Here is a 114,619-nt window from a genome sequence, read left to right as displayed (position 1 = left end):
CGGGCGTGCGCGCGTCGGCTTCCGCTTCGGCCCGCGCCGGATCCAGTTCGCCCGCGCAGACCGCCGCGGCCAGCGACGCGCTCACCAGTCCTGAGGTCCGGACGCGGCGGCGCAGATACAGCTCGACCGTCGCGACGTCGCGGACCAAGCCGGACGCGACGGCTTCTTCCACACCGCCGGAGTGCACGTGGCCGCCGATCGGCAACCGTGAGTCGGCGAGCGCGAGCACCGTCGTGAGACCGGACGCGGCCGGACCGATCGCAGCGGATTCGCGCATCCGTCGATCCTATGTCCCGGCGTGTCGGATGGATGTCCCGGTCGTTTCGCGGAGGTTCCGGTCCGCGCCGGACATGTCCCGCACGAGCCGCGGCAGGTCCTGGCGGGTGAGGTAGGCGGCGATGCTCAGCTCACCCCCGGCGCGCCGGACCAGGAAATCGCTGTAGAGGTCGAGGGTGGGCGCGTCGCCGAGGGTCATCGTCCAGTGTGCCGAGCTGAGCCAGCAGTGCCCGCCGAGTGCGATGGTGGACTGGGTGGCCAGCGTCGCGCGCGGTGCGGCGAGTCCGTGCGTCCGGGCGCGAGCGGCGGCGATGAATTCCTCCCTGGTGACGCACCGGCTCGTCGTGGGCGTGACCACCCACGAACGGTGTTCGACTCGTGGGAGGCGCGCCGGTGCGCGACTCGAGCATTTCTACTCGAGCACCTGGCGGCGATCATGTGTTCGAATGTTGCGGGCGCACAAACTTCTTCACCTGGGCTACGCCGGGTGCATCTACCGAGGGGGAACGAGGTGTCGACGCCGGAAACGCGAGCATCTGCCGCACAGTGGGTCGCGCGCGCGATCGCGATCGTGGTGCTGGTTCCGATCCGTCTGCTGTGGGAGGGCGTTCTGCTTCTGTGCCGCGCCTCGGCGGCGGCGCTCGGGTACATCGCGCGACATCTGCTGGTCCCGGCAGCCGAGCTGATCCGGCACTGGGTGCTGCGGCCCGCGTGGATCGTCGTGAAGGATTTCCTGTGGGGCTGGGTGGTGCAGCATCTGCTGTGGGGCTCGGTGCTCACGCCGCTGCTTTCGCTCCTGCTGGAACACCTGTTGCGACCACTGCGGCGTGCGGTGGAGGTCTTCCTGTGGCGCAAAGTGATTCGTCCCGCTGGGGCCTGGTTGCTGCGCTGGGTCGTGTATCCGATCGCATATGCCATCGCCTGGGTCTGCCACCAGACCGTCAAGTGGCTGATCGTCTGGCCCCTGTCGCGATTGTGGCGTTGGGTGCTGCACCCGCTCTGGAAAGCGGTGCGCGTGACCGCGCGCTACGGGTGGCGTGTGGCCACGCTCATCGTGGGTGTGCTCGTGGTGCTGCCGTGCCGCGCGCTGTACCGCTACGTGCTGCGCCCGGTGTTCGCCGCCTTCGCCATCGTCTGGCTCGCTGTGGTGGTGCGCCCGGTCCGCTGGGTGCACGGCACGATCGTCCGGCCGATGAACCGCTGGGCGGCCGAGATCGTGACTTCCGTCTTCGGCCACTGATCCCGGCCGCCCGACTCAGCGCGAACGTGGAGCGGCGAAGCGGGCGATCAGCGCCATCGCCGTGAGCACCGTCGCGCCGACGGCCACCGCGACGTGCATGCCGTCGACGAAGGATCCGCGCGCCGCCTCGATCAGCGCCGCGTTCCCGCCGGCCTGCTGGATGGTCTCGCCGAGCGTCGCCGCGTAGTCGCCCCCGGACCGGAAGATGAGCGCCGCGAGCGAACCGAGCAGCGCGAGACCCAGCGCATTGCCGAGTTCGAAGCTGGTTTCCGAGATACCTACCGCCGACCCGGCCCGCTCCGGCGGCACCGAGGACACCGAGACCTCCGACACCAGCGTGAAGGCCAGACCGTAGCCGATTCCGGCGATCGTGGAACCGGCGAGGTACCAGCCGAGTCCGTCGTGCGCGCCGACACCGAGCAGCATCAGGTTGCCCGCCGCGGAGGCGAGCAAGGCGAACACGAAGGTCGCGCTGGCGCCGAAGCGATGCCCGACCCGGGCGCCGCCCACCGAGCAGACGAAGACCGCGATCGCCATGGGGATGCCGAGCAGCGCCGCCGCCAGCGGCGTGCGCCCGGTCACCGATTGCAGATAGACGCTGGTCAGATAGCTGAGGCCGGCCAGCGACATCATGCCGGTCAGGCTGGCGCCGATCGCCACCGAGAACTGGGGCATGGCGAACAGCCGCAGATCGAGCAGGGGCTCACGCAGCTGTCGCTGCCTGCGCACGAAAACGGTTAGGATCACCGCGCCGACCAGCGCGACGACGATCGCTTGCGCATCGATGCCCTTGGTGGCGGCGTGCTTGATCCCGTACACCACCGGCAGGATGCCGCCGATCGACAGGACGACGCTCGGCAGATCCAGCGGTCCCCGCACTCCCGCCCGGTGCTCCGGCAGCACGAACGGGCCGAACGCGAGCAGGACCAGCAGCACCGGGATGTTGATGAGGAACACCGAGCCCCACCAGAACTGGTGTAGCAGCATGCCACCGATGATCGGTCCGACAGCCGAGCCGCCCGCGAAGAACGCCGTCCAGACGCCGATCGCGGCCGCTCGCTCCCGCGCGTCCGGGAACAGGCTCGAGATAAGCGCCAGGCTGGACGGCAGCAACGTCGCGCCGCCGATGCCCATCAGCGCCCGCGCGGCGATCAGCACGCCCGCGCTGGGCGCGAACGCCGCGATCACCGACGCGATGCCGAAGACCACGGCGCCGGTCAGCAAGATGTTGCGCCGCCCGATCCGGTCGCCGAGATTGCCCATGGTGATCAGCAGGCCCGCGATCAGGAAGCCGTAGATGTCCAGAATCCACAGTTGCTGGTCCGCGGACGGATCCAGATCGAGAGTCAGTGTCGGCAGCGCGAGGAACAGCACCGAGATGTCCATCGAAACCAGCAGCACCGGCAGCAGCAGGACCGCCAAGCCGAGCCAGGCCCGCCGCGAGCCCGTCGTGGCCGGCTCGGTCCGGACCGGCTGCACGTCTGTCATCACCGAACATCCTCTCCATGACGCGTACGTCGTACGCATGATTCCGGGTACAGTGTACGCATGCTGCACCGCGCCGCCATCATCGACACCGCGATCGAGCTCGCCGACACCGAAGGCTTGGACGCGCTGTCCATGCGGCGCATCGCCGACCGGCTCGGCGTGGGAGCCATGTCGCTGTATCGCCACGTCGCGAACAAAGACGAACTGCTCGCGCTGATGACCGACGAAGTGGCCCGGCGCAACCCGTACCCCTCCCCCGAGGGACAGGGGTGGACCTGGCGCGACCGGGTCCGCATCGCCGCCGAGGTCGACTGGGCCCTGTACCGGCAACATCCGTGGGTGCTGCTCACCTTCGCCACTCCGCGCTACAGCTTCGGGCCGCAGAGCTTGGCCTGCCTGGCCTGGTTGGTCGACGGGTTCCTGGAACTCGGCGTGTCCACCCGCGAGGCGACCGGCATGTCCTTCACCGTCTGGAACTACATCTCCGGCGCGACGCTGCCCGAGATCAGCGCCGAGCTGATGGCCCGCAAAGGCATGGATCCCGCGGGCGACAACGGACTGCGGACGCTGCTGCACGGCACGGCACAGGGACCGGTCCCCTCCGCGTTGGCCGATCTCGCAGGCAGCGGTGTACGCGATCTGACCCAGGAGGAGCTGCTCTACGACGGGCTCGACGCGCTCTGCGACGGCTTCCAGGCCAGGGCGGCCCGGCGCGACCGGTTGACCTCAACCTGACTTGATGCTGGAGGCTGACCGGCGACGCCAACGAACAGGAGCCACCGTGCACGCCATCCGCCTCCACGCTTTCGGCCCGGCCGAGAACCTGCGCTACGAAATCGTTCCCGATCCGGTGCCTGGCCCCGGCGAAGTCCGCATCGCGGTGGCGGCGGCCGGTGTGCACCTGGTCGATACCGCCCTGCGCAAGGGCGAGCCCGGGCCGTTTCCCCTGCCGCAGTTGCCGACCATCCCCGGGCGCGAAGTCGCGGGCACCGTGGACCGCGTGGGCGCCGATGTGGATGCGGGCCTGCTGGGCGCGCAGGTGGTGGCCCATCTCGGCCCGGTGCCCGGCGGTTACGCCGAATTCGCCGTGACGGACGCGGCCCGGCTGCACGAGATTCCGGCGAACCTCGATGCGGCGGAGGCGGTGGCGATGATCGGCACCGGGCGAACGACCATGGGCATCCTGCAGTTCACCGAGTTGAAGCCCGGCAGTGTCGTCCTGGTGACGGCCGCGGCGGGCGGCATCGGCACGCTGCTGGTGCAATTCGCGAAGAATGCCGGAGCCACGGTGATCGGGTTGGCCGGTGGCCCCGCGAAGGTCGATCAGGTGCGACACAATGGCGCCGACCTGGCGGTCGACTATCTGTTGCCGGATTGGCCGGACCGGGTCCGCGCTCGAATCGGCGACCGCGGGGCGCACGTGCTGTTCGACTCGGTGGGCGGCGCGGTCGCCCGCGCCGGAATCGATCTGCTCGCACCGGGCGGCCAACATCTGGTCTATGGCTGGTCCGGCACATCGAACGACGAAGGGCCGGTCCGGCTCTCCGCCGCAGAACTGACCGAACGGGGTATCACCTCCGAGACGGTGATCGGTCCGCCGATGCTGGCGCGCGCGGGCGGCGATCTGCGCGTCCTGGAGAACCTCGCCATGGCCGAGGCGATCGCCGGACGGCTGCGACCCGGGATCCAGCGCTTCGCGCTCGCCGACGCGGCCGCCGCGCACCGCGCGCTGGAAACGCGCGGGACGACCGGCAAAGTGGTGCTGGAGCCCTGATCAATCCACGTCGTCGCCGTTCACCACGGCATAGGCGAAGCCGTCCCAGCCCTTCGCGCCGACGGTCTGCACCACGGTCGCGTCCAGGCTCGGTTCGGCGGTGAGCAATTCGACGAGTTCGCGACTGGCCTGCGCGTTCGGGTCCTCGGACCGCTCGTCGGCGATCGTGCCGCCGCGCACGACGTTGTCGACGATGATCACCGAGCCCGGCCGGGTCAGCCGCAGCGCCCACAGCACGTAATTCGCGTTGTTCACCTTGTCGGCATCGATGAAGACCAAGTCGAACGGTTCCGGATCCTCCTGCGCGAGCACGGGCAGGCTGTCCAGCGCGGCGCCGACCCGGATCTCCACTCGGTCGCCGACTCCCGCACGGTCCAGATTCGCCCGCGCCACCTCGGCGTGCCGGGCGGCGAACTCGAGCGTGACCACCCGCCCCTTGGGGCCGACCGCGCGGGCCAGCCAGATCGTGCTGTATCCGCCGAGCGTGCCGATCTCCAGCACGCGTCGCGCGCCGACCGTCCTGGCCAGCAGGTGGAGAAACTTCCCCTGCGGCGGTGACACGTCGATCGCGGGCAGGCCGGCCGCCTTGTTCGCCTCCAGGGCCGCGTCGGAATCGGGATCCGCCACCAGCGTCTCCACCAGGTAGCTGTCCACATCGGCCCATCCAGATGTCGTCATACCTCGCAGTCTGCCACCCGATTCCACCCGCGGGCGCGCCTCCGGCGAGTAGCGTTCGGCACGGAGAGACGTACATGTTTCGTGAGCGCGCCGACGAATGGACGGACAGAAACGACATGACGAATCTTGCGCGGGCCACAGCGGTCACCGCCTGTCTGATCGCCCTGGGCGCCACCTCCCCCGCCGCGGCCGATCCCATCGGCGGGGCCGAATACGTCGCCGTGGGCGATTCCGGGGCGGCCACCACGGGCGTGCGGAACTTCGACATCTCGGCCCCGTTCCGATGCCTTCGCTCGACCGCGAACACACCGCAACTGGTCGCCCGGGACCTGGGCCTGCGGATCGACGACCGCACCTGCAACTCCGCCCTCATCGCGGACCTCACCGCCCCGCAGCAGCCGGGCATTCCGCCCCAGTTCGATCCGCTCGGCCCCGCCACCAGGTTGGTCACCGTGCACATCGGCGCCAACGACGCGTTGATGGCCGAACACATCGTCGCCTGCCACGTCTACGGCCTCTCCGGGGCCGGTACCTGCGCCGGTCCGGACTGGGACGTCGACATCGATGCGATCGCGGCGCCTTACGCGGCCGCATTGCAACAGATCTCGGCCCGGGCGCCGCACGCGCTGATCGTCGTCGACGGCTGGCCGCGCTACGTGCGCGACGGCGGCTGCCCGGCGCTGGTCGGTCTCCGCCCGCCCGACGCCGCGCCCATCCAAGCCGCCTTCGATCATCTCAATTCCGTGGTGTCCCGCGTCGCCACCGCGCACGGCGCGATCTACGTGGACACCAGCGCCGCATCGGAGGGCCGCGACGCGTGCGCGCCCGTCGGCGTCCGCTGGATGGAGCCCGTCCTCGCCACCGAGACGCTGCTGCCCTACCACCTCAACCCGCAGGGCATGCGCGGCATCGCCGATGTCGTCGTCCCGGCGATCCGCGCCGCCGGGCTGCCCGGCTGAGTGATTCGGCCGCGCCGACGCGACCGCCCCGAACTCGGGCGGAGTCCGGGGCGGCGCCGGCGTGATGTTATTTCGTGAAGTTCTCCGGCGGCTGCCAAGGACGGCCGTGCGGGTCGTCCGGGCGCTGGGCCGGAGGTTGCTGCGGCGGCTGCTGCTGAGCCGGGAAAGCCTCCTGCGGAGGGATGACCGGCTGGTGCGGCGAAGGTTCGAACGCCGGCGGGGGCGGTGTCGGGGTCAGCCCCTCGACCGGGGTCCGCGCCGTGGCCTCGGCGGCGCGCACGGCGCGCTCGATGGTCGGGTCGGGAGCGGTGTCGAACCAGTCCGCGACATCGGAGTCGTCCTCGGGCTTTGCTTCCGCGCCGTCGGAGGCGGGCGGCTCGTACCGGAACACACCGTCCTCGCCCTGCGTGCCGAAGCTCTTCGCGAACCCCTCCAGCGCCTTGCCGAAATCGCTTGGCACCAGCCACACCTTGTTGGCGTCACCGCGCGCGACCATGGGCAGCGTCTGCATGTACTGGTAGGCAAGCAATTCCGGCGTCGGCTTGCCGGATTTGATGGCGGCGAAGACCTTTTCGATGGCCTTGGCCTGGCCTTGCGCCTGCAGGTAGGAGGCGGCGCGCTCACCTTGTGCCCGCAGGATACGGCTCTGCCGTTCGCCTTCGGCCGACAGGATCGCCGACTGCTTGGCGCCCTCGGCGGACAGGATCTGCGCCTGCTTCGAGCCCTCGGCCGTCTTGATCTGCGATTCGCGCTGCCCCTCCGCGGTGAGGATCATGGCGCGCTTCTCGCGATCGGCCTTCATCTGCTTCTCCATCGACTCCTGGATCGACGGCGGCGGATCGATGCTCTTCAGTTCGACCCGCGCGACGCGCAGTCCCCAGCGCCCGGTCGCCTCGTCCAGCACGCCGCGCAACTGGCCGTTGATCGAGTCGCGTGAGGTGAGAGTCTGTTCGAGCGTCATGCCGCCGACGACGTTGCGCAGTGTGGTGACGGTCAACTGCTCGACAGCGGCGATGTAGTTGCTGATCTCGTACACCGCCGCCTGCGGGCTGGTCACCTGGAAATAGACCACCGTGTCGATGTGCAGGGTGAGGTTGTCCTCGGTGATCACCGGCTGCGGCGGGAACGACACCACCCGCTCCCGCAGATCCACCTTGGCGCGGACGCGGTCGGCGAACGGCACGAGGAACGTGAGTTGGCCGGAAACCGTCCGCGAATACCGCCCCAGCCGCTCGATCACCGCGGCCTCGGCCTGCGGCACCAGCGCGATCGACTTGAAGACCACCACCACGACCAGCAAGATGAGGACGGCGGCAACGATCAGTACAGCCATCAAGGCCCCTTCCAGACGACGGCGGTCGCGCCGTCGATCTTCATGACATAAACGGTCGTACCCGGTTCATAGACTTCGGTCGTGTCCATCGGCCGCGCGGTCCACACCTCGCCGTTCAGTTTCACCTGGCCGGAGTGCGCCGCCACCTGCTCGAGCACCAGAGCGGTCTTGCCCGGCAGGGCGTCCACGTTCGTCGGCGTGGGCGGAGGAGTTCCGTAGCGACGCCGGATGATCGGGCGCACACCGAGCAGCAGCACCGCCGAGATCACCGCGAAGACGACGGCGTCGGCCACGACGGAGGTATCCGCCGCCGCGCTGACACCCGCGGTGCCCAGCGCGGCGACACCGAGCATCAGCAAGGTGAGGTCGCCGGTGAGCATCTCCGCCGCCGCGAGCAGAATGCCCGCGACCAGCCAAAAAATTGCGGCCACACGACCACTGTAGTGCGCGGATCATGATCTCGGGCGCATCATCGACGAGTACTCCCGATGAATTCCACGCGTGGACGCGCGGTGCCCCTGGTCCGCCGAAAGCCATAGCGGCGGTGCTAGCTTCAGGCAGGTGAGCGGGCGTGACAGGTATGGCGACATCTTCTCCGGGCATCCTCGATCGAAGAAAAGGGCGGTGCCGACGGTCACCGCGGAACGCGACCTGGTGGTCGAGGATGCCGCCACCGGATTCTGCGGCGCGGTGGTCGGATTCGATCGCAGCTACGACGGCGAGTTCGTGAAGCTGGAGGACGCTCGCGGCACGGTGCGCCTGTTCGCGCTGCGCGAGGCGGCGTTCCTCATCGACGGCGAGCCGGTGACGCTGGTGCGGCCGCGGGCCGCCGCGCCGCAGACGCCGAACCGCTCGGCCTCCGGCTCCACCAGGGTGGAGGGCCTGCGCGCCCGGGTCGCCCGTGGCAGCCGGATCTGGGTGGAGGGCGTGCACGACGCCGCGCTGGTCGAGCGGGTGTGGGGCCACGATCTGCGCGTCGAGGGCGTCGTCGTCGAGCAGTTGGAAGGCTTGGACAATCTGGCCGCTCGGCTGGCGGACTTCCGGCCGGGCCCGGGCAGGCGGGTCGGCGTGCTGGTCGACCACCTGGTGACCGGATCGAAGGAGACCCAGCTGACCACCGGGCTCGGGCCACATGTCCTGGTGACCGGACACCCGTTCGTCGACGTCTGGCAAGCCGTGCGCCCGGCCACCCTCGGCATCGCCGAGTGGCCGCGGGTGCCGCGCGACGAGGATTGGAAGACCGGCGTCTGCCGACGCCTGCGCTGGGGCTCCCCGCAGGACGGCTGGCGGAAGGTGTACGAGGCGGTGTCCTCCTTCCGCGACCTGGAGACGCCACTCATCGGCGCGGTCGAGCGACTCATAGATTTCGTCACCGAGCCGGACTAGCGACGGCGGAGGATGAGCGTCCCACTCCGATGCCGGACGGTATCCGCACGGACTCGCTCGTCGCGGGCAGCGCCGCGCCCGCGGTTTCCGTGCTGCTCACCAATGCCCTTGCGTATGGATGCCCACCGGTAGCGCCCACCCTTTATGCTCGATAATTATGTGCTCTCCAAGTGCGACGCTGACGGTGTGGGCGAGCTCCTGGCTGGCCGGCTGCAGTGCGCCCGACGACGTTTTGGCCGCCTTGCACGCGTGGGCGCCGAAGCACACCATCGCGGCTGGTGATCCGCTCACCGGCGGCCGCACCGACCTACCCTGGTCCGCCCACGGCAACCTGCCGGGGAGCGGAGTCATGGCACTGCTCAAGGTGATTCGCGAGACGATGGCGCAACCCGGCGCGCAACTGCGGTTGGTGCTCCCGGTCCCAGGAGACATCCGCGGCGTCCCCGCGGGCACGGCGTTCGCCGCCGACGCGATCGAGGCGGGCGAGGGCATGCTGATCGGCGTACCCGGCACCGAGGGCACCGGCCTCATCCCGCGCTGGGCCGAGGACGACACGCTGCAGTGGACCGTCTACAGTGCGCCCATCCCCTCGGCGCCCGGCCCCGACATGTCCCTCGGCGAAGCCGAATACGCGATGCGCGAAGCGGTTCGCGATGCCGCCGACGCGCTGATGAAGCTGCACACCACATCGCTGGGGGCGCCCGACTCCGATCCCCGCGAGCTCATCGAAGCCGAACTGGCCGACTATTCGCGGCACGACTATCCCGAGTCGATTTCATTGCGCGCCAGGCGCATTCTCGACACCGCCGATCATGTCGCGGCCATCCTCACGGTGGCGCAGCGGGAGCCCGCTTCCGCGCCCACCTCCGCCAGCGCGATCGGTGCGCAGGAATCGCTGCTGCGGCCGCTGTGGGACGCGATCCGCGCCGCGCGCCTGGTCGCCGTGCACGCCTCCGCGCGCGGAAGCCGCTGACATCATGCCTGGGGCGGTGTGAGATGCGTTTTTCCCATCGTTGCCGCATGGCCGCCGCCACCATCGCGACTGTTCTGTTCGGTCTCACCCTGCACGCCCCGGCCTCGGCGATCGTGGGCGACGCCGACGCGACGACAGCGGAGTTTCCGTGGCTGGCTGCCATCGGCACGCCGTTGTTCCTCACCCGCGCCTCCGGGCAGTTCTGCGGTGGCGCGCTCGTCGCACCGGACCAGGTGATCACGACGGCGCACTGCGTGGCCCTGGCACAGTCGCTGACACAAACGCTCACCGTCACCTTCGGCCGTGACGACCTTCGCGGAAGCGACGGAAAAACCGTGCATGTCAAGGACATTCGCATGCATCCGGGTTTCCTGGCAACCGTTCTGGACATGACGACCGCGTATCGCAACGACGTGGCGATCCTCACCCTGGACGAGCCGCAGCCCGGTCCGACGATCACCGTCGCCCCGCCCACTTCGGGCAACGCGACCATCCTGGGCTGGGGCGCGACCTCCGAAACCGACGAGACCAACACCCGGTTGCGCGCGGCGAACGTCCCACTGGCCACCGATGGTGAGTGCGCCACCGCCTATGGTCCGGCCTTCGATCCGTACACCATGCTCTGCGCGGGCACTCCCACCGCGGACACCGCCCAGTACGACAGCGGCGGGCCGATTCTCGTCGACGGGCGACTTGCCGGTCTCACATCCTGGGGCGTAGGCGCGGCCCGCCCCGGCTTCCCCACTGTCTACACCCGCCTGACCAGCCCGGGCTTCTGAGTCGCGGGCGCGGCGAATTTCACTGCTGCGGCGGGTACGGCGGCTGCTGCGGCGGGTACTGGTGCTGCGGCGGATATTGCTGATACTACTGTTGCCCCTGCGGCGGATAGGGCTGTTGGTACTGCGGCGCCGGATATTGAGGTTGGCCCTGCAAATTCTGCTGCGGAAGATACTGCTGGGGGTACTGCTGGGGCTGGTTCGATTGATTCGACTTGTTCCGCTTGCTCAGCCAGATCACGAGCCCGATGACCACGGCGACGACCCCGATGCACAGCAGCAGACCGCCGATCGAGAAACCACCGCCGCCACCGCTGCGACCACGGCGCCTGGCCTCGGTGACGTCGAGCGCCACGGCCCATACGTTCGTGTCGGACCAGGCGTGCGGATCGAGCACGGCGGCGTTGGTCAGCATGTCGGCATAGGTCATCTAGAGGTACCCCCCAGAAAGTCGGATTCGGCGATCGGTCGCAGGCGATGCTATCCGCGACCGCCCCTCCTCAATTCCCAGCAGTGGGACGGCGTGTGACCGCACAGCAGCCGACGGCGCACGGCGCGCCATCGCGCGTGCAGCCGTAGCCGGGCACCGCGCCGAGCCGCCGGGGTTCGGCTCCGCGCAACTGCTCGGACACCAGTTCGACGACCAGCTTCGCGAAGCGCGGATCGCTTCCCGGCGTCGCGGCCCGCGCGAAGCCCATACCGAGTTCGGCGGCTTTCTGCGCGGCCTCGTTGTCCAGATCCCAGATGACTTCGAGATGGTCGGAGACGAAGCCCACCGGACAGACGACCACGGCCTCGACCCCCTTGGCCGCGAGATCGTCCAGATGGTCGACGATGTCCGGTTCCAGCCACGGCACCTGCGGCGGACCCGAACGCGACTGCCAGACGAGGTCGTAATCGGTGAAACCGGTTGCCGCGGCGCACAATCGGGCCGCGTCGGCGACCTGACGACTGTACAGCCGACCGCCGTCGGCAGGCGGACCCGCAGCGGCATCGGCCGACACCGGAATGGAATGCGCGGTGAAAACCAGCCTTGCCGCGGCGCGCTGCCCGGCCGGGAGCCGATCGCGCGCCGCGCGAATGGCATCGGCGAACGTCTCGATCAACAGCGGGTGATCGAAGTACTGACGCAGCTTCAGCAGTTCCGGCGCGCCCGCGCCGAAAGCCGCACGCGCCCGGGCGATGTCCTCGTGGTACTGCAGGCATCCGGAGTAGCCGCCCCACGCCGAAGTCGGGAAGACCAGCGCGGAGCCGACACCGTCGGCGGCCATCCGCCCGACGGTGTCCTCCACCATGGGATGCCAGTTCCGGTTACCGAAGTACACCGGCAGCTCGATACCCGCGGCGGCCAGTTCGGCCTCGACCGCCGTGATGATGTCGCGATTGAGCGCGTTGATCGGCGAGACACCGCCGAAGTGCAGATAGTGCTCGGCGACCGCTTCCAAGCGCTCACGCGGCACTCCCCTGCCCCGGGTGACGTTCTCCAGGAACGGCATCACGTCTTCGGGACGCTCCGGACCGCCGAAGGACAGCAGCAGCAGCGCGTCGGCGGTTCGAACCACGGTGTCTCCCATCCGATCGGCTCAGTTGATCGCCATGTTCTCCGGGAACCAGGTGTTGTGGCTGGCTCCGCCGTCGACGTAGATGATCGAACCGGTGGTGCCAGGCAGCCAGTCCGACAGCAGCGCCACGATCGACTTCGCCACCACCGTGGGGTCGTCGACGTCCCAGCCGATCGGCGAGGCGCCGTCCCAGTAGACGTTGAGCTGATTGAGCTTGGCGGCGTCGTCGGTCGCGGTGCCCGCGATCGCCTTGGCGGCCAGCGTCTTGATCGGCCCCGCGGCGATGAGGTTGGACCGGATCTTCTTGGCCGCGCCCACCTCGCGGGCGACATACCGGTTCACCGACTCCAGCGCGGCCTTCGCCACGCCCATCCAGTTGTAGAACGGCATCGCGGTGCGCGGATCGAAGTCCATGCCGACGATCGAGCCGCCCTCGTTCATCACCGGCAACACCGCGCGCGACAGCGACGCGTAGCTCCACGCCGAGATCTCGAACGCCTTGGCGGCATCCGGGCCCGGGCCGTCCAGGAACGGCCGAGCCTCCGGTCCCATGAGGGTGCGTGGCGCGAACGCGATCGAGTGCAGCACCCCGTCGATCCCCTGCGGAGCCAGTTCCCGCAGCTTGTCGGCCAGGCCTGCGAGATCCTCTTCGCTGGTCACGTCGAGCCCGATGGCCGGCGGGACCTCCTGGGGCAGGCGTTTGGCGATCCGGTCGATCAGCCGCAGCCGCTCCGGGATGCCGGTTATGAGCACCTTCGCGCCCTGCTCCTGCGCGACAGCCGCCGCGTGGAACGCGATCGACGAGTCGGTGATGATGCCCGTGACCAGGATGGTCTTGCCTTCGAGCAGTCCGCCCATGAGTTCTCGGTTCTCCTGAAATTCGAATGTGGGGTTGGCTGCGGGCGGCCTGGACCGGCCGCGCTACGCGTTCGGTGTGGTCAGTGGCCCATGCCCATGCCGCCGTCGACCGGGATGACGGCGCCGGAGACGTAGGCGGAGTCCTCGGAAGCCAGGAAGCTGACCACGGCCGCGATGTCCTCCGGCTGGCCCAGCCGCTGCAAGGGGATGAACTTCTTGGCCATGTCGCGCACGTCCTCGGGCAGGTCGGCGGTCATGTCGGTCTCGATGAAACCCGGGGCGACGACATTCGCGGTGATCGAGCGCGAGCCGAGCTCGCGGGTGATCGAGCGGGCCAGACCGATCACACCGGCCTTGGAGGAGGCGTAGTTGATCTGACCGGCTTGGCCGCTCATGCCGACCACCGAGCCGAGGAAGATCATCCGGCCCCAGCGCGCGCGCAGCATGGCGCGGTTCGCGCGCTTGGCGCACCGGAACGCACCGGTCAGATTGGCGTCGAGCACCCGGGTGAACTGCTCCTCGTTCATCCGCATGAGCAGCGTGTCGTCGGTGATGCCCGCGTTGGCCACCAGCACCTCGACCGGACCCTGGTGCGCCTCCACCTCGGCGAAGGCGCCGTCCACCGATTCGCTGTCGGTCACATCGCATTTCACACCGAACAGGCCGTCCGGCACCCCCGAGCCACGATGCGTGACGGCCACCTTGTGACCGTCGGCAAGCAGACGCTGCGCGACCGCGAGTCCGATGCCGCGGTTTCCGCCGGTCACCAGGACCGACCGGGATGTGATGTTCGACATGGGGTTCAACCTACCTGGTCGAATCGGCAGGCAACGACCGGGCCGCCACGTTCGTCCGACCGCCATCCGAGCCCGGCCGCGTTCGTGAAACGCCACAATGACAGCGCGAAACGAAGCCCGATCACGCGGACCGGCCGGTGGTGTGCAGGACACCACCGGCCGGTCGGCATTCGATCGATGCGCCGCCTTTCACTCACCTTCGGCGAGCGACGCGAGAGGCACTGCTCAGCAGCTGGGGCACCAAGTCACGGACAGCGCGTCGAACCCCAGATCCTCCACCTGCTTACCCGGCCCCACGTAACGGTACGGTTGTCCGCCGCCACAGTTGGAACCGGAGCTGAACAGCAACTCGACGTTCGTGTTGTTGATCACCGATCTGGTGCTCGGATCTCCCGCCGGTCCGCAGTAGTTCCGGAAGTTCTTGGTGTTGAGCGTGACCACCTTCGCCGTACCGGAAAAACCGACACCGGAGTACTGACACAGACTGCCGGTTGGACAGCCTGCCGCTGAAGCTTCCGGAAGCGGAGCCACGACAAAAGCCAGCGCGGCGAACGCGATTGCGGTGACGATTGCAGAAATTCGCATGATTCCTCCCCAAATGGAGGGCGGCACTCCCTTACCGCCCGTCCTGGGCACGGTAACACACTTTCCCGGCCATGGCCCGTGTAATCGCCTGCGCGCCTTGCTGTTCGTAGCGCTAAGGCAAACGCTGGCGATACACCAGACCGATGACCACTCCCGCCGCGACGACCACCAGTCCGAGCAGCAGCCACGGACGACTGGCGTCGCCTCTGGTCAGCTCGTACCCGATCTGTTGCTCCAAGGTGTCGTACACCTTGGTCAACTCCTGCAAGGACGACGCGGTGTAGAACTCCCCGCTGGACAGTCGCGCTATCTCGCGCATGGCGTCGTCGTCCACCTCGACGCGTACCTGGTCCTTACTGCCGTCCTCCCGGGGGATCTCGACGACGCCCCAGCGAGTGCCGAAGGAAATGGTCGAGATGGGGACGTTCTTGCTCTTGGCGAGCCGGGCGGCGACATACTCGTGCCGGGGGTTGTCGACGTCCTTGAAATCCGGAACGGTCTGCTTACCGTCCGACATCAGCACGATCCTGGCAGGCGGTGGCTCCTGGGCGCCACCGAGCACCGTGGCGAGCGTCTCGATCGCCTGCAGCGCGGTGAGAATGCCTTCACCGGTAGCGGTGCGCTCGGCCAGCCGCACATTGTCGATCGCGGCTTTGACCGATTCGTGGTTCGTCGTGGGCGAGACCATCACCGAGGCGGTGCCCGCGAAGGTGACGAAGCCGATGTTCACGCCCTCGGGCAGTCCGTCGACGAACTCCTTGCCCGCCTTCTTGGCGACCTGGATGCGGCTCGGGGCGACGTCGGTCGCCTCCATCGACAGCGACACGTCCATCACCAGCATGACGGTCGCGCGGTTGCGCGGCACCTTCTTGACCGCGGTCGGTCCGGCCGCGGCGACGGTGAGGAACACCAGGCCGACCAGCAGCAGCGCGACGGCCACATGCCGGAACGCGCTCGGCCGCGACGGAGCGACCTTCTCCAGCAGCGCCATGTTGGTGAACTTCAACATGTGCTTGCGCCGGTTGCGCTGCACCAGGACGTAGCCGAGCGCGATCAGCGCGATGACGACGAGGAATCCCAGCCAGATCTGTGCGGTGAAATGCGAAATACTCACTGGCGTGGCACCCGCCCGGTCGGGGCGCCGAAGCTGTGGCGCCGGGTGGACACGAACCGGACCACGTCGGCGATCCAGTCCCGATCGGTTCGCAAGGTGAGCACCGGAGCGCCACAGCTGCGCAGGGCCTGTTCGACCTGCTGCCGGTGGCGCTGCGCGGCAGCCGCGAAATCGGCGCGCAGCGCGGAGGTCACGCTGAACTCGCGGGTGCGCCCGGTCTCCGGGTCGTGCAGTACGACGTCGCCCATGTCGGGCAGGGAGAGGTCGCGCGGGTCGAGCACCTCGACCGCGAGCAGATCGTGCCTGGCCGAGATCGCGCGCAGCGAGCGCTGCCAATCGATGTCACCCAGGAAATCGCTGATGATCACCGCGAGTCCACGTTTGCGCTGCGGACGGCGCAGCGATTCGATGCCGGCGCGCAGGTCGCCGCGCACGCCGTCGCGCGCGTGCGGTGTGGTCGCGATGCCGCGCAGCAGCGACTGGGCGTGGACGCGCCCGCCGCGCGCCGGGATGCGGGTCAACCGTTCGCCGGTGGCGACGACCGCACCGATCCGGTTGCCGCCGCCACTGGTCAGATGGGTGATGGCGGCCGCGGCGGCGATGGCGAGATCACGCTTCTGGCAGGCGGCGGTGCCGAAGTCGAGGCTGGCCGACAGATCGACCACCATCCAGGTCTCCAGCTCCCGGTCGGCGATCATCTGCCGCACGTGCGGATGAGTGGTGCGGGCGGTGACCGACCAATCCATCTGGCGCACGTCGTCGCCCGGTTGGTAGGCGCGCGCCTCACCCGGCTCGGAGCCGGGACCTGGGATGAGACCGAGGTGATCGCCGTGCAGCACGCCGTCGAGCCTGCGGCGCACGGTGAGTTCGAGAGTCTTGAGCGCGACCGTGAGCCTGGGGTCGGTCAACTCCCCCGCGTGGAAGGACGGCGGTGCGTGGGACGGCGACGTCGGCACTGGCGCGACCCGATCCGATGCCGAGGTCACTTCGGCGGAACGGTGCCCGCGGGCTGCGACTGCTGCCCGTTGGGCGGCTGGGGCACGGCCTGCTGCGGCGACGGCGGCTGGGGAACCTGCTGCGGGGCGCCCTGCGGCGGCGCGGCGGGCACGCCGGGCGCGACGGCCTGCGGGGCGACCTGTGGCAGGCCGACGGTCTGCAGAACGCGCTTGATGACGTCCTCCGGGCTGATCTCGTCGGCGAGCGCGTCGTAGGACAGCACCAGGCGATGGCGCAACACGTCCGGGATCACTTCGACGACGTCCTGCGGCACCACGTAATCGCGGCCCCGGATGAGCGCGACGGCGCGGGCCGCGGCGATGATGCCGAGGCTGGCGCGCGGCGACGCGCCGTAGGAGATCCAGCTGGCCACGTCCTGCATGCCGAACTCGGCCGGTTTGCGGGTCGCCGCGATCACCCGGACCACGTAGTCGACCAAGGCGTGGTGCACGAAGGTGTTGGCCGCGACCTTCTGCAGACGGATCAAGTCCTCCGGCTCCAGGATCCGGCTCGCCTCCGGCGGGGTGACGCCCATCCGGTAGATGATCTCGCGCTCCTCCTCCACGGAGGGGTAGTCGACGACGACCTTGAACAAGAAGCGGTCGCGCTGCGCTTCGGGCAGCGGGTACACGCCCTCGCTCTCGATCGGGTTCTGCGTCGCCATGACCAGGAACGGGTCGGGCATCGGGTAGGTCTTGCCGCCGATCGACACGTGCCGCTCGGCCATCACCTCGAGCAGCGCCGACTGCACCTTGGCGGGCGCGCGGTTGATCTCGTCGGCGAGCACGAAGTTGGCGACGACCGGGCCGAGTTCGGTGTCGAACTCTTCGCGGCCCTGCCGGTAGATGCGAGTACCGATGAGGTCGGTGGGCACCAGGTCGGGCGTGAACTGCACGCGGGCGAACGAGCCGCCGACCACCCTGGCGAAGGTCTCCACGGCGAGGGTCTTCGCGATGCCGGGGACACCTTCGAGCAGAACGTGACCACGTGCGAGCACGCCCACGAGCAGTCGTTCGACCAGGCGATCCTGGCCCACGATCACCCGCTTGACCTCGTAGATCGCCTTCTCCAGGGTCTGGACGTCACGCTCGAGGGTGCTGGGCGTCGAGACCGGCGCATCCTTCGCCGAGTTCGCTCCGCTCACACCGTCCGTCGAAGTCACCAACATCCCCGCTTTCGCCTTGGTCCTGTGCGTGCTGCCACAACTATTCCAGGTAATCACCGCCTGTGCCGCAACCGGACCCGACAGAATGGGAATTTCCGCGGTCCTCCGGCCGGGCGGGGCACCCGGAATGTCCGATATCAGGAGACGACGCGCACCGCGAACGGCATGATGCCGCCCTCGCGGACCGGGGACACCTTCACCACGTCGCCGGATTCCGGCGCCTCCACCATCTTCCCGTCGCCGAGATACAGCGCCACGTGCTGGCTGCCGTTCGGCCCCCAGAACAGCATGTCGCCGCGCTCGCGATCGCCGACCGGCACCCGGGTGCCCGCGTTGTATTGGTAGCCGCTGTAGTGCGGCAGCGAGACCCCGACGCCCGCGAACGCGTAGACCATCAACCCCGAGCAGTCGAAGCCGACCTTCTCGAAGTCCCCGTAACTGTCGGCGACGCCGCCGTCCCGGATGCCGCGGGTCGGCCCGTCCTCGTCGCCGCCACCCCAGGCGTAGGTGACGCCGAGCTGTGACATGGCGCGATCGACCACGATCTCGATCGCCGCGGAGCCTTCGACCGGTGGCGACTTCGGTCGTGGCGCGCTCCGTCGCGGTGGCGGCGCGTCCTCCAGCTGAGTGTGCGGGCGTTTTCCGGTGCCGAGTTCGGCGGCGCGATCGCGAGCGGCCTGGTCGGCGGCCGCGCGCGCGGCGGCCGCCGCCGCGGCGGCACGCACCGCCGCTTCCTCCACCTTGCGCATGGCGTCCCAGGCCAGGTACGCGTCACGCTGGTCCTGCAGGCCGGCCACGTTCTGCCGCGCTTGATCCAGCCTGCCCTGCGCATCCTGGCGCCGCCGCAGCAGGTCGTCGCGCTGGGCGGTCTGCCGGTCGAGTTCGGCCTTCGCCGCCGCGACCGCGTTCTCGGCGTCGGCCCTGCGCGCGGCGGCGACGGCGGCGGCCGTGTCGGCGTCCGATTTCGCCCGCCGCGCGGTGGAGTTCTTGTTGCCTTGATCGATCTGCGCGCGCCGCAGACCGTCCAGCACCTGCTGACGATTTTTGGAGACCAGCTCGAGGAGCTGGGCCCGGTCCAGTGCGACCGCGGGGGTGGCCGCGGCGAGGTAGGTGACCATCGAGCCGGAGCCCGGATTGGTATAGGCCTGGGTGGCGAACTGATCGAAGTTGCGTCGCGCCTGGCCCACCTTGGCCGCGGCATCGGCGAGGTCGAGCTGGGTGTCCACCACCACGACGGCGGCCGCGTCGGCGGCGTCGCGCGCGGTCTGCAGGTCCACCAGCGCTCGGTTGACGTCCTCCCGGCGCTGCGCGACGGCGTCGTCGAGTTGCCCCAGTTGCTGATCGACCACGGCGACCTGGTTGATCAGGGTGCCGACCTCGGCGACACCGGCGTCCACCTGCGCGCCCGCCTGGGCGATCTCGCCGTCGCTGGGATTTGGCGGAGGCGGTGGCACAGCAGCGACAGGTCCAGTCGTGACCACTACAACGACCGCAATCAGCAACCCCACAGCGACCGATAGTCGGCGCCAGTTGGTGAGCCCGCCGTTGTTGCGCATCACACCTCCAAGGACCGGATTCCTGCAATCCTCGAGGGCATCAGGCGAACCAGGATGCACTGTGGTCGACAGATGGCCTCTGGGAACACTTATTCCCCATCAGGGACCATTCGAACCGTACGACACTTACGTCACCGACAAAACGGCATCGACCTAGTTGCCGCCCACATCTTCTTCATTGCTAGAAATTTGCTGTACTGCGCGCCACGCTTTCTTCGAACGCAACAGACCAACCGTTCGGAAAATTAGCTACCTGGATGCTGACGACCCGATTTCGCCCCAGATCGGACACAGCTCGGCTTCGCATCGAGCGAAGGCGGTGTCAGCGACGCACGCCTGCGACACGTAGAGGTCCCGCGCTCGGGGCCGAGTGGCGATGGACAACCACGCCGTTACCGGCGCGGTGATACCACGAGAATGTCGAATCGGCCGCAGCCGGCTTCGCAGAAAGGCGCCGCGACCTCAGATGGCGCGCGCGTCGGACGACTCGCCGTCCGGTGTCCGCCGGGCGCTCGCCACACGCTCCGGTCCGTCGGCCGCCGCCCGCCGGACCTTGACCCAGTACAGTCCGGCGATGACCGCCACCGTTCCACCCAGCAGCGCGCAGGTGATGGCAGTCCAGGACATCGACTCCGGCGTCTCCAAGCGGGCGGTGAAGATGCTCGCGGCTTCTCCGCTCTTACCCTGCGTGCCCTTGGCGGCGTCCTCGGCCCACTCCAGCCGCACACGGCTGATCGTGTCGCTGTAGGTGCCCACCCAGTCGTCGCTGAGAACGACCACGGTGCCGTGCTGCGTCTTACCCACCTCGGTGGCCAAGTCCCGTAGGCTCGAGTCGTGTCCTGGATTGCCGGGGACGACCACGATGCTCAGCGGGATTCCTTGCGATCGCGCCTCCGCGGCGATGGCGGCCAGTTCCTTCTTGTCCTTACCGGTCAGTGTCGCGACGTGATCGTCGGCCAGATCGGCGTTGAGCGAGCGCACGGTGTCGGCGGTGACATTCGGCGGCAATTCGGCGGCCATAGGGGTGAAAACCGAGTTGTGCGGGGCGGTCATCTTCCATCCGGTCTGTCGAGCCGCATCGGCAACCGAAGCGACGGGCATCCAACACTGCAGGGCGAGCAAGATCCCCCTTGCTGGCTCGAAAGCACAGTACGCGACGGAGTGTCGCATCTCGCGCGCGCGGCACGCCGAACCGCCCCCTGGTGTTTCACAGGACAAGCGTACTGTTAAGGTCGTAGGCGCGAGGAACCAGCGCCGGAGCGGCGCCGGAGCACCTCCGAAGACTCGGCCGCCGGCACAGCCCCGCCGGTGGCCACCCGCACAGACGAGTGGAGCTGACGTGACGACAAGTATCGATACTTTCGGCGCCAAGGGCACCCTCGAGGTGGGAAGCAACTCCTACGAGATCTTCCGCCTCTCCGCCGTGCCCGGCACCGAGAAACTCCCGTACGCACTGAAGGTCCTCGCGGAGAATCTCCTCCGCACCGAGGACGGCGCCAACATCACCGCCGATCACATCCGCGCCATCGCGAGCTGGGATCCCACGGCGCAGCCGAACACCGAGATCCAGTTCACGCCCGCCCGCGTCATCATGCAGGACTTCACCGGCGTGCCGTGCATCGTGGACCTGGCCACCATGCGCGAGGCCGTGGCCACCCTGGGCGGCGACCCGGACAAGGTGAACCCCCTCGCCCCCGCCGAGATGGTCATCGACCACTCCGTCATCATCGACGTCTTCGGCCGCGCCGACGCCTTCGAGCGCAACGTCGACATCGAATACCAGCGCAACGGCGAGCGCTACCAGTTCCTGCGCTGGGGCCAGACCGCGTTCGACGACTTCAAGGTCGTCCCGCCGAGCACCGGCATCGTGCACCAGGTCAACATCGAGCACCTGGCCCGCGTCGTCATGGTCCGCAACGGCCAGGCCTACCCCGACACCTGTGTCGGCACCGACTCGCACACCACCATGGTCAACGGCCTCGGCGTCCTCGGTTGGGGCGTCGGCGGCATCGAGGCCGAGGCGGCCATGCTCGGCCAGCCCGTCTCGATGCTGATCCCGCGCGTCGTCGGCTTCAAGCTGACCGGTGAGATCCAGCCGGGCGTGACCGCCACCGACGTCGTGCTCACCGTCACCGACATGCTGCGCAAGCACGGCGTGGTCGGCAAGTTCGTCGAGTTCTACGGCAAGGGCGTGGCCGAGGTGCCGCTGGCCAACCGCGCCACCCTGGGCAACATGAGCCCCGAATTCGGTTCCACCGCAGCGATTTTCCCGATCGACGACGTGACCGTCGACTACCTGCGCCTGACCGGCCGCTCCGACGAGCAGGTCGCGCTGGTCGAGGCGTACGCCAAGGAGCAGGGCCTCTGGCACGACGCCGACTCCGAGCCCGCCTATTCCGAATACCTCGAACTCGATCTGAGCACCGTGGTGCCGTCCATCGCGGGCCCGAAGCGCCCGCAGGACCGGATCCTGCTGTCGGAGTCCAAGATCGCGTTCCGCAAGGACATCCACAACTACACCAACGACGCGGAGAGCGGCCCCGCCGCCGACACCCCGCACAGCAAGCTGGACGAGGCCGTCGAGGAGTCCTTCCCCGCGAGCGACCCTGCCGTGCTGTCCTTCGCCGACGACGGCGCCGAGTCGCTGGTATCGGCCGCCAACGGCGCCGAGGGCCGTCCGTCCAAGCCGGTGACGGTGCGCAGCGAGGAGTACGGCGACTTCGTGCTCGACCACGGCGCCGTCGTGGTCGCCTCGATCACCTCCTGCACCAACACCTCCAACCCGTCGGTCATGCTCGGCGCGGCCCTGCTGGCCCGCAACGCGGTGGAGAAGGGCTTGGCCCGCAAGCCGTGGGTGAAGACGTCCATGGCTCCTGGTTCGCAGGTGGTCAACGGCTACTACGAGAAGGCGGGCCTGTGGCCGTACCTGGACAAGCTGGGCTTCAACCTGGTCGCGTTCGGTTGCGCCACCTGCATCGGCAACACCGGCCCGCTGCCGGAGGAGATCTCCAAGGCGGTCAACGACAACGACCTCACCGTCACCGCGGTGCTGTCGGGCAACCGTAACTTCGAAGGCCGCATCTCCCCCGACGTGAAGATGAACTACCTGGCCTCCCCGCCGCTGGTCATCGCCTACGCGCTCGCGGGAACCATGGACTTCGACTTCGAGAACGACCCGCTGGGCAAGGACACCGAGGGCAACGACGTCTTCCTGAGGGACATCTGGCCTTCGCCGCAGGAGATCCAGGACACCATCGACCGGGTCATCAGCCGCGACATGTTCCTCGAGGACTACAAGGACGTGTTCCGGGGTGACGAGCGCTGGCGCAGCCTGCCCACCCCGGAGGGCAAGACCTTCGAGTGGGACGCCGAGTCGACCTACGTGCGCAAGCCTCCGTACTTCGAAGGCATGCCGCAGACCCCGGAGCCGGTCACCGACATCAAGGGCGCCCGGGTGCTCGCGCTGCTCGGCGACTCGGTCACCACCGACCACATCTCCCCGGCGGGCAACATCAAGCCCGGCACCCCGGCCGCGCAGTACCTGGAGGCCAACGGCGTCGAGCGCAAGGACTACAACTCCTACGGCTCGCGGCGCGGCAACCACGAGGTGATGATCCGCGGCACCTTCGCCAACATCCGGCTGCGCAACCAGCTCCTCGACGACGTCTCGGGTGGCTACACCCGCGACTTCACCCAGGAGGGCGGCCCGCAGGCGTTCATCTACGACGCCTCGCAGAACTACCAGGCCGCGGGCGTCCCGCTGGTCGTGCTCGGCGGCAAGGAATACGGTTCGGGCTCCTCGCGCGACTGGGCCGCCAAGGGCACCAGCCTGCTGGGTGTGAAGGCCGTCATCACCGAGTCGTTCGAGCGCATCCACCGCTCCAACCTCATCGGCATGGGCGTCATCCCGCTGCAGTTCCCGGCGGGCGAGTCGGCCGCGTCGCTGAAGCTGGACGGCACCGAGACCTTCGACATCGAGGGCATCACCCAGCTCAACGAGGGTGCCACCCCGAAGACCCTGAAGGTCACGGCCACCAAGGAGAACGGTGACAAGATCACCTTCGACGCGGTGGTCCGCATCGACACCCCCGGCGAGGCCGACTACTACCGCAACGGCGGGATCCTGCAGTACGTGCTGCGCAACATGATCCGTGCCTGATCGCGCCACCTTCGGTGGCGCGTGTTCGCGCCACTGAAGTCTCGTGTCGGACAACCCCCGCGTCGGTCTACCGCCGACGCGGGGGTCCGTGTTTCCCCGCTGGAGGATTCCGTGCCCAAGGTCAGTGACGATCACCTCGCCGCCCGGCGCAGCCAGATCCTCGACGGAGCACGCCGCTGCTTCGCCGAGTACGGCTACGACGGCGCCACCGTGCGCCGCCTCGAGGAAGAGATCGGGCTGTCCAGGGGAGCCATTTTCCACCACTTCCGGGACAAGGACGCGCTGTTTCTCGCCCTCGCCCAGGAAGACGCCGAACGCATGGCCGATGTCGCGGCCAATCAGGGCATCGTGCAGGTGATGCGCGACATGCTCGCCCACCCCGAGCAGTTCAACTGGCTCGGAACGCGTTTGGAGATCGCCCGCAGGCTGCGCACCGACCCCGAATTCCGGGCGGGCTGGACCCAGCGTTCGGCCGAACTCACCGCCGCCACCTTGGCCCGCCTGGAACGTCGTAAGGCCGCGGGCGCGCTGCGCGACGATGTGCCCACCGACGTGCTGCTCGGCTACCTCGACCTCGTCCTCGACGGTTTGATCGCCCGGATCGCCTCCGGCCACACCAACGAGAACCTTTCCGCCGTATTGGATCTGGTCGAGGCGTCGGTCCGACGCAAGCAGTGAGGGCGGCTAGTACGCCGCGTTGAGGTACTCCGCGGCGTGCGTGGTCCACAGCACGTTCGTCCCCGGCATGTTCCGTCCGGAATAGAGCACGTGCTGACCGTCGGGCCACGGGGTCAGATAGCCGATGACGCCGCGTACGGCCGTCGTGTAGCGCTCGAGGTTCCCGATCGGGTCGCGCAGCAGGACTTCGAGCAGTTCGGCGAAGATCAGCGGCGCGACGTTGCCGATCCGAGCGCCCTCCACGAACGAGAACGGCGAGATACCCACGTCGATGACGCGCAACGGCGAATCCGCGGGCGACGCGGTGATGATGTCGCCGGGATTCGCGTACTCGCGGACGTCGATCGACGCGGGCCACGCGCCGCGCTGCCCGTGCAGGCCGAACGTATTCGCCGGGCAGAGGTTTCCGACCGACTGCCCGGCTCGGCGCAGCGGGTTGGCGATGTTCACCACGAAGGCGATCTCCAGCGGCGTTCCGTCGGTGTTCTTGTACTTCCCGGACCGCACGCCCTCCAGGATCCGGCTGGCGCAGATGCCGCCGAGCGAATAACTCAGCAGGCCGCAGACGTTCGGCGAGTCCTGGATCGCCCGCACGCCGGCGGCGATGCCGAGCCGTACCGACGTCTCCAGCGAAGGACCCCAGACCTCCGGCACGGGGCCGACGGAAGCGGGCCAATCCGGTTCGAAGCAGCTGAATTTCCCGGTGTCGAGTAGTTTCACGACGTCGTGCAGCATGCCCGCGGGCGTTCCGTCGGAGTTGCGCGGCTCCCCGGTGCCGCGGAGAGTGATGATGTCGATCATCGTGGCCTCCTTGCCCACCGCACCGACCCCTTCGGCACGGAATCTCAAGGTAGAGCAGGGACGCCCACTCGGCACGAGTATCGGGCTACCTCATCGCGGCACGAGTTCGCCCAAGTAGAGCGCGATTCGGCGGATCGAAGGATGCGTGAGCTACCGCGGCTACGCGTCCGGTTCCATGCTGCTGAGCAGGATTCGCGCGAGCCGGTCCAGTTCCCGTCGCTCCCCCGCGGTGAGCACGGACAGCATCCGCGCCTCGTTCGCGGTGTGCTCGGTGACCACGGTGTCGACCAATTCCCGTCCCGCCTCGGTGAGGCCGACGCGCACCGCCCTGCGGTCCCGCGCGTCCGCGACGCGCCGCACCAGTCCCGCCGACTCCAGCCGGTCCAGCCGTCCGGTCATGCCCGCCCTGGACAACATCAGCGTGTCGGCGAGCACCGACGGGCTGAGTTCGAACGGCGCGCCCGAACGACGGAGCGCGGCGAGTACGTCGAATTCGCCGCGCTGCAGGCCGTGCTTGCCGAACACCGCCTCGATCTCACGCTGCGCCACCACCAACAGCCTGCCCAGACGTCCGGCCACGGCCATCGCCTCGAGATCCAGGTCGGGTCGTTCCCGCTGCCACTGCGCCACGATCGCGTCCACGGCGTCCGTTTTCCGCTCGGTCATGGACAGGATCTTATTCGGCACGATATAGTTCGCTAGCAAATTATCAATCACCGAACTAATACGGAGGCTCCGATGGCCATTCCCGCGCCACGCAAGGACGTCGCGATCCGTCAGCCGCAGGATGCGGAGACCCTGCGTACCACGTCTGTCACCATGCGCCTGCTGATCGATGCCAAGGAGGCGGGCGGCGGGCTGAGCACACTCGAGGTCGACATGGACCGTGGAGCGGACGGCGCGGCGCCGCACTATCACACGCTTTCCGACGAACTGTTCTATGTCGCGGACGGCGAACTGCAACTGCTCGCCGGTGACCGCATCGTCACCGTCGGCGCGGGTGGTTCGATCGTGGTCCCGAAATTCATGCCGCACGCCTTCGGCGCCGCACCGGAGAGCACGGCACGGATCCTCATCGCGCTCACGCCCGGCGTGCAGCGCTTCGAGTACTTCCGGCTGCTGGAACGAATCGCCGCGGGCGAATCCCCGATGACCGATCTCGCCGCCGCTCAGGACGAGTTCGACAACCACTTCGTCGACGCCCCCGCTTGGTGGGCGGAGCGCAACGCGAACCGGAAGTGAAGTCGGCGCCCCTCCGAATCCGCTCGCGGGCAATCAATTCGGAGCGAGTCGAGCACGGCGCGGCGCGGGAGGAAATACGATGCCGCACAGCAGCCGTCGTCGCGGGCCACCTGCGCTCAGCAGGACGAGAGTACAGATGCACAGCCGCCAATATCGGGCTATGAGCAGCATCCGCGCCTCACGGGAGATTAGCTTCTCGATTGCCATCTCAGTATTTCCAGGCTACCGGAAAACTTTCGGTACTCGGGCGTTATGAATCGGAATTCGGTTTGCCACAGGCCGGGAAATCTCGCGATCCGAGCCGATAACGCCGCTCATCGCGATATGATCGCTCACACGCTTGGGGGTCGTGGCAAATCGCGAGCAGATCGGAGAAACGGCTATGACCGACGCAATCCACCTTCCCGGGACGACGCCGAGGGGTGACCGCGTTCCTCCGCTCCAGGGTCTGCTGGTCGCGGAATCGGACCGGCAGATCAGCGTGCGCGTCGCCGAGGGAACGTGGACCTTCAGTCGGTCCGATGTCCTGCGCGTGGTCGATTCCGCGGCGCCCCACGCCGATCAGGACGGGCGCCCGGTGCTGGTGGACATTCGCGCGGGCGCCACCGCCGATTTCACCCGCAGGCTGCGGATCGACCTGGTCGATCGGCCGATGACCATCCCGGAGTCACCGTCGGAGGCGCTCGGCGACGAGCAGTTGCGCCGGCTCACCGAAACCTGGGCCGACCGGCTGCAACTCGTCGACTGCCCGGGTGCGAGCGGTGCGACGTTCACCTACTGCCAGACCAAGTCGATGAACGGCAGCGACGACGGCATCAACTGCGACAGCCTCGACTGAGCGGCAGGCGGATGGCCGCACGCCGGCGCGGTTCGGTCCTGATCGTGTCCGAATCCGATGATCTACACGCCACCGCGATGGCGGCGACGCTGCGAGAACACCACGGGCTCGGCCCGATCCACCTCGACCTGCGCGATTTCCCCCAGGAGTCCGGCAGCTTCCGGCTGGACCGGCTCGGCACCACACGCTCGCTGTCGCACCTGATCGGCCTCGACGACGTGCGGTCGGTGTGGTGGCGGCGCCCGCATCCCGCGCGGGTGCCCGCGGGTGTCCGCGCCTCGGACAACGAGTTTCGCCAGGCCGAGTGCGACGGATTCATTCAAGGGCTGCTCTGGTCCATCCCCGCTCACTGGGTCAACGACCCGGGCGCCGACCGCACCGCGGCACGCAAGATCGTCCAGCTGGAGACGGCGCTGCGGGCCGGGTTCGCGGTGCCGGAGACGTTGATCACCAACGATCCGGACGAGGCGCGCAGCTTCGTCGAATCCCGGCCCGGTCCGGTGGTTTACAAGCGCACCGGCACCAGCCGGGCGGAGTTCGCCGAGACCAGGATCATCTCCAGGGACGATTTCGGCAGGCTGGCCGCGATCCGCTCGGCGCCGACCACCTTCCAGGACTACGTCGACGCCACCTGCGATCTGCGCGTGGTGTGGGTGGACGGGGTCGAATGGACCGTGCGCATCGACTCCCAAGCGGGCGTCGGCAAGGTCGACTCCCGCTTGGACACGTCGGTCGATTTCGCGCACGATCACCTGCCCGCCTCGGTGAGCAAGTCACTGGCCACGCTGATGGGCGCACTCGGATTGTCCTTCGGCGTGCTCGACATTCGGCTCGGCCGTGATGGCGAGTACTACTTCCTGGAGGTCAACCCGCAGGGCCAGTTCGCCTACCTGGAGATCAAGACCGGGCTGCCGATCTTTCGCAGCTTGGCCAACCTGCTGGTGGACGGTGACGGCATGGTGGAGGGCTACTGAACCCGGTCACAGGTCCGGCGGCACGATATCGAGACCGGGAACGCCACGGTATGCGGCAACGGCGGCCCCGCATTCGCCGCGCAGCGGCGCTCCACCGGACGACAACAGCAGCCGAAGCCCGTCGCTGGACGGGGTCCCGCGCGACGACCAACGGCGCGAGCGCCGCTGAATTGCGTTGCGGTTCCACTCGATCGCCGAGATGCGCCCGAGGACCTGGCATCGACGCCGCCGTGCAGCTCGGCGAGGTAGACATCCAGTTCGGGGGCGTCGACGTCGATCCGGTTGGGGGCTCCGCCCGGGGCGGCCGCGTAGCCGTCCGGCGGCAAAGCGCGCCGTTGCGGCGCTATGGGCTCTTGCGGCGATTGGCTCCACCCCGGCTGCGGAGCTGCACATGCGACTCCACGAGGACGTTGTGGATGAAACCGTAGGAGCGGCCGGTGGACCGCGCCAGTGACCGGATGCTCGCACCGGCCTCGTACTGTTTCTTCAACTGGGTTTGTAGGCGATCGCGTGACTTGCCTGTGACGCGTGTGCCCTTACCCAATGTGGCCTTGCTCTGTGGCCTGTCGCTCATGGCTTCCTCCGAGTCGCCGAGCAGCGTCTTTCCAGGCTAAGCACTCAGCAGGCCGTGATCAACGGGTACCTGTGATGAATCTCACGCGAGCTGAATAAGTTCCAGATATTCGGCCGACCAATGGTCTTCTGTCCCGTCCGGGAGCAGGATCACACGTTCCGGAGACAACGCCTCCGCTGCACCCGGGTCGTGGGTCACGAGCACCACCGCGCCCGCATAGGTGCGCAAGGCGTCGAGAACCTGTTCCCGCGACACCGGGTCGAGATTGTTCGTCGGCTCGTCCAGCAGCAACACGTTCGCCGCCGAGGAGACCAGTCCGGCCAGCGCGAGACGGGTCTTCTCACCGCCCGAGAGCGTGCCCGCGGGCTGGTCGAGCTGCGGGCCGGAGAACATGAACGCGCCGAGCAGGCCGCGCAGCTCCTGCTCACCGGCGTCCGGCGCGGCGTGGCGGATGTTCTCCCACACGGTGGCGTTGTCGTCCAGGGTGTCGTGCTCCTGGGCGAAGTAACCGACCTTCAGACCGTGCCCCGGCACCAGACCACCCGCCGTCGGCTGCTCGACTCCGGCGAGCAGGCGCAGCAGCGTCGTCTTTCCCGCGCCGTTGAGCCCCAGCACCACCACCCGGCTACCGCGGTCGATCGCGAGGTCGACGCCGGTGAAGATCTCCAGCGAGCCGTAGACCTTGGTCAGGTTCTCCGCCATCAGCGGCGTCTTGCCGCAGGCGGCGGGCTCGGGGAACTTGATCCTGGCGACCTTGTCGGCGACGCGCACGTCGTCGAGTTCGGCCAGCAGGCGATCGGCGCGCTTGGCCATGTTCTGTGCCGCAGTCGCTTTCGTGGCCTTGGCGCCGAGCTTGGCCGCCTGGGCGCGCAGCGCGCTCGCCTTCTTCTCGGCGTTCGCGCGTTCCCGCCGCCTGCGCTGCTCGTCGGTGGCGCGCGCGTCCAGGTACTTCTTCCAGCCCATGTTGTAGACGTCGGCCTCGCCGCGCACCGCGTCCAGGAACCACACCTTGTTCACCACGTCGGCGAGCAGGTCCACGTCGTGGCTGATGACGATCAGGCCGCCGTCGTGGTTCTGCAGGAAACCACGCAGCCAGGTGATCGAGTCGGCGTCGAGATGGTTGGTCGGCTCGTCCAGCAGCAAGATGGTGTCCGACCGCCCGCCGCTGCCGTCGGAGGCGGCGAACAGGATGCGCGCCAATTCGATTCGGCGCCGCTGTCCGCCGGACAAGGTGCGCAGCGGCTGACCGAGCACGCGGTCGGGCAGACCCAGGCTGTGGCAGATGCGCGCCGCCTCGCTCTCGGCGACGTAACCGCCCAGCGCCGAGAAGCGTTCTTCGAGCCGGCCATACTTGCGGACCGCCTTCTCCCGCTCTTTGTCGTCGGCGACCTCGGCCATCAGCGCCTGTTGCTTCTCCATCTCCCGGATCAGCGTGTCCAGGCCGCGCGCCGACAGCACCCGGTCGCGGGCCAGCACGTCGAGGTTGCCTTCGCGCGGATCCTGCGGCAGATAACCGATATCGCTGGAGCGCAGGATCTTGCCCGCGTACGGCTCCCCCTCGCCTGCCAGGATGCGCAGCGTGGTGGTCTTCCCCGCGCCGTTGCGCCCGACCAACCCGATCCGGTCGCCCGCCTGCACCCGAAGCGCCGGTCCGGGAGCGGACAGCAGGGTGCGGACTCCGGCCCGGACCTCCAGGTCGGTCGCGGTGATCACAAACTTCTCCTCGCGGATCGTGGTGCTGGACGCGTGCTCGATTGTGCGACCCGACGCGCACAAGAACCACCGATTTTACCCGGGGCGCAGGGTGCGCCCGCATACCAGCACCCCGCATGTGACGGCGATAACGGCCCCCGCGGTGGCCTGCGCTACCGTGCGATGCCATGAGTACCGATCTATTGGGCAAGAGCGCTCTGGTCACGGGGGCCAGCCGTGGCATCGGCAAGGCGGTCGCGGCGGAGTTGCTCGCCCGCGGCGCGAACGTGCTGATCACCGCGCGGAAGAAGGATCCGCTGGAGGAAGCCGCCGCGGAGCTGCGCGAACTGGGGCACCAGGGTCAGGTCGTCGCTCTGGCGGGCAACTCGGGCGTCGCCGAGGATCGATCCGCCGCGGTCGAACGCGCGGTCACGGAGTTCGGTTCGCTGGACGTCCTGATCAACAACACCGGCATCAACCCGGTCTTCGGCTCCCTGATGGACGCCGACCTCGATGCCGTGCGCAAGATCTTCGACGTGAACGTGGTCGCGGCCCTGGGCTACATCCAGGAGGCGTACAAGGCGTGGATGCGCGACCACGGCGGCGCCGTGGTCAACGTGGCCAGCGTCGCGGGCATCCGCTCGACCGGCGTGATCGCCGCCTACGGCGCGTCCAAGTCCGCGCTGATCCATCTCACCGGTGAGCTCGCCTGGCAGCTGGGGCCGAAGATCCGGGTGAACGCGGTCGCGCCGGGCGTGATCAAGACGAAGTTCGCCGACGCGCTGTACTCGACCGACGAGGAGCGCGCCGCGAGCGTGTACCCGATGAAGCGGCTGGGCAGCCCGGAGGACGTGGCGCGCTTGATCGGATTCCTGGTCTCCGACGAGGCGGCGTGGATCACCGGCGAGACGGTCCGGGTGGACGGCGGGCTGCTCTCCACGGGCGGAATCTGACCGCGAACGGGAGCCGCCCGCGCTAGCGGAACGCCAATGCGCCGATGGTGTCGGCGTGCCGGTAGCGCAGGTACTTCTCGACGGCCGCGGCGTCGACCGCGCCGGTGGCCGTCGCCAGCGTCACCACCACGAATTCCTTCTCGCTGCCGTCCTTCCACTTGCCGGTGGCGTAGCCCTTCAGGTAACTGCCCGGACGCAGCGCGAGGTCGGCGTCGGTGAACCGGCCCTTCGCCGCGGCGGCCCGGCCCTCGTCGGCCATGCCGAGCACGAACTGCGTGAGCATCAGCGCGCCGCCTTCGGCGCGGTACACCAGCTCCGCCGCGTAGACGCAGCCCAGACCGGTGAGTTTGCCCGCCGCCTCGATGGGGTGGCAGTCGGCGTGATCGCGGCCGTCGACCCACTCGGCGTGCAGTTCGACGCGATCGAACCGGAAGTCCCAGTCCTTCGCGAACTCCGTGTAACTCAACCGGCCCGCCGAAGGGCGCGCACCACGCGACGACGGGCTCGCCGGTCGCGTGCTGGTACCGCCGCCCGCGCGGGTGGTCGCTTCGGCGGTGGCGACCGCGGCTTGCGGGTGCCCTTCCTCGCGCGGCGCCGGCGCCACTCCGATGCCGACCGCGACCAGCACGGCGACGACGCCGATCACCAGCGCGACGACCACACCGGTTCGGGACTCGGGCGGCGGCGGCAGGGGCGGCGCTTCCCACTCCGGCATCGGGTACGCGCTCGGCGGGGACATGCTTCCCCAGTCCGGCGCGTACCGCGCGTCCTCCGGTTTCCCGGACGGATAGGTCATCGCGGTCGCCCTCCCACATCTCCCAGCAGCCGTCCCACCCCGCGTGGGCCTCCCCGAGCCGCCCGAGCGACCCTATCCGATCGAGCCTGCCCCGATCGCCCCGAAATCAGAGCCGGACCGGCTGGAGCCAGTCCTCGCGCCCCGCGGTCGCCGGAGCGGCAGGAGCCTCCTCGATTCCGAACCGCTCGTGCAGTCGGCGCAGCGGGCCGGGCGCATACCAGTTCCAGTGGCCGAGCAACTCCATCGCCGCGGGCAACAGGAAGCCGCGCACCAGCGTCGCGTCCACCAGCACGGCGAGTGGAAGCCCGATGCCGAATGCCTTCATGAAGGTGATGTCCGAGGCGAGGAAGCCGAGGAAGACCAGTGAGATCAGGACGGCGGCGGCCGTGACGATCCGGCCGATCCGCTCCAGTCCGGACGTGACGGCCAGCGCGTTGGACCTGGTGCGCAGGTACTCCTCGCGGATGCGGGCCAACAGGAACACCTGGTAGTCCATGGCGAGACCGAACGCGACGCCGAACAGCATCACCGGGACGGTCGGCGGGAGGTCGCCGGTGACGGTGAAGCCGAGCAACCCGGACAGGTGCCCGTCCTGGAAGATCCAGACCAGCGCGCCGAAAGTCGCGGTGAGGCTCAGGAAGCTGAGCACGACGGCCAGCAGCGGCAGCACGACGCTTCCGGTGAGCAGGAACAGGACCACCACCATGATCAGCACGACGAAGGCCAACGCGTACGGCAGCGCCGAGACGACCGAGCCGATCGCGTCCGTGTTGGCCGCCGCCACGCCGCCGACCAGCACCGGCGAGGCGGCGGGCGTCGCGCGCACGTCGGCGGCGATCCGATCCAGCACCGTGGGATCGGTGGTGTCCGGGACCACCGTCAGATAGGCGGCGTTCTCGGCGCGGAAGCGGTCGGCGGCCGCGGTTGGCGCGACGAGCAGACCGCCGTGGCTGTAACTGCCGGTGACGGTGTCGACCCGGCGGACGTCCTCGATCTCCGACAGCTCACGAGCGTAGGCGTCCAAGCCTGCGGCGCTGTAAGCGCTTTCGGGCAGCACTACGAACAGCCCGTTCTGCTCGGTGGCGGCGAAGTCGCGCTGGATGGTCTCGGTGACCTGGCGGTTGTTCATCGACTCCGGCAGCGACCGTTCGTCGGGGAAGCCGAGATTCACTCCGAGGAACGGCGCGCCCAGTACGAGCAGCAGGGCGGTGACCCCGAGGCCGATGGGCACCGGCCGCATCATCACGAACCGCGCCAAGCGGTGCCAGGCGCCCTCGCCGGGTGCGGGACGGGCCGCGCGCAGGAACCACCACAACTGACCGTTGTCGATCTTGGTGCCGAGCAGGAACAGGATCGCGGGCAGCACGGTCAGCGACACCGTCGCGGCGATCACCGCCACGGCCAGGCCCGCGTAGCCCATCGACCGCACGGCCAGCAGCGGGAAGAACAGCAGGCCCGACAGCGCGACGGCGACCGTGACGGCCGAGAACGCGACGGTCCGGCCCGCCGAGCGCATGGTGGCGGCCACCGCGGCGGCGGGCTGCTGACCGGCGACCAGCTCGTCGCGGTAGCGGCTGATGATCAGCAGGCTGTAGTCGATCGCCAAGCCGAGGCCCAGCAAGGTGGCGACGTTGGTCGCGGTGGCCGCCAGATCGGTGACGCTCGCGATCAGCCACAGCGCGCCCATGGTGATCATCACCGTGATCATCGCGACCACCAGCGGCAGGCTGGCGGCGACCAAGCCGCCGAACACCAGCAGCAGGGCGATCAGCGTGACCGGGAATGCGATGGATTCGCCCAGAACGACGTCTTTCTCGCTCTGCTGCACCGTCTCGTGCAGCAGCATGGCGTAGCCGCCGACGCGCACCTCGAGTGGGCCGTGGGTGCCGCCGAATCGGTCGGCGAGATCGCCCACCCGCTTGTCGACGTCGGCCTCCTCACCGAGGATGCTGGCCACGATCAGGCCCTTGGTCCCGTCGGTGCTGCGCAGCGCGGGCGATTTGTCGGTCCAGTACGACGTGACGCCCGCGACGCCGGACTCCGACTTCAGCTCGGTGACCAGATTCGTCGCCGCGGTGGCCGTGGCGTCGTCGTCCACCGACCGGCGAGTCTGCACCAGCAACACGAAATTCGGGGTGGCCTCGCCGAAGGTGTCGCGCAGCACCGCGGTCGCCCGGCTCGATTCGCTGTCGGGGTCGATGTACCCGCCGCCCTGCACTTTGTCGAACAGCGTCGCGCTCAGCGTGCCCATCGCCAGTGCGAGCACCACGAACACGGCCAGGATCCACCGGCTGCGCCGCCTGGTCAGCTCGAACACTCCGTCTACCCCTAACTCGTTCCGGTCGTGCCGCTTTCGCGCTCGGACTCCAGCGGTCGCCGGTCGGCAACCTGCCCGGCGTGCCATCCGCGGCACGCCGGTGCGCCGACACCTGACACTCGGCACCGGAGCCGGATGCGTACGCCAGCGCCCCGGCATCCTAGCAACGCGGGACAAACTGCGGTGAGCCCGAACACATTCCGTCGGTGCGCCCGGTCCGGCCACCTGCCTGCACGCTCCGGTATGGGAAGGCAACCGAGCCAGGCCGGACGCACTTCCGCACGCGGGGCGGGCGATCCGGAACCCGCGACAGCTTTCGCGAAACGTTCACTTCGCGGGTCCGGACCTCCGCGCCGGAACGTGTTCGACGCCGTGGCTGTGCGACGCTCCAGCGAGCAGATGAGAGGCTCGAACCCATGCATCGCAACACGCTTCCGCGGATCCGGACGAGCCCGGCATGAAGCCGGACGTGGTCGTCTGCGGGCTCGGCCCGGCCGGACGCGCCCTCGCACACCGGGCAGTGGAGCGCGGACTCACGGTCACCGTGGTCGATCCCGCGCCGGAGCGCCGGTGGACCGCCACCTACGCGGTGTGGGCCGACGAACTGCCTGATTGGCTGTCGCCTCAGGTCGTCGCGGCGACGGTACCCCGGCCGATGGCCTGGGGAACGCGCGCTCACCGATTGGACCGCCCGTACGTGGTGCTTGATACCGCCCGGCTGCAAAGGTCGCTGCACCTGGCCGACGCGAGCGTGGTCTCCGAGCGCGCGATCGATGTCGGCCCCGAGCGCGTGACCTTGGCCTCCGGCGCGACGATCACCGGCGGCCGGGTGGTCGACGCGCGCGGACTCGCCCGCTCGCCCGCCCGGGCAGAGCAGACGGCCTACGGCGTCATCGTGGACGCCCGGCGCTGCGCCGGGCTCGAACCGCTGTTTATGGACTGGCGTCCGGACAACGGCGCCGCCCCCGAGGCGCCGCGTTCGTTCCTCTACGCCGTTCCGCTGGACGACGAGCGGGTGCTGCTCGAGGAAACTTGCCTGGCCGGCCGCCCGGCCTTGACCGGTGCGCAACTGCGCACACGCTTGTGGGAGCGCCTCCGCGCCAGAGGCGTCCCGCTCACCGGTGACGAAACCGTGGAGCATGTCCGTTTTCCGGTGCAAGGAGGCCGTCCTGGGTCGAGCAGGTTCGGGGCCGCCGGCGGGTTCCTGCATCCGGCGACCGGGTACAGCGTCGGCGCCGCGCTGTCCGCTGCCGACGCGGTGGCCGAGGGCCGGGACGTATGGCCGGCCGCGGCGCGCGTCGTCCACCGGTTGCGCGGCGCCGGGCTGCGCGCGCTGCTGGCGTTGCCGCCCGATGATCTCCCGCTGTTCTTCGACACGTTCTTCGCGCTTCCCCCGGACGCGCAACGCGCGTATCTGTCCGGCCGCACCGACCTCGCCGGCACGGTCGCGGCGATGAGCGCACTGTTCGCCGCGCTCCCGGGACGGCTGCGTCGGCGTGTCGCGACCGCGACACTCGGAGTTCCGGTTCCCTCGCGCGGTCGGTGGGCTTCGGCCATGATGGGGGTATGAGATCGATCTGGAAGGGCTCGATCGCATTCGGGCTGGTGAACGTTCCGGTGAAGGTGTACACCGCCACCGAGGACCACGACATCCGGTTCCATCAGGTGCACGCCAAGGATGGAGGCCGGATCAAATACGACCGCGTCTGCAGCGTGTGCGGCCAATCCGTCCAGTACACCGAGATCGACAAGGCCTACGAGTCGCCGGACGGCGACAAGGTGGTGCTCAGCGACGAGGACTTCGCGAAATTGCCGGTAGCGGAGAAGCACGAGATACCGGTGCTGCAGTTCGTGCCGTCGGAGCAGATCGATCCGATCCTGTTCGAGAAGAGCTACTACCTGGAACCGGACTCCAGCACGCCGAAGGCCTACGTCCTGCTGGCCAGGACGCTGGAGCAGATCGAACGCACCGCCCTGGTGTACTTCACGTTGCGGCAGAAGACCCGGCTTGCCGCGCTGCGCGTACGCGAGGGCATTCTGGTGGTCCAGACGCTGCTGTGGCCCGACGAGGTCCGCTCCGTGGAGTTCGAATCCCTCGACGGTGTCGCCGAGCCCAGGCCGCAGGAGATCAAGATGGCCGAGACGCTCGTCGAGGCCATGTCCGACGACTTCGATCCGGAGCAGTTCACCGACGAGTACCAGATCGAGCTCAAACGCCTGCTCGACGAGGCGATCGCCAGCGGAACCGGCAAGGTGCCCGAACAGCCGGAGCTCGCGCCGAGCGGCATGGACGCCGAGGTGGTCGATCTGGTCGCCGCGTTGCAGCGCAGCCTGGAGGCCAGCGGGCGCAGGACGGCGGGCGGCGATGGGGCCGAGCCGAAGAAGACCGCGAAGAAGGCCGCGGCCAAGAGCGCCGAAGGCAAGAGCGGCGCCGCCAAGAGCACGGCAGCCAAGAGCACGGCGTCCAAGAGCGGCGCGTCCAAGAGCGCGGCGAAGAAGACGCCTGCGAAGAAGGCGGCCAAAAAGGCTCCGGCTCGCAAGGGCGCCTGATCTTCCTACGGCGGGGCCGCCACGACCGCCGAATCAGTCTTGTGCCGCGCGCTGCCTGCCCTCTTCGAAGAACTCCAGCAGGGCCGCGACGGTGTTCACCGCGGTGCGGGGCCGGAGCGCGCCGAACGGCGCGTTCCAGAAGTCGCCGGCTCGCGGGGTCCACGGCCCGATGTAGGCGTAGGGCCCGGGATGAGCGTCGTCTCCCGGCGAAACCCCGTAGTTCACCTCGTCGACCGTGCTCGACAGATCGAAATGCTCCGGCCACAGCACCGGTGTCACGCCGGACGCCAGGCACCGCAACGCCTTGTCCCCCAGCGCGAACCAGTCCTCGATCAGCCCCGCCGCCGAGGGATCCACTTCGATCGCCGAATCGGTATCCACGCCGGTGGTGTCCGCGTACACCCCTTCCGGCGGCCCGGGTTCGAAACCCGCGGCCTCGGCGACCTCCCGATACGTCCCCTTCAGCCGCGCCCGCCCTTCCGGCCACACCAGTTCCTCCCCGACCACCGAAACCGGCCAACGCACACCGGCGAAACCCCGGTGCACGACTGCCAACCGAATGGTGCCGAATTGTCGATACTGCGGCCCGGCGATCAGCAACTCCGCGACCGCGTGCAGCCCGACGCGCGATCGCCGATATGTCATCTCATCCACCCCCGAATCATCTCCACTGCCGCCGCCCCACCGCACGGGTTCGGCAGGAAGCGGCCGGTCGCCTCGCGCTGTCAGGAAGACGGTCGCCACTCACCCTGATTTCGCGGAAATCCCCTCGCTGGCGCCGAAGCTGGCTTCCTCGTGACTGACCAGCCCCAGCAGGGCAAGGGGGCGGGGTGTGACCGCGATGGTCAGGTAGGAGACCGTGATCGCCCAGCGGTTGACCGCTCGCGGCACGGCGAACGTGTGGTAAGCGCGGGTCACCGCCTTGGCGGGCAGGCCGGACAGGCGGATGCCCATCGGGTTGGCGACCGCGAAGCGCGGCCCGAGGTCGACGACCAGACCCAGGTCGCGGTGCTTGTAGTCGGCGGCCGTGCCGATGCCCAGGCTCGCCGCGACGTTCCTGGCCAGCGTCTTGCCCTGTCGCGTAGCGTGCTGCGCGGTGGGCGGAGTGATCCGGCCCGGCTTGGTGAGGTCGGGCACCGCCGCCGCGTCGCCGCCCGCGAAGACGTCCGGGTGGCCGGGCACGTTCAGATTCGCGTCGACAACCAAGCGGCCCTTCTCCAGCGGCAGGCCGAGCGTGCCGAGCACCGGTGCGCCGGTCACACCCGTCACCCAGGCCACCGTGCGGGTGGGCACCACCGTGCCGTCGGTGAGCACGACCGAGTTCTCGTCGAGTTTCGTCAGCGAGGTCTCCAGCCGGATCTCGATGCCGCGTTTGCGCAGCACCTTCAGCACCTTGTCACTGAGCCGCTCGCCGACCTCGGGCATCACCCTCGGCGCCGTGTCGAGCAGAAGGAAACGCACTTCGGCGGGGTCGAACCCACGGCGCGCGGCGTAGGCGTCGGCGAGGGCGCGCAACTGCGCCACGAGCTCGGTGCCCGCGTAGGACGCCCCCACGACCACCACCGTGCGGCGCGCGCGCCGCACCTCGGGGTCCTCCTCGTCGTCGGCGAGTTCGAGCTGGCGCAGCAGCTGCTCGCGCAGGTACAGCGCTTCGGCGACGGTCTTGAGCCCGCGCGCGTGCTCGGCCAGACCCGGTATGTCGAACAGGCGGGTGACCGACCCGGGCGTGAGCACCAGCCGATCCCATGACAGCTGCCGCGGCGGATGATGCTCGTCTTCCACCGTGATCGTCTTGTTCCGCAGATCGACCGACCTAGCGTTCGCCACCACCAACCGGACCCGCGGCAGCGAATCCGCCAGTGAGATGGCGACGAACCGAGGGTCGATCAGGCCACCGGCCACGTCCGGCAGCAGCGGCGTATAGAGCATGTAGTCGTTGGGCGTGACGAGCACGATTTCGATGTCGCGGTTCGCCTTGGCCACGATGCGGCAGAGCTTCTGGGCGCAGGTGAACCCCGCGAACCCGCTCCCGACGATCACGACCCGCTGCGGGCTCGCAGTGTTCCCATCCGGCACGGAGACCTCCTCGGTGTCAGCTCCCCGACGCGATTCCCGCTCAGGCACATCCGAAACCGCGCTACCGGTCGCCCGTGGCTCCGCCGACCGGCCCATCGGCCGGACCGATTCGGGGTTCGGCAGGCCGAGCGGGCGCGGGGCAGGTTCCCTACCTCCGGAACCGAGCCTCCAGTTCGGCGAGCGTCGCCTGGAGATCGGCCGGGCTGTTGGTTTTGAAGATGCCCTGGTACCCGGTTTCCGCGCGAACCGCGGCCTCGACCTCTGGGTCGTGATAGAGCTGCGCGAGTTTCAGCAGCGTCGGGTTGTCCTTGTCGGCGGCGCGGGCGGCGAAGACGTTGATGTACTGCTTCAGTTCCGGACGTTCGGGGTCGTCGGTGTAGATCACCTCGTTGGATGTCAGTCCGGCGGGGCGGGCGAAGGTGTCGTCGACGAAGGCGGCGTCCACGCTGCCGAGCGACTGGGCGGTCAGGGTCGGATCGATGGGCGTGAGCTTCACCCGGGAGGCGACCGGGTCGACGTCCTCGATCTTGGAGTCCCAGCTCGCGCCGCCCTTCAGCACGATGAGCCCGGCTGCGGCGAGGCCGAGCAGGGGCCGCACCTGGTTGGCCGGGTTGTTGCTCAGGGTGATCTCGCCGCCCTTCGGAATGTCGGCCACCGACTTGTGCTTGCGCGAGTACAGCGTCAGCGGGAAGATCTCGGTCGCGCCGATCGGCACCAGCGTGTCGTTGTTGCGGACGTTGTAATTGGCCAGGTACCGCACGTGCTGGAACTTGTTGAGATCGATGCGCCCCTGCGCCAGGGCCGGATTCGGCTGGTTGTAGTCGGTGAAATTGGTGAACTCCACCGTGATGCCCTGCTCCGCCGCCTTCTTGCGGTAGACCTCCCAGTGCGGCAGCGACAGATCGTTGACCCCGATGTGGACCGCGTCGGATCGATCTTCACCACCGCAGCCGACCGCGGCGACGGCCAATACGGACACGAGCGGGATCAGCAACAGCCGGAGACGCGAGCGCATTATCAGCAAATTAGACGCTCGTTCAGTTCGTGCGGAGGGTTTCGCTCACCACAATCGAAACCGTTGTCGCCCGCTGCGCCCCGTCGCTTGGATTACCGGGTCATATCGCGACGAGCAATCGGGAGCACGAGTGAAATTCCATCGGGTACTGGCGATCCCGGTCCTGGTAGCGACCGCGGCCTTGACCCTGACCGGCTGCGGCGGTGACGACGCTTCCTCGGACAAGGTAGTGCGCATCGGCACCACCGACAAGGATCACTCCTGGGACGTCTTCGAGCAGCGCGCCAAAGACAAGGGCATCACGCTGCGGATCACCAACTTCTCCGACTACAAGCAACCGAATCTCGCGCTGTCGCAGAAACAGATCGACATCAATCTCTTCCAGCATCTGCAATTCCTGGGCGCCTACAACGTCGCGAACAACGACACCCTGACGCCGATCGGTTCCACCTACATCGTCCCGCTCGGTCTCTACTCGAAGAAGCACAAGTCGCCGGCCGACATTCCGCAGGGCGCGGAGATCGCGATCCCGAACGACCCCACCAATCAGGCACGGGCACTGTTCGTGCTGCAAGCCGCCGGGCTGCTGAAACTGTCGTCCGACACCAAGGCGCCGACCCCTGCCGACATCGACAAGGGCGCGTCCAAAGTGCGCGTCACCCCCGTCGACGCCGCGCAGACCGCGCTGTCGCTGGCCTCGGTCGACGGATCGATCATCAACAACACCTTCCTGGAGCGTTCCGGCATCGATCCGCATTCGGCGCTGTACAAGGACGATCCGAAGAATCCCGCCGCGGAGCCGTACATCAACGCGCTGGTCACCCGCGCCGAGGACAAGAACAATCCGGTCTATCTGCAGCTCGCCGAGCTGTGGCACGACCCGGAGGTGCAGAAGGCGCACGACGAGGTGACCAAGGGGACCGCCGTCGAGGTGCGGCGCAGCGGCCAGGAACTCGAGCAGATCCTGCAGCGGGTGCAGCAGACCATCCGCGACGGCAAGTGAGCGACACCGCCGTTCCCGCCGTCGAGTTCCGTTCGGTCACCAAGGTTTTCGGGAAGGGCGCGCAGCGCAATGTGGCGCTCGACAACATCGACCTGCGCATCGAGCAAGGCGAGATCTTCGGCGTGATCGGGTATTCCGGCGCGGGCAAGAGCACGCTGGTGCGGCTGATCAACGCGCTGGAGAAGCCGACGAGCGGCACGGTCGAGATCTCCGGCACACCCATCACCGGCGTGCCGGAGCGCCAAGTGCGGCGGCTGCGGCGCGACATCGGAATGGTGTTCCAGCAATTCAATCTCTTCCGCTCCCGCACGGCCGCGGGAAACGTCGAATATCCGCTGAAGGTCGCGGGCTGGAAGCGCGCCGAACGCAAGGCGCGAGTAGCCGAACTGCTGGAGTTCGTCGGGTTGTCCGACAAGGCCCGCAGTTACCCCGATCAGCTGTCGGGCGGCCAGAAGCAACGGGTGGGCATCGCCAGGGCGCTGGCCACGTCGCCGTCCTTGCTGCTGGCCGACGAGTCCACCTCGGCACTGGACCCGGAGACGACCGGTGAGGTGCTGCGGCTGCTGCGCAAGATCAATCGCGAACTGGGCGTCACCATCGTGGTCATCACCCACGAGATGGACGTGATCCGCGCGGTGGCCGACCGGGTCGCGGTGCTCGCCGAAGGACGCATCGTGGAACTCGCCGACACCTTCGAGGTGTTCGCCACGCCGCAGGCGGCCCCCACCCGCTCCTTCGTCGAGACCGTCCTGCACAACCGCCCCTCCGAGAAGGAACTGCGCCGCCTCGCCGGTCGCCATGGGGGCCGTTTGGTCACCGTCGACGTGGACGACGAGCGCGGCATCGGCGCGGCGCTGGCCGCCGCGGCGCACGCCGAGGTCAGGTTCGAGGTGGTCTACGGCGGGGTGAGCAGCCTGCAGGAGAAGACCTTCGGCAGTCTCACCCTGGCGCTGCACGGCCCCGACGACGCCGTCGACAAGGTGGTCGCCGAACTCGAGCGCCGGTCGGCCTGAAAGGAGTTGCCATGCATACCGATTGGGACAAACTCCGGCCGGTGCTGAACGAAGCGATCGGCACCACGCTCTATCTGGTGGCGCTCACGTTCGTGGTCGGCGGCTTCATCGGGTTGCTGCTCGGCACCGCGCTCTACACCACCCGCAAGGGCGGTTTGCTGGCGAACGCGCCGATCAACCTGCTGCTCAACGTGCTCGTCAACGTGGTGCGCCCGATCCCGTTCATCATCCTGCTCGCCGCGCTCGGCCCGGTGACGCTGGAGGTGGTGGGTACCACGATCGGCACCGAGGCGGCGGCGTTCGTCATGATCGTCGCGGCGTCGTTCGGCATCGCGCGCATCGTGGAACAGAACCTGGTGACCGTCGATCCCGGCGTGATCGAGGCGGCGCGCGCGGTGGGCGCGGGACCGCTGCGCATCATCCTGACGCTGCTGATCCCCGAGGCGCTCGGGCCGCTCATCCTGGGTTACACCTTCGTGGTGATCGCCATCGTGGACATGTCCGCGATGGCGGGCACCGTCGGCGGCGGCGGTCTCGGCGATTTCGCCCTCGTCTACGGCTATCAGCGCTTCGACTGGCAGGTCACGCTCGTCGCGACGCTGATCATCATCGCGGGCGTACAGGGCATCCAGTTCTTCGGCAACTGGCTGGCGCGAAAAGTCCTGCGCCGCTGAGCTACCCGGCGGTCGAGGTGCACGCCGTCAAGCGCACGCTCGCGGGCCGGGGAATCGCGCTGCCGAGACTCGGGAACGGCGGGGCGCTGGGACCGAGGACATCGATGGCCCGGCGTTCGGCTTCGGCGCGGGTGGGTCCCCACGCCCATCCGTGCTTGCCGTCGGCGCCGCGGACGACAGACCCGCAGGCGTTCCAGAACTGCACGACCGTCTGGCAATCGGTGACACCGCATTGGGCGCGTGCCGCGGCATCGGCGGCGGCCGCGCTCGCATAGTCCACCGCCGATGTCACCGCGCCGGTGCTGGGTGAAAGCGCCAGCGCGCCATAGTAGGTCGCCGCATGCGCCGCACCCGCGGGAGCGCCGACCACGGCGCAGGTGGCGGCGGAGACCGCCGCGAGCCCGAGGGCAGCCTTGTGCGGCACCGACATGTGAGGATCCTCCCCGTTCCGAACGACTCGAAGCTCAAATCTTCATTCGGCCCGTGCGCTTTTGTCGAAATGGGCACTTCCCACCATCGGCGGGTGCGCTGGATCGACCCGCGCGACGAACCCCTTTTTCGAGCGTCCGTCTTCGCCGAGAGCGGAGCGCCGGTCGATTCGGCCGTGCGCGCTCAGGTCGGAACGCGTCGATGATCGTCCCCGAGCGCTCCGCGGGGAAGGCGCATGCGGCGGATACGACTCAGCCGCCGGGCGCCTTGTTCAGGCGCTACCGGCGGCTGCGTCAGTTGCGGAGAATCACACCGTGAAGCCGAGGGCGCGCAACTGTTCGCGGCCGTCCTCGGTGATCTTGTCCGGACCCCACGGCGGCATCCAGACCCAGTTGATCTTCAAGTCCTCCACCAGGCCGCTGCGCACCAGCGCGTTGCGGGACTGGTCCTCGATGACGTCGGTCAGCGGGCAGGCCGCCGAAGTCAGCGTCATATCCAGGACCGCGGTGCTGTCCTCCTCGACGCGCAATCCGTAGACCAAGCCGAGGTCGACGACGTTGATGCCGAGTTCCGGGTCGACGACGTCACGCATCGCCTCTTCGATGTCCTCGAGCAGCTTGATGTCCTCGGCGGACAGCTCGGGCAAATCGGCGGCCGGTGCGGCCTGTTCGGCCTGCTCGGTGGCCGGTGTGTCACTCATGACGCTTCCCCGTTTTCCATCGGACGGTTCAGTTCTCTTCCGCGGCCGGCGCGGGCTGCTCGGGGCCGATCCTGAGGACGGCGTCCTTGAACGCCATCCACCCGAGCAACGCGCACTTCACCCGCGCTGGGTATTTCGAGACGCCTGCCAAGGCGACGCCGTCGCCGATCACGTCCTCGTCGCCCTCGATGGTGCCGCGGCTGGAGATCATCTCACTGTAGGAGTCGACCACCTTCAGCGCCTGCTGCACCGGGAGCCCGATCACCTGATCGGTGAGGATCGAGGTGGCCGCCTGGCTGATCGAGCAACCCTGGCCGTCGTAGGAGACGTCGGTGACATCGCCGTTGTCGTCGAGCTGCACGCGCAGGGTCACCTCGTCGCCGCAGGTCGGGTTCACGTGGTGCACCTCGGCCCCGAACGGCTCGCGCAGCCCCCGATGGTGCGGGTGCTTGTAGTGATCCAGAATCACTTCCTGGTACATCTGCTCCATGCGCATGACTTATGCAACCCCGAAGAAGCTCTGGGCCTTCCGCACCGCGGCGACCAGCGCGTCCACCTCGGCGAGCGTGTTGTAGACCGCGAACGAGGCGCGTGCGGTCGCGGCGACGCCGAAACGCCGGTGCAGCGGCCACGCGCAGTGATGGCCCACCCGGATGGCCACGCCCTCGTCGTCCAGGATCTGCCCGACGTCATGGGCGTGGATGCCGTCCACCACGAACGACACCGCGCCGCCACGATCGATGTTCTCGGCAGGCCCGATGATCCGCACGCCGTCGATCCCGGCCAGCCCGTCCAGCGCCGCGCCGACCAGCGTGTGCTCGTGCGCGGCGACGGCGTCCATGCCGATCTCTTCCAGATACCGCACGGCCGCGCCCAATCCGACCACCTGGGAGGTCATCGGCACGCCCGCCTCGAAGCGCTGCGGCGGCGGCGCGTAGGTGCTGTGGTCCATGAAGACCGTCTCGATCATGGACCCGCCGGTGATGAACGGCGGCATCTCCTCCAGCAGCGAGCGGCGAGCGAAGAGCACGCCGACACCGGAGGGGCCGAGCATCTTGTGCCCGGAGAACGCGGCGAAATCCACACCGAGCGCGCGGAAGTCGACCGGCATGTGCGGCACCGACTGGCAGGCGTCGAGCACGACCAGCGCGCCCACCGCCTTCGCCCGGCGGACCAGCTCCTCGACCGGAGCGACCGCGCCGGTGACGTTGGACTGGTGGGTGAACGCGACCACCTTGGTGGCGGGCGACAGTTCCAGCGAATCCAGGTCGATCCGGCCTTCGTCGGTCACGCCGTACCACTTCAGCGTGGCGCCGGTGCGGCGGGCCAGCTCCTGCCAGGGCACCAGATTCGCGTGGTGTTCCAACTCGGTGATCACGATCTCGTCGCCAGGGCCCACGTGGTGCGGGAACCGGTCGTCGGCGAAGGCGTAGGTCACCAGGTTCAGCGACTCGGTGGCGTTCTTGGTGAACACGATCTCGCCCGCGTCCACCCCGACGAACCGCGCGATGTCGGCCCGCGCGCCCTCGTAGGCGTCGGTCGCCTCCTCGGCCAGCTGGTGCGCGCCGCGGTGCACCGCCGAGTTGCTGGTGATCAGGAAGTCGCGTTCGGCTTCGAGCACCTCGATCGGCCGCTGCGCGGTCGCGCCGGAGTCCAGGTACACCAACGGTTTCCCGTCCCGGACCGTGCGGTTCAGGATCGGGAAGTCGGCCCGGATACGGGCGACGTCGAGGGTGCGGACCGTAGCGGTCATATCAAGCTCCAGCGGTGGCGGTCTGAGTGAAACGAACGTAGCCGTTGGCGTCGAGTTCCTCGGCGAGCTCGGCGCCGCCCTCGGCGACGATGCGGCCGCCGACGAAGACGTGCACGAACTCCGGCTGGATGTAGCGCAGGATGCGGGTGTAGTGCGTGATCAGCAGGATGCCGCCGTTCTCGCGCTCCTTATAGCGGTTGACGCCCTCGGAGACGATGCGCAGCGCGTCGACGTCCAGACCCGAGTCGGTCTCGTCCAAAATCGCGATCTTCGGCTTGAGCAGGCCGAGCTGGAGGATCTCGTGGCGCTTCTTCTCGCCGCCGGAGAAGCCCTCGTTCACGCTGCGCTCGGCGAAGGCGGCGTCGATCTCCAGTTCGCTCATCGACTCCTTCACCTCCTTGACCCAGTGCCGCAGCTTGGGGGCCTCGCCGCGCACGGCGGTGGCGGCGGTGCGCAGGAAGTTCGACATCGAGACGCCGGGAACCTCGACCGGGTACTGCATGGCGAGGAACAGGCCCGCACGGGCGCGCTCGTCCACCGACATCGCCAGCACGTCCTCGCCGTCGAGCGTGATCGAGCCGGAGGTCACCGTGTACTTCGGGTGACCGGCGATCGCGTAGGACAGCGTCGACTTGCCGGAGCCGTTCGGGCCCATGATGGCGTGCGTCTCACCGGACTTCACCGTGAGGTTCACGCCCTTGAGGATCTTGATGGGCTCGCCGGACTCGTCGGGGTTCGCGACCTCGACATGCAGGTCCTTGATTTCCAGGGTGGTCATCGAATTCGAATTCCTTTGCCAGGTATGGGGTCGTTGATCAGGCGCCGATGGCGGCGAGTTCGGCCTCGATGGCCGCCTCCAGCCGCTCCCGGACCTCGGGCACCGCGATCTTCTGGATGATCTCGTGGAAGAAACCGCGCACCACCAGGCGGCGGGCGGCGTCCTCCGGGATGCCGCGGGCGCGCAGGTAGAACAGCTGCTCGTCGTCGAACCTGCCGGTCGCGGACGCGTGTCCGGCGCCGACGATCTCGCCGGTCTCGATCTCCAGGTTCGGCACCGAGTCCGCCCGCGCGCCGTCGGTGAGCACGAGGTTGCGGTTCACCTCGAAGGTGTCGGTGCCCTCGGCGGCGGCGCGGATGAGCACGTCGCCGACCCACACGGTGCGGGCGTCGCCCTTGGGCGAGTGCGGGTCGCCTTGCAGCGCGCCCTTGTACAGCACATTCGACTTGCAGTTCGGCACGGCGTGGTCGACGAGCAGACGCTGCTCGAAGTGCTGGCCCGCGTCGGCGAAGTAGAGGCCGAGCAGTTCGGCGTCGCCGCCGGGGCCGTCGTAGCGGACGTTGCCGGTGAGCCGCACCAGATCACCGCCCAGGGTGACCGAGGTGTGCCGCAGCGTGGCGTCGCGGCCGAGCTTCGCGTGGTGGGCGGTGGCGTGCACCGCGTCGTCGGCCCAGTCCTGCACGGCCACCACGGTCAGCTTGGCGGAGTCGCCGAGCACGAATTCCACGTTCTCCGCGTAGGTTCCGCTGCCGCGTTGGTCGATGACCACGGTGGCCTTGGCGAAGTGCTGCAGCCGGATCTGCAGGTGCCCGTAGGCGGTCCTGCCCTCGCCGGGCCCGGTGATCGTGACCGTCACCGGTTCGGCGACCTCGACCTCCTTGCCGACCGTCACGACGGTGGCCTGCTCGAAGCCCGAGTACGCCTGCGCGGCAACGCGGTCGGACGGCACGCCGGCCTCGCCGAGGCGGGCGTCGGAGCGTTCGACCGTCTCCACCGTGACGCCCTCGGCCGCCGCGACCTCGACACCCGTGCGGCCGTCCCGGACCGCGGTGCCGTCCTGCAGTCCACGCAGACGGCGCAGCGGGGTGAACCGCCACGCCTCGTCCTTGGCGGAAGGCACTTCGAAGGCGTTCACGTCGAACGACGTGAAGACCTCGCCCTTGTTGATCGCAGGGGTACGAGCCTCGGCGGCTTCGGCTACGTTCTCCACGGCCATCAGCCGACGGCTCCTTCCATCTGCAGTTCGATCAGGCGGTTCAGCTCGAGCGCGTATTCCATGGGCAGTTCCTTGGCGATCGGCTCGACGAAGCCGCGCACCACCATGGCCATCGCCTCGTCCTCGGTGAGGCCGCGGCTCATCAGGTAGAACAGCTGGTCCTCGGAGACCTTCGAGACGGTCGCCTCGTGACCCATGGTCACGTCGTCCTCGCGGATGTCGACGTAGGGGTAGGTGTCGGAGCGGCTGATCGTGTCGACCAGCAGCGCGTCGCACTTCACCGTCGACTTCGAGCCGTGGGCGCCCTTGTTCACCTGCACCAGGCCGCGGTAGGAGGCCCGGCCGCCGCCGCGCGCCACCGACTTCGACACGATGGTCGAGGAGGTGTGCGGCGCGAGGTGCAGCATCTTCGCACCGGTGTCCTGGTGCTGGCCCTCGCCGGCGAACGCCACCGACAGCACTTCGCCCTTGGCGTACTCGCCGGTCATCCAGACCGCCGGGTACTTCATGGTGACCTTGGAACCGATGTTGCCGTCGATCCACTCCATGGTCGCGCCCGCCTCGGCCTTGGCCCGCTTGGTGACCAGGTTGTAGACGTTGTTCGACCAGTTCTGGATGGTGGTGTAGCGGCAGCGGCCGCCCTTCTTCACGATGATCTCCACCACCGCGGAGTGCAGCGAGTCCGACTTGTAGATCGGCGCGGTGCAGCCCTCGACGTAGTGCACGTAGGCGCCCTCGTCGACGATGATCAGGGTGCGCTCGAACTGGCCCATGTTCTCGGTATTGATCCGGAAGTAGGCCTGCAGCGGGATGTCGACGTGCACGCCCGGCGGCACGTAGATGAACGAGCCGCCCGACCACACGGCCGTGTTCAGCGCGGAGAATTTGTTGTCGCCCGCGGGGATCACCGAGCCGAAGTACTGCTGGAAGATCTCCGGGTGCTCTTTCAGACCGGTGTCGGTGTCCAGGAAGATCACGCCCTGGGCCTCCAGGTCCTCGCGGATCTGGTGGTACACGACCTCGGACTCGTACTGCGCGGCGACACCGGCGACCAGCCGCTGCTTCTCCGCTTCGGGGATGCCCAGCTTGTCGTAGGTGTTCTTGATGTCCTCGGGCAGCTCGTCCCAGGACGCGGCCTGCTTCTCGGTCGAGCGCACGAAGTACTTGATGTTGTCGAAGTCGATGCCGTCGAGGTTGGAGCCCCAGATCGGCATGGGCTTGCGATCGAAGATGCGTAGCGCCTTCAGCCGCTGTTCGAGCATCCATTCCGGCTCGTTCTTCTTCGCCGAGATGTCGCGGACAACCGCCTCGGACAGACCTCGTTGCGCGCTGGCGCCGGCCACATCCGAATCGGCCCAGCCGTAACCGTATTTGCCCAGGGAGGCGATCGCCTCTTCCTGGGTGAGCGGTTGCACCTGGTCGGTGGTCGTCGTCATTCGGCACTCCTTCCGGAGTCGTTCGTTCGTACCGCTGCGGGCTGTGCAGCGGTTGGTGCTGAAGTTTCGGTCCGGCCTGCGGGCAGGACGAGCAGCGGCACGTGCGTAGTGCACGCGCAATCGCCGTTGGCGATCGTGGCCAGCCGCTGCACATGGGTGCCGAGCAGCTCACGGAACGCCTCGAGCTCCGCCGCGCACAGCTGCGGGAACTCCTCGGCGACGTGCGCCACGGGGCAGTGGTGCTGGCAGATCTGCACGCCGGTGCCCACCTTGCGGGTGGTGGCGGCGAACCCGGCGTCGGTGAACGCCTCGGCGATCTCCTCGGCCTTGGCCGTGGTCTGTTCCGTGGTGTGCTCACCGACCGGTTCGATCCCGGCCACGATAGTGCGTGCTCGTTTGCGGGCGAACTCGGTGATGGCCTGTTCGCCGCCGATCTCTCCGAGCTGCCGGATGGCGGCTCCGGCCAGATCGTCGTAGGCGTGGCCGAGTTTGCCGCGTCCGGCCGCGGTGAGCTGGTACTGCTTGGCCGGGCGGCCCCGGCCTTTCTGCTGCCAGGGCGCCGATCGACCGGCCCGCGCCTGACCCGAATCGATCAGCGCGTCCAAGTGCCTGCGCACGCCCGCCGGGGCCAGGCCGAGCCGGTTCCCGATGGCGGTGGCGGTGATCGGTCCTTCCTCCAGCAGCAGCTGGACGATGGCCGCTCGGGTATGCCCTTCGCCGCCGACCGTCGCGGGCGCAGCAACCGACCCGGCGTCGGCCTTGCGACCGGCTCCTTCGTCGTCCCTCCGCAAACCCACGGTTTTCACAACATCAGTGTGGCGGAATTCGTTCCCGAAAGCTAATAAGGGTGCCCTGAGTCAGCGGCCCCGTCGACCTGCGGCGATTCCGGCACGGCGGAGGGCCCCATGCCGCCGTGCCGGACAGGTGTCCACCCGACGCGATGCCGGGTCGCAGCACAACTTTCCCGGCTGACCTGCGCAGAGAAAACGCCGCTCGGAACCAGGCGAGCCGCGTCCGCACGACTCCGGGCGTCGAGCGCCGAGCGGACAGCCCTCCTATCGGCGTCGGGGACAGGGCATGCAGTGCGATTCGTCACAGGCGCTCAGCGCACGGCGACCAGTTTCATCGGCGTTTCCAGCAGCGCGTCCACCGCCTCGTCCCACTCAACCGTGACCGTGGTGACCAGCGAGGGATCGAAACGACCCGCGGCGACGAGATCGAGCACCTCGGGAATGACCGGGCGGACGTGCGCGCGACCCGTGTGGAAGGTGCAGCAGCGGGTGTACATGTCCAGGATCGGCAGGGCGACATCCTGCGACTGCACGCTGACGCTCGTGCACCAGCCGTCGTAAGCCGCCGCATCGATCGCCGCGCGCAGCGACTTCGCCCCGCCGGCCGCCTCGACCACGATCGGGAACCGTCCCACCCGGGCGTCGCGCGGGCCTTCGATCGCCTCGGCGCCGAGCGATTTCGCGATCTCGAGCCGCTGGTCGGAGTCGTCGAGATAGACCACACGGGCAGAGCCGAGCGCGACCGCGAGCCCGGCGGCGTACAGGCCGATCGACGGCGCGGCGGGGCCCCCGATCACCAGTACTTCGGCAGCGGGATCGGCGGCCAGCTGGGGGCCGACCGAGCGGTAGGCGTCCGGGATGTTGTCGCTGGCGCTGGCCACCGCGACCGGGTCGACACCGGACGGCAGGCGGACCAACATGGCGTCGGCGTGCGGTACGAGCGCGAGGTCGGCCCACAGCCCGCCCCAGTCCAGCCCGCCCATGGCGCCGAGACCGAAGGTGGACAGCCGCGGATGGCTGGTGCAGTTCCCGGTCCGGCCGCGCGCGCACGCCCGGCAGGCGCCGCACGAGATCTGGAACGGCACCACCACGAGGTCGCCCACCGCGACGTCGCGGACCTCCGGCCCCACCTCGACCACTTCGGCGACTCCCTCGTGCCCGAAGGGATACGGCCCGGGTAGCGGGAAAGCGCCGCGCAGCACGGCCGGATCGATGTCGCAGGTGGCCAGCGCGACCGGCCGAACGAGCGCCTGATCGGGTCCGCCGAGGACGGGTTCGGGGTGGTCTTCCCAGCGCATCGCACCGGGGCCGGTCAGCATCAGTCGCTTCATCGTCCGAGTGTCGCTAGAACGTTCTTTCTAGTCAACGGCCTCACTTCGAATCTCCCTCCTCAGCGCGCATTTCCGGAAAATTTCCGGGCAACGCCGCATCGGCTTCGATTTCGTCCGAACCTTCCGCCGTCAATACCGCGCCACCGATTCCCGCCGCCGCGAAGGTCGCCCGGATCAGCCGCTCCATCGACTTCGCGACCGTGCGCAGCGGTGCGTCCGTCTGGCGGATCCGGGCCAGGATGGTGGCGCCCTCGTAGGCGGCGACCACAGTGGCGGCGAGTTCGGCCGCGTCCTCCCCGCTGAGGCCGAGTTCGGCGAGCAGCCCGGCGAACGCCTGCTCCATCGTGTCGAAGGCGCGCACACAGGCCGAGCGCACCGCCGCCACGTCGCTGCCGCCGTCCAGCGCGGGCGTCCCGATCGGGCACCCGTCGGTCCATTCCGAATCCGCGAGCTTGCCCACCATGAATTCGAACAGCGTGGCCAAGGTGGCGAACACGTCGGTCGGCGCCTGCCGGATCATCCGGCCGGTCAGCACGCCGGTCCCGGTGATCGCCGCGACCGCGATCTCCTCCTTGCCCCCCGGAAAGTGGTGGTAGATCGAGCCGTACGGCAGTTCGGCCGCCTCGCTCAACGCCTTCAGACCGAACCCGTGATACCCGTGCCGCGCCAGCAGCCCGGAGGCGGCCACCTCGATCCGCCGCCTGGACTCCGAAACCATGCGTCGATTGTGCCGTGTGAGCGCCGCCGGTCCGGGCGGAACGATCTACAGCTGCTTCACGATTGCGCCTTGTTCATCGAGGATTGCGATCGATGGCGTGCCGTCCATGGCCACGCGCAACTGAATCCGCGGCCGTCCCTGCGGATCGCACAGTGTCAGCCCCGTTCCGTTCTCGGTGTCAGCGAACAGTCGCAGACCCATCGCATGAGTCGCTTCCTCGAGCGGCGTGTTGGGATCACCTATGTGCTTCATGGTCAGTGCAGCACCGGCAGGCGCGTCCTCCCAATTGGCCCCCAGGTGGATCGCATCCCCGTTGGGGTAGTCCAACGCGATCTGCGCCCCGAGGCTGGAGGCGGTGATGCCACCCTTTTCGTCGCCATTCTCGTCGTTGAACAGCAGATACGAGGCATCAGGCCCTTGCCGCATCTGTGGCGGATACGTCTTACCTCCGAGGATGATGGGTGGCTTCGCCGTTGCCAGCAGGAACCGTTGCTTGCCGCGATTGTCGACCACAGTGAACGAATCTTCGGCGGTCACGTCGTCCGTATCGCCCACCTTCGCCGCTGCGGCCCCGATTCCGACGCCTGCGGCAGCCACCGCGGATCCGATCACGACCGACCGCCGACTGACCATGTGCTGCTGGTTCGTCTCATCTGTCACCGTCCGATCGTATTTACCCGGTGCCTATCCGAGCGCGCTCTACCGACGACCTCGACATGCTCTCCCGCGAGGCGTCACCCTGAGATGGAACTCCGATGTGATGACACAGTTCGCGGCCCGGCTGCGTCAGTTCGACTGACGGCACAGACTCCCATCGGAGATACGGGACAGTGGCGGGCCGGTCCGAGGTTGGTGACGAGCCGACGACCGCACCGATCACATCCCGCCTTCAGCATCAGCGCGGCATGCTCCTGAAAACCGAATCCATGTGCCGAGCCGGCGGTGGTCATGCCGTGGCGGGAGCGGTGGGCACTCCTGGATATTGTTCTGGCGGAATATACAACGGCAAGCCCATCTCCGGTCGAACTATGGGTGCCAGCGCGTAGCGCCGAGAATTAGGGCGCGCGACGGGGTGGTGGGCGAACGCCGATGGTCGCTTCGCTCCCTGGATGACCTCGGACGAGGTCGCGGGCACACCCACTAGGCTTCGTGGCGTGGCGGTACTGGAGGGCGCGCGGCGCAGGACACTGGCGTTCGGGCGCCGGGCACTCGGACTCGACGTGCCCGCGGCCGATCACACGATCGCGGTGCTGCATCGCGACGAGTCGGAGGTGCCCGGTCTCGACCGCAAGGAGCTGGCGCAGCTCGACCGGATCCGCCTGATGGGCGCGACCGGCACGGTGCTGATGGCGATCAGCGCGCTGGGCATCGGCGCGCAGCCGGTGCACCAGAACCCCACGTCCGGCGTCCGGGTGCTCGGCATCTTCGCCCGCGCCCACACCGGATCGCTGGCCATGTGCATGACCGGCACCGTCGTCGTGGTGCTGGCCTGGCTGCTGCTGGGCCGGTTCGCGGTGGGCGGTATCGGCGGCTCACCACTGCACCGGCTGACCCGCTCGCAACTCGATCGCACGCTGCTGCTGTGGCTGATCCCGCTCAGCGTCGCTCCCCCGCTGTTCAGCAACGACGTCTACTCCTATCTGGCGCAGAGCGAGATCGCCGCGCGCGGCATCGACCCCTACGAGGAAGGCCCGGTCGCGGGGCTCGGGATCGACAACGTCCTCACCAACAACGTCCCGACCATCTGGCGTGACACCCCCGCGCCCTATGGCCCGCTGTTCCTTTGGATCGGCCGCGGCATCGCCGAACTCACCGGGGACAACATCATCGCGGGCGTGTGGGTGCACCGGATCCTCGCGCTCGGCGGCGTCGCGTTGATCGTCTGGGCACTGCCCCGGCTCTCGGTGCGCTGCGGCGTCGCGCCGGTCAGCGCGCTGTGGCTCGGCGCGGCCAACCCGCTCGTGCTGTTCCATCTGGTCGGCGGCGTGCACAACGACGCGCTGATGCTCGGCCTGATGCTGGCGGGCCTGGAGTTCTGCCTGCGCGCCATCGAGGACACCCACCCGTTCGACGGCCGCGCCTATGCGCGGCTGATCGGCGGCGCGGTCATCATCACGCTGTCGTCATCGATCAAGTTCACCTCGATCATCGCACTCGGTTTCGTCGGCATGGCACTGGCTCGCAGGTGGGGGGCCTCACTGCGGACGGTGGCCATCGCGGCCGCCATGCTCGGCGCGATAGCCATCGGCACAACGCTTTTCATCAGTTCGGTGAGCGGGCTCGGATTCGGCTGGATCTACACGCTGAACACCGCGAGCGTGGTGCGCAGCTGGATGTCGCTGCCCACGGTGCTGGGCATCATCACCGGATTCGGCGGCGTGCTGCTGGGGCTCGGTGATCACACCACCGCGCTGCTGAGCATCACCCGGCCGATCGCGGCGCTGGTCGCGGCCTTCTTCACGGTGCGCATGCTGGTCGCCACCGGCACCGGGCGGCTGCATCCGGTCGGCGCGCTCGGCGTGGCGCTCGGCGCGATCGTGCTGCTGTTCCCGGTGGTGCAGCCCTGGTATCTGCTGTGGGCGATCGTCCCGATGGCCGCGTGGGCGACCAGGCCGGTGTTCCGCGTTCCGGCGGTGGCGTTCTCGGCGATCGTGAGCGTGATCCTGATGCCGCGCGGCGCCGATCTCGAGGTGTTCCAGATCGTGGGCGCCGCGATCGCCACCGTGATCGTCGGGGTGCTGTTCATCGTGATCACGCGCAATTCGCTGCCCTGGCGCGGGCAGACGGGGGTGTCGGCTCCGTCACAGGTGCCCACCTCTTACGGTGTGACATCGTGACCGAGCGTGGCGAGGGAGCCATCTACACAGCATCACCGGGTGCGCCGGAATCGAGCGTCGGCGAGGCGGCGTCGTGACGACAGCTTCCGGGCCTGCTGTCAGCGTGGACGGCGTCGTCAAGCGTTACGGCGACATCACGGCCGTGGACGGCCTGACGTTCGAGGTGGAACCGGCGCGGGTGCTCGCGCTGCTCGGCCCGAACGGCGCGGGCAAGACCACGACGGTGGAGATGTGCGAGGGATTCGCCGCGCCGGACGCGGGCACGGTGCGCGTGCTCGGCTTGGACCCGGTGGCCGATTCCGAACGACTGCGCCCCCGCATCGGCGTTATGTTGCAGGGCGGCGGCGCGTATCCCGGTGCGCGGGCGGGCGAGATGCTCGATTTGGTGGCCGCCTACTCCGCGGACCCGCTCGACCCCGACTGGCTGCTGCGCACGCTCGGTCTCCAGGACAACCGCCGGACCCCCTACCGCCGCCTCTCCGGCGGACAACAGCAACGGCTCGCTCTCGCCTGCGCACTGGTGGGCAAGCCGGAAATCGTCTTCCTCGACGAGCCAACCGCGGGGCTGGACGCTCAGGCCCGGTTGATCGTCTGGGAGCTGATCGATGCCCTGCGCCGCGACGGGGTGACCGTCGTGCTGACCACGCACATGATGGACGAGGCCGAGCAGCTCGCCGACCAACTGGTGATCATCGACCACGGCCGCATCGTCGCCTCCGGCACCCCGGCCGAGGTCACCGCCCACGGCGCGGCCGGGCAGCTGCGCTTCTGCGCGCCGCCCAAACTGAACCTGGAACTGCTGGCCAACGCCCTGCCCGAAGGCTTCGCGCCCCGGGAGACCACGCCGGGCACCTATCTGGTGGAGGGCGAGATCAATCCGCAAGTGCTCGCCACCGTCACCGCGTGGTGCGCGCGGATGGACGTGCTGGCCACCGACATCCGGATCGACCAGCGCCGCCTCGAGGACGTCTTCCTCGAACTGACCGGACGGGACCTGCGCGGATGAGCGAGCACGACCGGACCGCCAACCGTTTCGCGCCGGGCACTTTCGCTCCCGCCCCGCGTCCGAGCACCCGCGCCGCGATGCTGCTCGCGCAGACCAGGCTCGAACTGATCCTGTTGCTGCGCAACGGCGAACAACTGCTGCTGACCATGTTCATCCCGATCACCCTGCTGGTCGGCCTGAGCCTGTTGCCGTTCGGCGACCTCGGCGCGGACCGGGTGGACAAGATCGTGCCCGCGGTGATGATGGTGGCCATCATGTCCACCGCGTTCACCGGTCAGGCCATCGCGGTCGGCTTCGACCGCCGCTACGGCGCGCTCAAGCGGCTCGGCGCGACGGCGCTGCCGCGCTGGGGCGTCATCGCGGGCAAGTGCGCGGCCGTGCTCATCGTGGTCGTGCTGCAAGCCGTGCTGCTCGGCCTCATCGGCTTCGCGCTGGGCTGGCGGCCGGAACCGCTCGGGTTGCTGCTTGGCGCGGCGGTGATCGCGCTCGGCACCGCGACGTTCGCGGCGATGGGCCTGCTGCTGGGCGGCACTCTCAAGGCCGAGGTGGTGCTCGCGCTGGCGAACATCCTGTGGTTCGTCATGCTCGGCGTCGCCAGCATCGTGTTCGCCTCCGACGACCTGCCCACGGTGGTGAGCGTGCTCGCCCGGCTGGTGCCCTCGGGGGCGTTGGCGGAAGCGCTGGAGAGCGCGATGCACACCAGCGTCGACTGGTTCGGGATCGCCGTGCTCGCGGTGTGGGGCGCGGTGTCGGGCGTCGCCGCCACCCGCCTGTTCCGCTTCCACTGAGCTTCAACGACGAAATGTAGTAGACCGGATGAAACCGCCGGATCCGGCCCGGCTACCATTTTCGACGTGCTGTATCGCGCGTTCTTGCGACTCGTCGACAAGCTGCCGCTGCCCTCCTCGCGGGTGCAGCGCCTGATCGCGCTCGCGGTCATCCTCTCCCAGGCGGGCATTTCGGTGACCGGCGCGGTCGTGCGCGTCACCGCGTCCGGGCTGGGCTGCCCGACCTGGCCGCAGTGCTTCCCCGGTAGTTTCACGCCGGTCGCGGTGTCGGAGGTCCCGGCCATCCACCAGGCGGTCGAGTTCTCCAACCGGCTGCTCACTTTCGTGGTCACGCTGTGCGCGGCGGCGATCGTGCTGGCCGTGACCCGGGCGCGCCGCCGCCGCGAGGTGCTGGTGTACGCGTGGCTGATGCCCGGTGGCACCGTCGTGCAGGCGGTCATCGGCGGCATCACGGTGCGCACCGGACTGCTGTGGTGGACCGTGTCGACGCACCTGCTCGCGTCCATGGTGATGGTGTGGCTCGCGGTGGTGCTGTACGCGAAGATCGGTGAACCCGACGACGGCATCGACACCGTGCAGGCTCCCGCGCCGCTGCGCTGGCTGACCGCGCTGGCGGGGGTCGCGCTCGCGGCGGTCCTGGTCGCGGGCACCCTGGTGACCGCCGCAGGCCCGCACGCGGGCGACAAGAGCATCGAACGTCCCGTAGAGCGGTTGCAGGTGGAGATCGTCACCCTGGTGCATCTGCACTCGCAACTGCTCGTCGGCTACCTCGCTCTGCTGATCGGCTTGGCCTTCGGTTTGTTCGCGGTCGGTATCACACCCGCCGTGCGCACCCGCCTCTTCGTGCTGCTGGGACTGGTGTGCGCACAGGGTTCGGTCGGCATCGTGCAGTACTTCACCGACGTCCCTGCGGCGCTGGTCGTCGTGCACGTGGGCGGGGCCGCGGCGTGCACCGCCGCCACCGCCGCATTGTGGGCTTCGCTGCGCACCCGGGAACGGGTCGTCGCCCCGAAGCCGGACCCCGCGGCACAGGCCGCCTGACGAAAACTGCGCGAACTGTGATCGTCCAGCGGGGAGCGAGCCGGGGTGATTCGGGGGCCGGTGACCTCGGGCGGCGCCCACTCCGCGGGTCCTCCGGCGGGACGGGCCACACGCTGGACGCCGCACCACAACCGCGACTGCGGGCGGTGAGTTCGCCGGCAGGCCTGACCGGTCAGTGAACTGCATCACCTACTGTTATTTCTCGGTGGTCGGCAGCGTCTCGTGGGCATGACGGAGCACAACAGCACCAGCTTCAAGGTCGTGGTCATCGGCGGCGGCTATGCGGGCACCGTGGCAGCCAATCGCCTGCGGCAGCGCGACGACGTCGAGATCACCGTGGTCAACTCTCGCCCGACCTTCGTCCAACGACTGCGGCTGCATCAATTCGTAGCCGGTACCGGAGAGGCCGAGGCGGACTACGGCCCGCTGCTCGGCGACGGTGTGCGCCTCGTCGTCGATGACGCCACCCGCATCGATACCGCCTCGCGGACCGTAGAGCTGGCATCGGGCCGCGCACTGGACTACGACTATGTCGTCTACGCGGTCGGCAGCACCGCGGCCCCGCCCACCGCAGTGCCAGGAGCGGTCGAATTCGCCTACCCCATAGCGGAACTGGAGCACGCTCACCGCCTGCGGGCCGCCATCGAAGAGCTGCCGACGCAGGCCCCGATCACCGTGGTCGGTGGCGGGCTCACCGGGATCGAAACAGCGGCCGAACTGGCCGAACAGGGGCGCGCCGTCAGACTGATATGCGGCGATCGATTGGCTCCGAGTTTCTCGGAGCGGGCGCGACGGGTGGTGGCCCGGTGGATGGCCCGCAACAGCGTCGAGGTGCTCGAGAATGTGCGGGTGGCCGAGGTCCTGCAGGAGTCGATCGTCTTGTCCGACGGCTGCGTGGCGCCGAGCGCGGTCACCATCTGGACCGCCGGGTTCGGTGTGCCGGAGCTGGCCACACGCAGCGGCCTGCACACCGACGCTCTCGGGCGGCTCCTCACCGACGAGACCCTGACCAGCGTCGACGACAACCGTATCGTCGCGGCCGGGGACGCCGCCGCCCCGTCGAACCAGCCGCTGCGCATGAGCTGCCAAGCCGCCGGGCCGCTCGGCGCTCATGCCGCCGACACGGTGCTGGCCCGCATCGCAGGCACTGCGCCCGCGGCACTGGACATGGCGTTCCTCGGATCCAACGTCAGCCTCGGCCGCCGCGCGGGCATCGTGCAGCTCGCGCACAAGGACGACACACCCATGAACGCCCATATCTCCGGCCGCATCGGCGCGCCGATCAAGGAGACGGCTACCAAGTGGACGCTGTGGGGAATTCGATGGGAAGCCCGCAAGCCCGGCTCGCTGTTCTGGGTCAAGGGCGGCAGGCGGCTCCCGGTGTCCGATTCGGAGATGGCGGCCAACTCGTGAGCACTACCGATGAGCATGCCGAGCGGTTCACCCTGTTGCGGCCGTTGCTGTTCACGATCGCCTACGAAATCCTCGGCTCGGCGACCGAATCCGACGACGTGCTGCAGGACAGCTACCTGCGGTGGGCCCAGGTGGACCTTGCGACGGTGCGGGACACCAAATCGTATCTCGCGCAGGTGGTGACCCGGCAGGCGCTCAGCGCGCTGCGGCTCAGCGCTCGCCGCCGCGAGGAATACATCGGACCATGGTTGCCCGAGCCGCTGCTGCTCACCGAGCACGATGCCGCGGGTGATCTGGTTCTCGCCGAGTCGGTTTCGATGGGGATGCTCGTGCTGCTGGAATCGCTCACCCCGGATGAACGCGCGGTGTTCGTGCTGCGCGAAGTATTCGCCTTCGGTTACGACGATATCGCCGCATCGGTCGGCAAATCCACGGCGGCGGTGCGTCAAATGGCCTACCGCGCCCGCGAATACGTCCGGTCGCGACGCAACCGGTTCGGGCCTTACGACAGCGCCCGCATCGCCGAGCTCACCGAGAAATTCATGACGGCGGCGACCACCGGTGACCTGGCGGGCCTGCTGTCGATGCTCGCGCCGAATGTCACTTGGACCACCGACAGCGGCGGCAAGATCACCGCGGTACGCCAGTTGGTGATGACCGGCGCCGAGCAAGTTGCCACGATTCTGCTGAACCTGCTGCAAGCAGTGCACCGCAGGCCCGGCATGCGGATCGAGCCGGTGAACTGCAACAGCGAGCCCGCGGTCGCCATCTACACCGGCGACCATCTGGAGGCCGTTCTCGTGCTGGACATCGTCGACGACGTGATCGTCAACGGCTACGGCATCCGTAACCCCGACAAACTCGCCGCCCTCGCCATCGCGCGCACCGTCACCCGCGATCCCGACCGGGCGTGAGACCCGCGTTACCGCACCACGCTTCGAGCGGCCGGCTCGCCCGAACCATCCGACCTCGCCAGGAGTGACCGACCATGTCAACCACCATCGAACTCGCCGACCTGACCGGCGACTTCGTCATCGATACCGCCCGCACACGAATCGGCTTCATCGCCCGGCACGCCATGGCCACCCGGGTGCGCGGAAATTTCGGGGAATTCGACGGCAGCGCGCATCTGCACTTCGGCGACCCCTCGAAGTCCAGCGGCCGCCTGCGGATCCAGGCCGCGAGCATCGACACACGCAACCGGCGGCGCGACGACCTGCTGGGCAGAAAGTTCCTCGGCGCCGATGACCATCCGACGATCACCTTCGCCCTGACCAGGGTGGCGCGCGTCGACGAGACCACAGTCCAGGTCACCGGCGACCTGACCATCCGCGGTGTCACCAAGCCGGTGACCGTCGACTTCGAACCGGCCAGCGTGCGGAACGACCCGAACGGCGCCCTCCGAGTCGGCTTCACCGGCGCAACCACGATCAACCGCAAGGACTGGGGGGTGCACTGGAAGGCGGCCGCGGGCATGGTCGCCCCGAAGGTGACGCTGGAGTTCGACCTCGCGGTGATCCGGCAGTCCTGATATCGGCAATATTCTGAAAGCCGAGCCCGTCGCTCTTGGGTGATTCGACGCCCGAGGGCAACGGGCTCGAACCACCTGCGAGAACGGCAAGGACATCATGACCGATTACACGCTGCGCCCGATCGGGCACGTCGAATCCGTGCTGACCGACCCCGCCACCGCTCCCCGCCAACCCGATGAAGGAGCCCCGCCGGCCTGGCTGGTCATCGATGACCGATATGCCCCCGCCCTCGACGGACTCGCCGCAGGCATGGACATCTTGGTATTGACCTGGCTCGATCGTGCCGACCGCGAAACACTCACCATCCACCCGCGTGGTGACGCGACTCGCGCGACCACCGGCGTCTTCGTCACCCGCGCACCGCATCGGCCCAATCCGATCGGTCTGCACAGCGTCCATGTCCTGGCCGTCACCGGAACCCGCATCCACGTCCGCAACCTCGAAGCTGTGCACGGCACGCCGGTCCTCGATCTCAAACCTGTTCTCACCGAGGACCGTTGACCGCTGTGGACGAGCCGTGCCGGGCCGCCACCGGCCCGGCACGGGTGTGAGCTAGCGCGGTCCGAGGAATCCGGTCAGTTCGAGCGCGACCGCAGCGGGATCGTCCTCATGGACATTGTGTCCGGCGCCCGGAATGATCCGCAGTGTCGAGTGGGGGATCAGCTGAGCGAGCGGCCGAGCCTGTGACGGGTCGACGACATGGTCGTTCTCGCCCCACAGGATCAGCGTGTCGGCTTCGATCGCGCTCGATTCTCGCTGTACTACGACCAGATCGAGAGTGCGTGGCTGCTTCCACATCGCGGTCCGGTTCTCCGTGCGGCTGAGCGGAGTCCAATACGTGTCCGCCAGCTCATCGGTGAGAATCTCCGGGTGCGCGTAGGCCCCGCGCAGGCCCGCCACGTAGATCTCCTCGGTCATGACGGAGGCGGCGAGCTCGCCCGCACCGGGTTGGCGCATCAGCCGCATGTTCATGTTGAGGTCGGTGTCCAACACGAGCGGCGCGATGAGGACCAGACGATCGACCTGTTCGGGATGCCGTGCGGCGAAATCGACTGCGACCGAACCGTTCAGCGAGTGCGCGACGACGGACGCGCGGGTAACCCCGACCGCGGACATGAACTGCCGCAACGCGTCCGACATGGCCCCCACGTCGTATCCGAAGTCGGCATCGTGCGGCGTGGTGTACCCGCTGCCGGGCAGGTCGACGGCATACACGGTGTGCGCGGTGGCGAGAGCCGGAATGATGTCGCGATAGGTATAGGACCACAGCGAGCCGCCTGGCAGGAGAATGAGCGGCGGTCCTTCGCCCGCTTTCCGGTAGTGGAAACGTGCCGTCGCGGTCTCGACGTACTGCCCCTCCGCGAGAAACGTCGAATCGGGCGTTCGGGCTCCGCTCGGTTCGGCCCCGGCCGGCGCCGCCATGTTCACCACCAGCAGAGCCGGCACTATTACGAGCACCTGCCACCATCGAAACCGCTGACGCGGAGATCTGACGACCGACATTCGCACTCCTTCGCTTCGATGCTCACGCCGTTTCGCGAGCCGTACCGGAATGGGTCGAGCGGACCCAGCTGTTCCATCCACTAGACGCGGGTGCCCGCCGTTTTGTGACGCCGCGGGTGCACCTCCCCACCCGGAACACGTGTCCAGGTGGGGTTCTGCAGGCCGGTCGCGTCGCACCGAGTCAGGCTGCGGGCGTGTGGCCTTGAGCCGCCGCCGAGAGCTCCTTCCACTCGGCCCAGGTCTCGAGCCGGTCGGCGTAGACCTGCGGAAGGATTTGATTTCCCCCGGAACCGAAGAACACGCGCAAAGGCGGGTTGGTGGAGTCCGCGATCTCGAGCAACGCCCGGCCCGCGGCGGACGGGTCGCCGGAATCGAGGCTCTGCGCGTAGGCGGCGAACGCCGCGCGGAGTCCGTCGTAGCGCGGGTCGGCCTGGGCGTGGACCGCTCCGGCGGCGCCGTCGGTCGCGTAGGAGCCGGGCTCGACCAAGGTCACCTTGACACCGAAGCCGGCGACCTCCTGGGCGAGGGATTCACTCAGGCCTTCCAGCGCCCATTTGGAAGCGTGGTACGCGCCACCGAGCGGCCAGGCGGCGAGACCACCCACCGACGAGATCTGGATGATGTGCCCTCTCCCTTGCTCCCGCAGATATGGCAGCGCGGCCTGGACGACCCATACCGTGCCGAAGAAGTTAGTTTCCAACTGATCTCGCAGTTGCTGCTCGGTCAGTTCCTCGACCGCGCCGAGTAGCCCGTAACCCGCGTTGTTCACGATGACGTCCAAGTGGCCGAAATGCGCGTGGGCATGCTTCACGCTCTCGAAGACTCCTGCCCTGTCGGTCACATCCAGCTCGAGCGGGAGCACCGCGTCGCCGTAGGCGGTGACCAATTCCGCGAGATGTTCAGTACTGCGAGCGGTCGCGGCCACCTTGTCGCCGCGAGACAACGCAGCCGCGACGAAGTTTCGGCCCAGACCGCGAGAGGAACCGGTGACGAACCAGATTTTGCTCATGATGTCCTTCCATTCTTTCTGCAGTGGCGAGCGCAGCGAGGAGGCCCCTCACTGCCGATGTCCCGTGCTGCCGCACCGGACGAACACAAGATGTCGCCGACCCGCTCTTCGTAACGAAACCGCGGGGTGACGTGCGTCACCGCCGCATGTTGCGGGCCGGACTGAAAGGCGGCCTCGCTCACCGATTCAGCGAACTGCGGGGCGTGGTTATCCGGCCGGGTCCGACACGATTCCGACTAGCCCTGTTCACGCAGACCGCGGTTGCCGAACACCAGGTCACCTGGTTGCTCACCGGTAGTGTGGTCGACCGTGTCCACGCCACACGCGCGATCCGATGGGCCGCAGCCCTTTCCCGACATCGAGCCGTATGCGCACGGACTCTTGGACGTCGGGAACGGCCAACGGATCTACTGGGAGACCAGCGGTAACCCGGACGGGAAGGCCGCGCTGGTCGTGCACGGCGGGCCGGGCGGCGGCGGGCGGCGCGGTTCACGGAGGAGTTTCGACCCGGCCGCCTACCGAATCGTCCTGTTCGATCAACGTGGCTGCGGCGAGAGTCTGCCGCATGCCTCCGACCCGTCGGTCGACCTCACGCACAACACCACGCATCACTTGATCGCGGACATGGAACGTCTGCGCGAACACCTCGGAATAGACCGGTGGTTGCTCTTCGGCGGTTCCTGGGGCTCGACGCTGATCCTCGCCTACGCCCAGCGCTACCCCGAGCGGGTCAGCGAGATCGTGCTGGTCGGGGTGACCATGACCCGGCAAGAGGAGATCGACTGGCTCTACCGGGACGTCGCGAAACTCCTGCCAGCACAGTGGGAGACCTTCCGCACCGGCGTTCCCCTCGCCGACCGCCACGGCGACCTCGTCGACGCTTATCACCGACTGATCGAGAGCCCCGACGCGCCGACCCGCGAGTCGGCGGCGCGGCGGTGGTGCGCCTGGGAGGACGCGGTGATCGCGCACGAGAACCTGGGCAGCCCAGGGCAATACAGCGCGAAGCCGGACGCGGCGCGAATGGCCTTCGTGCGAATCTGCACGCATTACTTCGCCAACGCGGCCTGGCTGGAGGACGGGCAGTTGCTGCGTGACGTGCACCGGCTCACGGGCATTCCAGGCGTGCTGATCCACGGCCGACTCGACCTGAGCGCCCCGCTGTACACCGCCTGGCAGCTGGCCCAGGCGTGGCCCGACGCGGAACTACAGGTCATCGACGATTCCGGTCACACGGGCAGCACGGCCATGGGCGCCGCCGTCCTGCGGGCGATCGCCCGGTTCGCTCGGTAGCCCGCTCCGGCCTCGGCGGGCAATTTCGCCCGGTGAGGGTCTTAAGTCCCAACCATCAGGGGCCACCGCCCCCGGTGCGGACCGGGTCCCCGCTGCGACTGTGGAAGTGACCCTGTCACAGTCGCAAACGGAGACGAAATGAGCACACCAGCCGACCGTCAGTCGATCGTCGTCGGAATCGACGGCAGCCCGACCGCTGTGGGTGCAGCGCGCTGGGCCGGAGCCGTCGCTGATCGACAGCGCGCCACGCTGGTGCTGCTGGGCGTGGTTCCCGCCCTCGACTACCCCATGACCTCCTCCGCTCTGGCCGAGGTCAATCTGCTACCCGAACTCCGAGCGGCGGCGAAGAAGAAGGTCGAGGAGGCGTTCGACGCGGTGCGCGCCGATCAGCCGGACATCGAGATCCACCGGACCGTCGAGGACGGCTCGCCCGCGCGCGAGTTGATCAAGCACAGCGCGGAAGCGCGCATGGTCGTCGTCGCGGCGAAACACCAGGATCGGCTGTCCACGCTGTTGCTGGGATCGACCGCGCTCACGGTCGCGAACAAGGCGGCCTGTCCGGTGACCGTATGGCGAGGCAGGCTCGACCGGCCACAGCCGGACGAGCGGCCCGTGCTCGTCGGCGTCGACGGGAGCCCGGGTAGTTCCGCGGCGCTCGGCGAGGCGTTCGAGCTGGCGTCCACACTCGGCGTCGAAGTGACCGCCTTGCACGCGTGGAACGACCCAGACCTGCTGCAGTGGACACCGGTGCCCGACGCGTGGGATGTGCTGGCTCAGCAGGAGGAGGCACTACTGTCCGAATGCTTGGCCGGATGGTGCGAGAAATACCCGGACGTCACGGTCACCAAAGTGGTCGAGAAGAACACGCCCGCGCAGGCGCTGCTCGCCCACGCCGAGAAAGCCCAACTGCTGGTGACCGGCAGTCGTGGGCACAACCGCCTCACCGGACTCGTCCTCGGATCGACGAGCCAGAACTTGCTGCATCACGCCGCGAGCCCGGTGGTGATCTGCCGTGAGCGGTAGGACAGCGGTCGTGGGCGCGGATCAGTCCACGTCCGCCGCTGACGCCTGGACCACCCGCTGGAGCGCGCGCAAGTCCGCGTCCAGCGTGCGGAACAGCCAGTACACGGCGACGAACGCGAGCCCGCCGACCGCGCACAACCCGAGGACCGAATCGCGCACCAACGGAAGTTCCTCGGGTTCGAGCAGGCTGAATCCGGCCAGCACCCCGACCAGTGGCACGGACGCCGTGACCGCGAGATAGATCGTGGTTCTGCGGCGCAGCGTGCGGATGACGCCGAAGTCGTGCGCCGTCGTGCGGCTGTAACGCAAATAGATCGGATAGACACAGCGGACGATGTAGAACGTCGACAGGAAGAACGTGTAGGCGACGGAGATGACAGCCGCCATGAAAACGGTCATCGCCGCGTGTATCACCAGTCGCGCCGGAAGATCGGTGAGCCAGAGGCAGAGGAACACCCCCGTCACCGTTGCCGTAATCCCGGTCTGGAAGGTGTTCAGCGCACACATGTCCCCCCAGAACAGTGTTCGCGACCGCACTCGCGCGAGCAGTGCCTCGTCGTAGCGTCTGCCCTCGCGCAAGCCGCGCGGAACCGCGAGCAGATCCCGCGACATATACGCGTAGATCACGATGGATAGCGGGCAGGCGATGAGGACGAAGACGTACACACCCATGTTGAGCTGCGAGTTTGTCGTATCGGGCAGGCGCTCTCTGATCAGGTCCTGGACGTGCACGGCCATGTAGATCGTCGCCAGGCCGACACCGACCAGCGAGGACAACCACAGAACCGGAGTGGGCCTGCTCGCGAGCCGTGCGCGCCAGCTGTCTGGGGGCGGATAGACGAGATCGCGGGCCCGCTGCTCGAGGCACAGGTCGAGTTGTTGCGCCAATTCCGAGCCGGACGAGTAGCGGTCCGCACGGTCGGGCGACAGACATTTCAACAGCACGCGCCGCAGCGCCATGGGGCAGTCCGGGGGCAGCTCCGACAGGAACGCCGGACCGATGGGCCTGCGCCGCAGTGCGATCATGCGGGCCAGCGACGTCTGCGAATCGCCCGCCGACGTCTCGTCCGCGAAGGGGCGGCGCCCGGTGAGCAACTCCCACAGCATGACGCCGAGCGCGAAGATGTCGCTTCGCGTATCCAGTTCCACGGCGGTCGCGGGCAGGTCGGGGTGGCAGGCCTCGAGTTGCTCCGGCGACATGTATGCCAGCGACCCGCCGAAGTACGCCAACGGGCTGGTGCCCCGGACACGTTTGCTGAAGCTGACGTTGAAGTCGGCCAGCTTCGGAATCCCCTCGGCGCTCAGCAGCACGTTCGCGGGTTTGATGTCGCGATGCAGCACCCCACGTTCGGACGCGTGCTCCAGCGCGTCCGCGAGCCGGCGCCCCAGCCACACCACGGTCTCCGGCCAGGTCAGTCCGGCGATCCTGGTCCGGACAGCCGACTCGGTCGGCCGCACCTCGCCCTTGTCGGCGAGCACCTTGTCGATGGCGTCCAGCAGCAGTTGCCCACTGCGACGTTCGGGCGACGTCGTGCGCGACAAACGCAGCACGTCGAGCAGCGTTCCGCCGGGCAGATACTGCATGTAGAGCAACTTCAGCTCGCCGTCGGCGATGAGTCGCTGGTCGAAGATGCGCACGATGTATTCGTGGTCGAGCTGGGCGAGCGTCTGCGGCTCGTTGCCGTGGTTGTGCGAGATCTTGACCGCGACCAGCCGCTGCATCGACTGCTGCCGCGCGAGGTACACCTGGGCGAAGGCGCCGACCCCGATGCGCATCAGGAGGTCGAAATCGTCGACTCGATCGCCGACGTCGATGGCGTCGAGCGCGACCTGGGCGCTGGGACGAGCGATCATCGTGCTGCGGTAGTCGCTGGTGAACCGGTCGAGCTCCGGATCGGCCGCCGTCGCGGTGGCGGTGCCGTCCGAATCGGCGGCGTCGCGGCGGCCGCTACGGCGCATGGCGTGGAATTCCTCGTAGACCAGATCGGCCGGGAACGGAGCGCTGCGCAGCTCGGGGAATTCCGCGCGGTAGTCGATCAGCCGTTTGGGGAAGTGGTAGCGAAGCCAGCGGAACTCGAGGTCCACCTTGATCAATTCGATCAGCATCGTGTGCCGATCGGCCGGTTCGCGGGGCAGATAGGAGGACAGATCGGGCGGGAATCCCGACGCCCAGGCCTCGGAGAATCGCGCCACGGCGGCGGCGAGCGCCGCACGGGTCCGTTCCGCCGAATCGGCGAGATCGATCGGTTCGCGCATGGGTAGCTCGGAGTCAGCCGTTGCCGGTCAGACGACGGCTACACACGATGCGCCCTTGCCTCGCAGGTGTTCCACATCAGCTCCTTGACGTCGAATTACCCTGCTCAAGGGTATCGCTCCGAGCGGGGGCTTCGCGGCATCAGCGCCAACGCCGCCGAGTGATTGCTCAGCGGGCACTCGCGCCCCGCGCTCGACTCGGGTTCGGTCGCCGTCCGATCGTCCGAACTGCCGGGAATGGCATCGCCGAGGTGGTGCTCGAGACCACTGGTATCCGCTCATCCGGCGGGAACGGGCGGCGAAAACCTCCCACGAGTAGAACACGCGCCGCGAGACCTAGGACACCGCCCCGCACATCTGCACGGCGGCCGATATGCCCGGCAAACCTCGACTTCCTAGGTGCGGCGGGGCCAGCGCTCGACCTGGACACCACGATCCGTCTCCGAGTACACCGGGGCGGTCGACGGAAGACCGGCCGACAGATCGGACGCCGGGCAGCGCCGAGAACACCGGAAACACCGCGAGCATGCCTGCCGCCCCTGTCGACCCGGTGAACGTAGCGCTGAGGAACAGCTAACCGGGACCGCCCATAAGCGGACAGGGTGACGCGACGAGTTGGGCCAGGACGGGAACCGGACCGCGGGACCTGCGTCAGCGCCTTCGCATCCTCACCCAGCCGAGCGGGCACGATGATGCGGCCGGGTCCCGATTGCACGGGCAGCGCGTCACCCCGCCGAGTCCGGCTCGGCGCTCGGACGCCGCCGCGTGCGCTGCCAGGCCGAGCGCTGCTCACGGGTCGAGGAACAACCGCTCGTTCGGCAGGCGGGGCAGGCCCGTCGGATCGCCCGGGAGCACCGTGGCCGCGTCCTCGTAGTGGCGGGCGCGCCACTCCTGGACGAACAGCGCGGCAGCGCTCGCACAGGCCGCGAAGTTCAGACGCACGTCGTGGAATTGGACCGATACATGGACATCGGGCTCTTCCGGGCGCGGCGACCGCTGCTGCGGCCCGGTCACCACCGGCGTCCCGCGCGTACCCGGATCGCCGCGACGACGACCGAACCCGACGGCCGGAACGTATCGCGCGGCGGTTCCACCCACACGCGGAAGCACGGTGACCGGTCGGCGGGCGACGGCAGGGCGATCTGCGCGCCGCACCGTGCGACCGACACGTCCAGCCGGAACAGCTCGGCGAACAAGCCGACTTCGTCGGGCAGGTCCGGCCGCACCAGATAGGTCCAGCGCTTCGAGCGTGGATGCGAGATGATCGGCCCGAGCGCGGACCGCCGGACCTGCAACAGCGCCTTCACCTCCTGGCCGAGCCGAGCGGGCATGGTGATCGCGCCGACTCGGCCCGCGGGCACGATGATGCGGCCGAGTTCCGGTTGCACGGCCGCCGGAAGCCCGCACTGCCGGTAGAAACGGCACCGGCTGGCCGGGGTGTCGGCCGCCGGATCGCACAGGTCGCTCACCGCGTGCCCTCCCGCCCCGCCGCGCCGGGATCACCGACGCGGTGCGAGGCCGTCGCGCGCCGATCGTGTCCGCGCAGCGGTCGCGACGGCATCACGTCGAGGCGCGGTCGGTTGCTATCGGCGACTCGCGGACGGCGACGGCGGAGTCGGTGTGCGTGGCACTGGACGACTCGCGCCCGGAAATCGTTGCGAGCCAAGTGATCCGGTAGGGATAGCGTGGAGCCGGGCGCGGACGCCGACACCGCGCGAATCGCACCGAGCTCGTTTCGATCACCGATCGCCACCGTCGCGATCGCGTCACCGTGCCGCTTCACGAACGTGTCGTTCCACGCGAAATCGACTGCCACTCCCCGCATCACGTTTGCCTTCCCCTGCTCATCGCGTTGTGAGCACCCGCGCCCTGGAGCGCAACCCGTTGTCGCGCGCACCGACGTGCCCGTCCCGGGGGCGAGTGCTCGCGACAGCTTGGCGGGCTGCCGGATCGGCGTTGTCCCGGTGCGGGACACCTGGCGGCGCGTCTAGCATGAGGTTTCGATCAGCATCCGGCGAGGGAGAGCCGATGAGCGAGGGTCAGGGGAACGACGGGGGCCGGTACATCGGCCGACAGGTGCGTGCCATTCGCGCGCGCCGTGGGATCTCGCAGCAAGTGCTGGCCGATCGGGTCGGCGTCAGCCGGGGCGCGATCGCCAAATACGAGAACGGCGAGCGTCCTATCGATTCGCGGCGGACCCTGCACGCCCTCGCCCAAGCGCTCGGCGTCGCGGTCGGTGATCTGACCGGCGATCAGGACGATCGGTTCGACCCGTCGTCGGCCGGGTTCCACGCCGCGGTGCCCGCCATCGAAACCGCGCTGTGGACCCGGGGCGACACCACTCCGACTGCACCACCCCGCAGCCTCACCGAACTCGCGGCGGCAGCACGTCATGCTGCCCATCTACGACGCGCGTGCGACTACGCGGCACTCGGTCCGATGTTGCCTGCTCTACTCACCGACTGCTATCGACACGCTCGTGATTCGGCTGGAGCCGATCGCGATCTTGCCTGGGATGTGCTTGCGGCGGCGGCGTACACGACAGCCGCGTCCTTGAAGGCCAGAGGGTACTCAGCGTTGGCTTGGACAGCAGCACAAGAGATCGAGCACGCCACCGCGAACATCGGTGGCACCTCCGGTTCGGCTACCGCAGCCTTCACTCGAAGCCAGATCCTGCTGTCGCGCCCCGGCTCATTGACTGCCGCGCTCGACGGCGCGACGAACGCTGCCGAGCGCCTGGGCCCGGAGGTGCGAAGCCGCGGCGAGATCGAAACCTACGGCATGCTGCACTTGCAGGCCGCGCTCGTTACCGCAGCGCTCGGCGGCGACCCTGGCGACCATCTGGACGAAGCGAGCGAGCAAGTCACCAGGCTCGACCAGGCTCCCCCGGAAACCGCGACTCTCCGCAACCCGACATTCGACGCGACGAACGTGATCCTCTGGCGAATGTCAGCGGCAATGGAGAAACGCGAACCAGGCCAAGTCCTCGAACTCGCCCCCACCCTCAACCCGCAAACCATCCCCGCCGAAGGCCGCAGAGCCCAATACTTCGTCGAGATCGGCCGAGCCCACGCCCTGCGCCGCGACTACCACAACTCCCTGCACGCCCTCCTGCGCGCCGAACACATCGCCCCCCAGCAAGTGCGCGGCATGACCCACGTCCGCGAACTCGTCGGTCACATGATGCGCACGGCCCACCGCAACCTCACCACCGGCGACCTCGGCCGCCTCGCCAAACGCATCGGCGCGGTCCCCTCCTGACCCATACCCCGGGCAACATATGCATCGGCCACAACAGGTTTCAGGTACCACGCGTCCGGCCTCGGCGGACCGGAGATGGGCGACATCCGAACGCAGGTCCGGCGGCATCCGATGCCGCACCCGTTGGCTGGCGGACGTCTAGGTCTCGAGTCCTGCCAGGATTATGCGCATCCCGGCCCGGAATTCGGCTGTCGGGTCGCTCGAGGCGGCGGCGTACGCGATCTCGATGAGCTTGGGGAACTGCTCGGGCGGCAATGCCGCGATCCGGTCGGTGATCGTCGTGAGGTCCTCGTCGCGCGCCACGGATAGCGGGCCGACGAGTTCGGCTTGCGCGTATCCGGTGATGAAGCCGGACACTGCGCGGAACGCCACCAGCAACGCGGTTCCTGATCTGCCGCTACGCGCGAGCGCCTGCAACAGGGCTTCGGTCGGCCGCAGGGTCGCCAGGTCGAGGCTGCGCCGAGTGAGAATCAGTGGGATCGCATGGGGATGTGCGCGCACGGCGCGCCACATTCCCTCGGCGACGGCTAGTACCTCGTCCTCCCAGTCCATGGACGGCGTGGCGTCCCAGTGCGCTTCGGCCATGACGGCCTCGGTGACGAGCTGCTCCAAACCTTCCCGTCCATCGACGTAGTTGTAGATCGTCATCGCACCGGTGCCCAGCGCCGACGCGAGACTGCGCATGGTCAACCCGGCCAGGCCATGGTCGTCGACCAAGGCCAGTGCCGCGGCTTGCAGCTGCTCGCGCGCGAATTTCCTGGGGGCGGGCATACTTCTCCTTGTTTAAGTACAACGTACGTGTTTAACTGAGCATGTTCACGTACAACGTACCTATATCGAGGTGTCATGACCACTCGCACCACCTTCCCTTCCGGCCGCGACGAATGCGCGGTGTGGCTGACGCTTCCGGACGGCCCAGGTCCGCATCCGGCCGTGGTGCTCGTCCACGGCGGTGGCGCAACGCACGACATGATGCTGGCCCAGTACGAGAAGTGGTTCTCCGACGCGGGTCTTGCCGTGGTGGCCTTCGACTTCCGCCACCTCGGAGAATCAGGCGGCATGCCGCGCCAGCTGGTGAGTCAGCGCCGTTACGCCGAGGATGTCGACGCCGCCGTGGCTTTCGCCCGCTCTCGCCCCGAACTGGACGCTCACCGGATCGCGTTGTGGGGCACGTCGTTCGGCGCCAGCCACGTGCTGGCCGCAGCCGCACGCCACGACGACCTTCGTGCCGCGGTGGTTCAGTGTCCGGTCTTCAGTGGGCGAGCCGTGGTGTCACGGGCGGGGGTGCGGCATCTGTTGCGGTTCACGGTTCCGATCGCGTCCGACCTGGTGCGTGCCGCACTCGGTCGGTCGCGCCGTTACGTCCCCTTGGTCGGAAAGCCAGGGGACCTGGCGTTCGTGAACCAGCCCGGCGCTCTCGAGGGGTGGCAGTCGGTGACGCCACCAGGTTACGGTTTCGACAACCGGATCACGGCGGCCTCGGGACTGGGCATGTTGTTCTACAACGCCGCGTCCGCCGCGCCGCGCGTGCGCTGCCCGCTGCTGGTGTGCGCCTGCGATCGAGAAAATCTCATCGACCCCGCCATCGCGGGGCGGGTGGCCGCCACCGCACCACGGGCAACCCTGAAGCATTACGACGCCGACCACTTCACCGTCTACCATCCGCCGGCTGTCGATCGGATCGTTGCCGATCAGATCGAGTTTCTCACCACGCATCTCGCGTCGAACGCGTAACGAGAGGAGTACACCGGTGCAGCGTATTCACGACGTCCTCCATGGGGCGGCCACTACTGCCGCGGATGCTGTCGGCTGGATCGCGGGCGACCGGAAGATCCGGTTCGCTGAGATGGACGCATGGTCGGACCGAGTCGCCAGCGGATTGCTGCGGCTGGGCATCCGGCGGGGTGATCGCGTCGCCGTCAACGGGCCCAACACACCCGAGTGGCTCGCGGTGTACTTCGCAGCGGCCAAAATCGGTGCGGTGGTGGTCGGGCTCAGCGTCCGATACCGGGAGACCGAGTTCGCGCGCATCCTCGGCGATTCCGGGTCCCGAGCGGTGGTCACCGTGCCGTCCAGTGAGGGAATCGACTTTCTGCAGATGCTGGCCGGCCTGCGAAATCGTCTTCCGCGGCTGGAAGCCGTAGTGACCTTCGGCGCCGACGGCGACCACCCGCTCGATGAGCTCTGGTCGACATCGGCGGACACCGTGGCGCTCGCTGAAGCCAAGGACGCGGTCCGCGAGGACGATCCGGTCATGATCATCTATACGTCCGGGACAACCGGCCGACCCAAAGGCGCGGTGCAGACGCATCGCGGCCAACTCGCAGCCGCTACCGCACAAGCGGAGCACATGCGGCTCGGACCTGGCGACACGCTAGCGGTCGCCGTGCCGCTCAACCATGTCAGCGGCATCACCTGTTGCGTACTCGCCGCGCTGGTCACCTGCGCCCGCACCGTGCTGCTGCCGACGTTCCAGCCCGCGGCCGTCGCCGACCTGTTCCACTCAGCGGACCTCACGATCTGGGTCGGGGTACCGACCATGCACATTCTGCTACTCGACCGGTCTCGGTTCACCACGGTGGACACAGCCGCGGTTCGGCTCGTGGTCACCGGCGGCGCCAACGCCGAACCAGCCTTGCTGGAACGTTTGACCAGATTCTTTCCGAACGCCACCGTGATGAACCTCTACGGGCTCAGTGAGTCCTCGGGTGCAGTTGTGATGACCCCGTGGGGCAGTGACATGGAGTCGACCGTGCGCGCGATCGGCCGACCGCTTCCGAACGTGCAGATCAAGATCGCCGATGCCGACGGGACCGAAGTCGCCATCGGCGAAGCCGGCGAACTCCTGCTCCGAACCCCTTCGGTCATGGCGGGCTACCACAACATGCCCGCGGAAACGGCCGACGCCATCGGTAGCGACGGCTGGCTGCGCACGGGCGACATAGCCTGGACCGACAACGACGGCTTGATCACCCTGCACGGCCGGGCCAAGGACATGTTCGTCCAAGGCGGATACAACATCTACCCGATCGAAGTCGAGAACATACTGGCGGAGCACCCGCAGGTCCTCATGGCGGCCGGTATCGGTGTACCCGATCCGGTGCTCGGCGAGATCGGCCGCTACTACGTTGTCCTCACGCCGGACGCTCGGCTCGCCGAAGGCGACCTCGAACGATTCTGCGCGGACAGAATCGCGGATTACAAGGTCCCCAAGCAAATCATCATCATGCCCAACCTTCCCTTGACTCCATCCGGCAAGGTGCACAAGGCCATACTTCGCAACGAATCAGCGCAACCGGGCGCCGCGAGCTGACCGGTCCACTGGCGGTGGAGTGATGCTTCCCGTGCCATCCAACCGCTCCCGTCGGCATGGCACCATGAAAGTCGTGGACGCCAACGGAAATCCCGTGCTGTACGCCCTCGTGACCGGTTCGCCCCCCGCCCGCGATGTCGGCAAGTTGATCGCCCTGGCCCAGGCCGACGGCTGGGAGGTGTGCGTCATCGCCTCGCCGTCGGGCACCGGGTTCATCGACGTCGACGCGCTGCGCGCGCAGACCGGTTATCCCGTGCGCAGCCAGTACAAGGAACCCGGCACACCGGATGTGCTGCCACCCGCCGACGGCATCATCGCCGCCCCGCTCACCGGCAATTCGATCGCGAAATGGGCTGCGGGGATCTCGGATACCCTCCTGCTCGGTCTGCTGGTCGAAGGGCTCGGCAAGGGCCTGCCCATCGTCGGCGTGCCGTACTCGAACCGGGCGCAGATCAGCTTTCCCGCGATCCAGGAGGGGATGCGCAAACTGTCCGAGTGGGGCGTCACCATCGTGATCGGCGAGGGCGAGCCGCACGAGCGGGGCACCGGAGAGGCGCGCCTGCCCCTCTTCCCCTGGCAGGCGGCCTGGAAAGCGCTCCTCGAGCACCCACGCCGGGACGGGACCGCACCGAATCGGCCGTAGACAGCGACCCTACTCAGCCCACCGGGGCGTTCGGCCCGATCCACTGGTCGAACAACCGATCCACCGCCCCCGTCGCGAGCTGGGTGGTCAAGTACACGTCCAGCAAGGCCGCCAGAACGGGATCGTCCTTGCGCACCAGCAGCACTTTCCCGAACGAGTCGAACGGCGCTTCGGGATGCAGCACTTGCAGATCCGGATGCTGACGAACGCGGTAGCGGCCCTCGACCGAATCGGTGACGAACACGTCGGCGCGGCCCTGCTCGATCTCACCGAAGATTGTCAGATTGTCCGGCCACAAGGTGAGTTGCGCGTCGGGGAAATTCTTGCGGGCGAAATCCTCGTTCGTCCCACCCCGATTGGCGATCACGCGAACACCGGGACGGTTGATCTCCGCGACGGTCGAGTACGCCGCGCCGTTCGCGCGGTGGGTGATCGGGGCCTTGCCGTCGGTGCCGTAGGCGATCGAGAAGTCCGCGAACGCGCGCCGCGACGGCAGGTCGGAGATACCTCCGACCGCGAGGTCGCAATTCCGTTCGGCGAAGTCGGTTTTCAGCGTCGCCCAGGTGACGGGCACGAACTCGATCGGACGGCCGAGCAGCGCGGCGAAACCCCGCGCGAGATCGACGTCCACCCCGCGGTGCTCGCCCGCGTCGTCCCTGATCGAGTACGGCGGATAGTCGCCGGGCGTGCAGGCACGCACCGCGTTCGAGGCCTGCGCGGCCGCGGGAGTCGCCACGGCGGCGAGCACCGTCCACCCGGCGATCAGCACCGCCCCGATCCGGCCGGGCAGCGTCCGGCTACGCAACGATCACTTCTCGTTGCGCGCCTTGGGGAAACGGGCCTGCTTGGCGACCCAGCCCGCCATCTTGGCCCAGTGCCCCTTGCGCGGGGTGACGATCGAGGTGAGCTCACGATCCCATTCGTCGGCCTCGGTGAGGCCGTCGATCGTGGCGACCAGTTCCTTGGCCGTCTCCAGGTCCGGGACCACCCGGTCACCGAGCACACCGTCGGAACCGACCAGGGTGACCCGCACACCAGCGCGACCGATCGGCTGGAGCACGGCCGTGGCGGAACGTCCGTGATCGGCGACGAACCCCTTGACGGACTCGACGAGGGCGCCCGACAGCTTCTGCGGCGCCGTGGCGGTTTCAGAACTCATGGCACGCAGTTTACCGACCGGTAGGCAGCGTGCCCGTCGCTCGGGTGTAGAACTGGAACTCATGCACGCCATTCAGGTTTCCGAACACGGTGGTCCCGAGGTCCTGAAGTACGTGAAGGTGCCCGATCCGCGGATCGGACCGGACCAGCTCCTGGTCGACACACAGGCGATCGGCGTCAACTTCATCGATACCTACATCCGTACCGGGCGCTATCCGCAGGACGTCCCCTACGTTCCCGGCGCGGAGGGCACCGGCGTCGTCGCCGAGGTCGGCTCGGATGTCACGGAGTTCGCGGTCGGCGACCGGGTGGCCTGGGCCGCCGCCCCGGGCAGCTACGCCCCGAAGGTCGCGGTGCCCGCCGCCGTCGCCATCCGGGTACCGGACGGCGTCGATCCGCCCGTGGCCGCGTCGGCGCTGTTGCAGGGCATGACGGCGCACTATCTCATCGAGTCCATCTACCGGCCCGAGCCAGGGGAGGCGGTGCTCGTGCACGCGGGCGCGGGCGGTGTCGGGCTGATCCTGACCCAGCTCCTCAACGCGCGCGGCGTCCGGGTGATCACGACGGTGTCCTCCGACGAGAAGGAGACGCTGTCGCGCGCGGCGGGAGCCGACGAGGTGCTGCGTTACGGCCACGGACTGGCCGCTCGCGTGCGCGAGCTCACCGACGGCGTCGGCGTGGCGGCGGTCTACGACGGCGTCGGCGCGGCGACCTTCGAGTCGAGTCTGGCCGCGCTGCGCGTGCGGGGCACGCTCGCCCTCTTCGGGGGCGCGAGCGGCCCGGTGCCGCCGTTCGACCTGCAACGGCTGGGCGGGGCCGGTTCGCTGTTCGTCACCCGCCCCACGTTGATGCACTACATCCGGGACCGCGCCGAACTCACCTGGCGCGCGGGCGACGTCTTCGACGCCATCGCGCGAGGCACGCTGAACATCCGGATCGGCGCGACCTACCCCCTCGCCGACGCCGAGCGGGCACACCGCGACCTGGAAGGCCGCAAGACCACCGGTTCCATCGTCCTGCTGCCGTGAGCCACGGGCGGGGGACGGTCCGATGGGCCGTCCCCCGCCCGCTCAGTAGTCGCGGCCGGTGAGACCGCGATAGATGAACCGGGTCAGGCCCTCCACGGCCTGTTCGTCGGTCAGCTCGACGCTCCCCTCTTCCACCGCGGCCAGCAGGCTCTGGGTGAGCATGAACATCATCGCGAGGCTGGCGTCGGGCGTGCTCGGCAGCCGCAGGCCCCGGTCGGCGAATCCTTCGACATGGTCGGCGATGTCCGCCCGCTGTTGTCTGCCGAACCGCGCGACCATCTGCGCGAATTCCTCGTTGACCAGGGCCGCCTGATTCACCGCGCGCAGCACGGGCCCGTGCTCCCGCGCGAAGGTCCAATACCCCGCGACGTGGTAACGCACCGCCTCCGGATCGCTGAAATCCGGGTTGTGATCGGGTCCTTCCGCGCGCTCGTCCCCTGCCGCGGCCAGATCGCTCAGCAGCGCCTGGAGCAGTTCTTCCTTGCTCGCGAAGTGGTTGTAGAACGACCCGGCCGCCCGTCCCGCGGCCGTCGTGATGTCGGTGATCTTGGTGTTCAGGTAGCCGCGCTCGGCGAACAACCGCAGCGCGGCGGCCTTCAACACCTGCTCGGTTTCGGCCGACTTCTCCTTGCGACTCAGCGACACCCACCTCACCTCCTTGACAACGCAACGTACCAAGCATGACACTGAATACTCATTCAGTGAATATTGATTCATCAGGAGTACGCCATGGCACAGCTCGTTCTCGTCGCGGGCGCCGGACCCACCGGCCTCACCCTCGCCCTCGATCTCGCTCGCCGGGACATCCCGGTCCGGATCGTCGACAAGGCGGCCACCTTCTTCGCCGGCTCGCGCGGCGACGGCATCCAGCCGCGCACCCTGGAAGTGTTCGACGACCTGGGGGTATTGGACGCGGTGCTGGCGGCCGGAATGCCGACACCGGTGATGCGCGTACATCTGGGCGGCGAGTTCGTCACCGAACGCCGAATGAGCGAACCGGTCGAGCCGACGCCCGCCGTCCCCTACCCGAACCTGTGGGTGCTCGGCCAGTCCCGCACCGAGGCCATCCTGCGCGAGCGGCTCGCCGAGTTCGGGGTGCACGTGGAACTGGGCACCGCGCTGACCGGCTTCACACAGGACGACGACGGCGTCACCGTGACGCTGGAACACGACGGCACGCCGGAGACCGTGCGCGCCGCCTACCTGATCGGCGCGGACGGCGGCAAGAGCACCGTGCGCAAGACACTCGGCATCCCGTTCGAGGGCAGCACCGACGAATCGCTGCGCATGCTGCTCGGCGACGTGCGCGCCGACGCGCTCGACCACGAGTTCGGCTACTGGTTCGCCGCCGCCGACGAGCCCATGCGGGGCATCGCGTTGTCACCGCTGCCCGGTGGGCGTCAATTCCAATTCGCCGCCCCGTTGACCGGCGACGCGGAGCCGAGCCTCGAGCTGCTCCAGGAATACGTGGACCGCTATTGCGGACGCGACGACGTCACCCTCACCGACCTGACCTGGGTGACCGTGTGGCGCCCGAATATCCGCCTCGCACAGCGCTTCCGCGACGGCAGGGTGTTCCTGGCCGGCGACGCCGCGCACGCGCATCCGCCCACCGGCGGCCAAGGCATGAACACCGGCATCCAGGACGCCTACAACCTCGGCTGGAAGCTGGCCGCCGCGCTCGCCGGGGACGACACGCTCCTGGACAGCTACGAGGCCGAGCGCAGGACCGTGGCCGCCAAGGTGCTCGGGCTCAGCTCCGAACTGCTGGACAAATTGGTCGACGGCGACGAGGACGCGATGGAGCGCGGAGCGGAGACCCAGCAACTGGACATCAGCTATCGAGACCCGGCCGAGCGCGGCTGGTTCGCCGTCGGCGACCGGGCGCCGGACGCGCCGGTGAAAGACGAGCACGGACGGCCCGTCCGGTTTTTCGACCTGTTCCGCGGGCCCCACGCGACGGTGCTGTCATTCGGCGCCCAGGCGGAAGCCGGGCCGTACGCGTACGCGGTGGTGCGTCCCGGTGAGCAGGTGGAAGGGCCGCACGTGGTGGATGTCGACGGGCATGCCCACGCGGCCTACGCCGCGGCCGAGGGCACCCGGGTGTTCGTCCGCCCGGACGGTTACGTCGGTGCGCTCAGCTGAAGAAGCTGCCGACGGTGTCCCAGCCGAGCACCGAGTCCACCGCGAGGCCGCAGAACACCACGGCCAGGTAGTTGTTCGACTGGAGGAACAGCCGCAGCGGCTTCACCGACTCGCCGCGCCGCACGCCCGCGTACAGCTGGTGCGCCATGAGCAGGAACCATGCTCCGGCCACCAGCGCCACGGCCGCGTAGATCACGCCGGTGGCGGGCACCAGGGCGAGCGTGGTGAGCACGGTCAGCCAGGTGTAGACGACGATCTGCTTGGTGACGGTCTTCTCGGTGGCAACCACCGGCAGCATCGGCACGCCCGCCGCGCGGTAGTCCTCCTTGTAGCGCATGGCCAGCGCCCAAGTGTGCGGCGGCGTCCAGAAGAAGATGACGCCGAACAGCGCGATGGCGGGCCAGCCGATGCCGCCGGTCACCGCCGACCAGCCCACCAGCGCGGGCATGCAGCCCGCCGCGCCGCCCCACACCACGTTCTGCGAGGTGCGGCGCTTGAGGCCCAGCGTGTAGACGAAGACGTAGAACAGGATCGTGGCGACGACGAGCACGCCGCTGAGCAGGTTGGCCTGCCACCACAGCCAGGCGAACGAGCCCAACCCGAGCACGACGCCGAACACGAACGCGTTGCGGGTCGGCACCGCGTCCCTGGCCAGCGGCCGCTTGGCGGTGCGCTTCATGACCTTGTCGATGTCGGCGTCCGCGACGCAGTTGAGCGTGTTCGCGCTCGCCGCGCCCATCCAGCCGCCGAACAGCGTCGCGAGAATCAGGCGGATGTCGACGGTGCCGCGGTCGGCCAGCAGCATGGTCGGAATCGTGGCGACGAGCAACAGCTCGATGACCCTTGGCTTGGTCAGCGCGACGTAGGCCAGTACCCGTCGAATCAGCCGGGACGGTAGGCCGGGACCCGTGAACCGGTCGGCCAGCGCCGTCGCGGAGGAGCCGTGCGCACCATCGCCACCCGGCTGTTGCCCAATCCGCACTGTCTCTCCTCGCACGCTGTGCATCGCATCCGGCATCGACCAGCAGTGCACTCGTCCCGGTGGTACGGGTGCGCCCGCGCCGGACTTCCGTCCGCCCCGGCGCCCCTTCCGACCGGTGCGGCGCGACTACTACTACAAAGGATGGTAGACCCCCGCCGCGCGCGCCCCTCCCGTCGCCCCCGCGCTAGAGGACCGGAATGTGACGGGGGCGACGGCTCGTTCGGCTCGTCCGCGCCACCCGGTTCGGAGCCCTTGCCCTCCCCTGTCCACGTCCTCGACTCGCGCGGAGCCGTGCGCACGCGCGACGCGGATTCCGCGCCGCGAAAAAAATTCGTCGACTCCACCGAACCCGGCGAACCCACCGCACGCCCCGCACCGCGTGGTGCGGCAACTTTCGCCACCGCACCGGCGCGTGCCACAAAGCAGTCGCTTGCTCAATACTTTCCCATCACACCGAACACCCGCCCTACGAGGGCGTTCACGACCCGTCACGCATCACGCATGCGCGTGACGCGAGCACCGAAGACACCCGGCCCACCCGTTCCGGCGCCCCTGATGCAAGGCCGCCAACCCGCCGCCGTCGCAGTCGCGGCCTGTGCGAAACCACCTGCGAACGCGCAGCGCAACGAGCGCCGCGAAACCAACACAGGGTTAATGGTGTGCCGGTCACCGGGCACATCTAGGGTAAGTGGGTATACCCGGTTAGCACGCCGTAGCTGCCGCGCGATCATCGCCGTCAGAAACCCACCCGCCGTCGACGAACCAATGTCAGGAGAACCTCGGTCGTGTCGATCACAGACGACATCCGCGCCCTCACTCAGCCGAACCACCCGGACGACTGGACGGATCTGGACACCAAGGCTGTCGACACCATCCGGGTCCTGGCCGCCGAGGCGGTGCAGAACGCCGGAAACGGCCACCCCGGCACCGCGATGAGCCTGGCGCCGCTTGCGTACACGCTGTACCAGCGGACCATGCGCATCGACCCGAGCGATCCGAGCTGGGTCGGCCGGGACCGGTTCGTGCTGTCCTGCGGGCACTCCAGCCTCACCCAGTACATCCAGCTCTACCTGGCGGGTTACGGTCTCGAGCTGGACGACCTGAAGAACCTGCGCAAGTGGGGCTCGCTCACCCCTGGCCACCCCGAGTTCCGGCACACCGACGGCGTCGAGATCACCACCGGCCCGCTCGGCCAGGGCCTGGCGTCGGCGGTCGGCATGGCGATGGCGGCGCGCCGCGAGCGCGGACTGTTCGATCCCGCCGCCGCGCCGGGCACCAGCCCGTTCGACCACTTCATCTACGCCATCGCCTCCGACGGCGACCTCGAGGAGGGCGTCACCTCCGAGGCGTCGTCGCTCGCGGGCACCCAGCAGCTGGGCAATCTCGTCGTCATCTACGACGACAACAAGATCTCCATCGAGGACGACACGACCATCGCGTTCACCGAGGACGTCGCCGAGCGCTACGAGGCATACGGCTGGCACGTGCAGGTGGTCGAGGGCGGCGAAGACGTCGTCGCCATCGAGGCCGCGCTGGAAGCCGCCAAGGCCGAGACCGGCAAGCCCTCGATCATCGTGCTGCGCACCATCATCGGCTACCCCGCCCCCAGCAAGATGAACACCGGCACCGCCCACGGCGCGGCGCTGGGCGCCGACGAGGTGGCCGCCACCAAGAAGGTCCTCGGCTTCGACCCGGACAAGAGCTTCGACGTGGACCCGGCCGTCATCGAGCACACTCGCAAGGCCATCGCGCGCGGCCGGAAGGCGCACGAGCAGTGGCAGCAGTCGTTCGACGCGTGGGCCGCGGCCAACCCGGAGAACAAGGCGCTGTTCGACCGCCTCTTCGCGCGGCGCCTGCCGGACAACTGGACCGCGAATCTGCCCAGCTACGAACCGGATCCGAAGGGCATGGCCACCCGCAAGGCGTCCGGCAAGGTGCTCGCCGCGCTGGCGCCGGTGCTGCCGGAGCTGTGGGGCGGTTCGGCCGACCTGGCCGAGTCCAACAACACCACCATGCCCGACCAGCGCAGCTTCGGGCCTGAGTCGATCTCCACCGGCATGTGGAAGGCCGATCCGTACGGCCGCACCCTGCACTTCGGTGTGCGCGAGCACGCGATGGGCGCGATCCTCAACGGCATCGCCCTGCACGGCCCGACCCGTCCGTACGGCGGCACCTTCCTGGTGTTCAGCGACTACATGCGCCCGTCGGTCCGCCTGGCCGCGCTGATGCGCGTGCCCGCGATCTACGTCTGGACCCACGACTCCATCGGTCTCGGTGAGGACGGCCCCACGCACCAGCCGATCGAGCACCTCGCCGCGCTGCGCGCCATCCCGGGCCTGAACGTGGTCCGTCCCGGTGACGCCAACGAGACCACCTACGCCTGGCGCACCATCCTGGAGCGCGACAGCAGCGAGCACAGCTCGCACTTCTCGGTGTCCGAGCCGCCGCACCAGGACGGCCCGTCCGGGCTGGCGCTGACCCGCCAGGACCTGCCGATTCTCGAGGGCACCAGCTACGAAGGCGTGAAGAAGGGCGGCTACATCCTGGCCGAGGCGTCCACGGGCACACCGCAAGTGATCCTGATCGCCACCGGTTCGGAGCTGCAGCTCGCGGTCGCCGCCCGCATTACGCTGGAGGAGCAGGGCATCGCCACCCGCGTGGTGTCGATGCCGTGCGTGGAGTGGTTCGACGCGCAGGACAAGGCTTACCGGGACGAAGTGCTTCCCCCCGCGATCGCCGCGCGCGTCGTCGTCGAAGCCGGTATCGCGATGCCGTGGCACCGGTTCGCCGGTGACGCGGGCGAGATCGTGTCGATCGAGCACTTCGGCGCCTCCGCCGACTACAAGACCCTGTTCCGCGAATTCGGCTTCACTCCGGAAGCCGTCGTTGCCGCCGCGCAGCGCACGCTCGAGAACGTGAAGGGATAAGCGCTCATGGCTCAGAACGAGAATCTCGCCGCCCTCTCGGCGGCGGGAGTGTCCGTATGGCTCGACGATCTGTCCAGGGACCGGATCCAGTCCGGCAACCTGCTCGAGCTGATCGAGACCCGGTCCGTCGTCGGGGTCACCACCAACCCGACGATCTTCCAGGGTGCGCTCAGCCAGGGCCACGCCTACGACGGCCAGCTGAAAGAGCTTGCCGCGCAAGGCGCCGACGCCGACGCCGCGATCCGCACCATCACCACCGATGACGTCCGCGCGGCCTGCGACGTGTTCGCTCCGGTCTTCGAGGCGACCGGTGGCGTGGACGGCCGGGTCTCCATCGAGGTCGACCCCCGCCTGGCGTTCGACACCGACCGGACCGTCGCGCAGGCGGTCGAACTGTGGAAGATCGTCGACCGGCCCAACCTGTTCATCAAGATCCCGGCCACCGAGGAGGGCCTGCCCGCCATCGCGGCCGTGATCGGCGAGGGCATCAGCGTGAACGTCACGCTGATCTTCTCGGTGCAGCGCTATCGCGCGGTGATGGGCGCCTACCTGGAGGGCGTGAAGAAGGCCAAGATCGCCGGTCACGACCCGGCCAGGATCCACTCCGTCGCCTCGTTCTTCGTCTCCCGCGTGGATACCGAGATCGACAAGCGACTGGAGGCGCTCGGCACCGACGAGGCGCTCGCGCTGCGCGGCAAGGCGGGTATCGCCAATGCCCGCCTCGCCTACGCCGAGTACCAGGATGTGTTCGACGGAGGCAAGCACACCTCCACGTTCCTGAACCTGGCCTCCTCGGGCGCGAATCGGCAGCGTCCGCTGTGGGCGTCGACCGGCGTGAAGAACCCGGAGTACGCCGACACGATGTACGTCACCGAACTGGTCGCCCCCAACACGGTGAACACGCTGCCGGAGAAGACGCTCCAGGCGGTCGCCGACCACGGCGTGGTCTCCGGCGACACGGTCAGCGGCAAGGCGGCGGAGGCCAAGGACGTCTTCGATCGGCTCACCGCCGTCGGCGTCGACCTCGACGACGTGTTCGCGGTGCTCGAGCGCGAGGGCGTGGACAAGTTCGAGAAGTCCTGGGAGGAGCTGCTTTCCGCCACCGCCGACGAGCTGAAGTCGGCGTCGACCGGGAACGGCTGATCGATGGCCGGGGCAGCACCCGCGGATCGACCGGACGCAGTCGAATGGCAGAACCCGCTGCGGGACAAACGGGACAAACGGCTTCCGCGCATCGCCGGACCGTGCAGCATGGTCATCTTCGGCGTCACCGGTGACCTGTCTCGCAAGAAGCTGATGCCGGCCATCTACGACCTGGCCAACCGGGGGCTGCTGCCCCCGGCCTTCGGCCTGGTCGGTTTCGCGCGCCGCGACTACGCGGACGAGGACTTCGCGCAGGTGGTGCTGGAAGCGGTCAAGGCGCACGCGCGTACCCCCTTCCGTCAAGAGGTCTGGGACCAGCTCCTGGAGGGCATCCGGTTCGTCCAGGGCACCTTCGACGACGACGCGGCCTTCGACCGGCTCGCCGACACTTTGACCACGCTGGACAAGGAGCGCGGCACCGGCGGCAATCACGCGTTCTATCTGTCCATCCCGCCGAACATGTTCCCGCTCGTGCTCGACCAGCTCTGCGCGCACGGCCTGGCCCAGACCACCGGGCCCGACGCGGCGCGCAAGCCCTGGCGGCGAGTGGTGATCGAGAAGCCGTTCGGGCACGACCTGAAGAGCGCGCAAGAACTCAACGCACTGGTCAACGGCGTGTTCCCCGAGGAGCGGGTCTTCCGCATCGACCATTACCTCGGCAAGGAGACGGTGCAGAACATCCTGGCGCTGCGCTTCGCCAACCAGCAGTACGAGCCGATCTGGAACGCCAACTTCGTCGACCACGTGCAGATCACCATGGCCGAGGACATCGGCCTCGGCGGACGCGCGGGCTACTACGACGGCATCGGCGCCGCGCGCGACGTGATCCAGAACCACCTGCTGCAACTGCTGGCCCTCACCGCCATGGAGGAGCCGATCAGCTTCGAGCCCAAGCAATTGCAGACCGAGAAGATCAAGGTGCTCTCGGCGACCAGGCTCATCGAACCGCTGGACGACACCACCGCGCGCGGCCAGTACACCGAAGGCTGGCAGGGCAGCGAGCACGTGGTCGGGCTGTTGGAAGAAGAAGGCTTCGACCCGAACTCGAAGACCGAGACCTATGCCGCGATCCGGCTGGAGATCGATACCCGCCGCTGGGCGGGTGTTCCGTTCTTCCTGCGCACCGGAAAGCGGCTCGGCCGCAGGGTCACCGAGATCGCGGTGATCTTCAAGCGGGCGCCGCACCTTCCGTTCGACCAGACCATGACCGAGGAACTCGGGCAGAACGCGCTGGTCATCCGGGTGCAGCCGGACGAGGGCATCACCACGCGGTTCGGCTCGAAGGTGCCGGGCTCCAGCATGGAGGTGCGCGACGTCAACATGGACTTCAGCTACGGCGAGGCGTTCACCGAATCATCGCCGGAGGCCTACGAACGCCTGATCCTCGACGTGCTGCTCGGGGAGCCGTCGCTGTTCCCGGTGAACGCGGAGGTCGAATTGTCCTGGCGCATCCTCGATCCGGTGCTCGACCACTGGGCGGGCGACGGCAGGCCGGAGCCGTACGAGGCGGGCACCTGGGGCCCGTCGTCCGCGGACGAGATGATCGCCCGCACCGGGCGGGAATGGCGGCGCCCGTGATCGTCGACATGCCCGACACCAAGACCAGCGAGGTCACCAAGCGCATCGTGCAGTTGCGCGAGAGCAACGGCGTGATCACCATGGGCCGCGTGCTCACGCTGGTGGTGTGCACGCTGGACAGCTCCGAGGCCGAGCACGCGATCGAAGCGGCGAACGAGGCCAGCCGCGAGCACCCCTGTCGCGTGGTGGTGCTCGCGCGCGGCGACCGGGAGGCCGCCACCCGGCTGGACGCGCAGATCCGGGTGGGCGGCGACGCGGGGGCGGCCGAGGTCATCGTGCTGCGGCTGCAAGGCGAACTGGTCAACCACGAGAGCAGCGTCGTCACCCCGTTCCTGCTGCCGGATACTCCGGTGGTGGCTTGGTGGCCGCGCGGAGCGCCGGAGTTCCCGTCGAAGGATTCGGTGGGCCGCCTGGCGGGCCGCCGCATCACCGACGCCACGTTCGCGTCCGATCCCCAGGCGGCGATCAAGAGGCGGCTGCAGTCCTATGCCAGCGGCGACACCGATCTGGCCTGGAGCCGGATCACGTACTGGCGGGCCCTGCTGGCAGCGGCCATGGACGAGCCGCCGTTCGAGTCGGTGGATTCGGTGACGGTGTCCGGGCTGCGCGACGAGCCCGCCTTGGACATGCTGGCCGGCTGGCTGGCCGCCCGGCTGGGCTGCCCGGTACACCGGCGCACCGGCCCGCTGCGGGTGGAACTGCATCGTCCCACCGTCTCCATCGCGATCGAACGTCCGCAGACCGGCCGCACCGCGACGCTGACCCGCACCGGCGAACCGGTGCAGCGAATCGCCCTGGCGCGCCGGGAGACTCGTGACTGCCTCGCCGAGGACCTACGCAGGCTGGACGCCGACGAGACCTACGCCGAGGCGCTGGCCGGAATCGAGAAGGTGATCTATGAGTGAGCACACCGATTCGCCGTTCCCCAGCGACACCGTCGAGGTGCATCTCGACACCGAGTCGCTGGTGGCCGCCGCCGCGGCCCGCTTCGTCTCCGTCGTCGTCGCCGCCCAGGCCGAGCGCGGCTCCGCGTCGGTGGTGGTGACCGGCGGCGGGACCGGCATCGCCCTGCTCGAACAGGTGCGCAAGTCGCCCGGCGATATCGACTGGTCCCGAGTCGAGGTGTTCTGGGGCGACGAGCGTTTCGTGCCCGCGAACGACCCCGAGCGCAACGACCTGCAAGCCAGGCAGGCGCTGTTCGACCATGTGCCGGTGGATCCGGCGCGGGTGCATCCGGTGGCCGTCTCCGACGGCGAGTACCCCGACCCGGTGGAGGCCGCCGCCGAGTACTCCGCGACGGTGCACGCCCACCTCGCCGAACACGGCGCGTTCGATCTGCACCTGCTCGGCATGGGCGGCGAGGGACACGTGAATTCGCTGTTCCCGGATACCGACGCGGTGCGCGAATCCCACGAACTCGTCGTCGCCGTGACGAATTCGCCCAAGCCCCCGCCGGTTCGGGTGACATTGACCCTGCCCGCGATCCGCCGCAGCAGGCACGTCGTGCTGGTGGTCGGCGGCGCTTCGAAGGCCGAAGCGGTCGCCGCCGCCATCGGCGGCGCGGACCCGGTGGACGTGCCCGCGGCGGGAGCGACCGGTACGGACTCCACCACCTGGCTGCTCGATCAGGAGGCCGCGTCCGCGCTGCGCTGAGCGCGCTCGCTACCAACTCCTTCATCTCGTAAATTTGCACATCGCGGCCCTAGTTTTCCGGAAGAACACCGCCGGATAACGCCGCCGAGCGGCGAAGTTTACGAGATGATCGGTCGATGACCGAGCAGGCAGTGGATCTCGACGAGCGGTTCCGCACCGCCGTCGCCGCACTCGTCGCCCGCCCCGGCCGTCCGGCGGACCAACCGATCGCACCCGGCGGCGCGATCACCGGTGCGGCGTGCCTCGAACTGTTCGAAGCGCAGGCGACGAGCAGGCATCTCGATCTCGCGGCACGCCGCCTCGGCAGCGCCCGGCGCGGTTATTACAGCATCGGATCGTCCGGTCACGAGGGCAATGCCGCTGTGTCGGCGGCCCTGCGGGTCACCGATCCCGCCCTGCTGCACTACCGATCGGGGGCGTTCTTCGTGCATCGGGCCCGGCGCGTGCCTGGGCTCGACCCGATCCGGGACGTTCTGCTCGGGGTGGCGGCCGCGGCGGCGGACCCGATTTCCGGTGGCAGGCACAAGGTGTTCGGCAGCGCCGCGGCCAACGTCATCCCGCAGACCTCGACCATCGCCTCGCACCTTCCGCGCGCGGTTGGGCTGGCGTTCGCGATCGATCGCGCGGCCCGGCTCGGTGTCGCCGGTCCCTGGCCCGCCGACTCGGTGGTGGTGTGCAGCTTCGGTGACGCGTCGGCCAACCATTCCACCGCGGCCGGGGCGATCAATGCCGCGATCCACACCGCCGGTCAGGGAATCGCCATGCCCATCCTGTTCGTCTGCGAGGACAACGGCATCGGAATCAGTGTTCCCACGCCACCGGATTGGATCGAGCAGGCCTACGGCAGCCGCCCGGGCCTGGCCTACTTCGCCGCGGACGGCTGCGCCGCCCTCGACGCGCTGAGCACCGCGAATACGGCGGCGCGGTGGGTGCGGGACCGCCGCGCGCCCGCGTTCCTGCGGCTGCGGACCGTGCGTCTGCTCGGTCACGCGGGATCCGATGTCGAAGCCGCCTATCGCCGCCCCGCCGAGATCGCCGCCGATCTCGCCCGCGATCCGGTCGTGGCCACCGCACGGCTGCTGATCGAGTCCGGAGTGGCCACACCCGCCTGCGTGCTCGACCGCTATGCCGACATCGGCCGCCGGGTCGCCACGGCCGCCGAACTCGCCTCGGCGGAACCGAAACTCGCCTCGGCGGCGGCCGTGATCGCGCCGATCGCTCCCGCCCGCCCTGCGCTCGTGCGCGCCGACGCGCTGCGGACCGAACCCCTCCCACCCAACGAGCGCGAACACGCGGAGACCGAGGACACGATCGCGGGCCGCGGTGCGCCGCAGCGCCGCAATGGCGCCGCGCATACCGAGCCGATGACCTTGGCGCAGGCGATCAACGAAACCCTCGCAAGCCTCCTGGCGCGCGATCGCGACCTGCTCGTCTTCGGCGAGGACGTCGGCCGCAAGGGTGGCGTGTACGGCGTGACGAAGGGTCTGCAGAAGACCTTCGGCGCGCGCCGGGTGTTCGACACCCTGCTGGACGAGCAGAGCGTCCTCGGCACCGCGCTGGGCTCGGCGCTGGCCGGGTTCGTGCCGATTCCGGAGATCCAGTACCTCGCCTACCTGCACAACGCCGTCGATCAGATCCGCGGCGAAGCGGCCACGCTGTCGTTCTTCTCCGACGGCCGTTACCGGAATCCGATGGTGGTGCGGATCGCCGGATACGCCTATCAAAAGGGTTTCGGCGGCCATTTCCACAACGACAACTCGGTGGCCGCGCTACGCGACATCCCCGGCGTCGTGCTCGCCTCCCCGGCCCGGGCCGACGACGCCGCGGCGATGCTGCGCACGTGCGTATCGGCGGCCCGCGTGGACGGCAGAGTGTGCCTGTATCTCGAGCCCATCGCGCTGTATCACACCCGCGACCTGCACCGTCCCGGCGACGACGGCTGGCTGGCACACCCGGCTCCGGCCGAGCACGCCGAAATCGGCCGCGCGCGCGTCTACGGCGACGGCCCCGATCTGACCCTGGTGAGTTTCGCCAACGGCGTGCCGATGAGCCTGCGCGCGGCGCGGCGCTTGGCCCGGCACGGAATCGACGCGCGCGTGCTCGACCTGCGCTGGCTCGCTCCCCTGCCGGTGGACGATCTGCTGCGCCACGCGCGCGCGACCGGGCGGGTCCTCGTCGCGGACGAGACCCGCCGTGGTGGTGGCGTGTCGGAGGCCGTGTGCGCCGCGCTGGTCGACGCCGGTTTCACCGGCCACCTCGGGCGCGTGACCAGCGAGGACAGTTTCGTGCCCCTGGGTCCGGCCGCCGCGACGGTGCTACTCGACGAGGACCGGATCGAAGCCGCGGCCCTCCGCCTGCTGAGCGACGCGACCGGCACGCGGCCTCGGCGCGCCGAGGCCCGGCATTCCCCGGAATTCGATTCGGCCGGGGAATAGTGGAAATACAGTGAGGACGACGGTGACCAGCAGCGGAAAGGACTCGCGATGACCACGATGTCCATGCTCGGCGAGGTACGACCGGAGCACGAGCACACGGCCGACGGCGACCTGGTGCTCTTGCACTACTTGCGGTCGTTCCACAAGCCCGTGCTGGACGTGTGGTCGGCGGCCACCGAACGGGGCCAGCTCGGCCGCTGGCTCGGCGCCGTCTCCGGCGGCAACGGCAACCTGACCATCGAGCTGTTCGACGGTCCCGTCCCCGGCCCGGTCGCGGTGCGCGTCGACCACTGTCAGGCGCCGCACGAACTGGTCGTGCACATCGACGGTTGCCTGCTCGAAGTCCGGATGACCCAGGTCGGCGTGGTCACCACGGTGGAACTGACCCGCCGCCACGTGAGTCCCGCCGACGCGGGCGCGATCGGTCCCCGCTGGCAGTATCTGCTCGACCGGCTCACCGCCTACCTCGACTACCAGCCGCTGCCGCGGTGGTCGGACTATCCGAAACTGGCCGGGGAATACCGTTAGGCCCACGGCTCAGTAGAAGAACCCGGCGACGCCCCAGCCGGGACGGGCCTGCGCCTCCCGGATCCACTCGACGCAGGACTCGATAGCGGCGAGTACCTCGTGGTCGACCTCCTCGCGCTGCGGTGGCGTGGTGGACTCCCACTGCACGAGCGCTTCCGCGCACTGCTCCGGCGTCCATTCGCCGTAGCCGGGCAACTCGTCGGGCTGCGGCAGCGACGGCGGCAGCGAGTGGTACATGAACGCGCGGACGCTGACCGCTTTGATGCCGAGCGTGGCCAAGCCGTCGTCGATGTGGTCCAGCCAGCGACCACGGAACGCCGAGAAGTAGCGGTTGTCCACGAACCGGCCGTAGAACTGGCAGATCGTCTGGTAGGCGTAGCCGTACTGGAAACCGTAGGCCGGGTCGAACGGGCCGCCGTCGATGACGGCGCGCACCGCCTCGTAGCGAGTGGGCGCACCGGCCGCGATCTCCTCGGCGAACCAGTCGTCGTCATGGGTGAGCTGGGCTTTGAACCGGCCGCCGATCATCCGCCGGAGCTTGTCGTCCCCGCACCCGATGGCGCCCTTGATCCGGTCCAGCTCGACGACGTAGATGCTCAGGCTATAACTCATTCACCGAACATTAGCGGTGCCCACCGACACCGAACGCCGCTGAGCCCGAACGCGTTTCGGCTCAGGCCGGAAGCCCGGCCGGATGCGCGGCCAGATGGGCGAGATGAGTGGTGAGCAACGCGTTCACCTGCTCGGTCCGCTCCAACTGGACGAGGTGGCCCGCGCCGCCTATCTCGGTCACCGCGCGCAGGTCGGTGACGTGCCCGCGCATGGTCGCCAGCGGATCGCGGCCGCTGAAACCTTCCATGTCGGGATCCCGGTCGCCGTACAGGAAATAAGCGGGCGCGGTGACTTTCGCGTCCGCGTAGTCGGCGGTGAGCTCCCAGTTGCGATCCAAGTTGCGGTACCAGTTCAGTCCGCCGGTGAATCCGGTGCGTTCGAAATCCCGTGTCAGCACGTCCAGCTCGTCCGCGCCGAGCCAGCGCCACGGCAGCGCGGGCGCCTCCGGCAGCACGTCGAGATAACCGGTGCCCTCCGCCGGGAAACGCCAGGTGTCCAGGTAGTGATAGTCGGCGCTCAGCGCGTAGTACACGCGGGCGAGGAACTCCCGGGGACGTGCGCCGAGTTCCTCGTCCGCCGGGCCGGGGGTCTGGAAGTAGTGCAGGTGCAGGAAGTGCCGGGCCGCCGCCTTGGCCCACAGCTGCGACGGAGCACGCGGCGGGCGTGGCGCGAACGGATTGTTCAGGACGATGATGCCGCGCACCCGCTCCGGCGCGCGTAACGCCAGTTCCCACACCAGCGCCGCGCCGAAGTCCAAGCCGACGAACACCGCCTGCTCGGCGCCGATGTCATCGAGCAGAGCGAGCAGATCACCGCAGACCGCGCGATTGGTGTACTCCTCCGGATCGGCCGGGACATCGGTCTGTCCGTAACCGCGCAGATCCGGCGCGATGGCGCGGTACCCGGCCGCCGCGATCGCGGGCAGCTGGCGGTGCCAGATGTACCAGGTGTGCGGGAAGCCGTGGCAGAAGACCACCGGCTGTCCTGTTCCCTGCTCGGCGACGTGCATACGGACCCCGCCGGTCGTCACGAACCGATGCGTCAGCTCCACTCGGACCTCCAAAGCCTAGAACACGTTATCGTTTCACGGTAATGTTCCGGTTTCGTGAGCGGAATACCCGAAAGGCTCGAAGGCAAGGTCGCGGTGGTCACCGGCGCCAGCCGCGGCATAGGCAAGGGCATCGCACTGGAGCTGGGCGCCGCGGGCGCCACGGTGTTCGTCACCGGCCGCTCGGCGGCGCAGGGACGGCTACCCGGCACCGTACACGCCACGGCCGCGGAAATCGATGCCGCGGGCGGGAGCGGCATCCCGTTCGTGTGCGACCACCGCGACGACGACGCGGTGGAGCGGCTGTTCGAGTTGATCCGCGCCGAGCACGGCAGGCTGGACGTGCTGGTGAACAACGTCTACAACTCCCCCGCCGCGGCCCGCTGGCTGGGCAAGCCGTTCTGGGAGGTCCCGCCTGCGGCATGGGACGAGTCGTTCGACGTGGGCGTCCGATCCCATTACGTGGCAAGCTTTTTCGCCGCGCCCCTGTTGATCGAGTCGGGCGGGCTGATCGTCAATATCTCGTCGCCAGGCGCGCGCCGATACATGCACAACGCGGTCTACGGCGTCGCGAAATCCGCCGTGGACCGGCTCACCGCCGACATGGCGCACAACCTCGCCGGTACCGAGGTCACCGTGGTCTCGCTCTGGCCCGGCATCGTGGACACCGAACTGCTGCAACTGGTTCCGGCAGGCACCGACGGCAGGCGGCTGGTCACGCTGCCCGACGAGGGCACCTTCGATCTCGGCGACGCGCAGACACCGCGCTTCTCCGGCCGCGCCGTCGTCGCGCTCGCCACCGACGCGGGGCGTCGCTCCCGCACCGGGTTGCCCTGGCCGGTAGCGGATCTCGCCGAGTACTACGGGTTCACCGACATCGACGGGCGCATTCATCGCGTCGACCGACCGTGATCAGAGCACCCCGAGAAAGCGCTGCACCGAGCGTGGCGGGACCGGCCTGGCGCGCCATGCCACGTACACGTGTGAGGGCGGCGCGTCGGGGATGTCCAGATAGACCACGCCGGGGTGCGGCGCCCTGGTGCGCGCCAGATCCGGCACCACGCCGATACCGCGATCGGCCGCCACCAACTCGATCCATTCGTCGAAGTTCGTACAGGCGATGACGACGCGATCCGGGTCGACCGGCTGCCAGGACGCCGCGTCGGTGGTGCCCGAGACGGTGTTGACCACCAGCGGCCGATCGGCCAGTTCCGACCAGGAAAGGCGCGGCGCACTCGCCAGCGGCGAGTGGGTGGCCACCGCGAGCACCCGCCGTTCGGTCGCGATGATCCGCGACGCCAGATGACGCGGTAGCCGGGCCTCCTTGCGATAGATGGCGATATCGACCGTCCGCTCATCGAGCGCGGCGAGCGGATCGTCCACCCGCCGTAGGGTGATCCGGCCGCCCTGTTCCTCGTAACGACGACGGGTCGCGGCGAACCAAGCGTCCGGCAGCAACCAGGAGAATCCGACGTCCAGCGTGGCGCGCGAACGCAGTTCCGCGGCGACCCCGTCGACGTCGGCGAGGATGCGGCGGGTGTGGGACAGCAATTCGGCGCCCTCGGCGGTGAGCGCGAACCGCCGGGACGTGCGCTCCACCAACCGGCAGTCGACCAAGCGCTCCAGTTGCTGGATCGTCCGGGTCAAGGCGGGCTGGCTCAGGTGCAGCCGGGTCGCGGCGCGGGTGTAGTTCGCCTCCTCGCACAATGCGAGGTAGGCCCGCAGATGCCGCAACTCGATATCCATGCGTTGAGCGTATACATCGTGCGTGGAAAGCATTTCCGGAGCGCCGCCCTGCGCTCTTACGGTCGAACCGTGACCACTGTTGCCCTCGCCGCACCCCAGCGCCGCGGCCTCGCTCCCGCGGTGGCCGCGGCATCCGGCCTGGCCGCCGCGATGGGGGTGGGGCGCTTCGTCTACACCCCCTTGCTACCGCTCATGGTCGACGCGCACCGCATCACCGCGCACGACGGCGCCTTGATCGCGACCGCGAACTACGCCGGTTATCTGCTCGGCGCGCTGCTGCTCACCTGGCGTCCGGCGCTGCACGACCGCAGGGTCTTCCTGGCGTCTACAGCGCTGCTGATCGCGAGCGAGGCGCTGATGGCGGCGCCGGGGCCGATCCTGTTCCCCGCCGTGCTGCGCCTGGTCGCTGGCGTCGCCAGCGCGGTGATCTTCGTCGCTTGCGCCAGTTTCGCGAGCCGTCCCGGCAGCGGCAGGCAGTCGGCGGGAATAGTGTTCGGCGGCATCGGATTCGGCATCGCGTGGACCGGCCTGCTGGTGCTGGCGTTGCGGCCGGTGCTGTCCTGGCAGATGCTGTGGCTGGTCTCCGCGGCGCTCACCGCGGTCTTGCTGATTCCCGTGTGGCGCTTGGATATTCGTCCCGGGCAGCGCGTCCCACGTGGTGCGGCACGCGGCTCGCGCGTCTGGCGCGCCCTGCTCGTCGCCTACTTCCTCGAAGGCGTCGGGTACATCGTGATCGGAACCTTCGCGGTGGCGGCGGTCAGCGCGGAACGCGGGCCGGTGGCCGGCTCGGCGATGTGGATCGTCGTCGGCGCGGCAGCCTCGGTCTCGACCGTGCTGTGGAGCGTGGCCGCCCGGCGCTGGTCTCCGGCGCTGCTGTTACCCGTCGCGTTGGCGGCGCAATGCGTATCGGCCGTGCTCCCGGCCGTGTCCGGCGCGCTCTGGGCCGCGGTGACGGCGGCGGCCGTGTTCGGCGGGACGTTCGTTGGCATCGTCATGCTCGCGATGCGGGTCGGCGCCGAGTTGACCGATGGCGCCGCGGCGCCGCTGACGGCCGGTTACGGCGCGGGCCAGATCCTCGGCCCCGTGATGGTGGCCCCTGTGCTCGGGACGAGCTATTCCGCCGCGTTCGTCATCGCCGCGGTGGTGCTCGGCGCGGCGGCGCTGACGGCAGGAGCGGTGACCGCCGGGATCAGGCGAACTTGATCTCCAGGCCGATGCCGAGGATGGCGATCAGCCAGATGAGGCCGGTGAAGATGGTGACGCGGTCGAGGTTCTTCTCCACGACGGTGGACCCGGACAGGCTGGACTGCACGCCGCCGCCGAACAGGCTGGACAGACCTCCACCCTTGGCGCGGTGCAACAGCACCAGCAGCACCAGCAGCACGCTGGTGATGATCAGGAGGATATCCAGGAACATCCGCATGCCGGACAGTGTATGCGGTCGATGCGACGGCACCGAATCAGGCACTCGGCGGGCGCTAGCGCCGGTCGACCGCGACCAGATGGGTGACCTGCTCCGCTTCGTCGGCGCGGAACTTCGCGACGGCCTCTTCCCGCAGCTGGTCCTGAGCGGTGAGCCGGACCTGGTGCTGGTGCATGTGCTCGGCCCAGGACCGCACGACGAACGCCTCGACATACCGGTCGATCACCCCGACGTCGCGATACAGGCGCCATTCCATCGCTCCGGTGCGCTGCCGGGACCGCCCGACGAAGGCCATGGCGGTGAGGAATTCCTCGACGCACCCCTCCGGGACGTCGTAACCGCGCAGGATCAGCACCGGGCCGTCGTCGGGATCGGGTTCGACAACCAGCTCGGGTTCCGGCCAGAACGCCGAAGGGGTGAGATCGAGCAACTCGGGATCGTTGCGGATGGGCAGCCACACCGTGCTCACCGCGCAGAACGCCAGCAGCCCGGCGGCCCACAGCAGCGCGGGCACCGAGCCGATCGCGCCTGCGACCACGCCCCAGACCAGCGAGCCGATCGCCTGCCCACCCATGAAGACCAGCAGATACACCGAGAGCCCTCGGGCGCGCACCCAGGACGGCAGCAGCAGCTGCATGGTCGAGTTCATGGTGGACATCGCCAGCAGCCAGGCCAGGCCCGCGAACACCAGCAGCAGCAGTACCACCGGCACGACGTGTAGCAGCGCGGTGCCCGCGCTCGCCAGTCCGAACAGGATCGCGGCGGTGGTCAACCGCTGCGTGGGGGTCAGCCACGCGCGCAACCGCGACAGCGCCGCGGCGCCGAGCACCGCGCCGATGCCGAGGGCGCCGAGCATGAGGCCATACCCGGACGACGACAGCCCGAGTTGATCCCGCGCGATCACCGGCAGCAGCGCCCACACCGCGCTGGCGGGTGCGATGAACAGGATCGAGCGCAACAGCACCCGGCGAATGGCGGGCGCCGCGCGGATGAACCGGGTACCCGCCTGCAAGGCCGCCAGCGGACGCTCGGTGGGCAGGCGCCGATCGGTCGCGGGGCGGCGCCACACCGTCAGCACCGCGACGATGCCGACGAACGACACCGCGTTCAACCCGAACACCAGCGTCGGCCCGGACAGCGACACCAGCACACCGGCCAGCGCCGGACCCACCGCCCTTCCGATATTGATGTTCATGCTGCCCAGCGCCGACGCCGCCGGGATCTGCTCGCGCGGGACCAGTTCCGGCTGGATCGCCTGCCAGGCCGGTGCGGTCAGCGCCTGACCGCAACCGAGCAGGAACAGCAAGGTGAGCAGCACCGCCGGCGTGGTGTGCCCGGTCGCGGTCGAGACCGCGAGGACCATGGCCAGCACCGCCATCGTGGATTGCGCGCCGAGCAGCAGCCTGCGCCGATCCAGCAGGTCGGCGATCACGCCGGACGGAATGGCCAGCAGCATCACCGGAAGCGTGATCGCGGTCTGCACGAACGACACCAGCGCCGCCGCATTGGGCTGGTCGACCATGATCCACTGCGCGCCGACGGTCTGCATCCAGGTGCCCAGGTTCGACACCAATTGGGCCACCCACAGCGCCCGGTAGATCGGAGAACGCAGCGGCGCCCACGTGGAAATCGGGAGCGTCGCGGCGGTCGTCACTCGCCGAAGCTTAGTCGTGGGACAGACACCGCCCCGACGTCGCATCCGGTGCCTGTGCCGCCGGTCGTGCCTGGGTCGCCGCGAGCAGCACCGCGGCGATCAACAAGGCGGCGCCCGCCAGTCCCGACGCGGTAAGGCGTTCGCCCAGGACCACCGCCGCCAGCACCGCCCCCGTCAGCGGCTCGAGCAGGGCGAGCACCGCGGCGATCCCTGGACCGGCCGCCGCCAGCCCGCGGAAGTACAGGGTGTAGGCCACCGCGGTCGGCGCCAGCCCGAGCAAGAGCACCAGCGCGACGCTGCGAGGCGTCAGGTCGAACGCCACACCGCTGGTAGCCGCGAGCGGAGCCAGCAACAGCGCGCCTCCGGTGAACCCGAGGCCCGTGGTGGTCATCGCGTCGAGCCCCGGTACCGGCGCCGCGTTGATCACGGTGACCGTCGCGAACGCCGTCGCGGCCGTCGAGGCGAGCGCCGCACCCGCCAGTAACCCGCCCGCGCCCGCGTGGCCGGTCGGCACGCCGACCAGCAGAGCCAGTCCGCAGAGGGCGATGCCGATGGTCGCCGCCCTGCGCCGGTCCACCGCACGCCTTCCGGTGCAGTGCTCGAGCACGGCGACGACCACCGGCGACATGCCGATCGTGAGCAATGTGGCGAGGCTCACCGACGACGCCGTCACGGCGCCGAAATAGGCGCCCTGGAAAACCGCCGCGAGTCCGGCCACCGCACCGATCCGCCGCCACGCCAGGGGATCTCGCGGCCACGGCCGCCGCGTTCCCGCGAGCAGGACCACCAGCAGCAGCCCGCCGACCGCGAGGCGGCAGGTTGCGACCGCGACGGGCGACAGGCCGGTGGCCCGATGCAACAGCGTGCCGAGTAAACCGCCGGTGCCCCAAAGGATTCCGGCGCCGACGAGGTGGACCAGCCCGGAACGGCCGGCCGAGGATACAGATGAGGACATGAAGGATCGCGCTCCTGCGACAAAAGGGATGGGGTCGCGGAAGCGAGGTGCACAGCGATGCCGAGAAGCGCGCGCTCACCGATCGGTGGCGCGCTGGATACCTACACCTCGCTCAGGAGGCGGGCGGCGGGGTGATGGGGAAGCACCGGTGCACGGCACAGATGCTAGTACGAGTACGAGGCGTGGGGGCGAGTCATCGACGCCGCGACCGTCGAAATCCGGGTGCGACGGCGCATCATCGGTAGCATCGCCGCATGGTGGCACACTTGGCGCGGCTGGGACCCGTCGTCCTGCTCGCCCTCTGGGCGATCACCGGGTGCTCGAGTGGCGAACCGAAGCGAGGCGCCGACGAACCGACCCCGGCGGGCCGCACCTTCCTCTCGACCGATGTCCAGGGCACTCCGATTCCCGGGGGCGGTCCGCTGACGCTCGGTTTCACCGACAGCCGCATCGCCGCGGACGCGGGCTGCAACAAGTTCACCGGCGCGGTCTCCTTCGACGACCACGTCCTCCACGTGTCCGGCCTGGCCACCACCCTCATGGCCTGCGAGGACGATCGGCGCGGCGCCGACGAGTGGCTCAGCGGGCTGCTGAATTCCGAGCCCAGCTGGCGGCTCGAGGACACCCGGCTCACGCTGCACAGCCCCGATCGCACCGTGACTCTGCTCGACAAGAAGATCGTCCGGCCGGACAAACCGGTCAAGGGCACGCAATGGCTGGTCACCGCGCTCATCACCGACAACAGCCAGGTCCGCTCACGCGCTCTCGACGAGGCGCAGCCGACGCTCGTCATCGCCGAGGACAACGGCGTCTCCGGCAACGCCGGATGCAACCGCATGACCGGCAGCGCCGAGGTGTCCGGCACCCGGATCACCTTCCGGATCGCCACCACGAAGATGATGTGCTCGCCGGAGGTGATGGAGGTCGAGCAGGCCGTTCTGAAAGCCCTGGACGGCAAGACCACCGCCACGGTGGACGCCGACACGCTGACCGTGCGCAACGACAACGGCGCGGGACTGGTCCTGCACGCGCAGTGAACGTGCCCGCTACTTCTTCCGCGTGAGTACCACGCGATCAGCGACCCGCTCCGCCTCGCCGGGCGGCGCGAAGTAGATCTCCATCACCACCCGATCGGCCGACTCCGGCCGGATCACCGTGCGCATAGGGATGGTCTTGCCGACGAACTGCGGCCCGAGCACACCGGGGTCGGTGAATTCCCCGGCCATGACGATATCGGTGTCGCCGCCACTGTTCTTCGCGCCCTTGTAACTCATCGTCATCGGCGTGACGCTGTCGACAGTCGTCCACTCGTAGCGGTCGTCCGTCGGTGCGAACCCGAGCAAACCGAGCCGATAGTACGGCTTGTCGCCGAAGACTCCTGTCGCTTCCTCCCGCAGGAAATTGCCGCCGGTCTCGGCGATCCATACCCACCGCGAGACTATCTCGCTTCGGATCGGGTTCTCCGCCGTGCCGCCCGCGATGTAGGTCGATTTCTCGCCCTTCCACTCCCCCACGAGCTGGTTCAGCCTGCGGTGCCCGGCGTCCTGCTGCTGCACCGCTGCCGGGGTGGCCTGCGCCGCGTCTTGGTGGACGTGATCGTCATGCGAGGCGTCCCCGGAACAGCCGGCGAGGGTGGCCAGCGCGACGAGCGCGACCGGGAGTGCGGCGTACAGCTTGCGTGCTATCACGGAAGTCCTTGTCCGACTGGCGAATCGAGTTGCGTCATCATCGCATGGCCGACTGGCGCCCGCGGTTCACCGTTGGGAAACGCCGAACAGCCCGGCATCGCGGGAGCGGCGATACCGGGCTGTCGCGTGTAGCGCCGTATCAGGGCAGGGGGCCGCCCGCGGCGATGGCGGAGAGAGTGGCGAATTCGTCACCCTTGAGCGAAGCGCCGCCGACCAGTGCGCCGTCGATGTCGCTCTGCGCGACCAGTTCTCCGACGTTCTTGGCGTTCACCGACCCGCCGTAGAGCACGCGGACGCCCGCCGCGACCTCCGGCGAGGCGAGCTTCTCGAGTTCCCCGCGGATCGCGCCGCAGACCTCTTGCGCGTCGGCGGGGGTGGCGACCTTGCCGGTGCCGATCGCCCACACCGGCTCGTAGGCGATGACGACCTTCGAGATCTCTTCCGCCGTCAGGCCTTTCAGCGAACCGCGCAGCTGCTCGAGGTTGTACTCGACGTGCGTGCCCGCCTCGCGGACGTTCAAGCCCTCGCCGATGCACACGATCGGGGTGATCCCGTGCTTCAGCGCCTGCTTGGCCTTGGCCAGCACCGTGGCGTCGTCCTCGTTGTGGTACTGCCGCCGTTCGGAGTGCCCGACCACGACGAAGGCGCACCCCAGCTTGGCGAGCATGCTCGCGCTGATCTCGCCCGTGTAGGCGCCCGACTCGTGCACCGAGACGTCCTGGCCACCGTAGGTGAGCAAGAGCTTGTCCCCTTCGACCAGCGTCTGCACGCTGCGAAGGTCGGTGAACGGCGGGATCACCGCCACGTCCACCTTGTCGAAGTACTTCTCCGGCAGGGCGAATGCGATCTTCTGCACCAGGGCGATGGCCTCGAGGTGATTGAGGTTCATCTTCCAGTTGCCCGCGATGAGCGGTTTGCGTGCCATGCTCAGCCCTCCAACACCGCGATACCGGGCAACTCTTTGCCCTCCAGGTACTCCAGCGACGCGCCGCCACCGGTGGAGATGTGCGAGAAGCCGTCCTCGGGCAGGCCGAGCGCCCGCACGGCCGCGGCCGAGTCACCGCCGCCGACCACGGTGAACGCGCCCTTGCCGGTGGCCGTCACGATCGCCTCGGCCACCCCGCGGGTGCCCGCGGCGAACTTCTCGAACTCGAACACGCCCATCGGCCCGTTCCAGAACACGGTCCGCGCCTCGGTCAGCAGCGCCGAGAAGCGGTCCACCGAATCCGGGCCGATGTCCAGGCCCAGCCAGCCGTCCGGGATCTCGTGCGCGGGCACGACCTTCGTCTCCGCGTCCGCGGCGAACTTGTCGGCCACCACGATGTCGCGCGGCAGGTGGATGACGTCGGCGTACTGCTCGAGCAGCCGCTTGCAGGTGTCGACCATCTCTTGCTGCAACAGCGAGGCGCCTACCGAAAGGCCCTGTGCGGCAAGGAAGGTAAAGCACATGCCGCCGCCGATCACCAGCGTGTCGACCTTCGGCGCGAGCGCTTCGATGACCGCCAGTTTGTCGGAGACCTTGGACCCGCCGAGCACGACCGCGTACGGCCGGTCGGGCGTCTCGGTCAGCTTGGCCAGTACCTCGACCTCGGCCGCGACCAGCTTGCCCGCGTAGTGCGGCAGCGACTGCGCGACGTCGTACACCGACGCCTGCTTGCGGTGCACCACACCGAACCCGTCGGAGACGAACGCGCCGTCGTCGCCGACCAGCTCGACCAGCGCCGCGGCCAGCTTGGCCCGGTCGGCGTCGTCCTTGCTGGTCTCGCGCGGGTCGAAGCGGATGTTCTCCAGCAGCAGCACGTCGCCGTCGGTGAGGCCCTCGGACCGCGCGAGCGCGTCCTGGCCCACCACGTCACCGGCGAGCTGCACGTTGCGGCCCAGCTCCTCGGCGAGCCTGGCGGCCACCGGCGCCAGCGAAAGCTTCGGGTCCGGTCCGCCCTTCGGCCTGCCGAGGTGCGCGGTCACGACGACTTTGGCGCCCGCTTCGGCCAGCGCCTTGATGGTCGGCGCCGAGGCGATGATGCGGCCCGGGTCGGTGATCTGTCCCTGGTCGTCGAGGGGCACGTTCAGATCGGAGCGCACCAGTACGCCCCGGCCCTCGACACCCTCGTCGAGCAGATCCGCGAGTGTCTTGACAGCCATGCGCGTCAGAGCGACTTGCCGACGAGGCCGATGAGATCGGCGAGACGGTTGGAGTAGCCCCACTCGTTGTCGTACCAGGACACGACCTTGACCTGGTTGTCGATCACCTTGGTGAGCGGCGCGTCATAGATCGAGGAGGCCGGGTCGGTGACGATGTCGCTGGAGACGATCGGGTCCGTGTTGTACTTCAGGATGCCCTTCAGCGGGCCCTCGGCGGCGGCCTTGTAGGCGGCGTTGATCTCCTCGATCGAGGCCGACTTGCGCAGGGTGGCGGTCAGGTCGGTGACCGAGCCCGTCGGCACCGGGACGCGCAGCGCGTAGCCGTCCAGCTTGCCCTGCAGCTCGGGCAGCACCAGGCCGATGGCCTTGGCGGCGCCGGTGCCGGTGGGCACGATGTTCAGCGCGGCGGCGCGGGCGCGGCGCAGGTCGCTGTGCGGGCCGTCCTGCAGGTTCTGGTCCTGGGTGTAGGCGTGGATGGTGGTCATCAGGCCGTGCTCGATGCCGAACTCGTCGTTGAGCACCTTGGCCAGCGGGCCGAGGCAGTTGGTGGTGCACGAGGCGTTGGAGATGATGTTCTGGCTGCCGTCGTACTTGTCGTCGTTGACACCCATGACGATGGTGATGTCCTCGCCCTTGGCCGGCGCGGAGATGATCACCTTCTTGGCACCCGCGGCCAGGTGGCCCTTGGCCTTGGTGGCATCGGTGAAGATGCCGGTGGACTCGACGACCACGTCGACGCCCAGGTCACCCCAGGGCAGCGCGGCGGGGCCCTCCTTGATGGCCAGCGCCTTGATCCGCTGGTCGCCCACCACGATGGTGTCGTCGCCGTCGAGCGAGACGTCCTGGGGCAGACGGCCCAGGATCGAGTCGTACTTGAGCAGGGTCGCGAGGGTCGCGTTGTCGGTGAGGTCGTTGACCGCGACGATCTCGATGTCGGTGGTGCCGAGCGCCTTCTGCGCCTCCACCGCCCGGAAGAAGTTACGTCCGATACGACCGAAGCCGTTGATGCCTACACGGACAGTCACGTTATCGCTCCTCAACTTTCCAGCGGATCATTCCGATGTCCACTCACACTAACGTCCTGCCGTGACCTCTCCGACACGCACCTGGCTTTCGTGAGCGCGGGGATGCCTGGTCAGACGCCCGACCAGGACGAGTTCCGGCCGCCGGAAACGCCGCGATCCCCGCGCCGGGGGCGGCGCGGGGATCGCGGGAAACGTGAGCTCAGGCTTCGTCGAGCAGTTCGGCCGTGACGGCCGATTCGGTGTCCGGTACGCCCAGTTCCTTGGCCCGCCGGTCGGCCATCGACAGCAGCCGCCGGATGCGGCCCGCGACAGCGTCTTTCGTCATCGGCGGATCGGCGAGCTGGCCGAGTTCCTCCAGCGAGGCCTGCCGGTGCTGCACTCGCAACCGGCCTGCGGCGGCGAGATGATCGGGCACGTCGTCGCTGAGGATCTCCAGCGCGCGTTCCACCCGCGCCGCCGCGGCGACCGCCGCCCGCGCCGAGCGGCGCAGGTTGGCGTCGTCGAAGTTGGCCAGCCGATTCGCGGTCGCGCGCACCTCGCGGCGCAGCCTGCGCTCCTCCCACACCATCCTGGTGCCGTGCGCGCCCATCCTGGTCAGCAGCGCGCCGATCGCCTCACCGTCGCGCACCACCACGCGATCGGTGCCGCGTACCTCCCGTGCCTTGGCCGTGATGCCGAGCCGCCGGGCCGCGCCGACCAGCGCCAGCGCCGCCTCCGGGCCGGGGCAGCTGACCTCGAGCGCCGAGGAACGTCCGGGCTCGGTGAGCGAGCCATGGGCGAGAAACGCACCGCGCCAAGCGGCTTCGGCGTCGGCGATGCTGCCGCCGACCACCTGCGCGGGCAGGCCGCGCACCGGACGGCCGCGGACGTCGAGCAGACCGGTCTGCCGGGCCAGCGCCTCGCCCTCCTTCGACACCCGCACCACGTACCGGGAGGTCTTGCGCAGTCCACCCGCGCCGAGCACGTGCACGTCGGAGCCATAGCCGTAGAGCTCGAAGATCTCCCGGCGCAGCCTGCGCGCGATGGACCCCATGTCCACCTCGGCCTCGACGATCACCCGGCCGCCGACGATGTGCAGGCCACCCGCGAAACGCAGCAGAGCGGACAGTTCCGCCTTGCGGGAACTCACCTGCGACACCGTGAGCCTGCTCAGCTCGTCTTTCACATCGGCTGTCATCGCCACGGGACGCGCTCCTTTCCACCCAACCCGGAACGCACATCCTGACCCATGTGCCGTCCCTCGACTCGAAGCCCTGCCATTTGCGGCCGAGGTTGCCGGATCAGTTGATCCAGTGCGGCGGCAAGCTTTCCGGGGTGATGCCGGTCCGTTCCCGCTTCGGCGACATCGGAGAAGGTTACTCGTGCCCGCAACTGTTCGGCAGCCCTGGCCACATGTTCCCGCTCGCGGCCCTCCGGCACGCAGCCGGAATCGACCAGCACCTCATCGACGACGAATTCCGGTGCGTGCTGGGACAATACATGCAAATGCCGCTCCGCGGAGAACCCCGCGGTCTCCCCCGGCTCCGCGGCGAGATTGAGCACCAGCACTTTCCGCGCCCTGGTGTACACCAGGGCTTCCCGTAGCTCGGGGACGAGGACGTGCGGAATCACGCTGGTGAACCACGATCCCGGGCCCAGCACCACGACATCGGCGTGTTCGATCGCCGAGGTCGCCTCCGGACCGGCCGGTGGATCGGACGGAATCAGCCGCACCCGCCGCACCTTACCCGGCGTGGTGGCGATGGCAACTTGGCCGCGAATGCACCGGCTCACCCGCGGATCGGCCTCCAGCCCGGATACATCCGCCTCGATGTCCAGCGCGATCGGCGACATGGGCAGCACCCGGCCGGTGATGCGCAACATACGGGCGACTTCGTCCAGGGCGGCCACCGGATCACCGAGCACCTCGGTGAGCCCGGCCAGGATCAGGTTGCCCACGGAGTGCCCGGCCAGCGCGCCGGTTCCGCCGAACCGATGCTGCACGGTCCGCGTCCAGACGCCGTCGGCGTCCGCGGCCAAGGCGGCAAGCGCCATCCGGAGATCGCCCGGCGGCAGCACCCCCAACTCGGCGCGTAGTCGCCCCGAGGAGCCGCCGTCGTCGGCGACGGTGACCACCGCGCAGATCTTCCTGGTCAGCCGCCGCACCGCGGTCAGTGTCGCGTACAGGCCGTGTCCGCCACCCAGCGCGACGATGCTGGGATTGGATTCCCAACCGGTCATTCTCGCCCCAGATCTCGATGCACGACCCGGACCACGTCGGCGGACTCCTCCGCGCCGCCGGTGACCTCGCTCATCAACTCGCCCAGTGCCTCGGCAATCGCGACGCTCCGATGCTTGCCTCCGGTGCAGCCCACTGCGACCGTCATGTATCGCTTCCCCTCTTGGCGGTAACCGTTCGTGGTCAGCTCGACCAGGTGGTGGCAGGTACGCAGGTAATCCTCCGCACCGGGACGCGACAGCACGTACTCGCTGACCACCGTCTCCTGACCGGTATGTTCCCGCAACTCCGGTATCCAATGCGGATTGGGTAGAAAACGGACATCTAACACCATGTCGGCGTCCAGCGGAACTCCGTACTTGAAGCCGAACGACTGCACGGTGAGCTGCAACGCGGAGGGTGCGCCGCCACCGTAGGCCTCCTCCATCTTGCGGTGCAGCTGATGGATGGACAGCTCGGTGGTGTCGATCACCAGGTCGGCGGCGGCCTTCACGGCGGAAAGCCGCACTCGCTCGGCGGCGATGCCGGCCGAGAGCGTGCCGTCCTTGCTCTCGCTCTGCAGCGGATGCCTCCGCCGCGCGAAACCGAAACGGCGGATCAGCACGTCATCGGAAGCCTCGAGGAAGAGGACCCTGGTGCGCACGCCGAGCGTCCGCAACTGCTCGGTGACCACCGACAGATCACCGGTGAAGAACCGGCTGCGCACGTCCATGACCAGCGCGAGACGGCGGATCGGCGGCTTGGCGGAAGCGCCCAGTTCCACCATCCGCCCGAACAGCTCCGGGGGCAGGTTGTCGGCCACGTACCAGCCGAGGTCCTCGAGCACGCGGGCGGCGGTGCCTCGGCCCGCGCCAGAGAGCCCGGTCACGATCACGACCTCGACCTGCGGGTTCGCCCCGCCGACGGCGCTGGACGAGGCCACTCGTCCCGCGCTCGTCGGCGGGTTGCCCGCACTGCTGTTCGATTCGACGCGTGTCATGTCCTACCGGATCCGTCTCTGGGGTGCCTTCCGATCATCGCGCACCGGTTTCGGTATCGGCCGCAGACACAACGTACGCGAAACCGAAACTTCCGGTGCACTGTCGACTGACTATTCGGACTCGAGCGCCGCAAGGACCGCTTTCGCGGTCGCCAACCCGATGCCGGGCACCTCGGTGATCTCCTCGACCGTGGCCTGCTTCAGCTTGGCCACCGATCCGAAATGGGTGACCAGCGCGGTCCGGCGCGCCGTTCCGAGCCCCGGCACCGAGTCCAGGGCCGAGGCGGTCATCCGGCGAGAGCGTTTGCTGCGATGGAACGTGATGGCGAAGCGGTGCGCCTCGTCGCGGACCCGTTGCAGCAGATACAGCGCCTCGCTCGTGCGCGGCAGGATCACCGGGTCGCTCTCGCCGGGCACCCACACCTCCTCGAGCCGTTTGGCCAGGCCGACCACCGCGACATCGGTGATGCCCAGCTCGTCGAGCACCTCGGCCGCCGCGGCGACCTGGGGCGCGCCGCCGTCGACGACGAACAGGTTGGGCGGATAGGAGAACTTGCGCGGGCGTCCGGTGCTGGGATCGATGCCGGGACGGGAGGTGAGGTCCAGCGCCTCGTCGTCGCTTCCGGTCGCGGCGAGGTCCTCGTGCTCCATCATGTCGCGCTCGCGACGCAACTTGAGGAACCGGCGGCGGGTCACCTCGGCGATGCTGCCGACGTCGTCGGAGCGGCCTTCGCCCGCCGCCTCCCGGATCGTGTAGTGGCGGTACTCCGACTTGCGGGCCAGACCGTCCTCGAAGACCACGAGCGAGGCGACCACATCGGTCCCCTGCACGTGGCTGACGTCGACGCACTCGATGCGCAGCGGCGCGGTGTCCAGCTCGAGGGCGTCCTGGATCTCTTGCAGCGCTTGCGATCTCGACGTCAGATCGCCCGCTCGCTTCAGCTTGTGCTGGGCCAGCGCCTCCATCGCGTTGCGCTGCACGGTCTCGGCCAGCGCCTTCTTGTCCCCGCGCTGGGGCACGCGCAGCTTCACCGCCGAACCGCGCAGGTCCGACAACCACTGCTGGATCTGCTCGACGTCGGCGGGCAACTCGGGCACGAGTACTTCCCGGGGCACCACGGCGGCGGGCTGCTCGTCGGCCGCCTGCTCGGCCACCGCGACCTGCTCGCCGTAGAACTGGGTGAGGAACTGCTCGACCAGCGCGGCGAGTTCCCCGCCCGCCTCCGGGACGTCGACCGCGTCGCCCGACTTGTCGACCACCCAGCCGCGCTGGCCGCGCACCCGGCCGTCGCGCACATGGAAGACCTGCACCGCCACTTCCAGTTCGTCGGTGGCGAAGGCGATGACGTCGGCGTCGGTGCCCGTGCCGAGCACCACCGCCTGCTTCTCCAGCGCGCGGCGCAGCGCCTGGACGTCATCACGCAGCCGGGCGGCGGTCTCGAAGTCCAGGTCTTCGGCGGCCGCGTGCATGCGGCGCTCCAGCTCCCGGACCAAGCGATCGGTGCGGCCTGCGAGGAAGTCGCAGAAGTCGTCGACGATCGCGCGGTGTTCTTCGGCGCTCACCCGCCCGACGCACGGGGCCGAGCATTTGTCGATGTAGCCGAGCAGGCAGGGACGCCCGATCTGACTATGCCGCCGGAAGACTCCGTTGGAGCAGGTGCGCGCGGGAAACACTCGCAGCAGCAGATCGAGCGTCTCGCGGATGGCCCAAGCGTGGGCGAAGGGGCCGAAATAGCGGACGCCTTTGCGGCGCGCGCCGCGGTAGACGAACAACCGCGGATATTCCTCGTTCAAGGTGACGGCGAGTACCGGGTAGGACTTGTCGTCGCGGTAGCGGACGTTGAAGCGCGGATCGAACTCCTTGATCCAGTTGTATTCCAGCTGCAGCGCCTCCACCTCGGTGGAGACGACCGTCCACTCGACGCTCGCGGCCGTGGTGACCATCTGCCTTGTGCGTGGATGCAGCCCGGCGACGTCGGCGAAATACGAGTTCAGCCTGCTGCGCAGGCTCTTGGCCTTGCCGACGTAGATGACCTGCCGATGGGCGTCCCGGAATTTGTAGACACCGGGTTCGACGGGGATCGTGCCCGGCGCGGGCCGGTACGTCGCTGGATCTGCCACCCATCCAGCGTATAGACCGGGACCGACAGCCCGGCCGACGGCGGCTCCCGGCTGCGGTCATGGCACGGGGACGCCGAACCAGCCCTTGGCTTCCGGACGGCGCAGCAGGTGCACGACGGCCACCGAGGTAGCCACCGAGTACCCCGCGGCGACGACGCCGACGACGGGCGGGACGCTCGCGAGGTCCCTGATCGCCCAGCACCCGACGACCGCCTGCAGGAGCGCCAGGGCGATCGTCAGCTTGCGGACGGCCGGCGCGCCCTCGGCGAATCCGAGCACGAGCAGCCCCAGCGCCCACGCGACGCAGAACTGGGTGGATGCCGTGGCGGCCGCGTCGCCGCCGCGCGTCAGATTCATCAGCACGGGATAGGCGAGTCCGAATCCCGCCATCCCGGCGACGGCTTCCCGCACGTCCCTAACCGCCTCCGGCATGGCCGTTTCCACGCCGACGGAGGGCTCCTCACCGGAGAACGCCAAGCTCACAGCCGTACCCCCGTTGGTACCGAACCTTCCGGCGCAACTTCGAACACGCCGGAATCGCACCGTAACACGGTGACATCGCGCACAACTCGGACTTCGGCAAATGAACCCGGCGGGATCCGGGCGGGTTACTCCACGAGACCGTGCCGCCGCAGCGCGGCCAGCAGCGCGTCCGGGCGCTCGGTGGTGGGCAGGGCCTCGACCAGAGCGAAGCGGCTGCCCAGCGCCTCGGCGCCGCCGTCGGCCTCGGCGCTGTCACCGATCATCAGCGCGGCCTCGGCGGGCACACCCAGTTCGCCCAAGGCGGAACGGAAGATCTCCGGATCGGGCTTCATGACACCGACCTCGTAGGAGAGGGTGAACGCGCCGACCAGCCGATCCCAGCCGCGCGCCGCGAACGACGGACGGATGTCGAACGGGATATTGCTCACCACAGCGACCGGAACGCCCTGCGCCGCAAGCAGATCGAGGACGGCTTCGCTGTCGGGGTACGGCGTCCACTCCAGCGGGTCCAGCAGCCGGGCGTACAGCCGTTCGGCGTCCTCGTCGGTGGGCACTCCCGATGTGCGAAGCACCTTCATCATCACCTTGCGATGCAGCGCGGGGTCCAGGTCGCGGTGGTCCCAGGCGTACTGCGTCTCGTCGTCGAATTCGATGACGTGGTGGACCGGCGCCGTCATCCGCCGCATGATCTCGGCCTTCTCGTCCACGTCGAACGCCTGCCCGTCCGGCCGGGTCAGGTCCGCGTACCAGGATTCGTCGGCCTCCAGGCGGAACAAGGTCCCGGAGAAGTCGAACAGCACCGCCTCGATCGCCACTCGGCCCAGCCTACCGGCCGAGCATGGCGCACCGCCGGTGCACGCGGCGACCAGCCATACCGTCTCGACCTCGACACACGCTGCAGCCAGGGGGATTTCGCCGGTGGGAAGGAAACCGGCGCGACTGTCGGTACCGAGCGTTAGAGTCCCGGCATGGGGCGCAAGCGAGGAACTTGGGTCGCCGCGGCGGCGGCGTTCGCACTAACCGTCGGCATGGCCACCGCCTGCTCGTCCGGCGAGAGCCAGGCGGGCGGCGTCTGCGAGACTGTGCCGAACGGCACACCGGTGTCGGCCACCGCGGCGGGGCCCGCGGGCAGCGGCACCAAGGATCTCAGCACCAACCCGGAGATAGCGACCGGCTATCGCGCGAACATGACGCCGGTGCGTACACATACCTTCGCGGTGTCCACGGCGAACCCGCTGTCGACCAAAGCCGCGTGTGAGGTGCTGCGCGACGGTGGCACCGCGGCCGACGCGCTGATCGCGGCGCAGACGGTGCTCGGCCTGGTCGAGCCGCAGGCGTCCGGCATCGGCGGCGGTGCGTTCCTGGTCTACTACGACGCGAACACCAAGTCCGTGGACGCCTACGACGGCCGCGAGGTGGCGCCCGCTGCGGCCACCGAGAACTATCTGCGCTGGATCAGCGACATCGATCGCACCGAACCCAAGCCGAACACGCGGGCCAGCGGCCGCTCCATCGGCGTGCCCGGCGTACTTCGGATGCTCGAACTGGCGCACCACGACCACGGCAAGACCGCGTGGCGCGATCTGTTCGACCCCGCCATCGGACTGGCGGATCAGGGCTTCCCGATCAGTCCCCGCCTCGCGGGACAGATCGCGGAGTCGGCCAAGGACCTGGCCGCGGACGAAGACGCCAAGGCGTATTTCCTCAACCCGGACGGTAGCCCGAAGGCCGCCGACACCGTCCTGACCAACCCCGCCATGGCCAAGACGCTCGGCGCCGTCGCCACCGAGGGCGCGCAGGCCTTCTACACCGGCGCCATCGCCCAGGACATCGTCGCGGCCGCGGGCCGGGCCTCCGGCGGGCGCACTCCCGGCCTGATCGCCACCCAGGACTTGGCCGGTTACCAGGCGAAGAAGCGCACCGCGCTGTGCACGAGCTACCGCGAGCACGAACTCTGCGGCATGCCGAGTCCCTCGTCGGGCGGCATCACCGTCGCCGCGACCTTGGGCATCCTGGAGAACTTCGACCTGGCCGCCCTGCGTCCGGACAGCATCGACCGCAACGGCGGCAAGCCCAACGCCCAGGCCGTGCACTTGATCACGGAGGCCGAACGCCTCGCCTACGCCGATCGCAACAAGTACGTGGCCGACACGGATTTCGTGCCGCTGCCGGGCAATTCGGCGCAAACCTTGCTGAATCGCGACTATCTCCGACAGCGTGCCGGGCTGATCGATCCGAACCGCAGTATGGGCACCGCGCAGCCGGGTGACTTCGGCCCCGTGCCGCTCGGCGTCGGCCCGCAACCGCCCGAGCACGGCACCAGCCACATCTCGGTGGTCGACAAGTACGGCAACGCCGCGGCGATGACCACCACCGTGGAGTCGGCGTTCGGTTCGTTCCACCTGGTCGACGGCTTCGTGCTGAACAATCAGCTCACCGACTTCAACGCCGACCCGCTCGGCGCCGACGGCGTGCCGATGGCCAACCGGGTCCAGCCGGGCAAGCGCCCGCGCAGCTCCATGAGCCCGACGCTGATCTTCGGCAAGGCGCCCGACGGCTCGCGCGGCGAACTCACGCATGTCGCGGGCTCGCCCGGCGGTTCGGTGATCATCCAGTTCGTGGTGAAAACGCTGGTCAACATGTTCGACTGGGGCCTGGATCCGCAGCAGGCGGTCTCCGCGGTCGCGTTCGGCGCTGGCAACAGTCCGTCCACCGGTATCGGCGGTGAGCATCCGGCGATCAACGCCACCGACAACGGCGACCACGACCCGCTGGTGCTGCGGTTGCGCCAACTGGGCCATCAGGTCTCGGTGGCGCCCCAGTCCAGCGGCCTCAGCGCCCTGAAACGCAACGGCTCCGACGGCTGGATCGGCGGCGCGGATCCGCGACGAGAAGGCGCGGTCCTCGGCGATACGCATTGATCGAACCAGCGGGCTCGGTCGCGACCGCCCGTCCGCGCCCCGGCTGTGGCACATCGAGTGATCGGCGTGCCCGCCGGGGCGCACTGCGGCTATTTACTCCGGACCATGGGATACACGATCGGACCTCGGCCGATCGGCAGCTCACCTTGCCGCACGAAACCGAATCGCTCGTAGAAGGGCACCGTGCCGCTGGTGTTCGAGATGAGGAAACAGTCCTCCTCGGCCGCCGTCAACCGACGCTCGAGCAGCGCGGTCGCCAGTCCCCGGCCCTGCGCGCGGGGCAACGTCCCGATGGCGGCCAGATACAGATGTGGTGCCGCCGGTCGCGCATGCTCCATGTGCCGCCCGGCGGCCAGCGCCCGAGCGGCGCTCGCCCCCAAGGCGCGCAGCAAGGTCAACGGCTTCGCCGTCGGTGACACCACGTGCGCCGGTTCCCACAGCGCCACACAGGCGAGGTTGCCCTCCGTGTCGTGCGCGAGGTCGACCAGACCGTTCTCCCGGCGCGACGCGATGCGCGAATCCCAAAACGGCGGCAACGCTTTCCGCCGCCTTGACGTTCCCGGCCAGAAGTAGGTCATCAGTGGATCGTCGGCGAAAGCCGCCGCGAGGACGAACGCACCTGGCTCCATGGCGGTGAGGTTAGATCAGCACGCGGGGCCGCGCGAGCCGGATGGCCGCACGCCGCACCCGATCACTTCCTCCCGGAATACTTCGCGCCCAGTTCCCGCAACCGGGCCATCGCCCGCGCCGCGTGCTCCTTGTCGTTCGAGCGGATCGCCAGCAGCGGGACGTAGTCGTCGTCGACCAACTCCAGGCGCGCCCAGGACTTCCGATCCGGGAACGACACGCCTCGGATGTAGTCCCAGGGAAAATCTTTGTCGCCCAGAATATTCCGCACCGACACGCCCCGCGCGCCGACCCGCACCCGTGGCCTGGTCAGCAACAGCACGGCCGCGGCGCCGAGCACACCGATCCCGATCATCGCGAGCTGATCGGCCACCCGGAAGTTGACGCCGGTAGACCCGGTGCGCAGCCAGATACCACCCACGGTGAACGCGGCCGCCACCAGCACCGCCGCGATCCAGGCCGTCCGCACCGCGCGCCGGGGCCGCACCTCGAAATCCCACTCCGACGTGTCGTCGGCCGGGCCCACGTTCCTGCGAAAGATGCGAACGACCGGCATCGCTACGCGGACTGTCGCAGAGCGCGCAGTGTCAGCGCGGCGTCCAGCGCCGCGGCGGCCGCCTGCTCGCCCTTGTTCTCTTGGGACTCCGGCAGCCCGGCCCGATCCAGGGCCTGCCGCTCGTTGTTGGTGGTGAGCACTCCGTTCGCGACCGGCGTGCCCTCGTCCAGCGAAACCCGCGTGAGCCCCGCGGTCACCGCGTCGCAGACGTACTCGAAATGCGGGGTGTCACCGCGGATCACCACACCGAGCGCCACCACCGCGTCATGCGACTTGGCCAGCTCCTGGGCCACAACGGGCAGCTCCATCGCGCCCGCGCAGCGCACCACGGTGATCTGCTGGACGCCCGCGTCCTTGGCCACCCGCTCGGCGTTCGCCAGCAAGGTGTCGCAGATCTGGGTGTGCCAGCGCGAGGCGACGATGCCCAAGGAGAGGTCCTTGGCGTCCGCCAGCGCGAAAGTCGGTACCCCGGTACCGCTCATCGATGTCCGCCTTTCGGAGTCTGTTCGCAGTTCAGTGCGCGGTCTCGCCGAGATCCAACTCGTCGAGGCCGATCAGGTCGTGACCCATTCGGTCCCGCTTGGTGCGCAGGTAGCGCAGGTTCTCCGCGTTCGCGCGCAACGGCATCGGCACCCGCTCGGTGATCCGCAGGCCGTAGCCGTCCAAGCCGACCCGCTTGGCCGGATTGTTGGTGAGCAATCGCATCGACCGGATGCCCAGATCCACCAGGATCTGCGCGCCGGTGCCGTAATCGCGGGCATCCGCGGGCAGGCCGAGTTCCAGATTCGCGTCGACCGTGTCGTGGCCGGAGTCCTGCAGCTGGTAGGCCTGCAACTTGTGCATCAGGCCGATGCCGCGGCCTTCGTGACCGCGCATGTACAGCACGACACCGCGTCCCTCGGCCGCGACCATCTCCAACGCGGCATCCAGCTGCGGACCGCAGTCGCAGCGCAACGACCCGAACACGTCACCGGTCAGGCACTCCGAGTGCACGCGGACCAGGATGTCGTCGCCGTCGGTGATGTCGCCACGCACCAGCGCGACGTGCTCGACCTCGTCGTAGATGCTCTGATAGCCGACGGCCATGAACTCGCCGTGCGCGGTGGGGATGCGCGCCTCGGCCACGCGCACCACATGCTTCTCGTGCCTGCGCCGCCACGCGATCATGTCCGCGATCGAGATCAGCGCGAGCTCGTGCTCGTCGGCGAAGACGCGCAACTCCTCGGTCCGGGCCATGTGGCCCTCGTCCTTCTGGCTGACGATCTCGCAGATCACGCCCGCCGGACGCAAGCCGGCCATGCGTGCCAGATCCACCGCGGCCTCGGTATGACCCGGCCTGCGCAGCACACCACCATCCTTGGCGCGCAACGGCACCACATGGCCGGGCCTGGTGAAATCGTCGGCCTTCGCGTCGGCGTCGGCCAGCAACCGCATCGTGGTGGCGCGGTCGGCGCCGGAGATACCGGTCGTGACACCCTCGCGCGCGTCCACCGAGACGGTGTAGGCGGTGCCGTGCTTGTCCTGGTTCATCGCGTACATCGGCGGCAGGCCGAGCCGATCGCAGTCGTCGCCGGTGAGCGGCACACAGATGTAACCGGACGTGTAGCGGATCATGAAGGCGACCAGTTCCGGGGTGGCCTTCTCCGCCGCGAAGATGAGGTCGCCCTCGTTCTCGCGGTCCTCGTCGTCGACGACGACGACCGCCTTACCGGCGGCGATATCGGCGACTGCGCGCTCGATGCTGTCGAACCTGGTCACGTCTGCTGTGCTCCATCTCGAAATAGGTGCCTCACCACAGTACTGTGCTGGATTTGCCGCGACTGCGTCGCGGCGTGTTCGCGGCCCCCTTGTGGCTCGCGTCCGAGCGACCGCCTCTGGCGACTTCGTCGCGGACGCGGCGGCCGCT

Annotated in this window: 111 protein-coding genes (1 of these 111 cut by a window edge); 45 read left to right on the top strand and 66 right to left on the bottom strand. The window is 68.7% G+C overall.

What is annotated here, in order from left to right:
* Positions 1–277, bottom strand: the beginning of a protein-coding gene (locus ACIA5H_RS27770) for an urease accessory protein UreF (protein WP_397078326.1). The gene continues 389 nt to the left of window position 1, outside the view; the window shows 277 of its 666 coding nt (coding positions 1–277); its start codon is at positions 275–277; its stop codon lies beyond the left edge, outside the window.
* 9 nt (positions 278–286) lie between these two features.
* Positions 287–634 carry a hypothetical protein gene (locus ACIA5H_RS27765; protein WP_397078325.1) on the bottom strand — a complete coding sequence of 116 codons (348 nt, stop codon included), beginning with the start codon at positions 632–634 and terminating at the stop codon, positions 287–289.
* A gap of 153 nt (positions 635–787) precedes the next feature.
* Here ACIA5H_RS27765 and ACIA5H_RS27760 point away from each other — a divergent pair, with 153 nt between their 5' ends.
* Entirely contained in the window at positions 788–1,516 is a 729-nt protein-coding gene (locus ACIA5H_RS27760) for a hypothetical protein (protein ID WP_397078323.1), read from the top strand.
* Positions 1,517–1,531: 15 nt separating this feature from the next.
* On the opposite strand, the gene ACIA5H_RS27755 is transcribed toward ACIA5H_RS27760, so the two are convergent.
* Entirely contained in the window at positions 1,532–3,004 is a 1,473-nt protein-coding gene (locus tag ACIA5H_RS27755; RefSeq protein ID WP_379251838.1) for an MFS transporter, read from the bottom strand.
* Between the two features lie 60 nt (positions 3,005–3,064).
* On the opposite strand from ACIA5H_RS27755, the gene ACIA5H_RS27750 reads away from it, so the two are divergent.
* Both ACIA5H_RS27750 and ACIA5H_RS27745 read left to right on the top strand, forming a co-directional pair.
* Entirely contained in the window at positions 3,065–3,739 is a 675-nt protein-coding gene (locus ACIA5H_RS27750) for a TetR/AcrR family transcriptional regulator (RefSeq protein WP_397078320.1), read from the top strand.
* A 46-nt stretch (positions 3,740–3,785) separates the two neighbouring features.
* Complete coding sequence (locus ACIA5H_RS27745; RefSeq protein ID WP_397078318.1) at positions 3,786–4,778, top strand: zinc-binding dehydrogenase; 993 nt, start codon at positions 3,786–3,788, stop codon at positions 4,776–4,778.
* Here the strand turns inward: ACIA5H_RS27745 and ACIA5H_RS27740 are convergent, their stop codons facing one another.
* The gene (locus ACIA5H_RS27740) at positions 4,779–5,456 is read right to left on the bottom strand and encodes an O-methyltransferase (RefSeq protein ID WP_397078316.1); all 678 of its coding nucleotides are present in this window, start codon (positions 5,454–5,456) and stop codon (positions 4,779–4,781) included.
* 116 nt (positions 5,457–5,572) lie between these two features.
* On the opposite strand from ACIA5H_RS27740, the gene ACIA5H_RS27735 reads away from it, so the two are divergent.
* The gene (locus ACIA5H_RS27735; RefSeq protein WP_397078314.1) at positions 5,573–6,415 is read left to right on the top strand and encodes an SGNH/GDSL hydrolase family protein; all 843 of its coding nucleotides are present in this window, start codon (positions 5,573–5,575) and stop codon (positions 6,413–6,415) included.
* 67 nt (positions 6,416–6,482) lie between these two features.
* Here ACIA5H_RS27735 and ACIA5H_RS27730 read toward each other — a convergent pair whose 3' ends face one another.
* A complete protein-coding gene (locus tag ACIA5H_RS27730; RefSeq protein ID WP_364431162.1) occupies positions 6,483–7,748 on the bottom strand; it encodes an SPFH domain-containing protein in 1,266 nt (421 codons plus the stop codon).
* Positions 7,748–8,179, bottom strand: coding sequence for an NfeD family protein (locus ACIA5H_RS27725; RefSeq protein ID WP_355070898.1), 432 nt, complete (start codon positions 8,177–8,179; stop codon positions 7,748–7,750). The genes ACIA5H_RS27730 and ACIA5H_RS27725 overlap by 1 nt, the downstream gene beginning before the upstream one ends.
* A gap of 130 nt (positions 8,180–8,309) precedes the next feature.
* Here ACIA5H_RS27725 and ACIA5H_RS27720 point away from each other — a divergent pair, with 130 nt between their 5' ends.
* From ACIA5H_RS27720 to ACIA5H_RS27710, 3 genes are all read left to right on the top strand, one after another.
* A complete protein-coding gene (locus tag ACIA5H_RS27720; protein WP_355070896.1) occupies positions 8,310–9,134 on the top strand; it encodes a DUF3097 domain-containing protein in 825 nt (274 codons plus the stop codon).
* Between the two features lie 157 nt (positions 9,135–9,291).
* Positions 9,292–10,107, top strand: coding sequence for a hypothetical protein (locus tag ACIA5H_RS27715; protein ID WP_355070895.1), 816 nt, complete (start codon positions 9,292–9,294; stop codon positions 10,105–10,107).
* A 47-nt stretch (positions 10,108–10,154) separates the two neighbouring features.
* Entirely contained in the window at positions 10,155–10,886 is a 732-nt protein-coding gene (locus ACIA5H_RS27710; RefSeq protein ID WP_397078310.1) for a S1 family peptidase, read from the top strand.
* An 85-nt stretch (positions 10,887–10,971) separates the two neighbouring features.
* Here the strand turns inward: ACIA5H_RS27710 and ACIA5H_RS27705 are convergent, their stop codons facing one another.
* The 10 genes from ACIA5H_RS27705 to ACIA5H_RS27660 form a co-directional block, all read right to left on the bottom strand.
* Positions 10,972–11,313: a hypothetical protein gene (locus ACIA5H_RS27705; protein ID WP_397078308.1), complete on the bottom strand. Its 342-nt coding sequence runs from the start codon at positions 11,311–11,313 to the stop codon at positions 10,972–10,974.
* A gap of 70 nt (positions 11,314–11,383) precedes the next feature.
* A complete protein-coding gene (locus tag ACIA5H_RS27700) occupies positions 11,384–12,445 on the bottom strand; it encodes a ferrochelatase (protein ID WP_397078306.1) in 1,062 nt (353 codons plus the stop codon).
* A 21-nt stretch (positions 12,446–12,466) separates the two neighbouring features.
* Positions 12,467–13,303, bottom strand: a complete 837-nt coding sequence (gene inhA / locus ACIA5H_RS27695; protein WP_355070887.1) for an NADH-dependent enoyl-ACP reductase InhA — start codon at positions 13,301–13,303, stop codon at positions 12,467–12,469.
* An 80-nt stretch (positions 13,304–13,383) separates the two neighbouring features.
* Positions 13,384–14,100: a 3-oxoacyl-ACP reductase FabG1 gene (gene fabG1 / locus ACIA5H_RS27690; protein ID WP_356961866.1), complete on the bottom strand. Its 717-nt coding sequence runs from the start codon at positions 14,098–14,100 to the stop codon at positions 13,384–13,386.
* A 225-nt stretch (positions 14,101–14,325) separates the two neighbouring features.
* A complete protein-coding gene (locus ACIA5H_RS27685; protein WP_355070883.1) occupies positions 14,326–14,685 on the bottom strand; it encodes a peptidase inhibitor family I36 protein in 360 nt (119 codons plus the stop codon).
* Between the two features lie 112 nt (positions 14,686–14,797).
* Positions 14,798–15,799, bottom strand: coding sequence for a VWA domain-containing protein (locus ACIA5H_RS27680; RefSeq protein ID WP_355070881.1), 1,002 nt, complete (start codon positions 15,797–15,799; stop codon positions 14,798–14,800).
* The gene (locus ACIA5H_RS27675) at positions 15,796–16,755 is read right to left on the bottom strand and encodes a DUF58 domain-containing protein (protein WP_379251847.1); all 960 of its coding nucleotides are present in this window, start codon (positions 16,753–16,755) and stop codon (positions 15,796–15,798) included. Before ACIA5H_RS27675 ends, ACIA5H_RS27680 begins: the two co-directional genes overlap by 4 nt.
* A 26-nt stretch (positions 16,756–16,781) precedes the next feature.
* Positions 16,782–17,963, bottom strand: a complete 1,182-nt coding sequence (locus ACIA5H_RS27670; protein ID WP_379251848.1) for an AAA family ATPase — start codon at positions 17,961–17,963, stop codon at positions 16,782–16,784.
* A 134-nt stretch (positions 17,964–18,097) separates the two neighbouring features.
* Positions 18,098–19,516: an NlpC/P60 family protein gene (locus ACIA5H_RS27665; protein WP_397078301.1), complete on the bottom strand. Its 1,419-nt coding sequence runs from the start codon at positions 19,514–19,516 to the stop codon at positions 18,098–18,100.
* A gap of 462 nt (positions 19,517–19,978) precedes the next feature.
* Entirely contained in the window at positions 19,979–20,569 is a 591-nt protein-coding gene (locus tag ACIA5H_RS27660; RefSeq protein ID WP_356961861.1) for a DUF6676 family protein, read from the bottom strand.
* Between the two features lie 286 nt (positions 20,570–20,855).
* Here ACIA5H_RS27660 and ACIA5H_RS27655 point away from each other — a divergent pair, with 286 nt between their 5' ends.
* A complete protein-coding gene (locus tag ACIA5H_RS27655) occupies positions 20,856–23,675 on the top strand; it encodes an aconitate hydratase (protein ID WP_397078299.1) in 2,820 nt (939 codons plus the stop codon).
* A 111-nt stretch (positions 23,676–23,786) separates the two neighbouring features.
* The gene (locus ACIA5H_RS27650; protein ID WP_039798681.1) at positions 23,787–24,353 is read left to right on the top strand and encodes a TetR/AcrR family transcriptional regulator; all 567 of its coding nucleotides are present in this window, start codon (positions 23,787–23,789) and stop codon (positions 24,351–24,353) included.
* A 6-nt stretch (positions 24,354–24,359) separates the two neighbouring features.
* On the opposite strand, the gene ACIA5H_RS27645 is transcribed toward ACIA5H_RS27650, so the two are convergent.
* Together ACIA5H_RS27645 and ACIA5H_RS27640 are read right to left on the bottom strand one after the other, a co-directional pair.
* Positions 24,360–25,154: a hypothetical protein gene (locus ACIA5H_RS27645; protein ID WP_379251850.1), complete on the bottom strand. Its 795-nt coding sequence runs from the start codon at positions 25,152–25,154 to the stop codon at positions 24,360–24,362.
* A gap of 159 nt (positions 25,155–25,313) precedes the next feature.
* The gene (locus ACIA5H_RS27640; protein ID WP_379251851.1) at positions 25,314–25,820 is read right to left on the bottom strand and encodes a MarR family winged helix-turn-helix transcriptional regulator; all 507 of its coding nucleotides are present in this window, start codon (positions 25,818–25,820) and stop codon (positions 25,314–25,316) included.
* A 72-nt stretch (positions 25,821–25,892) separates the two neighbouring features.
* Between ACIA5H_RS27640 and ACIA5H_RS27635 the strand changes: the two genes are divergently transcribed.
* The 3 genes from ACIA5H_RS27635 to ACIA5H_RS27625 all read left to right on the top strand — a co-directional run bounded on the left by ACIA5H_RS27635 (position 25,893) and on the right by ACIA5H_RS27625 (position 28,208).
* Positions 25,893–26,396 carry a cupin domain-containing protein gene (locus tag ACIA5H_RS27635; RefSeq protein ID WP_379251852.1) on the top strand — a complete coding sequence of 168 codons (504 nt, stop codon included), beginning with the start codon at positions 25,893–25,895 and terminating at the stop codon, positions 26,394–26,396.
* Between the two features lie 382 nt (positions 26,397–26,778).
* Positions 26,779–27,234: a hypothetical protein gene (locus tag ACIA5H_RS27630; RefSeq protein ID WP_355070863.1), complete on the top strand. Its 456-nt coding sequence runs from the start codon at positions 26,779–26,781 to the stop codon at positions 27,232–27,234.
* A gap of 44 nt (positions 27,235–27,278) precedes the next feature.
* A complete protein-coding gene (locus ACIA5H_RS27625) occupies positions 27,279–28,208 on the top strand; it encodes a hypothetical protein (RefSeq protein WP_356961855.1) in 930 nt (309 codons plus the stop codon).
* Between the two features lie 343 nt (positions 28,209–28,551).
* On the opposite strand, the gene ACIA5H_RS27620 is transcribed toward ACIA5H_RS27625, so the two are convergent.
* Positions 28,552–28,782, bottom strand: a complete 231-nt coding sequence (locus ACIA5H_RS27620) for a helix-turn-helix domain-containing protein (protein ID WP_355070859.1) — start codon at positions 28,780–28,782, stop codon at positions 28,552–28,554.
* 81 nt (positions 28,783–28,863) lie between these two features.
* Positions 28,864–30,495, bottom strand: coding sequence for an ABC-F family ATP-binding cassette domain-containing protein (locus ACIA5H_RS27615; protein ID WP_356961853.1), 1,632 nt, complete (start codon positions 30,493–30,495; stop codon positions 28,864–28,866).
* A gap of 167 nt (positions 30,496–30,662) precedes the next feature.
* Here ACIA5H_RS27615 and ACIA5H_RS27610 point away from each other — a divergent pair, with 167 nt between their 5' ends.
* Complete coding sequence (locus ACIA5H_RS27610; RefSeq protein WP_355070855.1) at positions 30,663–31,427, top strand: SDR family oxidoreductase; 765 nt, start codon at positions 30,663–30,665, stop codon at positions 31,425–31,427.
* A gap of 22 nt (positions 31,428–31,449) precedes the next feature.
* On the opposite strand, the gene ACIA5H_RS27605 is transcribed toward ACIA5H_RS27610, so the two are convergent.
* Together ACIA5H_RS27605 and ACIA5H_RS27600 are read right to left on the bottom strand one after the other, a co-directional pair.
* Positions 31,450–32,223: a hypothetical protein gene (locus tag ACIA5H_RS27605; protein ID WP_397078293.1), complete on the bottom strand. Its 774-nt coding sequence runs from the start codon at positions 32,221–32,223 to the stop codon at positions 31,450–31,452.
* Between the two features lie 106 nt (positions 32,224–32,329).
* Positions 32,330–34,540: an MMPL family transporter gene (locus ACIA5H_RS27600; protein ID WP_397078291.1), complete on the bottom strand. Its 2,211-nt coding sequence runs from the start codon at positions 34,538–34,540 to the stop codon at positions 32,330–32,332.
* A 457-nt stretch (positions 34,541–34,997) separates the two neighbouring features.
* On the opposite strand from ACIA5H_RS27600, the gene ACIA5H_RS27595 reads away from it, so the two are divergent.
* Both ACIA5H_RS27595 and ACIA5H_RS27590 read left to right on the top strand, forming a co-directional pair.
* A complete protein-coding gene (locus tag ACIA5H_RS27595) occupies positions 34,998–36,110 on the top strand; it encodes a lycopene cyclase family protein (RefSeq protein ID WP_397078289.1) in 1,113 nt (370 codons plus the stop codon).
* Positions 36,107–37,090, top strand: coding sequence for a Ku protein (locus ACIA5H_RS27590; protein WP_379251856.1), 984 nt, complete (start codon positions 36,107–36,109; stop codon positions 37,088–37,090). The genes ACIA5H_RS27595 and ACIA5H_RS27590 overlap by 4 nt, the downstream gene beginning before the upstream one ends.
* Before the next feature lie 33 nt (positions 37,091–37,123).
* On the opposite strand, the gene ACIA5H_RS27585 is transcribed toward ACIA5H_RS27590, so the two are convergent.
* From ACIA5H_RS27585 to ACIA5H_RS27575, 3 genes are all read right to left on the bottom strand, one after another.
* Positions 37,124–37,735: a hypothetical protein gene (locus tag ACIA5H_RS27585; RefSeq protein WP_379251857.1), complete on the bottom strand. Its 612-nt coding sequence runs from the start codon at positions 37,733–37,735 to the stop codon at positions 37,124–37,126.
* A gap of 99 nt (positions 37,736–37,834) precedes the next feature.
* A complete protein-coding gene (locus ACIA5H_RS27580; RefSeq protein ID WP_397078286.1) occupies positions 37,835–39,166 on the bottom strand; it encodes an NAD(P)/FAD-dependent oxidoreductase in 1,332 nt (443 codons plus the stop codon).
* Between the two features lie 148 nt (positions 39,167–39,314).
* Positions 39,315–40,181 carry a MetQ/NlpA family ABC transporter substrate-binding protein gene (locus tag ACIA5H_RS27575; RefSeq protein ID WP_397078284.1) on the bottom strand — a complete coding sequence of 289 codons (867 nt, stop codon included), beginning with the start codon at positions 40,179–40,181 and terminating at the stop codon, positions 39,315–39,317.
* 130 nt (positions 40,182–40,311) lie between these two features.
* Between ACIA5H_RS27575 and ACIA5H_RS27570 the strand changes: the two genes are divergently transcribed.
* From ACIA5H_RS27570 to ACIA5H_RS27560, 3 genes are read left to right on the top strand one after another with little or no spacing between them, the layout of a single operon-like run.
* Positions 40,312–41,184 (top strand): MetQ/NlpA family ABC transporter substrate-binding protein, encoded by an 873-nt coding sequence (locus tag ACIA5H_RS27570; protein WP_379251860.1) that lies wholly within the window; start codon positions 40,312–40,314, stop codon positions 41,182–41,184.
* Positions 41,181–42,197, top strand: coding sequence for a methionine ABC transporter ATP-binding protein (locus tag ACIA5H_RS27565; protein ID WP_364431212.1), 1,017 nt, complete (start codon positions 41,181–41,183; stop codon positions 42,195–42,197). The genes ACIA5H_RS27570 and ACIA5H_RS27565 overlap by 4 nt, the downstream gene beginning before the upstream one ends.
* Before the next feature lie 11 nt (positions 42,198–42,208).
* Entirely contained in the window at positions 42,209–42,871 is a 663-nt protein-coding gene (locus tag ACIA5H_RS27560) for a methionine ABC transporter permease (protein ID WP_195042705.1), read from the top strand.
* A gap of 1 nt (position 42,872) precedes the next feature.
* Here ACIA5H_RS27560 and ACIA5H_RS27555 read toward each other — a convergent pair whose 3' ends face one another.
* The 11 genes from ACIA5H_RS27555 to ACIA5H_RS27505 all read right to left on the bottom strand — a co-directional run bounded on the left by ACIA5H_RS27555 (position 42,873) and on the right by ACIA5H_RS27505 (position 52,683).
* Complete coding sequence (locus ACIA5H_RS27555) at positions 42,873–43,301, bottom strand: DUF4189 domain-containing protein (protein WP_355070838.1); 429 nt, start codon at positions 43,299–43,301, stop codon at positions 42,873–42,875.
* Between the two features lie 306 nt (positions 43,302–43,607).
* Positions 43,608–43,946: a metal-sulfur cluster assembly factor gene (locus ACIA5H_RS27550; RefSeq protein ID WP_355071057.1), complete on the bottom strand. Its 339-nt coding sequence runs from the start codon at positions 43,944–43,946 to the stop codon at positions 43,608–43,610.
* A gap of 82 nt (positions 43,947–44,028) precedes the next feature.
* Positions 44,029–44,496, bottom strand: coding sequence for a Fe-S cluster assembly sulfur transfer protein SufU (gene sufU, locus ACIA5H_RS27545; protein WP_379251864.1), 468 nt, complete (start codon positions 44,494–44,496; stop codon positions 44,029–44,031).
* 3 nt (positions 44,497–44,499) lie between these two features.
* Positions 44,500–45,753 (bottom strand): cysteine desulfurase, encoded by a 1,254-nt coding sequence (locus ACIA5H_RS27540; protein WP_356961837.1) that lies wholly within the window; start codon positions 45,751–45,753, stop codon positions 44,500–44,502.
* Position 45,754: 1 nt separating this feature from the next.
* On the bottom strand, positions 45,755–46,531 hold the full coding sequence (gene sufC / locus ACIA5H_RS27535; protein ID WP_355070834.1) for a Fe-S cluster assembly ATPase SufC: 777 nt from the start codon (positions 46,529–46,531) through the stop codon (positions 45,755–45,757).
* A 37-nt stretch (positions 46,532–46,568) separates the two neighbouring features.
* The gene (sufD, locus tag ACIA5H_RS27530; protein ID WP_397078279.1) at positions 46,569–47,747 is read right to left on the bottom strand and encodes a Fe-S cluster assembly protein SufD; all 1,179 of its coding nucleotides are present in this window, start codon (positions 47,745–47,747) and stop codon (positions 46,569–46,571) included.
* Positions 47,747–49,183 carry a Fe-S cluster assembly protein SufB gene (sufB, locus tag ACIA5H_RS27525; RefSeq protein ID WP_067801810.1) on the bottom strand — a complete coding sequence of 479 codons (1,437 nt, stop codon included), beginning with the start codon at positions 49,181–49,183 and terminating at the stop codon, positions 47,747–47,749. Before sufB ends, sufD begins: the two co-directional genes overlap by 1 nt.
* Positions 49,180–49,989, bottom strand: a complete 810-nt coding sequence (locus ACIA5H_RS27520; RefSeq protein ID WP_379251866.1) for a helix-turn-helix transcriptional regulator — start codon at positions 49,987–49,989, stop codon at positions 49,180–49,182. Before ACIA5H_RS27520 ends, sufB begins: the two co-directional genes overlap by 4 nt.
* Before the next feature lie 296 nt (positions 49,990–50,285).
* A complete protein-coding gene (locus ACIA5H_RS27515; RefSeq protein ID WP_397078276.1) occupies positions 50,286–51,305 on the bottom strand; it encodes a zinc-binding dehydrogenase in 1,020 nt (339 codons plus the stop codon).
* A gap of 40 nt (positions 51,306–51,345) precedes the next feature.
* A complete protein-coding gene (locus ACIA5H_RS27510; protein WP_397078274.1) occupies positions 51,346–52,023 on the bottom strand; it encodes a TetR/AcrR family transcriptional regulator in 678 nt (225 codons plus the stop codon).
* 45 nt (positions 52,024–52,068) lie between these two features.
* Entirely contained in the window at positions 52,069–52,683 is a 615-nt protein-coding gene (locus ACIA5H_RS27505) for a hypothetical protein (RefSeq protein WP_397078272.1), read from the bottom strand.
* Positions 52,684–53,132: 449 nt separating this feature from the next.
* On the opposite strand from ACIA5H_RS27505, the gene mptB reads away from it, so the two are divergent.
* From mptB to tsaA, 8 genes are all read left to right on the top strand, one after another.
* Positions 53,133–54,860, top strand: a complete 1,728-nt coding sequence (gene mptB / locus ACIA5H_RS27500) for a polyprenol phosphomannose-dependent alpha 1,6 mannosyltransferase MptB (RefSeq protein ID WP_379251870.1) — start codon at positions 53,133–53,135, stop codon at positions 54,858–54,860.
* Positions 54,861–54,933: 73 nt separating this feature from the next.
* Positions 54,934–55,866 carry an ABC transporter ATP-binding protein gene (locus ACIA5H_RS27495; RefSeq protein ID WP_397078270.1) on the top strand — a complete coding sequence of 311 codons (933 nt, stop codon included), beginning with the start codon at positions 54,934–54,936 and terminating at the stop codon, positions 55,864–55,866.
* Complete coding sequence (locus tag ACIA5H_RS27490; protein ID WP_397078268.1) at positions 55,863–56,654, top strand: ABC transporter permease; 792 nt, start codon at positions 55,863–55,865, stop codon at positions 56,652–56,654. The genes ACIA5H_RS27495 and ACIA5H_RS27490 overlap by 4 nt, the downstream gene beginning before the upstream one ends.
* Positions 56,655–56,720: 66 nt before the next feature.
* A complete protein-coding gene (locus ACIA5H_RS27485; RefSeq protein ID WP_397078266.1) occupies positions 56,721–57,695 on the top strand; it encodes a heme A synthase in 975 nt (324 codons plus the stop codon).
* A 228-nt stretch (positions 57,696–57,923) separates the two neighbouring features.
* Positions 57,924–59,108 carry an NAD(P)/FAD-dependent oxidoreductase gene (locus ACIA5H_RS27480; RefSeq protein WP_397078264.1) on the top strand — a complete coding sequence of 395 codons (1,185 nt, stop codon included), beginning with the start codon at positions 57,924–57,926 and terminating at the stop codon, positions 59,106–59,108.
* On the top strand, positions 59,105–60,022 hold the full coding sequence (gene sigJ, locus ACIA5H_RS27475) for an RNA polymerase sigma factor SigJ (protein WP_397078262.1): 918 nt from the start codon (positions 59,105–59,107) through the stop codon (positions 60,020–60,022). The genes ACIA5H_RS27480 and sigJ overlap by 4 nt, the downstream gene beginning before the upstream one ends.
* 74 nt (positions 60,023–60,096) lie before the next feature.
* Positions 60,097–60,639 carry a YceI family protein gene (locus ACIA5H_RS27470; protein WP_379251876.1) on the top strand — a complete coding sequence of 181 codons (543 nt, stop codon included), beginning with the start codon at positions 60,097–60,099 and terminating at the stop codon, positions 60,637–60,639.
* A 97-nt stretch (positions 60,640–60,736) separates the two neighbouring features.
* Complete coding sequence (tsaA, locus tag ACIA5H_RS27465) at positions 60,737–61,141, top strand: tRNA (N6-threonylcarbamoyladenosine(37)-N6)-methyltransferase TrmO (RefSeq protein ID WP_397078259.1); 405 nt, start codon at positions 60,737–60,739, stop codon at positions 61,139–61,141.
* A 51-nt stretch (positions 61,142–61,192) separates the two neighbouring features.
* Here tsaA and ACIA5H_RS27460 read toward each other — a convergent pair whose 3' ends face one another.
* Positions 61,193–62,143, bottom strand: a complete 951-nt coding sequence (locus tag ACIA5H_RS27460) for an alpha/beta fold hydrolase (protein WP_397078257.1) — start codon at positions 62,141–62,143, stop codon at positions 61,193–61,195.
* A 181-nt stretch (positions 62,144–62,324) separates the two neighbouring features.
* Complete coding sequence (locus tag ACIA5H_RS27455) at positions 62,325–63,155, bottom strand: SDR family NAD(P)-dependent oxidoreductase (RefSeq protein WP_397078406.1); 831 nt, start codon at positions 63,153–63,155, stop codon at positions 62,325–62,327.
* Between the two features lie 306 nt (positions 63,156–63,461).
* Here ACIA5H_RS27455 and pip point away from each other — a divergent pair, with 306 nt between their 5' ends.
* Positions 63,462–64,445 (top strand): prolyl aminopeptidase, encoded by a 984-nt coding sequence (pip, locus tag ACIA5H_RS27450; protein ID WP_397078255.1) that lies wholly within the window; start codon positions 63,462–63,464, stop codon positions 64,443–64,445.
* 138 nt (positions 64,446–64,583) lie between these two features.
* A complete protein-coding gene (locus tag ACIA5H_RS27445) occupies positions 64,584–65,468 on the top strand; it encodes a universal stress protein (RefSeq protein WP_397078253.1) in 885 nt (294 codons plus the stop codon).
* 21 nt (positions 65,469–65,489) lie between these two features.
* Here ACIA5H_RS27445 and ACIA5H_RS27440 read toward each other — a convergent pair whose 3' ends face one another.
* From ACIA5H_RS27440 to ACIA5H_RS27430, 3 genes are all read right to left on the bottom strand, one after another.
* Entirely contained in the window at positions 65,490–67,724 is a 2,235-nt protein-coding gene (locus ACIA5H_RS27440; RefSeq protein ID WP_397078251.1) for a serine/threonine-protein kinase, read from the bottom strand.
* Between the two features lie 786 nt (positions 67,725–68,510).
* Positions 68,511–68,663 (bottom strand): hypothetical protein, encoded by a 153-nt coding sequence (locus ACIA5H_RS27435; RefSeq protein ID WP_379251882.1) that lies wholly within the window; start codon positions 68,661–68,663, stop codon positions 68,511–68,513.
* Between the two features lie 68 nt (positions 68,664–68,731).
* Positions 68,732–69,190 carry a DNA-directed RNA polymerase subunit beta gene (locus ACIA5H_RS27430; protein ID WP_379251883.1) on the bottom strand — a complete coding sequence of 153 codons (459 nt, stop codon included), beginning with the start codon at positions 69,188–69,190 and terminating at the stop codon, positions 68,732–68,734.
* A gap of 559 nt (positions 69,191–69,749) precedes the next feature.
* On the opposite strand from ACIA5H_RS27430, the gene ACIA5H_RS27425 reads away from it, so the two are divergent.
* Entirely contained in the window at positions 69,750–70,982 is a 1,233-nt protein-coding gene (locus tag ACIA5H_RS27425) for a helix-turn-helix domain-containing protein (protein ID WP_397078248.1), read from the top strand.
* A 138-nt stretch (positions 70,983–71,120) separates the two neighbouring features.
* Here the strand turns inward: ACIA5H_RS27425 and ACIA5H_RS27420 are convergent, their stop codons facing one another.
* The gene (locus ACIA5H_RS27420; RefSeq protein WP_067801856.1) at positions 71,121–71,753 is read right to left on the bottom strand and encodes a TetR/AcrR family transcriptional regulator; all 633 of its coding nucleotides are present in this window, start codon (positions 71,751–71,753) and stop codon (positions 71,121–71,123) included.
* A gap of 75 nt (positions 71,754–71,828) precedes the next feature.
* Between ACIA5H_RS27420 and ACIA5H_RS27415 the strand changes: the two genes are divergently transcribed.
* The 3 genes from ACIA5H_RS27415 (at position 71,829) to ACIA5H_RS27405 (ending at position 74,938) form a co-directional block, all read left to right on the top strand.
* Complete coding sequence (locus ACIA5H_RS27415; RefSeq protein ID WP_397078245.1) at positions 71,829–72,716, top strand: alpha/beta hydrolase; 888 nt, start codon at positions 71,829–71,831, stop codon at positions 72,714–72,716.
* A gap of 16 nt (positions 72,717–72,732) precedes the next feature.
* Positions 72,733–74,295, top strand: coding sequence for a class I adenylate-forming enzyme family protein (locus ACIA5H_RS27410; RefSeq protein WP_397078243.1), 1,563 nt, complete (start codon positions 72,733–72,735; stop codon positions 74,293–74,295).
* A 73-nt stretch (positions 74,296–74,368) separates the two neighbouring features.
* On the top strand, positions 74,369–74,938 hold the full coding sequence (locus ACIA5H_RS27405) for a flavoprotein (RefSeq protein ID WP_397078241.1): 570 nt from the start codon (positions 74,369–74,371) through the stop codon (positions 74,936–74,938).
* 13 nt (positions 74,939–74,951) lie between these two features.
* On the opposite strand, the gene ACIA5H_RS27400 is transcribed toward ACIA5H_RS27405, so the two are convergent.
* Both ACIA5H_RS27400 and ACIA5H_RS27395 read right to left on the bottom strand, forming a co-directional pair.
* On the bottom strand, positions 74,952–75,743 hold the full coding sequence (locus ACIA5H_RS27400) for a transporter substrate-binding domain-containing protein (protein WP_397078239.1): 792 nt from the start codon (positions 75,741–75,743) through the stop codon (positions 74,952–74,954).
* A gap of 3 nt (positions 75,744–75,746) precedes the next feature.
* Positions 75,747–76,097 carry a hypothetical protein gene (locus ACIA5H_RS27395; RefSeq protein WP_355070793.1) on the bottom strand — a complete coding sequence of 117 codons (351 nt, stop codon included), beginning with the start codon at positions 76,095–76,097 and terminating at the stop codon, positions 75,747–75,749.
* Between the two features lie 61 nt (positions 76,098–76,158).
* Here ACIA5H_RS27395 and ACIA5H_RS27390 point away from each other — a divergent pair, with 61 nt between their 5' ends.
* On the top strand, positions 76,159–77,124 hold the full coding sequence (locus ACIA5H_RS27390) for a quinone oxidoreductase family protein (protein ID WP_397078404.1): 966 nt from the start codon (positions 76,159–76,161) through the stop codon (positions 77,122–77,124).
* 42 nt (positions 77,125–77,166) lie between these two features.
* On the opposite strand, the gene ACIA5H_RS27385 is transcribed toward ACIA5H_RS27390, so the two are convergent.
* The gene (locus ACIA5H_RS27385; RefSeq protein WP_356961802.1) at positions 77,167–77,769 is read right to left on the bottom strand and encodes a TetR/AcrR family transcriptional regulator; all 603 of its coding nucleotides are present in this window, start codon (positions 77,767–77,769) and stop codon (positions 77,167–77,169) included.
* 84 nt (positions 77,770–77,853) lie between these two features.
* On the opposite strand from ACIA5H_RS27385, the gene ACIA5H_RS27380 reads away from it, so the two are divergent.
* Positions 77,854–79,269 carry an FAD-dependent monooxygenase gene (locus ACIA5H_RS27380; RefSeq protein ID WP_397078237.1) on the top strand — a complete coding sequence of 472 codons (1,416 nt, stop codon included), beginning with the start codon at positions 77,854–77,856 and terminating at the stop codon, positions 79,267–79,269.
* On the opposite strand, the gene ACIA5H_RS27375 is transcribed toward ACIA5H_RS27380, so the two are convergent.
* Entirely contained in the window at positions 79,262–80,251 is a 990-nt protein-coding gene (locus ACIA5H_RS27375; protein ID WP_355070787.1) for a heme o synthase, read from the bottom strand. The two genes, ACIA5H_RS27380 and ACIA5H_RS27375, sit on opposite strands and share 8 nt — an antisense overlap.
* A gap of 785 nt (positions 80,252–81,036) precedes the next feature.
* Here ACIA5H_RS27375 and tkt point away from each other — a divergent pair.
* From tkt to ACIA5H_RS27340, 7 genes are all read left to right on the top strand, one after another.
* Positions 81,037–83,178, top strand: coding sequence for a transketolase (gene tkt / locus ACIA5H_RS27370; RefSeq protein ID WP_397078235.1), 2,142 nt, complete (start codon positions 81,037–81,039; stop codon positions 83,176–83,178).
* 6 nt (positions 83,179–83,184) lie between these two features.
* Positions 83,185–84,321, top strand: a complete 1,137-nt coding sequence (gene tal, locus ACIA5H_RS27365) for a transaldolase (RefSeq protein WP_355070783.1) — start codon at positions 83,185–83,187, stop codon at positions 84,319–84,321.
* 3 nt (positions 84,322–84,324) lie between these two features.
* Positions 84,325–85,899: a glucose-6-phosphate dehydrogenase gene (gene zwf, locus ACIA5H_RS27360; protein WP_355070781.1), complete on the top strand. Its 1,575-nt coding sequence runs from the start codon at positions 84,325–84,327 to the stop codon at positions 85,897–85,899.
* Complete coding sequence (gene opcA, locus ACIA5H_RS27355; protein ID WP_379251893.1) at positions 85,896–86,804, top strand: glucose-6-phosphate dehydrogenase assembly protein OpcA; 909 nt, start codon at positions 85,896–85,898, stop codon at positions 86,802–86,804. The genes zwf and opcA overlap by 4 nt, the downstream gene beginning before the upstream one ends.
* Complete coding sequence (gene pgl, locus ACIA5H_RS27350) at positions 86,797–87,552, top strand: 6-phosphogluconolactonase (RefSeq protein WP_356961795.1); 756 nt, start codon at positions 86,797–86,799, stop codon at positions 87,550–87,552. The genes opcA and pgl overlap by 8 nt, the downstream gene beginning before the upstream one ends.
* A 116-nt stretch (positions 87,553–87,668) precedes the next feature.
* The gene (locus ACIA5H_RS27345) at positions 87,669–89,987 is read left to right on the top strand and encodes a transketolase C-terminal domain-containing protein (RefSeq protein ID WP_397078231.1); all 2,319 of its coding nucleotides are present in this window, start codon (positions 87,669–87,671) and stop codon (positions 89,985–89,987) included.
* 48 nt (positions 89,988–90,035) lie between these two features.
* Positions 90,036–90,515 (top strand): hypothetical protein, encoded by a 480-nt coding sequence (locus tag ACIA5H_RS27340; protein ID WP_355070773.1) that lies wholly within the window; start codon positions 90,036–90,038, stop codon positions 90,513–90,515.
* A 9-nt stretch (positions 90,516–90,524) separates the two neighbouring features.
* Here ACIA5H_RS27340 and ACIA5H_RS27335 read toward each other — a convergent pair whose 3' ends face one another.
* Both ACIA5H_RS27335 and ACIA5H_RS27330 read right to left on the bottom strand, forming a co-directional pair.
* Entirely contained in the window at positions 90,525–91,127 is a 603-nt protein-coding gene (locus tag ACIA5H_RS27335; RefSeq protein WP_355070771.1) for a hypothetical protein, read from the bottom strand.
* A 61-nt stretch (positions 91,128–91,188) separates the two neighbouring features.
* Positions 91,189–92,178: an alpha/beta hydrolase gene (locus tag ACIA5H_RS27330; protein ID WP_356961792.1), complete on the bottom strand. Its 990-nt coding sequence runs from the start codon at positions 92,176–92,178 to the stop codon at positions 91,189–91,191.
* Positions 92,179–92,232: 54 nt separating this feature from the next.
* Here ACIA5H_RS27330 and ACIA5H_RS27325 point away from each other — a divergent pair, with 54 nt between their 5' ends.
* Positions 92,233–93,087 (top strand): SDR family NAD(P)-dependent oxidoreductase, encoded by an 855-nt coding sequence (locus ACIA5H_RS27325; protein ID WP_397078228.1) that lies wholly within the window; start codon positions 92,233–92,235, stop codon positions 93,085–93,087.
* Here the strand turns inward: ACIA5H_RS27325 and ACIA5H_RS27320 are convergent, their stop codons facing one another.
* Complete coding sequence (locus ACIA5H_RS27320) at positions 93,088–93,921, bottom strand: LysR family transcriptional regulator (protein ID WP_379251896.1); 834 nt, start codon at positions 93,919–93,921, stop codon at positions 93,088–93,090. It lies immediately after the preceding gene.
* A gap of 69 nt (positions 93,922–93,990) precedes the next feature.
* Here ACIA5H_RS27320 and ACIA5H_RS27315 point away from each other — a divergent pair, with 69 nt between their 5' ends.
* The gene (locus ACIA5H_RS27315) at positions 93,991–95,124 is read left to right on the top strand and encodes a YbfB/YjiJ family MFS transporter (protein ID WP_397078225.1); all 1,134 of its coding nucleotides are present in this window, start codon (positions 93,991–93,993) and stop codon (positions 95,122–95,124) included.
* Here ACIA5H_RS27315 and secG read toward each other — a convergent pair.
* Genes secG through ACIA5H_RS27300 form a run of 3 tightly spaced genes read right to left on the bottom strand, consistent with a single transcriptional unit; the run spans position 95,111 to position 97,953 of the window.
* Entirely contained in the window at positions 95,111–95,344 is a 234-nt protein-coding gene (secG, locus tag ACIA5H_RS27310; RefSeq protein WP_014351691.1) for a preprotein translocase subunit SecG, read from the bottom strand. The genes ACIA5H_RS27315 and secG overlap by 14 nt on opposite strands.
* A 55-nt stretch (positions 95,345–95,399) precedes the next feature.
* The gene (locus ACIA5H_RS27305) at positions 95,400–96,998 is read right to left on the bottom strand and encodes an MFS transporter (RefSeq protein ID WP_379251898.1); all 1,599 of its coding nucleotides are present in this window, start codon (positions 96,996–96,998) and stop codon (positions 95,400–95,402) included.
* Positions 96,999–97,008: 10 nt separating this feature from the next.
* Positions 97,009–97,953, bottom strand: a complete 945-nt coding sequence (locus ACIA5H_RS27300) for an EamA family transporter (protein WP_397078222.1) — start codon at positions 97,951–97,953, stop codon at positions 97,009–97,011.
* 254 nt (positions 97,954–98,207) lie between these two features.
* Here ACIA5H_RS27300 and ACIA5H_RS27295 point away from each other — a divergent pair, with 254 nt between their 5' ends.
* Positions 98,208–98,990 carry an META domain-containing protein gene (locus tag ACIA5H_RS27295; RefSeq protein WP_379251900.1) on the top strand — a complete coding sequence of 261 codons (783 nt, stop codon included), beginning with the start codon at positions 98,208–98,210 and terminating at the stop codon, positions 98,988–98,990.
* 9 nt (positions 98,991–98,999) lie between these two features.
* Here the strand turns inward: ACIA5H_RS27295 and ACIA5H_RS27290 are convergent, their stop codons facing one another.
* From ACIA5H_RS27290 to ACIA5H_RS27245, 10 genes are all read right to left on the bottom strand, one after another.
* The gene (locus ACIA5H_RS27290) at positions 99,000–99,641 is read right to left on the bottom strand and encodes a DUF1579 family protein (protein WP_397078220.1); all 642 of its coding nucleotides are present in this window, start codon (positions 99,639–99,641) and stop codon (positions 99,000–99,002) included.
* Between the two features lie 139 nt (positions 99,642–99,780).
* On the bottom strand, positions 99,781–100,566 hold the full coding sequence (gene tpiA / locus ACIA5H_RS27285; protein ID WP_355070754.1) for a triose-phosphate isomerase: 786 nt from the start codon (positions 100,564–100,566) through the stop codon (positions 99,781–99,783).
* 2 nt (positions 100,567–100,568) lie between these two features.
* Positions 100,569–101,783, bottom strand: a complete 1,215-nt coding sequence (locus ACIA5H_RS27280) for a phosphoglycerate kinase (RefSeq protein ID WP_356961782.1) — start codon at positions 101,781–101,783, stop codon at positions 100,569–100,571.
* Positions 101,784–101,788: 5 nt separating this feature from the next.
* Positions 101,789–102,808 carry a type I glyceraldehyde-3-phosphate dehydrogenase gene (gene gap, locus ACIA5H_RS27275; RefSeq protein WP_040867484.1) on the bottom strand — a complete coding sequence of 340 codons (1,020 nt, stop codon included), beginning with the start codon at positions 102,806–102,808 and terminating at the stop codon, positions 101,789–101,791.
* Positions 102,809–103,007: 199 nt separating this feature from the next.
* Positions 103,008–103,991: a DNA-binding protein WhiA gene (gene whiA, locus ACIA5H_RS27270; protein ID WP_043693711.1), complete on the bottom strand. Its 984-nt coding sequence runs from the start codon at positions 103,989–103,991 to the stop codon at positions 103,008–103,010.
* Complete coding sequence (gene yvcK, locus ACIA5H_RS27265) at positions 103,982–105,028, bottom strand: uridine diphosphate-N-acetylglucosamine-binding protein YvcK (RefSeq protein WP_355070747.1); 1,047 nt, start codon at positions 105,026–105,028, stop codon at positions 103,982–103,984. Before yvcK ends, whiA begins: the two co-directional genes overlap by 10 nt.
* Complete coding sequence (gene rapZ, locus ACIA5H_RS27260; protein ID WP_355070745.1) at positions 105,025–106,005, bottom strand: RNase adapter RapZ; 981 nt, start codon at positions 106,003–106,005, stop codon at positions 105,025–105,027. Before rapZ ends, yvcK begins: the two co-directional genes overlap by 4 nt.
* Before the next feature lie 111 nt (positions 106,006–106,116).
* A complete protein-coding gene (gene uvrC / locus ACIA5H_RS27255) occupies positions 106,117–108,126 on the bottom strand; it encodes an excinuclease ABC subunit UvrC (RefSeq protein WP_397078215.1) in 2,010 nt (669 codons plus the stop codon).
* A 57-nt stretch (positions 108,127–108,183) separates the two neighbouring features.
* Positions 108,184–108,609: a hypothetical protein gene (locus ACIA5H_RS27250; protein WP_379251903.1), complete on the bottom strand. Its 426-nt coding sequence runs from the start codon at positions 108,607–108,609 to the stop codon at positions 108,184–108,186.
* Positions 108,610–108,734: 125 nt separating this feature from the next.
* On the bottom strand, positions 108,735–109,424 hold the full coding sequence (locus ACIA5H_RS27245; protein WP_397078213.1) for an HAD family hydrolase: 690 nt from the start codon (positions 109,422–109,424) through the stop codon (positions 108,735–108,737).
* A 153-nt stretch (positions 109,425–109,577) separates the two neighbouring features.
* Between ACIA5H_RS27245 and ACIA5H_RS27240 the strand changes: the two genes are divergently transcribed.
* Positions 109,578–111,530, top strand: a complete 1,953-nt coding sequence (locus ACIA5H_RS27240; RefSeq protein WP_379251905.1) for a gamma-glutamyltransferase family protein — start codon at positions 109,578–109,580, stop codon at positions 111,528–111,530.
* An 89-nt stretch (positions 111,531–111,619) separates the two neighbouring features.
* On the opposite strand, the gene ACIA5H_RS27235 is transcribed toward ACIA5H_RS27240, so the two are convergent.
* From ACIA5H_RS27235 to ACIA5H_RS27220, 4 genes are all read right to left on the bottom strand, one after another.
* The gene (locus ACIA5H_RS27235) at positions 111,620–112,159 is read right to left on the bottom strand and encodes a GNAT family N-acetyltransferase (RefSeq protein WP_397078210.1); all 540 of its coding nucleotides are present in this window, start codon (positions 112,157–112,159) and stop codon (positions 111,620–111,622) included.
* Positions 112,160–112,221: 62 nt separating this feature from the next.
* Positions 112,222–112,713 (bottom strand): PH domain-containing protein, encoded by a 492-nt coding sequence (locus ACIA5H_RS27230; protein WP_379251907.1) that lies wholly within the window; start codon positions 112,711–112,713, stop codon positions 112,222–112,224.
* A 2-nt stretch (positions 112,714–112,715) separates the two neighbouring features.
* Positions 112,716–113,195 (bottom strand): 6,7-dimethyl-8-ribityllumazine synthase, encoded by a 480-nt coding sequence (gene ribH / locus ACIA5H_RS27225; protein WP_355070733.1) that lies wholly within the window; start codon positions 113,193–113,195, stop codon positions 112,716–112,718.
* Positions 113,196–113,226: 31 nt separating this feature from the next.
* Entirely contained in the window at positions 113,227–114,471 is a 1,245-nt protein-coding gene (locus ACIA5H_RS27220; RefSeq protein WP_355070731.1) for a bifunctional 3,4-dihydroxy-2-butanone-4-phosphate synthase/GTP cyclohydrolase II, read from the bottom strand.
* Positions 114,472–114,619 lie beyond the last annotated feature (148 nt).

Source organism: Nocardia sp. NPDC051900, assembly GCF_044452545.1.
In the GTDB taxonomy this organism is placed as follows: domain Bacteria; phylum Actinomycetota; class Actinomycetes; order Mycobacteriales; family Mycobacteriaceae; genus Nocardia; species Nocardia sichangensis.
Note: the sequence above shows the minus strand (reverse complement) of the source record. Positions and strands in the feature narration are given on the sequence as shown.

Bases quoted from the DNA above. Each gene is read 5' to 3' on its own strand.
- mptB (WP_379251870.1), top strand. From the start codon at position 53,133: ATGACCTCGGACGAGGTCGCGGGCACACCCACTAGGCTTCGTGGCGTG.
- ACIA5H_RS27595 (WP_397078289.1), top strand. From the start codon at position 34,998: ATGAAGCCGGACGTGGTCGTCTGCGGGCTCGGCCCGGCCGGACGCGCC.
- tpiA (WP_355070754.1), bottom strand. From the start codon at position 100,566: ATGGCACGCAAACCGCTCATCGCGGGCAACTGGAAGATGAACCTCAAT.
- ACIA5H_RS27390 (WP_397078404.1), top strand. From the start codon at position 76,159: ATGCACGCCATTCAGGTTTCCGAACACGGTGGTCCCGAGGTCCTGAAG.
- ACIA5H_RS27480 (WP_397078264.1), top strand. From the start codon at position 57,924: ATGACGGAGCACAACAGCACCAGCTTCAAGGTCGTGGTCATCGGCGGC.
- ACIA5H_RS27715 (WP_355070895.1), top strand. From the start codon at position 9,292: ATGTGCTCTCCAAGTGCGACGCTGACGGTGTGGGCGAGCTCCTGGCTG.
- ACIA5H_RS27705 (WP_397078308.1), bottom strand. From the start codon at position 11,313: ATGACCTATGCCGACATGCTGACCAACGCCGCCGTGCTCGATCCGCAC.
- ACIA5H_RS27445 (WP_397078253.1), top strand. From the start codon at position 64,584: ATGAGCACACCAGCCGACCGTCAGTCGATCGTCGTCGGAATCGACGGC.
- sufC (WP_355070834.1), bottom strand. From the start codon at position 46,531: ATGACCACCCTGGAAATCAAGGACCTGCATGTCGAGGTCGCGAACCCC.
- ACIA5H_RS27345 (WP_397078231.1), top strand. From the start codon at position 87,669: ATGACCGAGCAGGCAGTGGATCTCGACGAGCGGTTCCGCACCGCCGTC.
- ACIA5H_RS27665 (WP_397078301.1), bottom strand. From the start codon at position 19,516: ATGCGCAACAACGGCGGGCTCACCAACTGGCGCCGACTATCGGTCGCT.
- ACIA5H_RS27755 (WP_379251838.1), bottom strand. From the start codon at position 3,004: ATGACAGACGTGCAGCCGGTCCGGACCGAGCCGGCCACGACGGGCTCG.
- sufU (WP_379251864.1), bottom strand. From the start codon at position 44,496: ATGCGCATGGAGCAGATGTACCAGGAAGTGATTCTGGATCACTACAAG.
- ACIA5H_RS27420 (WP_067801856.1), bottom strand. From the start codon at position 71,753: ATGCCCGCCCCCAGGAAATTCGCGCGCGAGCAGCTGCAAGCCGCGGCA.
- ACIA5H_RS27470 (WP_379251876.1), top strand. From the start codon at position 60,097: ATGTCAACCACCATCGAACTCGCCGACCTGACCGGCGACTTCGTCATC.
- sufD (WP_397078279.1), bottom strand. From the start codon at position 47,747: ATGGCCGTGGAGAACGTAGCCGAAGCCGCCGAGGCTCGTACCCCTGCG.
- ACIA5H_RS27590 (WP_379251856.1), top strand. From the start codon at position 36,107: ATGAGATCGATCTGGAAGGGCTCGATCGCATTCGGGCTGGTGAACGTT.
- ACIA5H_RS27300 (WP_397078222.1), bottom strand. From the start codon at position 97,953: ATGTCCTCATCTGTATCCTCGGCCGGCCGTTCCGGGCTGGTCCACCTC.
- tsaA (WP_397078259.1), top strand. From the start codon at position 60,737: ATGACCGATTACACGCTGCGCCCGATCGGGCACGTCGAATCCGTGCTG.
- ACIA5H_RS27510 (WP_397078274.1), bottom strand. From the start codon at position 52,023: ATGGTTTCGGAGTCCAGGCGGCGGATCGAGGTGGCCGCCTCCGGGCTG.
- ACIA5H_RS27575 (WP_397078284.1), bottom strand. From the start codon at position 40,181: ATGCGCTCGCGTCTCCGGCTGTTGCTGATCCCGCTCGTGTCCGTATTG.
- ACIA5H_RS27380 (WP_397078237.1), top strand. From the start codon at position 77,854: ATGGCACAGCTCGTTCTCGTCGCGGGCGCCGGACCCACCGGCCTCACC.
- ACIA5H_RS27460 (WP_397078257.1), bottom strand. From the start codon at position 62,143: ATGTCGGTCGTCAGATCTCCGCGTCAGCGGTTTCGATGGTGGCAGGTG.
- ACIA5H_RS27660 (WP_356961861.1), bottom strand. From the start codon at position 20,569: ATGACCGCCCCGCACAACTCGGTTTTCACCCCTATGGCCGCCGAATTG.
- zwf (WP_355070781.1), top strand. From the start codon at position 84,325: ATGGCCGGGGCAGCACCCGCGGATCGACCGGACGCAGTCGAATGGCAG.
- fabG1 (WP_356961866.1), bottom strand. From the start codon at position 14,100: ATGTCGAACATCACATCCCGGTCGGTCCTGGTGACCGGCGGAAACCGC.
- ACIA5H_RS27735 (WP_397078314.1), top strand. From the start codon at position 5,573: ATGACGAATCTTGCGCGGGCCACAGCGGTCACCGCCTGTCTGATCGCC.
- rapZ (WP_355070745.1), bottom strand. From the start codon at position 106,005: ATGACACGCGTCGAATCGAACAGCAGTGCGGGCAACCCGCCGACGAGC.
- ACIA5H_RS27640 (WP_379251851.1), bottom strand. From the start codon at position 25,820: ATGACCGAGCGGAAAACGGACGCCGTGGACGCGATCGTGGCGCAGTGG.
- ACIA5H_RS27670 (WP_379251848.1), bottom strand. From the start codon at position 17,963: ATGTTGGTGACTTCGACGGACGGTGTGAGCGGAGCGAACTCGGCGAAG.
- ACIA5H_RS27335 (WP_355070771.1), bottom strand. From the start codon at position 91,127: ATGAGTTATAGCCTGAGCATCTACGTCGTCGAGCTGGACCGGATCAAG.
- ACIA5H_RS27230 (WP_379251907.1), bottom strand. From the start codon at position 112,713: ATGCCGGTCGTTCGCATCTTTCGCAGGAACGTGGGCCCGGCCGACGAC.
- ribH (WP_355070733.1), bottom strand. From the start codon at position 113,195: ATGAGCGGTACCGGGGTACCGACTTTCGCGCTGGCGGACGCCAAGGAC.
- ACIA5H_RS27425 (WP_397078248.1), top strand. From the start codon at position 69,750: ATGAGCGAGGGTCAGGGGAACGACGGGGGCCGGTACATCGGCCGACAG.
- ACIA5H_RS27620 (WP_355070859.1), bottom strand. From the start codon at position 28,782: ATGAGCGACAGGCCACAGAGCAAGGCCACATTGGGTAAGGGCACACGC.
- sufB (WP_067801810.1), bottom strand. From the start codon at position 49,183: ATGACGACGACCACCGACCAGGTGCAACCGCTCACCCAGGAAGAGGCG.
- ACIA5H_RS27415 (WP_397078245.1), top strand. From the start codon at position 71,829: ATGACCACTCGCACCACCTTCCCTTCCGGCCGCGACGAATGCGCGGTG.
- ACIA5H_RS27280 (WP_356961782.1), bottom strand. From the start codon at position 101,783: ATGGCTGTCAAGACACTCGCGGATCTGCTCGACGAGGGTGTCGAGGGC.
- ACIA5H_RS27645 (WP_379251850.1), bottom strand. From the start codon at position 25,154: ATGATCGACATCATCACTCTCCGCGGCACCGGGGAGCCGCGCAACTCC.
- ACIA5H_RS27630 (WP_355070863.1), top strand. From the start codon at position 26,779: ATGACCGACGCAATCCACCTTCCCGGGACGACGCCGAGGGGTGACCGC.
- ACIA5H_RS27685 (WP_355070883.1), bottom strand. From the start codon at position 14,685: ATGCGAATTTCTGCAATCGTCACCGCAATCGCGTTCGCCGCGCTGGCT.
- ACIA5H_RS27750 (WP_397078320.1), top strand. From the start codon at position 3,065: ATGCTGCACCGCGCCGCCATCATCGACACCGCGATCGAGCTCGCCGAC.
- ACIA5H_RS27395 (WP_355070793.1), bottom strand. From the start codon at position 76,097: ATGAGTTCTGAAACCGCCACGGCGCCGCAGAAGCTGTCGGGCGCCCTC.
- pgl (WP_356961795.1), top strand. From the start codon at position 86,797: ATGAGTGAGCACACCGATTCGCCGTTCCCCAGCGACACCGTCGAGGTG.
- ACIA5H_RS27235 (WP_397078210.1), bottom strand. From the start codon at position 112,159: ATGGAGCCAGGTGCGTTCGTCCTCGCGGCGGCTTTCGCCGACGATCCA.
- ACIA5H_RS27490 (WP_397078268.1), top strand. From the start codon at position 55,863: ATGAGCGAGCACGACCGGACCGCCAACCGTTTCGCGCCGGGCACTTTC.
- ACIA5H_RS27320 (WP_379251896.1), bottom strand. From the start codon at position 93,921: ATGGATATCGAGTTGCGGCATCTGCGGGCCTACCTCGCATTGTGCGAG.
- yvcK (WP_355070747.1), bottom strand. From the start codon at position 105,028: ATGACCGGTTGGGAATCCAATCCCAGCATCGTCGCGCTGGGTGGCGGA.
- tal (WP_355070783.1), top strand. From the start codon at position 83,185: ATGGCTCAGAACGAGAATCTCGCCGCCCTCTCGGCGGCGGGAGTGTCC.
- ACIA5H_RS27295 (WP_379251900.1), top strand. From the start codon at position 98,208: ATGGTGGCACACTTGGCGCGGCTGGGACCCGTCGTCCTGCTCGCCCTC.
- ACIA5H_RS27340 (WP_355070773.1), top strand. From the start codon at position 90,036: ATGACCACGATGTCCATGCTCGGCGAGGTACGACCGGAGCACGAGCAC.
- ACIA5H_RS27605 (WP_397078293.1), bottom strand. From the start codon at position 32,223: ATGACCTATCCGTCCGGGAAACCGGAGGACGCGCGGTACGCGCCGGAC.
- ACIA5H_RS27610 (WP_355070855.1), top strand. From the start codon at position 30,663: ATGAGTACCGATCTATTGGGCAAGAGCGCTCTGGTCACGGGGGCCAGC.
- ACIA5H_RS27240 (WP_379251905.1), top strand. From the start codon at position 109,578: ATGGGGCGCAAGCGAGGAACTTGGGTCGCCGCGGCGGCGGCGTTCGCA.
- inhA (WP_355070887.1), bottom strand. From the start codon at position 13,303: ATGGGCGGACTGCTCGAAGGCAAGACCATCCTGGTCACGGGCATCATC.
- secG (WP_014351691.1), bottom strand. From the start codon at position 95,344: ATGCGGATGTTCCTGGATATCCTCCTGATCATCACCAGCGTGCTGCTG.
- ACIA5H_RS27710 (WP_397078310.1), top strand. From the start codon at position 10,155: ATGGCCGCCGCCACCATCGCGACTGTTCTGTTCGGTCTCACCCTGCAC.
- ACIA5H_RS27515 (WP_397078276.1), bottom strand. From the start codon at position 51,305: ATGAAGCGACTGATGCTGACCGGCCCCGGTGCGATGCGCTGGGAAGAC.
- ACIA5H_RS27730 (WP_364431162.1), bottom strand. From the start codon at position 7,748: ATGGCTGTACTGATCGTTGCCGCCGTCCTCATCTTGCTGGTCGTGGTG.
- ACIA5H_RS27585 (WP_379251857.1), bottom strand. From the start codon at position 37,735: ATGACATATCGGCGATCGCGCGTCGGGCTGCACGCGGTCGCGGAGTTG.
- ACIA5H_RS27440 (WP_397078251.1), bottom strand. From the start codon at position 67,724: ATGCGCGAACCGATCGATCTCGCCGATTCGGCGGAACGGACCCGTGCG.
- ACIA5H_RS27740 (WP_397078316.1), bottom strand. From the start codon at position 5,456: ATGACGACATCTGGATGGGCCGATGTGGACAGCTACCTGGTGGAGACG.
- ACIA5H_RS27635 (WP_379251852.1), top strand. From the start codon at position 25,893: ATGGCCATTCCCGCGCCACGCAAGGACGTCGCGATCCGTCAGCCGCAG.
- ACIA5H_RS27555 (WP_355070838.1), bottom strand. From the start codon at position 43,301: ATGTCGGTGCCGCACAAGGCTGCCCTCGGGCTCGCGGCGGTCTCCGCC.
- ACIA5H_RS27540 (WP_356961837.1), bottom strand. From the start codon at position 45,753: ATGACCGCTACGGTCCGCACCCTCGACGTCGCCCGTATCCGGGCCGAC.
- ACIA5H_RS27560 (WP_195042705.1), top strand. From the start codon at position 42,209: ATGCATACCGATTGGGACAAACTCCGGCCGGTGCTGAACGAAGCGATC.